This is a genomic window from Streptomyces sp. NPDC001513 (assembly GCF_042894695.1).
Lineage (GTDB): Bacteria > Actinomycetota > Actinomycetes > Streptomycetales > Streptomycetaceae > Streptomyces.
On record NZ_JBIAVU010000006.1, the window covers coordinates 353,311 to 465,586 of the forward strand.

General features: G+C 72.1%; 100 protein-coding genes, 2 pseudogenes and 1 riboswitch (2 of these 103 running past the window's edge). Of the genes and pseudogenes, 58 read left to right on the forward strand and 44 right to left on the reverse strand.

Annotation, left to right across the window (positions count from 1 at the left end):
• The 3 genes and pseudogenes from ACFYZ4_RS16345 to ACFYZ4_RS16355 form a co-directional block, all read right to left on the reverse strand.
• Window positions 1-193: pseudogene (locus tag ACFYZ4_RS16345) on the reverse strand (NUDIX hydrolase) (it extends 154 nt beyond the left edge of the window).
• Window positions 194-231: 38 nt separating this feature from the next.
• Window positions 232-441 carry a hypothetical protein gene (locus tag ACFYZ4_RS16350; protein ID WP_390784178.1) on the reverse strand — a complete coding sequence of 70 codons (210 nt, stop codon included), beginning with the start codon at window positions 439-441 and terminating at the stop codon, window positions 232-234.
• Window positions 434-589, reverse strand: a complete 156-nt coding sequence (locus tag ACFYZ4_RS16355) for a hypothetical protein (protein WP_390784179.1) — start codon at window positions 587-589, stop codon at window positions 434-436. Before ACFYZ4_RS16355 ends, ACFYZ4_RS16350 begins: the two co-directional genes overlap by 8 nt.
• A gap of 192 nt (window positions 590-781) precedes the next feature.
• On the opposite strand from ACFYZ4_RS16355, the gene ACFYZ4_RS16360 reads away from it, so the two are divergent.
• Window positions 782-1,540, forward strand: coding sequence for a GntR family transcriptional regulator (locus ACFYZ4_RS16360; protein WP_390784180.1), 759 nt, complete (start codon window positions 782-784; stop codon window positions 1,538-1,540).
• Between the two features lie 430 nt (window positions 1,541-1,970).
• Here ACFYZ4_RS16360 and ACFYZ4_RS16365 read toward each other — a convergent pair whose 3' ends face one another.
• Genes ACFYZ4_RS16365 through ACFYZ4_RS16380 form a run of 4 tightly spaced genes read right to left on the reverse strand, consistent with a single transcriptional unit; the run spans window position 1,971 to window position 6,717 of the window.
• A complete protein-coding gene (locus ACFYZ4_RS16365; RefSeq protein WP_351290731.1) occupies window positions 1,971-3,365 on the reverse strand; it encodes an FtsW/RodA/SpoVE family cell cycle protein in 1,395 nt (464 codons plus the stop codon).
• Complete coding sequence (locus ACFYZ4_RS16370) at window positions 3,353-4,639, reverse strand: LCP family protein (RefSeq protein WP_390784181.1); 1,287 nt, start codon at window positions 4,637-4,639, stop codon at window positions 3,353-3,355. The genes ACFYZ4_RS16365 and ACFYZ4_RS16370 overlap by 13 nt, the downstream gene beginning before the upstream one ends.
• Window positions 4,640-4,694: 55 nt before the next feature.
• Complete coding sequence (locus tag ACFYZ4_RS16375) at window positions 4,695-6,035, reverse strand: sensor histidine kinase (RefSeq protein WP_390784182.1); 1,341 nt, start codon at window positions 6,033-6,035, stop codon at window positions 4,695-4,697.
• Complete coding sequence (locus tag ACFYZ4_RS16380) at window positions 6,028-6,717, reverse strand: response regulator transcription factor (protein ID WP_390784183.1); 690 nt, start codon at window positions 6,715-6,717, stop codon at window positions 6,028-6,030. The genes ACFYZ4_RS16375 and ACFYZ4_RS16380 overlap by 8 nt, the downstream gene beginning before the upstream one ends.
• Before the next feature lie 791 nt (window positions 6,718-7,508).
• On the opposite strand from ACFYZ4_RS16380, the gene groES reads away from it, so the two are divergent.
• Both groES and groL read left to right on the forward strand, forming a co-directional pair.
• The gene (gene groES, locus ACFYZ4_RS16385; RefSeq protein WP_030011064.1) at window positions 7,509-7,817 is read left to right on the forward strand and encodes a co-chaperone GroES; all 309 of its coding nucleotides are present in this window, start codon (window positions 7,509-7,511) and stop codon (window positions 7,815-7,817) included.
• Between the two features lie 112 nt (window positions 7,818-7,929).
• A complete protein-coding gene (gene groL, locus ACFYZ4_RS16390; RefSeq protein WP_351290723.1) occupies window positions 7,930-9,558 on the forward strand; it encodes a chaperonin GroEL in 1,629 nt (542 codons plus the stop codon).
• A gap of 73 nt (window positions 9,559-9,631) precedes the next feature.
• On the opposite strand, the gene ACFYZ4_RS16395 is transcribed toward groL, so the two are convergent.
• From ACFYZ4_RS16395 to ACFYZ4_RS16405, 3 genes are all read right to left on the reverse strand, one after another.
• Window positions 9,632-10,342, reverse strand: a complete 711-nt coding sequence (locus ACFYZ4_RS16395; protein ID WP_351290721.1) for an ester cyclase — start codon at window positions 10,340-10,342, stop codon at window positions 9,632-9,634.
• A 111-nt stretch (window positions 10,343-10,453) separates the two neighbouring features.
• On the reverse strand, window positions 10,454-11,227 hold the full coding sequence (locus ACFYZ4_RS16400) for an SDR family oxidoreductase (protein WP_351290719.1): 774 nt from the start codon (window positions 11,225-11,227) through the stop codon (window positions 10,454-10,456).
• Window positions 11,228-11,258: 31 nt separating this feature from the next.
• On the reverse strand, window positions 11,259-11,945 hold the full coding sequence (locus tag ACFYZ4_RS16405) for an MOSC domain-containing protein (protein WP_351598519.1): 687 nt from the start codon (window positions 11,943-11,945) through the stop codon (window positions 11,259-11,261).
• Between the two features lie 91 nt (window positions 11,946-12,036).
• On the opposite strand from ACFYZ4_RS16405, the gene ACFYZ4_RS16410 reads away from it, so the two are divergent.
• Window positions 12,037-12,936, forward strand: coding sequence for a LysR family transcriptional regulator (locus ACFYZ4_RS16410; RefSeq protein ID WP_351290717.1), 900 nt, complete (start codon window positions 12,037-12,039; stop codon window positions 12,934-12,936).
• Window positions 12,937-13,163: 227 nt separating this feature from the next.
• Here the strand turns inward: ACFYZ4_RS16410 and ACFYZ4_RS16415 are convergent, their stop codons facing one another.
• Window positions 13,164-13,490, reverse strand: coding sequence for a WhiB family transcriptional regulator (locus ACFYZ4_RS16415; RefSeq protein ID WP_030710411.1), 327 nt, complete (start codon window positions 13,488-13,490; stop codon window positions 13,164-13,166).
• Between the two features lie 389 nt (window positions 13,491-13,879).
• Here ACFYZ4_RS16415 and ACFYZ4_RS16420 point away from each other — a divergent pair, with 389 nt between their 5' ends.
• The 4 genes from ACFYZ4_RS16420 (at window position 13,880) to ACFYZ4_RS16435 (ending at window position 18,353) form a co-directional block, all read left to right on the forward strand.
• Entirely contained in the window at window positions 13,880-14,491 is a 612-nt protein-coding gene (locus ACFYZ4_RS16420; protein ID WP_003948568.1) for a response regulator transcription factor, read from the forward strand.
• 348 nt (window positions 14,492-14,839) lie between these two features.
• Complete coding sequence (locus ACFYZ4_RS16425; protein WP_030389108.1) at window positions 14,840-15,469, forward strand: sigma-70 family RNA polymerase sigma factor; 630 nt, start codon at window positions 14,840-14,842, stop codon at window positions 15,467-15,469.
• A 114-nt stretch (window positions 15,470-15,583) separates the two neighbouring features.
• Window positions 15,584-17,083, forward strand: a complete 1,500-nt coding sequence (gene guaB / locus ACFYZ4_RS16430; RefSeq protein ID WP_351290715.1) for an IMP dehydrogenase — start codon at window positions 15,584-15,586, stop codon at window positions 17,081-17,083.
• A gap of 145 nt (window positions 17,084-17,228) precedes the next feature.
• The gene (locus ACFYZ4_RS16435) at window positions 17,229-18,353 is read left to right on the forward strand and encodes a GuaB3 family IMP dehydrogenase-related protein (protein WP_351304963.1); all 1,125 of its coding nucleotides are present in this window, start codon (window positions 17,229-17,231) and stop codon (window positions 18,351-18,353) included.
• Between the two features lie 75 nt (window positions 18,354-18,428).
• On the opposite strand, the gene ACFYZ4_RS16440 is transcribed toward ACFYZ4_RS16435, so the two are convergent.
• Together ACFYZ4_RS16440 and ACFYZ4_RS16445 are read right to left on the reverse strand one after the other, a co-directional pair.
• The gene (locus ACFYZ4_RS16440; RefSeq protein ID WP_390784184.1) at window positions 18,429-18,902 is read right to left on the reverse strand and encodes a hypothetical protein; all 474 of its coding nucleotides are present in this window, start codon (window positions 18,900-18,902) and stop codon (window positions 18,429-18,431) included.
• Between the two features lie 119 nt (window positions 18,903-19,021).
• On the reverse strand, window positions 19,022-20,251 hold the full coding sequence (locus ACFYZ4_RS16445; RefSeq protein WP_351293372.1) for a nucleotide sugar dehydrogenase: 1,230 nt from the start codon (window positions 20,249-20,251) through the stop codon (window positions 19,022-19,024).
• Between the two features lie 230 nt (window positions 20,252-20,481).
• Here ACFYZ4_RS16445 and ACFYZ4_RS16450 point away from each other — a divergent pair, with 230 nt between their 5' ends.
• From ACFYZ4_RS16450 to ACFYZ4_RS16480, 7 genes are all read left to right on the forward strand, one after another.
• A complete protein-coding gene (locus ACFYZ4_RS16450; RefSeq protein WP_351293374.1) occupies window positions 20,482-22,188 on the forward strand; it encodes a glycerol-3-phosphate dehydrogenase/oxidase in 1,707 nt (568 codons plus the stop codon).
• Window positions 22,189-22,349: 161 nt separating this feature from the next.
• On the forward strand, window positions 22,350-24,863 hold the full coding sequence (locus ACFYZ4_RS16455) for a protein kinase (protein ID WP_390784185.1): 2,514 nt from the start codon (window positions 22,350-22,352) through the stop codon (window positions 24,861-24,863).
• Window positions 24,864-24,941: 78 nt separating this feature from the next.
• A complete protein-coding gene (locus tag ACFYZ4_RS16460) occupies window positions 24,942-27,569 on the forward strand; it encodes a protein kinase (RefSeq protein ID WP_390784186.1) in 2,628 nt (875 codons plus the stop codon).
• 125 nt (window positions 27,570-27,694) lie between these two features.
• Window positions 27,695-29,356 carry a protein kinase gene (locus ACFYZ4_RS16465; RefSeq protein ID WP_390784187.1) on the forward strand — a complete coding sequence of 554 codons (1,662 nt, stop codon included), beginning with the start codon at window positions 27,695-27,697 and terminating at the stop codon, window positions 29,354-29,356.
• A gap of 93 nt (window positions 29,357-29,449) precedes the next feature.
• Window positions 29,450-31,078, forward strand: a complete 1,629-nt coding sequence (locus tag ACFYZ4_RS16470) for a succinic semialdehyde dehydrogenase (RefSeq protein WP_351592073.1) — start codon at window positions 29,450-29,452, stop codon at window positions 31,076-31,078.
• Between the two features lie 9 nt (window positions 31,079-31,087).
• On the forward strand, window positions 31,088-32,893 hold the full coding sequence (locus tag ACFYZ4_RS16475; RefSeq protein ID WP_390784188.1) for a GMC oxidoreductase: 1,806 nt from the start codon (window positions 31,088-31,090) through the stop codon (window positions 32,891-32,893).
• 166 nt (window positions 32,894-33,059) lie between these two features.
• The gene (locus ACFYZ4_RS16480; RefSeq protein ID WP_390784189.1) at window positions 33,060-34,697 is read left to right on the forward strand and encodes an LPXTG cell wall anchor domain-containing protein; all 1,638 of its coding nucleotides are present in this window, start codon (window positions 33,060-33,062) and stop codon (window positions 34,695-34,697) included.
• 278 nt (window positions 34,698-34,975) lie between these two features.
• Here ACFYZ4_RS16480 and ACFYZ4_RS16485 read toward each other — a convergent pair whose 3' ends face one another.
• Entirely contained in the window at window positions 34,976-35,239 is a 264-nt protein-coding gene (locus tag ACFYZ4_RS16485; RefSeq protein WP_390784190.1) for a chorismate mutase, read from the reverse strand.
• A gap of 223 nt (window positions 35,240-35,462) precedes the next feature.
• A complete protein-coding gene (locus ACFYZ4_RS16490) occupies window positions 35,463-36,665 on the reverse strand; it encodes an RNA-guided endonuclease InsQ/TnpB family protein (protein ID WP_390784191.1) in 1,203 nt (400 codons plus the stop codon).
• A 294-nt stretch (window positions 36,666-36,959) separates the two neighbouring features.
• Between ACFYZ4_RS16490 and ACFYZ4_RS16495 the strand changes: the two genes are divergently transcribed.
• From ACFYZ4_RS16495 to ACFYZ4_RS16520, 6 genes and pseudogenes are all read left to right on the forward strand, one after another.
• Entirely contained in the window at window positions 36,960-37,094 is a 135-nt protein-coding gene (locus ACFYZ4_RS16495) for a hypothetical protein (RefSeq protein WP_390784192.1), read from the forward strand.
• Window positions 37,073-37,258, forward strand: a pseudogene (locus tag ACFYZ4_RS16500) (transcriptional regulator); the annotation flags it as partial. The gene ACFYZ4_RS16495 and the pseudogene ACFYZ4_RS16500, both read left to right, overlap by 22 nt.
• 117 nt (window positions 37,259-37,375) lie before the next feature.
• Entirely contained in the window at window positions 37,376-38,962 is a 1,587-nt protein-coding gene (guaA, locus tag ACFYZ4_RS16505) for a glutamine-hydrolyzing GMP synthase (protein WP_351293394.1), read from the forward strand.
• Between the two features lie 137 nt (window positions 38,963-39,099).
• A complete protein-coding gene (locus tag ACFYZ4_RS16510; protein ID WP_351293397.1) occupies window positions 39,100-39,873 on the forward strand; it encodes a class II aldolase/adducin family protein in 774 nt (257 codons plus the stop codon).
• 117 nt (window positions 39,874-39,990) lie between these two features.
• Entirely contained in the window at window positions 39,991-41,232 is a 1,242-nt protein-coding gene (locus tag ACFYZ4_RS16515) for a hypothetical protein (protein WP_384349284.1), read from the forward strand.
• Between the two features lie 18 nt (window positions 41,233-41,250).
• On the forward strand, window positions 41,251-41,766 hold the full coding sequence (locus ACFYZ4_RS16520; protein WP_351293403.1) for a TQO small subunit DoxD: 516 nt from the start codon (window positions 41,251-41,253) through the stop codon (window positions 41,764-41,766).
• Here ACFYZ4_RS16520 and ACFYZ4_RS16525 read toward each other — a convergent pair.
• Window positions 41,712-41,936 carry a hypothetical protein gene (locus ACFYZ4_RS16525; protein WP_351293406.1) on the reverse strand — a complete coding sequence of 75 codons (225 nt, stop codon included), beginning with the start codon at window positions 41,934-41,936 and terminating at the stop codon, window positions 41,712-41,714. The two genes, ACFYZ4_RS16520 and ACFYZ4_RS16525, sit on opposite strands and share 55 nt — an antisense overlap.
• The gene (locus ACFYZ4_RS16530; protein WP_351293409.1) at window positions 41,923-43,236 is read right to left on the reverse strand and encodes a PspC domain-containing protein; all 1,314 of its coding nucleotides are present in this window, start codon (window positions 43,234-43,236) and stop codon (window positions 41,923-41,925) included. Before ACFYZ4_RS16530 ends, ACFYZ4_RS16525 begins: the two co-directional genes overlap by 14 nt.
• Before the next feature lie 131 nt (window positions 43,237-43,367).
• On the opposite strand from ACFYZ4_RS16530, the gene ACFYZ4_RS16535 reads away from it, so the two are divergent.
• The 3 genes from ACFYZ4_RS16535 (at window position 43,368) to ACFYZ4_RS16545 (ending at window position 46,543) form a co-directional block, all read left to right on the forward strand.
• Window positions 43,368-44,663 carry a PspC domain-containing protein gene (locus tag ACFYZ4_RS16535; protein ID WP_390784193.1) on the forward strand — a complete coding sequence of 432 codons (1,296 nt, stop codon included), beginning with the start codon at window positions 43,368-43,370 and terminating at the stop codon, window positions 44,661-44,663.
• A complete protein-coding gene (locus ACFYZ4_RS16540) occupies window positions 44,660-45,349 on the forward strand; it encodes a response regulator transcription factor (protein WP_351293415.1) in 690 nt (229 codons plus the stop codon). Before ACFYZ4_RS16535 ends, ACFYZ4_RS16540 begins: the two co-directional genes overlap by 4 nt.
• Window positions 45,350-45,439: 90 nt before the next feature.
• Window positions 45,440-46,543, forward strand: a complete 1,104-nt coding sequence (locus tag ACFYZ4_RS16545; protein ID WP_351293417.1) for an alpha/beta hydrolase-fold protein — start codon at window positions 45,440-45,442, stop codon at window positions 46,541-46,543.
• 21 nt (window positions 46,544-46,564) lie between these two features.
• Here ACFYZ4_RS16545 and ACFYZ4_RS16550 read toward each other — a convergent pair whose 3' ends face one another.
• Together ACFYZ4_RS16550 and ACFYZ4_RS16555 are read right to left on the reverse strand one after the other, a co-directional pair.
• Entirely contained in the window at window positions 46,565-47,623 is a 1,059-nt protein-coding gene (locus ACFYZ4_RS16550) for an NlpC/P60 family protein (protein WP_351293420.1), read from the reverse strand.
• 121 nt (window positions 47,624-47,744) lie between these two features.
• Complete coding sequence (locus ACFYZ4_RS16555) at window positions 47,745-48,098, reverse strand: hypothetical protein (protein ID WP_351293423.1); 354 nt, start codon at window positions 48,096-48,098, stop codon at window positions 47,745-47,747.
• A gap of 105 nt (window positions 48,099-48,203) precedes the next feature.
• Here ACFYZ4_RS16555 and ACFYZ4_RS16560 point away from each other — a divergent pair, with 105 nt between their 5' ends.
• Together ACFYZ4_RS16560 and pcrA are read left to right on the forward strand one after the other, a co-directional pair.
• Window positions 48,204-48,557: a helix-turn-helix domain-containing protein gene (locus tag ACFYZ4_RS16560; RefSeq protein ID WP_351293426.1), complete on the forward strand. Its 354-nt coding sequence runs from the start codon at window positions 48,204-48,206 to the stop codon at window positions 48,555-48,557.
• On the forward strand, window positions 48,541-51,063 hold the full coding sequence (gene pcrA / locus ACFYZ4_RS16565) for a DNA helicase PcrA (protein ID WP_390784194.1): 2,523 nt from the start codon (window positions 48,541-48,543) through the stop codon (window positions 51,061-51,063). The genes ACFYZ4_RS16560 and pcrA overlap by 17 nt, the downstream gene beginning before the upstream one ends.
• On the opposite strand, the gene ACFYZ4_RS16570 is transcribed toward pcrA, so the two are convergent.
• The 3 genes from ACFYZ4_RS16570 to ACFYZ4_RS16580 form a co-directional block, all read right to left on the reverse strand.
• The gene (locus ACFYZ4_RS16570; RefSeq protein ID WP_390784195.1) at window positions 51,060-51,665 is read right to left on the reverse strand and encodes a hypothetical protein; all 606 of its coding nucleotides are present in this window, start codon (window positions 51,663-51,665) and stop codon (window positions 51,060-51,062) included. The genes pcrA and ACFYZ4_RS16570 overlap by 4 nt on opposite strands.
• A 61-nt stretch (window positions 51,666-51,726) precedes the next feature.
• Window positions 51,727-53,265, reverse strand: a complete 1,539-nt coding sequence (locus ACFYZ4_RS16575; RefSeq protein ID WP_390784196.1) for a M23 family metallopeptidase — start codon at window positions 53,263-53,265, stop codon at window positions 51,727-51,729.
• 220 nt (window positions 53,266-53,485) lie between these two features.
• The gene (locus tag ACFYZ4_RS16580) at window positions 53,486-54,268 is read right to left on the reverse strand and encodes an esterase/lipase family protein (protein ID WP_384349270.1); all 783 of its coding nucleotides are present in this window, start codon (window positions 54,266-54,268) and stop codon (window positions 53,486-53,488) included.
• A gap of 174 nt (window positions 54,269-54,442) precedes the next feature.
• Between ACFYZ4_RS16580 and ACFYZ4_RS16585 the strand changes: the two genes are divergently transcribed.
• Window positions 54,443-54,844: a cobalamin B12-binding domain-containing protein gene (locus ACFYZ4_RS16585; RefSeq protein WP_351293440.1), complete on the forward strand. Its 402-nt coding sequence runs from the start codon at window positions 54,443-54,445 to the stop codon at window positions 54,842-54,844.
• Window positions 54,845-54,982: 138 nt separating this feature from the next.
• Here ACFYZ4_RS16585 and ACFYZ4_RS16590 read toward each other — a convergent pair whose 3' ends face one another.
• Both ACFYZ4_RS16590 and ACFYZ4_RS16595 read right to left on the reverse strand, forming a co-directional pair.
• Window positions 54,983-56,569: a DUF5691 domain-containing protein gene (locus tag ACFYZ4_RS16590; RefSeq protein WP_390784197.1), complete on the reverse strand. Its 1,587-nt coding sequence runs from the start codon at window positions 56,567-56,569 to the stop codon at window positions 54,983-54,985.
• Window positions 56,570-56,858: 289 nt separating this feature from the next.
• Entirely contained in the window at window positions 56,859-58,202 is a 1,344-nt protein-coding gene (locus tag ACFYZ4_RS16595; protein ID WP_384349276.1) for an SWIM zinc finger family protein, read from the reverse strand.
• Window positions 58,203-58,336: 134 nt separating this feature from the next.
• Here ACFYZ4_RS16595 and ACFYZ4_RS16600 point away from each other — a divergent pair, with 134 nt between their 5' ends.
• The 5 genes from ACFYZ4_RS16600 to sucD all read left to right on the forward strand — a co-directional run bounded on the left by ACFYZ4_RS16600 (window position 58,337) and on the right by sucD (window position 65,373).
• Window positions 58,337-59,443 carry an AAA family ATPase gene (locus ACFYZ4_RS16600; RefSeq protein ID WP_351293448.1) on the forward strand — a complete coding sequence of 369 codons (1,107 nt, stop codon included), beginning with the start codon at window positions 58,337-58,339 and terminating at the stop codon, window positions 59,441-59,443.
• Window positions 59,440-61,707 (forward strand): DUF5682 family protein, encoded by a 2,268-nt coding sequence (locus ACFYZ4_RS16605; protein ID WP_390784198.1) that lies wholly within the window; start codon window positions 59,440-59,442, stop codon window positions 61,705-61,707. The genes ACFYZ4_RS16600 and ACFYZ4_RS16605 overlap by 4 nt, the downstream gene beginning before the upstream one ends.
• Window positions 61,708-61,813: 106 nt before the next feature.
• A complete protein-coding gene (locus tag ACFYZ4_RS16610; protein ID WP_351293454.1) occupies window positions 61,814-63,001 on the forward strand; it encodes a VWA domain-containing protein in 1,188 nt (395 codons plus the stop codon).
• Between the two features lie 281 nt (window positions 63,002-63,282).
• Window positions 63,283-64,461, forward strand: a complete 1,179-nt coding sequence (gene sucC / locus ACFYZ4_RS16615) for an ADP-forming succinate--CoA ligase subunit beta (protein WP_351293456.1) — start codon at window positions 63,283-63,285, stop codon at window positions 64,459-64,461.
• A gap of 21 nt (window positions 64,462-64,482) precedes the next feature.
• Window positions 64,483-65,373 (forward strand): succinate--CoA ligase subunit alpha, encoded by an 891-nt coding sequence (sucD, locus tag ACFYZ4_RS16620; RefSeq protein ID WP_351293459.1) that lies wholly within the window; start codon window positions 64,483-64,485, stop codon window positions 65,371-65,373.
• Window positions 65,374-65,458: 85 nt separating this feature from the next.
• Here sucD and ACFYZ4_RS16625 read toward each other — a convergent pair whose 3' ends face one another.
• Window positions 65,459-66,658, reverse strand: coding sequence for a helix-turn-helix domain-containing protein (locus ACFYZ4_RS16625; RefSeq protein WP_390784199.1), 1,200 nt, complete (start codon window positions 66,656-66,658; stop codon window positions 65,459-65,461).
• A 119-nt stretch (window positions 66,659-66,777) separates the two neighbouring features.
• On the opposite strand from ACFYZ4_RS16625, the gene ACFYZ4_RS16630 reads away from it, so the two are divergent.
• Window positions 66,778-68,409 carry a DUF6350 family protein gene (locus tag ACFYZ4_RS16630; RefSeq protein WP_390784200.1) on the forward strand — a complete coding sequence of 544 codons (1,632 nt, stop codon included), beginning with the start codon at window positions 66,778-66,780 and terminating at the stop codon, window positions 68,407-68,409.
• A 167-nt stretch (window positions 68,410-68,576) separates the two neighbouring features.
• Here ACFYZ4_RS16630 and ACFYZ4_RS16635 read toward each other — a convergent pair whose 3' ends face one another.
• Window positions 68,577-69,155, reverse strand: coding sequence for a hypothetical protein (locus tag ACFYZ4_RS16635; RefSeq protein WP_351300765.1), 579 nt, complete (start codon window positions 69,153-69,155; stop codon window positions 68,577-68,579).
• Window positions 69,156-69,400: 245 nt separating this feature from the next.
• Between ACFYZ4_RS16635 and purN the strand changes: the two genes are divergently transcribed.
• On the forward strand, window positions 69,401-70,024 hold the full coding sequence (purN, locus tag ACFYZ4_RS16640; RefSeq protein WP_351598863.1) for a phosphoribosylglycinamide formyltransferase: 624 nt from the start codon (window positions 69,401-69,403) through the stop codon (window positions 70,022-70,024).
• Window positions 70,021-71,613, forward strand: coding sequence for a bifunctional phosphoribosylaminoimidazolecarboxamide formyltransferase/IMP cyclohydrolase (gene purH, locus ACFYZ4_RS16645; RefSeq protein WP_390784201.1), 1,593 nt, complete (start codon window positions 70,021-70,023; stop codon window positions 71,611-71,613). The genes purN and purH overlap by 4 nt, the downstream gene beginning before the upstream one ends.
• A gap of 79 nt (window positions 71,614-71,692) precedes the next feature.
• Here the strand turns inward: purH and ACFYZ4_RS16650 are convergent, their stop codons facing one another.
• Window positions 71,693-72,343: a hypothetical protein gene (locus ACFYZ4_RS16650; RefSeq protein ID WP_390784202.1), complete on the reverse strand. Its 651-nt coding sequence runs from the start codon at window positions 72,341-72,343 to the stop codon at window positions 71,693-71,695.
• Between the two features lie 262 nt (window positions 72,344-72,605).
• On the opposite strand from ACFYZ4_RS16650, the gene ACFYZ4_RS16655 reads away from it, so the two are divergent.
• Both ACFYZ4_RS16655 and ACFYZ4_RS16660 read left to right on the forward strand, forming a co-directional pair.
• Window positions 72,606-73,466, forward strand: coding sequence for a bifunctional methylenetetrahydrofolate dehydrogenase/methenyltetrahydrofolate cyclohydrolase (locus ACFYZ4_RS16655; protein WP_351300774.1), 861 nt, complete (start codon window positions 72,606-72,608; stop codon window positions 73,464-73,466).
• Window positions 73,456-74,019 (forward strand): DUF3017 domain-containing protein, encoded by a 564-nt coding sequence (locus tag ACFYZ4_RS16660; RefSeq protein WP_390784203.1) that lies wholly within the window; start codon window positions 73,456-73,458, stop codon window positions 74,017-74,019. The genes ACFYZ4_RS16655 and ACFYZ4_RS16660 overlap by 11 nt, the downstream gene beginning before the upstream one ends.
• Here ACFYZ4_RS16660 and ACFYZ4_RS16665 read toward each other — a convergent pair.
• The gene (locus ACFYZ4_RS16665) at window positions 74,006-74,914 is read right to left on the reverse strand and encodes a LysR family transcriptional regulator (RefSeq protein WP_351586341.1); all 909 of its coding nucleotides are present in this window, start codon (window positions 74,912-74,914) and stop codon (window positions 74,006-74,008) included. The two genes, ACFYZ4_RS16660 and ACFYZ4_RS16665, sit on opposite strands and share 14 nt — an antisense overlap.
• 70 nt (window positions 74,915-74,984) lie before the next feature.
• Between ACFYZ4_RS16665 and ACFYZ4_RS16670 the strand changes: the two genes are divergently transcribed.
• The 5 genes from ACFYZ4_RS16670 to ACFYZ4_RS16690 all read left to right on the forward strand — a co-directional run bounded on the left by ACFYZ4_RS16670 (window position 74,985) and on the right by ACFYZ4_RS16690 (window position 80,102).
• On the forward strand, window positions 74,985-75,611 hold the full coding sequence (locus ACFYZ4_RS16670) for a short chain dehydrogenase (RefSeq protein WP_390784204.1): 627 nt from the start codon (window positions 74,985-74,987) through the stop codon (window positions 75,609-75,611).
• Window positions 75,612-75,840: 229 nt separating this feature from the next.
• Window positions 75,841-76,830 (forward strand): malate dehydrogenase, encoded by a 990-nt coding sequence (locus ACFYZ4_RS16675; protein WP_351300786.1) that lies wholly within the window; start codon window positions 75,841-75,843, stop codon window positions 76,828-76,830.
• Between the two features lie 133 nt (window positions 76,831-76,963).
• Entirely contained in the window at window positions 76,964-78,682 is a 1,719-nt protein-coding gene (locus ACFYZ4_RS16680; protein WP_390784205.1) for a hypothetical protein, read from the forward strand.
• Window positions 78,669-79,064 (forward strand): hypothetical protein, encoded by a 396-nt coding sequence (locus ACFYZ4_RS16685; RefSeq protein ID WP_351300791.1) that lies wholly within the window; start codon window positions 78,669-78,671, stop codon window positions 79,062-79,064. Before ACFYZ4_RS16680 ends, ACFYZ4_RS16685 begins: the two co-directional genes overlap by 14 nt.
• A gap of 3 nt (window positions 79,065-79,067) precedes the next feature.
• Window positions 79,068-80,102 carry a hypothetical protein gene (locus tag ACFYZ4_RS16690; RefSeq protein ID WP_390784206.1) on the forward strand — a complete coding sequence of 345 codons (1,035 nt, stop codon included), beginning with the start codon at window positions 79,068-79,070 and terminating at the stop codon, window positions 80,100-80,102.
• Between the two features lie 52 nt (window positions 80,103-80,154).
• Here ACFYZ4_RS16690 and ACFYZ4_RS16695 read toward each other — a convergent pair whose 3' ends face one another.
• Window positions 80,155-80,679, reverse strand: a complete 525-nt coding sequence (locus ACFYZ4_RS16695; RefSeq protein ID WP_351300797.1) for a carboxymuconolactone decarboxylase family protein — start codon at window positions 80,677-80,679, stop codon at window positions 80,155-80,157.
• A gap of 47 nt (window positions 80,680-80,726) precedes the next feature.
• On the opposite strand from ACFYZ4_RS16695, the gene ACFYZ4_RS16700 reads away from it, so the two are divergent.
• On the forward strand, window positions 80,727-82,121 hold the full coding sequence (locus ACFYZ4_RS16700) for a PLP-dependent aminotransferase family protein (RefSeq protein ID WP_390784207.1): 1,395 nt from the start codon (window positions 80,727-80,729) through the stop codon (window positions 82,119-82,121).
• Between the two features lie 75 nt (window positions 82,122-82,196).
• Here ACFYZ4_RS16700 and ACFYZ4_RS16705 read toward each other — a convergent pair whose 3' ends face one another.
• Window positions 82,197-83,033: a hypothetical protein gene (locus ACFYZ4_RS16705; RefSeq protein ID WP_351300804.1), complete on the reverse strand. Its 837-nt coding sequence runs from the start codon at window positions 83,031-83,033 to the stop codon at window positions 82,197-82,199.
• A gap of 116 nt (window positions 83,034-83,149) precedes the next feature.
• Between ACFYZ4_RS16705 and ACFYZ4_RS16710 the strand changes: the two genes are divergently transcribed.
• Together ACFYZ4_RS16710 and ACFYZ4_RS16715 are read left to right on the forward strand one after the other, a co-directional pair.
• Window positions 83,150-83,452, forward strand: coding sequence for a hypothetical protein (locus tag ACFYZ4_RS16710; RefSeq protein ID WP_351300807.1), 303 nt, complete (start codon window positions 83,150-83,152; stop codon window positions 83,450-83,452).
• Between the two features lie 8 nt (window positions 83,453-83,460).
• Entirely contained in the window at window positions 83,461-84,666 is a 1,206-nt protein-coding gene (locus ACFYZ4_RS16715; RefSeq protein ID WP_351300810.1) for a glutathionylspermidine synthase family protein, read from the forward strand.
• Window positions 84,667-84,681: 15 nt separating this feature from the next.
• Here ACFYZ4_RS16715 and rocD read toward each other — a convergent pair whose 3' ends face one another.
• A complete protein-coding gene (rocD, locus tag ACFYZ4_RS16720) occupies window positions 84,682-85,884 on the reverse strand; it encodes an ornithine--oxo-acid transaminase (protein WP_351300813.1) in 1,203 nt (400 codons plus the stop codon).
• Window positions 85,885-86,032: 148 nt separating this feature from the next.
• Window positions 86,033-86,123: riboswitch (ZMP/ZTP riboswitch) on the forward strand.
• A 34-nt stretch (window positions 86,124-86,157) separates the two neighbouring features.
• On the opposite strand from rocD, the gene glyA reads away from it, so the two are divergent.
• The 4 genes from glyA to ACFYZ4_RS16740 all read left to right on the forward strand — a co-directional run bounded on the left by glyA (window position 86,158) and on the right by ACFYZ4_RS16740 (window position 90,469).
• The gene (gene glyA, locus ACFYZ4_RS16725) at window positions 86,158-87,426 is read left to right on the forward strand and encodes a serine hydroxymethyltransferase (RefSeq protein ID WP_390784208.1); all 1,269 of its coding nucleotides are present in this window, start codon (window positions 86,158-86,160) and stop codon (window positions 87,424-87,426) included.
• A 248-nt stretch (window positions 87,427-87,674) separates the two neighbouring features.
• Complete coding sequence (gene trpS, locus ACFYZ4_RS16730; protein ID WP_351295096.1) at window positions 87,675-88,688, forward strand: tryptophan--tRNA ligase; 1,014 nt, start codon at window positions 87,675-87,677, stop codon at window positions 88,686-88,688.
• Window positions 88,689-88,785: 97 nt separating this feature from the next.
• Window positions 88,786-89,391, forward strand: a complete 606-nt coding sequence (locus ACFYZ4_RS16735; protein WP_351295093.1) for a 2'-5' RNA ligase family protein — start codon at window positions 88,786-88,788, stop codon at window positions 89,389-89,391.
• A gap of 178 nt (window positions 89,392-89,569) precedes the next feature.
• Window positions 89,570-90,469 (forward strand): YihY/virulence factor BrkB family protein, encoded by a 900-nt coding sequence (locus ACFYZ4_RS16740; protein ID WP_390784209.1) that lies wholly within the window; start codon window positions 89,570-89,572, stop codon window positions 90,467-90,469.
• 46 nt (window positions 90,470-90,515) lie between these two features.
• On the opposite strand, the gene ACFYZ4_RS16745 is transcribed toward ACFYZ4_RS16740, so the two are convergent.
• Window positions 90,516-91,757: a D-alanyl-D-alanine carboxypeptidase gene (locus ACFYZ4_RS16745; RefSeq protein ID WP_351295087.1), complete on the reverse strand. Its 1,242-nt coding sequence runs from the start codon at window positions 91,755-91,757 to the stop codon at window positions 90,516-90,518.
• Window positions 91,758-91,878: 121 nt separating this feature from the next.
• On the opposite strand from ACFYZ4_RS16745, the gene ACFYZ4_RS16750 reads away from it, so the two are divergent.
• The 3 genes from ACFYZ4_RS16750 to ACFYZ4_RS16760 all read left to right on the forward strand — a co-directional run bounded on the left by ACFYZ4_RS16750 (window position 91,879) and on the right by ACFYZ4_RS16760 (window position 95,164).
• Window positions 91,879-92,169, forward strand: coding sequence for an SCO4848 family membrane protein (locus ACFYZ4_RS16750; RefSeq protein WP_351295084.1), 291 nt, complete (start codon window positions 91,879-91,881; stop codon window positions 92,167-92,169).
• Window positions 92,166-93,485: a metallophosphoesterase gene (locus ACFYZ4_RS16755; protein WP_390784210.1), complete on the forward strand. Its 1,320-nt coding sequence runs from the start codon at window positions 92,166-92,168 to the stop codon at window positions 93,483-93,485. Before ACFYZ4_RS16750 ends, ACFYZ4_RS16755 begins: the two co-directional genes overlap by 4 nt.
• Before the next feature lie 122 nt (window positions 93,486-93,607).
• Window positions 93,608-95,164: an ABC transporter substrate-binding protein gene (locus ACFYZ4_RS16760; protein ID WP_390784211.1), complete on the forward strand. Its 1,557-nt coding sequence runs from the start codon at window positions 93,608-93,610 to the stop codon at window positions 95,162-95,164.
• Window positions 95,165-95,180: 16 nt separating this feature from the next.
• Here the strand turns inward: ACFYZ4_RS16760 and ACFYZ4_RS16765 are convergent, their stop codons facing one another.
• Genes ACFYZ4_RS16765 through ACFYZ4_RS16775 form a run of 3 tightly spaced genes read right to left on the reverse strand, consistent with a single transcriptional unit; the run spans window position 95,181 to window position 96,802 of the window.
• Window positions 95,181-95,957, reverse strand: coding sequence for a TetR family transcriptional regulator (locus tag ACFYZ4_RS16765; RefSeq protein WP_351295077.1), 777 nt, complete (start codon window positions 95,955-95,957; stop codon window positions 95,181-95,183).
• Window positions 95,958-95,968: 11 nt separating this feature from the next.
• Window positions 95,969-96,376: a DCC1-like thiol-disulfide oxidoreductase family protein gene (locus ACFYZ4_RS16770; protein WP_351295075.1), complete on the reverse strand. Its 408-nt coding sequence runs from the start codon at window positions 96,374-96,376 to the stop codon at window positions 95,969-95,971.
• Window positions 96,377-96,397: 21 nt separating this feature from the next.
• Window positions 96,398-96,802, reverse strand: coding sequence for a hypothetical protein (locus ACFYZ4_RS16775; RefSeq protein ID WP_351295073.1), 405 nt, complete (start codon window positions 96,800-96,802; stop codon window positions 96,398-96,400).
• Between the two features lie 217 nt (window positions 96,803-97,019).
• On the opposite strand from ACFYZ4_RS16775, the gene ACFYZ4_RS16780 reads away from it, so the two are divergent.
• Window positions 97,020-98,450 (forward strand): family 2B encapsulin nanocompartment shell protein, encoded by a 1,431-nt coding sequence (locus ACFYZ4_RS16780; protein WP_390784212.1) that lies wholly within the window; start codon window positions 97,020-97,022, stop codon window positions 98,448-98,450.
• Between the two features lie 45 nt (window positions 98,451-98,495).
• On the opposite strand, the gene ACFYZ4_RS16785 is transcribed toward ACFYZ4_RS16780, so the two are convergent.
• The 6 genes from ACFYZ4_RS16785 to ACFYZ4_RS16810 all read right to left on the reverse strand — a co-directional run bounded on the left by ACFYZ4_RS16785 (window position 98,496) and on the right by ACFYZ4_RS16810 (window position 103,599).
• A complete protein-coding gene (locus tag ACFYZ4_RS16785; RefSeq protein WP_390784213.1) occupies window positions 98,496-99,044 on the reverse strand; it encodes a hypothetical protein in 549 nt (182 codons plus the stop codon).
• Window positions 99,045-99,412: 368 nt separating this feature from the next.
• Window positions 99,413-100,171 carry a succinate dehydrogenase iron-sulfur subunit gene (locus ACFYZ4_RS16790; RefSeq protein WP_052873174.1) on the reverse strand — a complete coding sequence of 253 codons (759 nt, stop codon included), beginning with the start codon at window positions 100,169-100,171 and terminating at the stop codon, window positions 99,413-99,415.
• Window positions 100,171-101,925 (reverse strand): succinate dehydrogenase flavoprotein subunit, encoded by a 1,755-nt coding sequence (gene sdhA, locus ACFYZ4_RS16795; protein WP_351295067.1) that lies wholly within the window; start codon window positions 101,923-101,925, stop codon window positions 100,171-100,173. The genes ACFYZ4_RS16790 and sdhA overlap by 1 nt, the downstream gene beginning before the upstream one ends.
• Before the next feature lie 23 nt (window positions 101,926-101,948).
• Window positions 101,949-102,449, reverse strand: coding sequence for a succinate dehydrogenase hydrophobic membrane anchor subunit (locus ACFYZ4_RS16800; protein WP_351295064.1), 501 nt, complete (start codon window positions 102,447-102,449; stop codon window positions 101,949-101,951).
• 5 nt (window positions 102,450-102,454) lie between these two features.
• On the reverse strand, window positions 102,455-102,835 hold the full coding sequence (gene sdhC, locus ACFYZ4_RS16805; protein ID WP_078892868.1) for a succinate dehydrogenase, cytochrome b556 subunit: 381 nt from the start codon (window positions 102,833-102,835) through the stop codon (window positions 102,455-102,457).
• Between the two features lie 152 nt (window positions 102,836-102,987).
• Window positions 102,988-103,599, reverse strand: a complete 612-nt coding sequence (locus ACFYZ4_RS16810; RefSeq protein WP_351295061.1) for a 2-oxo-4-hydroxy-4-carboxy-5-ureidoimidazoline decarboxylase — start codon at window positions 103,597-103,599, stop codon at window positions 102,988-102,990.
• Between the two features lie 339 nt (window positions 103,600-103,938).
• Here ACFYZ4_RS16810 and ACFYZ4_RS16815 point away from each other — a divergent pair, with 339 nt between their 5' ends.
• Both ACFYZ4_RS16815 and ACFYZ4_RS16820 read left to right on the forward strand, forming a co-directional pair.
• Complete coding sequence (locus tag ACFYZ4_RS16815) at window positions 103,939-104,691, forward strand: RNA polymerase sigma factor (protein ID WP_351295108.1); 753 nt, start codon at window positions 103,939-103,941, stop codon at window positions 104,689-104,691.
• Window positions 104,691-105,740 (forward strand): hypothetical protein, encoded by a 1,050-nt coding sequence (locus tag ACFYZ4_RS16820; RefSeq protein ID WP_351586157.1) that lies wholly within the window; start codon window positions 104,691-104,693, stop codon window positions 105,738-105,740. The genes ACFYZ4_RS16815 and ACFYZ4_RS16820 overlap by 1 nt, the downstream gene beginning before the upstream one ends.
• Window positions 105,741-106,004: 264 nt before the next feature.
• On the opposite strand, the gene ACFYZ4_RS16825 is transcribed toward ACFYZ4_RS16820, so the two are convergent.
• On the reverse strand, window positions 106,005-106,877 hold the full coding sequence (locus ACFYZ4_RS16825; protein WP_390784214.1) for a peptidoglycan-binding protein: 873 nt from the start codon (window positions 106,875-106,877) through the stop codon (window positions 106,005-106,007).
• Between the two features lie 179 nt (window positions 106,878-107,056).
• Here ACFYZ4_RS16825 and ACFYZ4_RS16830 point away from each other — a divergent pair, with 179 nt between their 5' ends.
• A complete protein-coding gene (locus ACFYZ4_RS16830; protein WP_390784215.1) occupies window positions 107,057-108,637 on the forward strand; it encodes a methylmalonyl-CoA mutase in 1,581 nt (526 codons plus the stop codon).
• Window positions 108,638-108,682: 45 nt separating this feature from the next.
• On the forward strand, window positions 108,683-109,333 hold the full coding sequence (gene leuE / locus ACFYZ4_RS16835; RefSeq protein ID WP_390784216.1) for a leucine efflux protein LeuE: 651 nt from the start codon (window positions 108,683-108,685) through the stop codon (window positions 109,331-109,333).
• On the opposite strand, the gene ACFYZ4_RS16840 is transcribed toward leuE, so the two are convergent.
• Together ACFYZ4_RS16840 and ACFYZ4_RS16845 are read right to left on the reverse strand one after the other, a co-directional pair.
• The gene (locus tag ACFYZ4_RS16840) at window positions 109,326-110,681 is read right to left on the reverse strand and encodes a polysialyltransferase family glycosyltransferase (protein ID WP_390784217.1); all 1,356 of its coding nucleotides are present in this window, start codon (window positions 110,679-110,681) and stop codon (window positions 109,326-109,328) included. The genes leuE and ACFYZ4_RS16840 overlap by 8 nt on opposite strands.
• Window positions 110,681-111,661, reverse strand: a complete 981-nt coding sequence (locus tag ACFYZ4_RS16845; protein ID WP_390784218.1) for a glycosyltransferase family 2 protein — start codon at window positions 111,659-111,661, stop codon at window positions 110,681-110,683. Before ACFYZ4_RS16845 ends, ACFYZ4_RS16840 begins: the two co-directional genes overlap by 1 nt.
• A gap of 176 nt (window positions 111,662-111,837) precedes the next feature.
• Here ACFYZ4_RS16845 and ACFYZ4_RS16850 point away from each other — a divergent pair, with 176 nt between their 5' ends.
• A protein-coding gene (locus ACFYZ4_RS16850) for a DUF6716 putative glycosyltransferase (RefSeq protein WP_390784219.1) crosses the window boundary here: on the forward strand, window positions 111,838-112,276 show its 5' end (the start). It continues 1,010 nt past the right edge of the window; 439 of the gene's 1,449 nt are visible here — the first part of the coding sequence; it begins with the start codon at window positions 111,838-111,840; its stop codon lies beyond the right edge, outside the window.

Here is a 112,276-nt window from a genome sequence, read left to right on the forward strand (position 1 = left end):
AGAGGACAGATCGAGAATTCCTGCCGGACTTCGCCGTCGTCGTAGGTAAAGACGTGTCGGCCCACATTCCGTTGTCTGTGCGAGGCTGCAGCAACACCCGACCGCGGTCATCGACGACCACCGCTGAAGCCGCCGGCAACAGGCTGTTCGCTATGGGGGCGTCGGGGCCGTCCTGGTAGTCACGCCTGGGCATTGCGCCTCGTCTCCCGAAACGTCGCGTCCATCTCCGGATCAGTCTGCGGCCTCGATGTTGCTCACCGCGGTGGTGAACTCGCGGCCGGACGCACCGCGGATGTAGGCCAGCTCCATCCAGTGCTCGGTGTCGGTGGCCGAGACATTTTCGTTGATCACGGCCATCAACTCTCCTTCGACGCCTGAGGCGATGTCTCGGACGCGACGGCGCAGCAGTCGGTGCGGCACGTATTCGCGCTGCTCACTCATCGGACGCCCCCTGCAAGGTGTCGAGGAATCGCTCCCAGCCGACCAACGCCCGGTCCAGCAGATCGGCGCTGGGCTCGACTACGGCCGCGACCCTCTCCGAGGGGATGTCTTCCGCGTCAACGCTGGACACATCACGGCGCTGCGGCATGCAGATCACTCCTCACGTGCGAGACCACCCCACCGGATGACCTCTCTAGAGATGCACCTACTACAGCGGAAGTCGCCCCATCCGTCAATACATCTCTAGAGATGTCAGTCGAAGTAGGTCCCAACGCTGCTGCGTGCGGCGGCCTACCTCGGGCCCTAGGGTGTCTAGAGAGGAGAAGGAGTGATCGGTTTCATGACCAGCCAGGGCAGTACGCGCCAGCCGAAGTACCAGCGGATCGCCGATGCACTGAGGGCGGCCATCCGGTCGGGTGAGTACGGTCCGGGCGATCGTCTGCCGGGCGAGAACGACCTCATGGCCACGTACGAGGTCGCGCGGATGACCGCGCGCCAGGCCCTCGGCGTGCTGCAGAACGAAGGCCTCGCGGAGGCGCGGAAGGGCGCCGGTGTCTTCGTCCGGGCGTTCCGGCCCCTGCGGCGCCGCGGTATCCAGCGACTGGCGCACGAGCAGTGGGGCGCGGGCCGCTCCATCTGGTCCACCGATACCGAGGATCGAGAGTTGGTCGTCGATCAGATCGAAGTGCGGGAGGAAGAGGCGAACAACCGTATCTCCGACGCCCTTGGCCTTCCGCCGGGAACTCGGGTGTGGACACGCAGCCGCCGCTTCGTGCTCGATGGCAAACCCGTGCTCTTCGCGATGTCGTACCTGCCGTCAGACGTCGTTGCGGACTCGGCCATCACTCAGGTCGACACCGGCCCCGGCGGGACCTACGCCCGGCTGGCCGAACTGGGGCACGGACCGGTCCACTTCCGTGAGGAAATCCGGTCTCGGATGCCTTCAGTCGACGAGGCCGGGCGGCTGGCGCTCTCCATGGGCACACCCGTCATCCAGATCGTCCGCACCGCGTTTGCCGAGGGCGGACGGGCGGTCGAAGTCAACGAGATGACGCTGGACTCCGCCTCCTACGTCCTGGAATACGACTTCGGCGCCTAGTCCGATACCGATCTACCGGCTCACCGGACGGGTATCGGCCCACGGCGGTCGGCAGTCGCTGAGACGTGGGAAGTGCGTAGCGATCTGTGGCGGCTTATGTCCAGCCCAGGACGGCTGGCAGTCGCCGAGACGAGCGGGGCGCGTAGCGATTTGATGCGCGCCCCGGTCCGCCCGCATATCTGTGATGGGCCCGTCCCTGGTCCGATGGCCCGGCTCGTTCTTTTGGGGTTTCTCGGCTGTCTTCGGGTTTTCGTGGCGGGTCGGTCGGTCAAGGGTGGCCGCAGGCCATCGCGTAGCGACGCGACCGAAGGGAGCGCCCTTGAGGGGCCGGCCCGACGCGGAAGGACGATGAGACTGACGGGAAACCCCACCCGCGCCTCTCTGATTCCGGCCAGACCGAAGCCCCGGCCTCCCCCGAAGCCCCGCCCCCCTACGCCCGCACCACCGGGGTGATCGTGGTTTCTGCTGGGCCTCGGGCGTCCGCCTCGCGTTGGCGTTCTGCGCTGTCGCTGATGCGGAGGAGGAGGGCGATCATGATCCAGTTGGCCAGGAGGGACGAGCCGCCCTTGGCCAGGAAGGGGAGGGCCTTGCCGGTCAGGGGGATCAGGCCCGTCACGCCGCCCGCGACCACGAAGACCTGCAGGGCCAGCGCCGAGGCCAGGCCGACCGCCAGCAGTTTGCCGAAGGGGTCCCGGGCGCCGAGCGCCATGCGCAGCCCCCGCTGCACGAGGAGTGCGTAGAGGATCAGGACGGCCATCACCCCGGCCAGGCCGAGCTCCTCGCCGACCGTGGTCAGGATGAAGTCGCTGCGCCCGGCGAACGCGATCAGTTCGGGGTGGCCCAGGCCGAGGCCCGTGCCCGAGATGCCGCCCGTGCCGAAGCTGAACAGCGCCTGCGCCGACTGGTCGGAGGTGACCCCCGGCGGCCGGTTCTCCCAGTAGTACGACAGCGGGTTGAGCCACGCCGCCACGCGCGCCTTGACGTGGGGCTCCGTCGAGCCGACGACGAACGCGCCGGCCGAGGCCATGACCAGGCCGCAGACGATCCAGCCGGTGCGCTCGGTGGCGACGTACAGCATGACCACGAACACGCCGAAGAAGATCAGCGAGGTGCCGAGGTCGCGCTCGAAGACCAGCACCAGCATCGAGACGATCCACACCGTGACGATCGGCCCGAGCTGCCGCATCGGGGGCAGCCGCATGCCCAGGAACCGGCGGCCCGTCAGCGCCAGCGAGTCCCGGTGGATGACCAGGTACCCGGCGAAGAAGACCGCGATCATGATCTTCACGAACTCGCCGGGCTGCAGCGAGAAGCCGAAGAGTTTGATCCACCGCTTCGCGCCGTAGGTGTCCGCGCCGAAGAAGGCCGGCGCGATCAGCAGCACCAGCGCGACGGCCATCGTGATGTAGATGAACCGTTGCAGCAGCCGGTGGTCGCGCAGCAGCGCCAGCACCAGCAGGCAGGCGGCGACCCCGACCACCGTCCACATCAGCTGCCCGGGGGCGTTCGCGTCCGAGTTGTAGCGCTCGATGTAGCCCTGGTCGAGGCGGTGCAGCAGCACCAGGCCGAGCCCCGTCAGCAGCATCGCGAGGGGGAAGACCAGCGGGTCCGCGTAGGCCGCGAAGCGGCGCACGCCCAAGTGCCCCACCAGCGACAGCAGGGTCATGCTGATGGTGAAGCCGGCGAGGTTGGGCGGCAGCTCGTCGTTCATGGCGAGGCCCGCGGCGGCGTGGCCGAAGACGGCGATGGCGATGACGAAGACCAGGAGCAGCGCCTCCGTACGTCGGCGGGCGCCCGCCGACGTCAGGGGTTTCAGTCCACGCACGGAATGCCGCCGCTGTCCTTGGGGTAGGACGGGGAAGGCGAAGAGGGCGGGGGCGACCCCTCGTGTGACCCCTCGTGTGACGCTTCAGGCGACGCCCCATGTGGCGCCCCATGTGGCGCCGGAGGTGCGGACGCGGCGCCCGGGGCGCCGGGGCTCGCGGCGGCTTTGGGTCCGATCTGCTCGGCAATGAGGCGCTTTATCTTCATATCATCTACGACGTTGATGTCCTCCCCATGGTTCCTTCCGAAGCGTTCGATGGGAAGTGTCATGAATTGCACCCGCCCGCCGGAGAGGTTCTTCGCCTGCTTCACGAACGCCGGCAGGTCCCACCCCGCGTCCGTGACCACGTCCTGCTTCGCGGCGTCGACCAGCTTGAGCAGCTTCACGGGGTCGGTGAAGGTCCCGGCCGAGTTCAGCTTCTTCGTCGCGCCCGCGAGGAAGGCCTGCTGCCGCTTCGTCCGGTCCAGATCGCCCATGTCCAGGCCGTGCCGCTGGCGCACGAAGGCGAGCGACTGCCGGCCGTCGAGCGTCTGCGGGCCCGCGGGGAAGTCGGCGCCGGAGTACTTGTCCTTCACCGCCTTGTTCAGGCACACCGGTACGCCGCCCAGCGCGTCCGCGAGGTGGTGGAAACCGGCCAGGTTCAGCTCGGCGAAGTGATCGACCGGGACGCCCAGGAAGTTCCGCACCGTTTCGATCTGCGCCCTGCGCCCCGCCTCCCGGCCCTCCCGCTCCAGCTGCCGGCCGTCCTTGACCCCCTGCGCGGCGAGCTGTTCCTGTTTCCGATCCTTCGCCAGCCCGTACGCCTTCTTGATCTTGTCCTTGCCGTGGCCCGGTATGTCGACGAAGTCGTCGCGCGGCACCGAGAAGGCCTTCGCCCGGCTGCCGTCCCCGGGCACGTGCAGCAGGATCAGGGTGTTCGCGTTGTAGCCGCCGATGTCCGAGCTGCCGGCGTGCAGTTGGTCGAGGACCTCCTCCGGCAGTTTCTCGCCGTTCTGGTCCCGGCGGCTGTCCAGGCCCATGAGCAGGATGTTCGTGTCGCCGAACTTCGACTTCTCGGCGCCTTCGAGGGCCTTGGAACTGGCGATGCCGGCGGCGAGGTCCCGGTACAGGTACCAGGCGCCGCCGCCCGCCATGACCGCCAGCGCGCAGCCGGTGACCAGCAGCGTGCGTCCGATCCGCCGGCGGCGGGACGGGCGGCGGGACGGGCGGCGGGACGGGCGGTGGCGGGGTCGGGTCGTCGGGGTCTGCGTCGGCTTCCTCCGGTGCGCGCTCATGCCTGCCCATGCTGGGGGAGGCGCGCTGAAGGAATCCTGAGGGCTCGGGGGAGTGCTACCGGATCCGCAGCACCAGCCGCGCGCCCCCGGCGGGCGCCGGCAGCGCGCGTACGTCGCCCCCGTGCGCCCGCGCGATCTCCCGGGCGATGGCCAGGCCCAGCCCGGTGCCGCCGCTGGCCCGGCCCCGGTCCGCGGCCAGCCGTACGAACCGCTCGAACACCCGGTCCCGGTCCGCCCGCGGTATGCCCGGCCCGTCGTCCGTGACCTCCAGCACCGCCCAGCCGTCCTGCGCCGCCGCCCGTACGACGACCTCCGCGCGGGCGTACCGCAGGGCGTTGTCCACCAGGTTGGCCAGCGCCCGCTCCAGCCGCGCCGGATCCCCGGACGCCGGTACGGGCGCCCGCGCGTCCAGCCGTACCGCGACCCGGGCGCCGCCCCGGCGCGCCACGTCCTCCGCGGCCAGCAGGGCCAGGTCCACCGGCTCGGGGCGGGGCGCCGGCCCGCCGTCGAGGCGGGCCAGCAGCAGCAGGTCCGCCGCGATCCGCTGGAGCCGCTCGGTGTCGGCCAGCGCGGCCGCGACCGACTCCCGGTCGGGGCGGTCCATGGCCAGCGCCACCTCCAGCCGGGACCGCACGGCGGCCAGCGGGTTGCGCAGCTCGTGGGAGGCGTCCGCGGTGAACTGCCGCTGCCGCGCGTCGGAGCGCTCCAGCCGGTCGAGGGTGTCGTTGACGGTCCGGGCCAGCCGGGCGATCTCGTCGGCCCCGCCCGGGTCCGGAACGCGCCGGTCCAGCTCGCTCGCGGTGACGGCCGCCAGCTCGGTCCGGATCGCGCTCACCGGGCGCAGGGCGTGGCCGGTCACCCACCAGGCCAGGGCCGCCGCGAAGCCGATCAGCGGGGGCGCGCCGGCCAGTAGCCCGATCCGGACGGCCCGGGTGGCGTCGTCGACGTCACCGAGCACGGTCATCGCGTACACGGTGTGCGCGCCCGGCGCATCGAGGACGACGACCGCGCGCCGTTCCGCGCCGGGGTGCGCGGGCGGGAGGACGGCCGAGCGGGAGTCCTCCCCGGGGCCGGGACGCGGCGCACCATCGAGCTCGTGGGGTTCCGGGCCGTGCCTCGGATCGCCGGTGGTGGCGACGGTCCGGCCGGCCGCGTCCCGTACGAGGACCAGGTCCACCCCGCTCTCGGGCGCGGGCAGCCGTCCGCCGGGCGGCAGGGTCCGGCTGTCGAGCTGGGCTGCGACCTTCCGGGCGGCGAGCTCGGTGCGGCCGGTGGTGTTGTCGAGGAGGTTGGCGCGCAGCAGGGCGTGCAGCCACAGTCCGCCGGCGGCGAGGACGGCGGCCATCGCGAGGGCGGCGGCTGCGGCGGTGCGGGCGCGGACGGTGGCCCTAGCCACCGTCGGGGGCCATCCGGTAGCCGGTCCCGTGGACGGTGAGGATCGAGCGGCGGCCGAAGGGCGCGTCGATCTTCTTGCGCAGCGAGGAGACGTACACCTCGACGATGTTCGGGTCGATGCCGTGCGGGGTGTCCCAGACCTCGTCGAGGATGTCCTGCTTGGCGACGGCCCGGCCGGGCTGCTCCATCAGGCAGGCGAGCACGCCGAGTTCGCGGGCGGTGAGCTCGATGTCCCGGCCGCCGCGGCGGCAGCGGCGGCCCTGCGGGTCCAGGACCAGGTCGCCGGCCTGGAGGAGGCAGCCGCGGTCGGAGGCGCCGGCGCCGGCGCGGCGGGCCAGTGCGCGGAGCCGGGCGGCCAGGACGACGAAGGAGAACGGCTTGGTGAGGTAGTCGTCCGCGCCGCAGTCCAGGCCCTCGGCCTCGTCGTACTCGCCGTCCCGGGCGGTGAGCATCAGGACCGGGGTGGTGTCGCCGTGGGCGCGCATGCGGGCGCAGATCTCGTAGCCGCTGAGGCCGGGGAGCATCAGGTCGAGCAGGACGACGCCGTACGGGCCGCCGGCGAGGGCCAGGTCCAGTCCGCGGTGGCCGTCGTGCGCGACCTCGACGAGGTGCCCGTTTGCGGACAGGCCGCGCCGCAGGGACTCGGCGAGGCCTTCTTCGTCTTCGACCACGAGGATGTGCACGGAGCAAGCCTCACATATCGCCCTTTCCCTCCCGGGTGGGGGTACGGGTGCGGGTGCGGGTGCCCTGCGGGCGGCTAGGCGGTGTGCGGGTGTGGGTCGGTGCGGGGTGCCCTGCGGGCGGCTGGGCGGTGAGGGGTGTGGGGCGGTGCCCCGCGGGAGGGTCTCCTCGGCTCGCGCCTGCGGGGATGGTCGAGTTGTGCGGCCTGGGTTGCGCGCTCGTCCTGCGGGGACCCTCCCGCGTGTCCCCGCCCCACGGCCCGGCTTCGACAGCGGAGGGGAGTGGGGACGTGTCGGGGTGTCCCCGCAGGACGAGCGCGCAACCGCCCTCAGCGGCCTTGACATGCCCGCAGGCGCGAGCCGAGGAGACATCCCGGCGCGGCGCCACGGACCGACCCCGCCGACAAGCCTTCAGGAAACCTTGCCGAGCCGCCCGCAGGGCAACCGGCCGAGGAGACATCCCGGCGCGGCACCGCGGACCGACCCCCGCCGACAAGCCCGCAGGGAAACCTTGCCGAGCCGCCCGCAGGGACGGGCCTGCCGGAAATGGTGCCGGGCTGCCCGCAGGGCAACCCGCGGGGCGCGGGCCCAGCCCGGGGAAAACGACACCCCCGGCGGCCAGAATTGGCACTCCGCTTGACCGAGTGCTAATCGCCGGAATAGTGTCGCACCTGGCACTCACCCCTGGTGAGTGCCAACACAGCGACAGGCAGATCCGGCACCCGCGACGACGGATCGACCTGGTCGCCACCTCAGACAGTTAACCCCGGATCTCCGAAGGGGGAGGTCGGATCGTGACGACCGCCAGCTCCAAGGTTGCCATCAAGCCGCTTGAGGACCGCATTGTGGTCCAGCCGCTCGACGCCGAGCAGACCACGGCCTCCGGCCTGGTCATCCCGGACACCGCGAAGGAGAAGCCCCAGGAGGGCGTCGTCCTCGCGGTGGGCCCGGGTCGCTTCGAGGACGGCCAGCGTCTCCCGCTGGACGTCACCGTCGGCGACATCGTGCTCTACAGCAAGTACGGCGGCACCGAAGTGAAGTACAGCGGCGAGGAGTACCTCGTCCTCTCGGCTCGCGACGTGCTCGCGATCGTCGAGAAGTAATTCTCTTCATCAGTACTGCTTTGAGCTGCGCCCCTGGTCACCCCGCTGATTGCCGGGCGGCGAGGGGCGCAGTTCGTTAAACCCGAGTTTTCGAGAGGGCTGAACCGCTCCCATGGCGAAGATCCTGAAGTTCGACGAGGACGCCCGTCGCGCCCTCGAGCGCGGCGTCAACAAGCTTGCCGACACGGTCAAGGTGACGATCGGCCCCAAGGGCCGCAACGTCGTCATCGACAAGAAGTTCGGCGCCCCCACCATCACCAACGACGGTGTCACCATCGCCCGCGAGGTCGAGCTGGACGACCCGTACGAGAACCTGGGCGCGCAGCTCGTGAAGGAGGTGGCGACCAAGACCAACGACATCGCGGGTGACGGCACCACCACCGCCACCGTGCTGGCCCAGGCGCTGGTCCGCGAGGGTCTGCGCAACGTCGCCGCGGGTGCCTCCCCGGCCGCCCTGAAGAAGGGCATCGACGCCGCGGTCAAGGCCGTCTCCGAGGAGCTCCTCGCGACTGCCCGCCCGATCGAGGACAAGTCCGACATCGCCGCCGTGGCCGCGCTCTCCGCGCAGGACCAGCAGGTCGGCGAGCTCATCGCCGAGGCGATGGACAAGGTCGGCAAGGACGGTGTCATCACCGTCGAGGAGTCCAACACCTTCGGCCTGGAGCTGGAGTTCACCGAGGGCATGGCCTTCGACAAGGGCTACCTCTCCCCGTACATGGTCTCCGACCAGGAGCGTATGGAGGCCGTCCTCGACGACCCGTACATCCTGATCAACCAGGGCAAGATCTCCTCGATCCAGGACCTCCTGCCCCTGCTGGAGAAGGTCATCCAGGCCGGCGGCTCCCGCCCGCTGCTGATCATCGCCGAGGACGTCGAGGGCGAGGCGCTCTCCACCCTCGTCGTCAACAAGATCCGCGGCACCTTCAACGCGGTAGCCGTCAAGGCCCCCGGCTTCGGTGACCGCCGCAAGGCGATGCTCCAGGACATGGCCACCCTCACCGGTGCCACCGTCATCGCCGAGGAGGTCGGCCTCAAGCTCGACCAGGCCGGTCTGGACGTACTGGGCTCCGCCCGTCGCGTGACCATCTCCAAGGACGACACCACCATCGTCGACGGTGGCGGCAGCCACGACGAGGTCGTCGGCCGCGTCAACCAGATCAAGGCCGAGATCGAGTCCACCGACTCGGACTGGGACCGCGAGAAGCTGCAGGAGCGCCTGGCGAAGCTCGCCGGCGGCGTCTGCGTCATCAAGGTCGGCGCCGCCACCGAGGTGGAGCTCAAGGAGAAGAAGCACCGCCTTGAGGACGCCATCTCGGCGACCCGCGCCGCGGTCGAGGAGGGCATCGTCTCCGGCGGTGGCTCCGCGCTCGTCCACGCCGTCAAGGTCCTCGAGGGCAACCTCGGCCTGTCGGGCGACGAGGCCACCGGTGTCGCGGTCGTGCGCCGCGCCGCCGTCGAGCCGCTGCGCTGGATCGCCGAGAACGCCGGTCTCGAGGGTTACGTCATCACCGCGAAGGTCGCCGAGCTCGACAAGGGCCAGGGCTTCAACGCCGCCACCGGCGAGTACGGCGACCTGGTCAAGGCCGGCGTCATCGACCCGGTGAAGGTCACCCGTTCCGCGCTGGAGAACGCCGCCTCCATCGCCTCCCTGCTGCTCACGACCGAGACCCTGGTCGTCGAGAAGCCGGCGGACGACGAGGGCGACGCCGGTCACGGCCACGGTCACGGCCACAGCCACTGATCGCGCACCACGCAGAGAAGGCCCCGTTCCGCAGCCGCGGAACGGGGCCTTCCCCGTGGTTCGGCCCCGGGCCTCAGGATCCGTAGGGCGATCCGGAGCCGCCCATCTGGCGCTGCAGTGCTCCGGGGTTGTAATGCCACCAGCCCTCGACGATCTCTCCGTCCAGGCACCGGAAGGTGGTGCTCCCGGACATCTCGTAGGTCTTCCCGGTCGGTGCGACCCCCATGAACATCCCCTTGTGGGTGCCGCGCCAGTTCCACACCGTCGTGACCATGTCGCCCTCGGCCAGCTGGGCCGTCGGCTCGAAGGTCATGTCGAAGGCCGCGCGCCAGGCCTCCATGTCCGACCGCATGGCGTCGCGTCCGATGACGGTGGATTCCTCCCTGCTGGCGTCGTGGTTGATGTAGTTCACCGCGAAGCACTCGTCCATGACGCTCATGTCGCCGCTCATGGCCGCTTCCTGGAGCACCCGGTCGGCGAGCTGCTTGTTGAGGTGCTCGTCGCGGACCACGTCGAGGTTCATGAACTTCGGCATGCCTTCGCAGAGGGCCACCATCTCCTTGAACATCCGGTCCGTCTCGGGGAGCTGAGAGTTCTTCATGGCCTCCTCGTACGAGGCGAATTCCACCATGTCGACGTAGTGGCTCCGGGCCTCGCGGTCCTGGCCGATCATCGTGTGCGTGGCGGTGCGCCTGCCGCTGCTCTGCTCCGCCCAGCGGTCGATGAGCGCGTTCATCTCATCGAACCGCTTCGTCTCGTAATCGATCACTTGTACGAATGTCATCGCGTCGCCTCCCGCTGGAGATGGGACATGTCCAGTTTAGGGAGGGTTCACCCGTTTGGCGGGCTGGCGGCGGCTTACCGACGGGTCGCGCTTACCGACAGGTCACGAACGCTACCGGGGCCCGTACTTGCGCCCCGTACGCGAGGACACCCCGCCCAGCAGCCCGCGCGGCGTCAGCTTCACCACGCCCATCAGCGCCTTGTACCGCGGGTCCGGGACCGACACCGTCCTGCCGCGCGCCAGGTCGGCCAGGGCCGCCGCCACCAGCTTGTCGGCGTCCAGCCACATCCAGCCCGGGATGTTGTCCGTGCCCATGCCGGCGCGCTGGTGGAACTCCGTACGCACGAAGCCGGGGCACAGGGCCATCAGCCGCACCCCGGACCCCGCCAGGTCCCGCGCCGCGCCCTGGGTGAACTGCACGACCCAGGCCTTGCTCGCCCCGTACGTGCCGCGCGGCACGAAAGCGGCGACCGAGGCCACGTTGATCACGCCGCCGCGGCCGCGCGAGCGCATCGACTCGCCGGCCGCCGAAGTCAGCCGCAGGACCGCCTCGATGTGCACCTTCAGCATGGTCAGCTCGTCGGCCATGGAGACTTCGAGGTAGCGGCCCTTGTTGCCGAAGCCGGCGTTGTTGACCAGCAGGTCCACCGGGTGCGTCCGGTCGCCCAGGCGCTGCTCCACCGCCGCGATGCCCTCCTCGGTGGAGAGGTCGGCGGCCAGCACCTCGGCCTCGATGCCGTGCCGGTCGTGCAGCTCGGTGGCCTGCTCGCCGAGCCGCTTGGTGTCGCGCGCCACCAGCACCAGGTTGTGGCCCTGGGCGGCGAGCCGCCGGGCGAAGGCGGCGCCGATGCCCGCCGTGGATCCCGTAATCAACGCAGTCGTCATAGGCGCAACCTAGCCGCCCCGGGTGACGGTGCTACCGCGCCCCGGCGCCGGCCCCGTGCTTCTCCATGTACCGGCGCACCCGCTCGTGGGCCTCCGGTTCCATCGCCGCCCCCGCCGCCAGGGTGCGCGGGAGCAGCGCGCGTTCGGTGGTGAAGGCGCGGAACCACAGCTCCACCGTCACGTCGTGGTCCGGCCGGTGGACGATCTCGACGGGGTCGCCGGGGGAGACCGCGCCCTCCCGGATCACCCGCAGGTACGCGCCCGGCCGGGCGGCCTGGGTGAACCGCCTGACCCAGCCGGTCTCGCCCAGGACCCCCTGGAAGGTCCGGCACGGGATGCGGGCCGAGGCCACTTCGAGGACGAGGTCCGCGCCGACCCGCCAGTGGTCGCCGAGCCGCGCCGTGTTCAGGTCGATGCCGGAGGTGGTGAGGTTCTCGCCGAAGATCCCGCCGGGCAGCTCGCGGCCCAGCTCGCCCGCCCACCAGTCCAGGTCCTCGCGCGCGTACGCGTAGACGGCCTGGTGGTCGCCGCCGTGGTGGCGCCGGTCGCAGACGGCGTCGCCCGCCAGGCCGCTGCCGCGCCCGGTGGCCTTCGGGCCGGGGGCGCTGACGCGGACCGGCCCGGGGACGGGTCGCTTGCCGATGCCCGTCACCCCGCCCTCGGCGTCGGTGTAGTCGACGGCCGTGGCGCGGCCGAGGTTCACGGAGATCAAGTGCATGGTGCCCATGGGGACACGCTAGCCGCGAGTGAGACTCAAAGCGTCCCAGAGGGATTCGCGCGGCAGTCAAAGCAGGGCTTATGCTCGAAGGGTGATCGAGGCACGTCATCTCCGGGTTCTGCGCGCCGTCGCCGGGACCGGATCCTTCTCCGCCGCCGCCCGCGAGCTCGGCTGCACCCAGCCCGCCGTCTCCCAGCAGATGAAGGCGCTGGAGCAGTCGGCCGGCACGCCGCTGCTCATCCGCACCGGCCGTGAGATGCGGCTGACCCAGGCCGGTGAGGCCCTGGTCCGGCATGCCGCCGGGATCCTGGCCGGGCTGACCGCCGCCGAGGAGGAGGTCGCGGCCATCGCCGGGCTGCGCGCCGGCCGGGTCCGGCTCGTGTCCTTCCCCAGCGGCAGCTCCACGCTGGTGCCGACCGCGCTCGCGGCGATGCGCGCCGAACACCCGGGCACCCGGATCTCGCTGGTCGAGGCGGAGCCGCCGCGTTCGGTGGAGATGCTGCGCGAGGGCGACTGCGACCTGGCGCTCGCCTTCCGCTACGGCGGGGCCGCCGGCTCCGCCGCCGAGTGGGAGGACCTCGTGGTGCGGCCGCTGCTGACGGACCGGCTCGTCGGGCTGGTCCCGGACGGGCACCGGCTGGCCGGGGCGGAGCGCGTGGGCATGGCGGAGCTGGCCGACGAGCCCTGGATCGCGGGCTGTCCGCGCTGCCGCCGCCATCTGGTGGAGGTGTGCGAGAGCGTCGGCTTCACCCCGCGCATCGACTTCGCCACCGACGACTACCCGGCCGTGGTCGGCCTGGTCGGCGCGGGGCTGGGCGTGGCGGTGCTGCCGGAGCTCGCGGTGGAGTCCGTACGGGCCAAGGGCGTGAGCACGGTCGTCGTGGAGCCGGCCGTCGAGCGGGAGGTCGTGGCGCTGACCCTGCCCGACCTGGCCCGCGTACCGGCCGTGGCCGCGACCCTGGCCGAGCTGGAGCGGGCCGCCACGCGCTAGCGGGCCGCCACGCGCTGACGGCCGCGCCGGTGGACCGTGCCGGCGGCGGCGGCGGACCGTGCCGGTCCGGGCCGGGCGCAGCCGCCGGCGGACCGCGCGCAACCGGCCGTACGCACACACTCGGCTGGGTGCGTACGGCCGAACGCGTGAAATCCGGGCCCGGAGGCGACACGCCCGGGCGTGCAGGTGATTCGCAGAAACGTTCCTTCGGACGTTTCGTCGAGCGCTCAGTCCGGAGCGATGGGCCCGATCGCACTCGACGCGGGGATCAGGCGATGCCGGGCGCGGCCCATCAGTTCCTCGCGTTCGTCCTCGGTCAGGCCTCCCCACACTCCGTAGGGCTCGCGGACGGCGAGTGCGTGCGCGGCACATTCCGCGCGGACCGGGCATCGCATGCAGACCTCTTTAGCCGAGGCCTCGCGCGCGCTCCTGGCCGCGCCCCGCTCGCCTTCCGGGTGGAAGAAGAGGGAGCTGTCGACCCCGCGGCAGGCAGCCAGCAGCTGCCAGTCCCAGAGGTCGGCGTTCGGTCCGGGGAGGCGGGAGAAATCTGCCATTGGTAGTCCTCTTGGTGCCGGTACTGAGGCGGATACGGTCGATGTCTCCAAGGGTCTCCACACCTACTGTCGGAGTAGATGTAAATATGACTCATTGGGAATCTAGCCTCAGACACGTGCCAAACGGAAGGAAAGCCGCCAAATAGGGCATAGCTCCAGATGGAGGACAGGTGGCTTGTGGCGTCGACACCGTGATCGCTTCCTCACGTAGAGTGCCGAAGGTGTCCGTCCGACCCGTAACTCTTTCGAGTGACCATCGTTGAGAGTGCGAAGGCGGTTGAACCAATAAGTTCTCGGACAGGTGTCCGGGAGCATCGACCGCACAGGTGACGATACGTACCAGCCTGGAGGCTCAAGGTGACGCGCATCAGCAGCTGCGGAGGGCGGTCATGACATCCGTCCTCGTCTGCGACGACTCCCCGCTTGCCCGAGAGGCGCTCCGTCGCGCGGTTGCCACCGTGCCCGGCGTCGAGCGTGTGACGACGGCTGCCAACGGCGAGGAAGTCCTCCGCCGCTGGGGTGCCGACCGCTCCGACCTGATTCTGATGGATGTACGGATGCCCGGGCTCGGCGGTGTGGAGACGGTCCGTCGGCTGCTCTCGGCCGACCCCGGGGCCCGCATCATCATGCTGACGGTCGCCGAGGACCTGGACGGCGTGGCCCTCGCGGTCGCCGCCGGCGCCCGTGGCTACCTGCACAAGGACGCCTCGCGCGCCGAACTGCGGGCCACGGTCACCCAGGCCCTGGCGGACCCGACCTGGCGACTGGCCCCGCGCCGGCTCCGCTCGGCCGAGATGGGCGCCGCGCCCACGCTCACCGCGCGCGAGATCCAGGTGCTGGAGGGCATGAGTCACGGCCGGTCCAACGCGGAGATCGGGCGCGAGCTCTTCCTCTCCGAGGACACGGTCAAGACGCACGCCCGCAGGTTGTTCAAGAAGCTCGGCGCCTCGGACCGGGCGCACGCCGTGGCGCTCGGATTCCGCTGGGGTCTGGTCCGCTGACCCGCAGGTCGCGGCCGGGCCCGGCCCGGTCTGCCGTAGACCGCGGACCGTCGAGAGCGGTCCCGTCCGCCACGGGCGGACGGGGCGGCGCGCCGCCCTCGATTCCGGTGTAGCCCTGTCCCGCCGTACCCGGTGCGCACCCGGGGGTTGGCGGGGCACAATCCGGGGGACGTCTCGCTTCGTGCGCGATGCCGCATCCTTGAGGGTGTGGAGTCTCTCGGAGACTATTCGGCCGAGCGGGAGGGGAGGGCGCAGATGACGAGCTCAGGCGCACCCGCTCATAACGCTTCGATGCACAACAAGGGCCACGGTGCCGCGGATGCCCCGGCGTCAAGGCACCATGGATTGATGCGCGACGACGAGGCCCTGGGGTCACCCGCGGCCACAGGCCCCACCGGCGCCGCCAAAGGCGGCAGTGCCGGGGGTGTCAGCGCGCTCGTACGCAGGGCGGTCGAGGGTGACGAGCAGGCCACGCACGACTTGCTCGCCTTCGTGCACCCCCTCGCGATCCGCTACTGCCGCACGCGGCTGTCGCGGCTCCCGGGTGACGCTCGTCACTTCGTGGAGGACCTGGCGCAGGAGGTCTGCGTCGCGGTCCTGATGGCCCTGCCCCGCTACCGGGACACCGGGCGGCCCTTCGAGGCCTTCGTCTTCGCCATCGCCGCGCACAAGGTCGCCGATCTGCAGCGGGCCGCCATGCGGCACCCCGGCAGCACGGCCGTGCCCTCCGACGAGATGCCGGAGCGGCCCGACGACTCGCTGGGCCCGGAGGAGCGGGCGCTGCTCAGCAGCGACGCCGCCTGGGCCAAGAAGCTGCTGGCCAACCTGCCGGAGAACCAGCGCGAGCTCCTCGTGCTGCGGGTGGCCGTCGGGCTGACCGCGGAGGAGACCGGACAGATGCTCGGAATGTCCCCCGGAGCCGTGCGCGTGGCACAGCACCGGGCGCTCAGCAGGCTGCGGGCACTCGCCGAGCAGTAGGAGGAGTCGTAGGAAGCGACGAATCTTCTGCTTGACCTTGGTCGTGGAATGAGACGCGTCGGGATCCCGTTAGCATGGACATCCGCGCTGAGCAAGACCATTTGGGAAGGTGTCATGACCGCCGACGGAGTGCCCGACAAATTCGCCACGCTCGGACTGACCTACGACGACGTGCTGCTGCTGCCGGGCGCGTCGGACATGTCGCCTGATGCGATCGACACCTCTTCCCTCATCTCCCGGAACGTCCGTGTGAACGTCCCGCTGCTGTCCGCGGCCATGGACAAGGTCACCGAGGCCCGCATGGCCATCGCGATGGCCCGCCAGGGCGGTGTGGGCGTGCTGCACCGCAACCTCTCCATCGTCGACCAGGCCAACCAGGTCGACCTGGTCAAGCGCTCCGAGTCCGGCATGGTCACCGACCCGATCACGGTGCACCCGGACGCGACCCTGGGCGAGGCCGACCAGCTCTGCGCGAAGTTCCGCATCTCCGGCGTCCCGGTCACCGACGCCGCCGGCAAGCTCCTCGGCATCGTCACCAACCGCGACATGGCCTTCGAGTCGGACCGCAGCCGCCAGGTGCGCGAGGTCATGACGCCGATGCCGCTGGTCACGGGCAAGGTCGGCATCTCCGGCGTGGACGCCATGGAGCTGCTGCGCCGCCACAAGATCGAGAAGCTTCCGCTGGTCGACGACGCGGGCATCCTCAAGGGCCTCATCACGGTCAAGGACTTCGTCAAGGCCGAGAAGTACCCGAACGCCGCCAAGGACAAGGGCGGCCGGCTGCTCGTCGGCGCGGCCGTCGGTGTCGCCGGCGACGCGTACGAGCGCGCCCAGGCCCTGATCGAGGCGGGCGCCGACTTCATCGTCGTCGACACCGCCCACGGCCACTCCCGTCTGGTCGGCGACATGGTCGCCAAGATCAAGTCGAACTCCACCGTCGACGTCATCGGCGGCAACGTCGCCACCCGCGACGGCGCCCAGGCGCTGATCGACGCCGGCTGCGACGGCATCAAGGTCGGCGTGGGCCCCGGCTCCATCTGCACCACCCGCGTCGTCGCCGGCATCGGCGTCCCGCAGGTCACCGCGATCTACGAGGCCTCGCTCGCCGCCAAGGCGGCCGGCGTCCCGGTCATCGGCGACGGCGGCCTGCAGTACTCCGGCGACATCGCCAAGGCCCTGGTCGCGGGCGCCGACACGGTGATGCTCGGCTCGCTGCTCGCGGGCTGCGAGGAGTCCCCGGGCGAGCTGCTCTTCATCAACGGCAAGCAGTTCAAGTCGTACCGCGGCATGGGCTCGCTCGGCGCGATGCAGTCCCGCGGCGACCAGCGCTCCTTCTCCAAGGACCGCTACTTCCAGGAGGGCGTGGGCGGCGACGACAAGCTCATCCCCGAGGGCATCGAGGGCCAGGTCCCGTACCGCGGTCCGCTCTCCGCGGTCGTGCACCAGCTCGTCGGCGGCCTGCGCCAGTCGATGTTCTACGTCGGCGGCCGCACGGTTCCCGAGCTGCAGGACCGGGGCCGCTTCGTCCGGATCACCTCGGCGGGGCTCAAGGAGAGCCACCCGCACGACATCCAGATGACGGTGGAAGCACCGAACTACTCCCGCAAGGGGTAGCAGCCGACTGAGAGGGGCGGGCCCGGGTGAACCGGGCCCGCCCCTTCGGCGTGGGGGCCGCTCGTCCGTACAGCGGTCACCGGAACGCGGGCCCCCGGGGTTCGGGGATACTGGACGGGCAGACCCAGAGGAAAGGCCACCACACGTGACTGAGATCGAGATCGGGCGCGGCAAGCGCGGCCGCAGGGCGTACGCGTTCGACGACATCGCCATCGTCCCGAGCCGGCGTACCCGGGACCCGAAGGAGGTCTCGATCGCCTGGCAGATCGACGCGTACCGCTTCGAGCTCCCCTTCCTGGCCGCCCCCATGGACTCGGTCGTCTCCCCGCAGACCGCGATCCGCATCGGCGAGCTCGGCGGCCTCGGCGTGCTGAACCTCGAAGGCCTGTGGACCCGGTACGAGGACCCGCAGCCGCTGCTCGACGAGATCACGGAGCTGGACGAGGAGTCCGCCACCCGCCGTCTCCAGGAGATCTACTCCGCGCCGATCCAGGCGGACCTGATCCGGCAGCGCATCAAGGAGGTGCGCGACTCGGGCGTCGTGACCGCCGCCGCGCTCTCCCCGCAGCGCACCGCCGAGTTCTCCAAGGCCGTCGTCGACGCGGGCGTGGACATCTTCGTGATCCGCGGCACCACCGTGTCGGCCGAGCACGTCTCGGGCGCCGCCGAACCGCTGAACCTGAAGCAGTTCATCTACGAGCTCGACGTCCCGGTCATCGTGGGCGGCTGCGCCACCTACACGGCGGCCCTGCACCTGATGCGCACCGGCGCCGCGGGCGTCCTGGTGGGCTTCGGCGGCGGCGCCGCGCACACCACGCGCAACGTGCTCGGCATCCAGGTCCCGATGGCGACCGCCGTCGCGGACGTGGCCGCGGCCCGCCGCGACTACATGGACGAGTCCGGCGGCCGCTACGTGCACGTCATCGCCGACGGCGGCGTGGGCTGGTCGGGCGACATCCCGAAGGCCGTCGCCTGCGGCGCGGACGCCGTGATGATGGGCTCCCCGCTGGCCCGTGCCACCGACGCGCCCGGCAAGGGCAACCACTGGGGCATGGAGGCCGTCCACGAGGACGTGCCGCGCGGCAAGAAGGTCAACCTCGGCACGGTCGGCACCACCGAGGAGATCCTCACCGGTCCCTCGCACACCCCGGACGGGTCGATGAACATCTTCGGCGCCCTGCGCCGCTCGATGGCCACCACCGGCTACAGCGAGCTCAAGGAGTTCCAGCGGGTCGAGGTCACCATCGCGGACTCGCAGCACAGCCGCTGACCGCTGCGCCCGTACGCCGGAGGGCCGGCACCCCGAGCGGGGTGCCGGCCCTCCGGCGTACGCGGTGTGGCCCGGTCAGTCGCCGACCTTCTTGGCCGCGCCGAAGGCGGCGAAGCCGCCGATGCCGAGGAAGACGAAGGACATGAAGTCCGCGCTCTCCTTCCACAGGTCGTTCAGGCCGCCGATGCCGACCTCGCTGATGACCTCGCCCACGCCGACGTTGCCGTATTCGGCGACCGCCAGCGCGATGAAGAAGATCTGGCCGAGGTAGACGGCGCCGAGGGAGAGCACGGCGGCTATCCCGGGCAGGATCGCGTTGCGGCCGCCCACCTTGCCGGCGGCGAGGCCGACGAGGAGGCCGACGCCGATCGCGGCGTAGCCGATCTCGCGCTCGATGGCGTTCATGATGCCGCCGTACGCGCCCGCCGCGACGAGGGCCGCGACGACGGCCGCGACGATGCCGAGACCGAAGTTGCCGGTGCGGGCCGGGGCGGGGGCGGGCGCCGGGCTGAAGGAGTCGGGCGCGGGCGGCGTGAAGTTCTGGCTCATGCGGGAAATCCCCCCCAGGGATTTGTGGGGCACACGTGTCCCGGGGACGTATGTGCGAGATAAGTGACGCCGCAGGCTAGCAGTCCCGTCGGACATTCACAGGGAGGATTTCCCGGCCGTCACAGGCGGTGGGCCGCGCCCGCCGGGCTGGCGCCGCGCGTGTCCAGCAGCAACTGGGCCTTCACGGCAAGACCTTGCAGGTCGTAGGTGCGGTGGTGCTGGAGCAGGATGGTCAGGTCGGCGTTGGCCGCCGCCTCGTACAAAGATTCGGCGCGCGGGACCGGCTGGTCCCTGACCCGCCAGCCCGTGATGTACGGGTCGTGGTAGCTGATCAGTGCCCCCAGGTCGAGCAGGCGGCTGGCGATCTCGCGGGCCGGGGAGCCCTCCTGGTCGCCGAGGTCGGGCTTGTAGGTGACGCCCAGGAGCAGGACGCGGGCGCCGCGGGCCGACTTGCCGTGCTCGTTCAGCAGGGTGGCGCAACGCTGGATGACGTACTGCGGCATCCGGTTGTTGATCTCCTGGGCCAGGCCGACCATGCGCAGGGGGTGACCGGGGGTGCGGGTGGTGTGGGGGAGGTAGTTCGGGTCGAGGGGGACGCCGTGGCCGCCGACCCCGGGGCCGGGGCGGAAGGCCTGGAACCCGTACGGCTTGGTCTCGGCGCAGCGGATGACGTCCCACAGGTCGACGCCCAGGTCGTGGCAGAGGACGGCCATCTCGTTCATGAGGGCGATGTTGACGTGCCGGTAGTTCGTTTCGAGGAGCTGGACGGTCTCGGCCTCGCGCAGTCCGCGGGCGCGGACCACCTTCTCGGTGAGGCGGGCGTAGAAGGCGTGCGCGGACTCGGTGCAGGCGGGGGTGAGGCCGCCGATCACCTTGGGGGTGTTGGCGATGCCGTGGGTCCGGTTGCCGGGGTCGTGGCGGCTGGGGGAGTAGGCCAGGTGGAAGTCCCGGCCGGCCCGCAGGCCCGAACCCGCTTCGAGGATCGGGCGCAGGTAGTCCTCGGTGACGCCCGGGTGGACGGCGGATTCGAGGATCACGGTGGTGTGCGGGCGCAGCCGCGCGGCGAGCGCGTGGCCGGCCTCGCCGATGGCGGAGAGGTCCAGTGCGCGGTCGGCGCCGAGCTGGGTGGGGGCGCAGACGACTGCCGTGCGGACCCGGCCGAGCTCGGCGGGGTTGGTGGTCACCCGGAAGCCGGCCGCCGACATGCGGCGGATCTCGGCGGCGGTGAGGGTGGAGTCCGTGACCGGACCGCTGTCGTAGCCGACCGTCTCGATCCCGGCGGCGACGGCCGCCTGGGCGAGCGGGAGGCCGAGATGGCCGAGTCCGATGACGGCGAGATCTGCGGGCATGGGGGTGCCGTCCCTTCCCTGACATGAGGGGGCTGCCGCGCAAGTTCTCCAGGGGACAGGGGAGCTGGCGCAATGTCAGACTAGGCGTATATATGACAGATATGTCGCATTCCGGGGTGAAGGTCATCGTTGTGTTGTCCACAGGCGGTGGCTGATGTGGGTGCGGGCGGTCAGAATCATGAAACGGGGGCATGTGAGCGGGATCTCACCCGCACCAACGGGAGGCAGCCGTGAGGACAGCGACACTGGGGCCGGCGCAGCGGGCCGAGGACCTCGCCCGGATGGCCGAGCGGGAACTGGACGTGCTGGTCGTGGGCGCGGGCGTGGTGGGCGCCGGCACCGCGCTCGACGCGGTCACCCGGGGCCTGTCGACCGGCCTGGTGGAGGCGCGGGACTGGGCGTCGGGCACCTCCAGCCGGTCCAGCAAGCTGATCCACGGCGGCCTGCGGTACCTGGAGATGCTCGACTTCGCCCTCGTACGGGAGGCGCTCAAGGAGCGCGGCCTGCTCCTGGAGCGGCTCGCCCCCCACCTGGTGAAGCCGGTGCCCTTCCTGTACCCCTTGCAGCACAAGGGCTGGGAGCGGCTGTACGCCGGCTCGGGCGTCGCCCTGTACGACGCGATGTCGGTCTCCAGCGGGCACGGCCGCGGCCTGCCGGTGCACCGGCACCTGTCGCGCAAGCGCGCCCTGCGGGTGGCTCCGGCACTGCGCAAGGACGCGCTGGTGGGGGCCCTGCAGTACTACGACGCCCAGATGGACGACGCGCGGTACGTCACCACCCTGGTGCGCACGGCCGCGGCGTACGGGGCGCACTGCGCCAACCGGGCGAGGGTGATCGGCTTTCTGCGCGAGGGCGAACGGGTGGTCGGCGCGCGGGTGCGGGACGTGGAGGGCGGTGGTGAGTACGCCATCCGCGCGAAGCAGGTGGTCAACGCGACGGGGGTGTGGACGGACGACACCCAGGCGCTGATCGGGGAGCGCGGGCAGTTCCACGTACGGGCCTCGAAGGGCATCCACCTGGTCGTGCCGAAGGACCGGATCCATTCCAGCACCGGGCTGATCCTGCGGACCGAGAAGTCGGTGCTGTTCGTCATCCCGTGGGGGCGGCACTGGATCGTGGGGACCACGGACACCGACTGGGACCTGGACAAGGCCCACCCGGCGGCGTCCAGCGCGGACATCGACTACCTGCTGGAGCACGTGAACTCGGTGCTGGCGGTGCCGCTGACGCGCGATGACGTCCAGGGCGTGTACGCGGGCCTGCGGCCGCTGCTGGCCGGGGAGTCGGACGCGACGAGCAAGCTCTCGCGCGAGCACACGGTCGCGCACCCGGTGCCGGGGCTGGTGGTGGTGGCCGGGGGCAAGTACACGACGTACCGGGTCATGGCGAAGGACGCCGTCGACGAGGCCGTGCACGGGCTGGACCAGCGGGTGGCGCAGTGCGTGACGGAGGACGTGCCGCTGGTGGGGGCGGAGGGGTACCGGGCGCTGTGGAACGGGCGGGCCAGGATGGCGGCCCGGACGGGACTTCACGTGGTGCGGGTGGAACACCTGTTGAACCGGTTCGGCTCTCTGACGGAGGAACTGCTGGACCTGATCGCCGCCGATCCGGGACTGCGCGAGCCGGTGACCGGGGCGGAGGACTACCTGCGGGCCGAGATCGTGTACGCGGCCTCGCACGAGGGGGCGCGGCACCTGGACGACGTGCTGACGCGACGGACGCGGATCTCGATCGAGACCTTCGACCGGGGGACGCGGTCGGCGCGGGAGTGCGCGGAGTTGATGGCCCCGGTGCTGGGGTGGGACGAGCAGCAGATCGCGAAGGAAGTGGAACACTACGAGAAGCGGGTGCAGGCGGAGCGGGAGTCGCAGCGGCAGCCGGACGACCAGACGGCGGACGCGGCGCGGCTGGGGGCTCCCGACATCGTTCCGTTGTAACTCCGGAATGCGCGACGGGGAACCGCGGACCCGGGGGGCCCGTCCGTTGCGGAGTGAGGAACAATGAGGGTTCTGCCGGGGCGGGTTACCGCGGGCCCCGGCCGCCGGGCCGCTCAGCCGCCGGGGCAGGCGGAGCAGTGGCAGGATCGCAGAGGGGACGCATGTCGAAGCCGGAGCACACCGAGTCACCTGCGGGGTCGCCTGCGGCGGCGCCTGACAGTGCGAAGTCTTCGGCTGGCCGCGCGCCTTCCGGGGCGCCTGTGGCGAAGCCTGAAAGCGAGAAGGCGGGGTCGCCTGCCGAGTCGCCTGCGGCGAAGCCGGGCAGTGAGCGGGCCGAGGCCGAGGCCGCGCCTGCGGCGAAGCCTGACGCCGTGAAGGCCGAGGGCGCGAAGCCTGCCGGGTCGCCTGCGGCGAAGCTCGGGCTTGCGAAGCCTGCGGCTGCGGCGAAGGCCGAGCCGGAGGACGCGAAGCCGAAGCTGAGCAAGGACGAGGGCGCCAAGCCGGAGGCTGCGAAGCCGGAGCTGGGCAAGGGCGTGCCTGCGGCGAAGGCCGGGGCCGCATCCGAGCCTGAGGACGCGAAGCCGGCTGCGGCCGGGCCCGAAGACGTGAAGCCCGTGCCGGCCGAGCCGAAGCCGGGGTTGGGGAAGGCCGCGCCGGCCAAGGCCGGCGAAGGGGTCAACCCCGTCGTCGAGAAGGCGGATGCCATGGCGGCCGCCGTCAAGGCCGCGGCGGCGAAGGCCGCCGGGGACGGGCAGGACGAGGGGCGCCTGCTGGCCGGCCGCTACCGGCTGGGAGCCGTGCTCGGCAAGGGCGGGATGGGTACCGTCTGGCGGGCCCAGGACGAGACCCTGGGCCGGACGGTCGCCGTCAAGGAGCTCCGCTTCAGCACCGGGGTCGACGACGACGAGAAGCGCCGCCTCATCACCCGTACCCTCCGCGAGGCCAAGGCCATCGCCCGGATCCGCAGCGGCGGCGCCGTCACCGTCTACGACGTCGTCGACGAGGACGGCCGGCCGTGGATCGTCATGGAGCTCATCGAGGGCCCCTCGCTCGCCGAGTTCGTACGCGAGAACGGTCCGCTGACGCCCCGTCGCGCCGCCGAGGTCGGCCTCGCCGTGCTCGACGTGCTGCGCGCCGCGCACGGCCAGGGCATCCTGCACCGCGACGTCAAGCCCTCCAACGTGCTCATCGCCGGCAACGGCCGCGTCGTCCTCACCGACTTCGGCATCGCGCAGGTCGAGGGCGACCCCTCCGTCACCTCCACCGGCATGCTCGTCGGCGCCCCCTCCTACATCTCGCCCGAGCGAGCCCGCGGCCAGAAGCCCGGCCCGCCCGCCGACATGTGGTCGCTCGGCGGCCTGCTGTACGCCTCCGTCGAGGGAGTGCCCCCGTACGACAAGGGGTCCGCGCTCGCCACCCTCACCGCGGTGATGACCGAGCCCGTGGACCCGCCGAAGAACGCCGGCCCGCTGTCCGAGGTCATCTACGGCCTGCTGGTCAAGGACCCCGCGCTGCGCCTCGACGACGACCGCGCGCGGGCCCTGCTCACCGCCGTGGTCAACGCGCCCGATCCGGTCCCGGCCCCCGTGGTCACCCCGGCCGCCGAGGAGACCCGGCAGATATCGCTCGCGGACGCCAAGGCGGCCGCGGAGAAGGTCGCCGCGGAGAAGGCGGAGAAGGCGGCCGAGAAGGCGGCGAAGAAGGAACGCGAACGCCGCGACCGCGAACAGCGCGAACGCGCCCGCGCCGCACTGAAGTCGGCCCGCAAGGCCGCCACCGCCGCGGCGGCCACGACGGCCGTCTCGGCCGCGGAGCCGCCGAAGGCCAAGCCGTCCCCCGTCGCGGCGCCGCTCACCGACGTCATGCCCCGGCGGACCATCGCGCTCGCGATAGCCGCCGTGGTCGTGGTGCTGGCCGTGGTCGGCTCGCTGATCGCCTACGCCATGAGCGGCGACGACAAGGGCGGCAAGAACGAGGGCAAGGACGGGAAGCCGAGCCCGGCCGCCTCCGCCCCCGACAAGCCGGCCTCTCCGAAGCCCTCGGGGAACACGGGCGATTCGGCCGGCAACGGCAACGGCAGTGCGGGCGCCGGTGCCAACGGCGGTACCGGCACCGGCACCACCACCGGTACGGGCGGCGAGCCCGGCCAGGGCCAGCAGTCCCCGGCCGCGAGCCAGGGCCAGGGCGCCACCTCCGGCGGAGCCGGCGGCACGCTCCCGGCGGGATACGCCCTGGTGCAGGAGTTCGGGTTCCACTTCTCGATGGCGATGCCCGAGGGCTTCAAGCAGATAGACATAGCGGGCGACAACTCCGGCGGCATATACGCCCGCGAGAGCGGCGGATTCCCCCGGATCCAGGTCGACTACACCAACAAGCCGGGCGACGACGCGGCCCTCGCCTGGAGAACCTCGGTCCCCGGTGTGGCCGGCAGCAGCAAGGGATACCGGCAGATCCGGATCGACCTGGTGGACTACCGGGGCTATCCGACCGTCGCCGACTGGGAGTTCGAGCGGGAGCAGAAGGGGATGAAGGTCCGGGTGCTCAACCGCGGCTTCAAGCTGGACGCGACGCACGGCTACGCCATCATGATCAGCTGCGCCGCCGACCAGTGGGACGGCGCCGAGTGCACCCAGATGCGCAACACCGCTTTCGAGACCTTCCAGCCGCTCGGCTGACCCCGGGACGCGGGCGCCCCCGGCGACGTATCGTGTCAGCGGGGCCATGGGGGGCCCGACGCACTCGGGGGAGGCGATGTGGAGGAGTACGCGGGCCGGATCCTGGCCGGCCGTTACCGCCTGCCGTTGCCGCCGTCCGACGAGTACGAGCTGGTCGAGACCCGGGCCTTCGACACGCGCAGCGGGCAGGAAGTCCTGGTCCGGCAGGTGCCGTTGCCGGAGGTCGTGGACGCCGAGCTGCTGGACGGGCCGCGGCCCGTCCCGACGCGGGCGCGCCGCTCGCCCGCCGATCTGCCGGCCGTACGGCGTGCCATCGAGGCGGCGCAGGCGGCGGCCGCGATTCCGGACCATCCCCGGCTGGACCAGGTCTTCGACGTGTTCGCCGAGGGCGAGTCGCTGTGGATAGTGAGCGAACTCGTCCCGGCCAGGCCCCTGGCCGCGCTGATAGCCGATGAACCGCTCAGCCCCTACAGGGCGGCTGAGGTGGCGTCGGACGTCCTGACCGCGCTGCGGGTGCTGCACGCGCACGGCTGGACGCACCGGAACATCACCGTCCGGACGGTGCTGGTGTGCGACGACGGCCGGGTCGTGCTGACCGGCCTGGCGGCCGGCGCGGCGGAGGAGGCCCTGTGCGGCTACGACCCCGTCCCGAGCGCCGCCGACTCCGAGGGCGAAGGGGGCTGGGGTACGGCTCGCGCCACGGCCCCCGCCCCGACTCCGGGCCCGGCCCCCGCCCTGATCCAGGGTCCGGGGCAGGCGCGGACTCCCGTGCCGGGTCCTGCCGCTCCCTCGGCTCCGGCCCCGACGGCCGCGCCCGCCCCCGTTGCCGCGTCCGGGCCTGCCCCCGAGACCTCCGCCGAGTACGCCCCGCTCGTGGCCCCCGGCTACGACACCGGGCCCCGGTACACCGATCACATCACCCCCGGACGGCCGCAGGACCGCCCCGACCTCCAGGCCGCCGCGCGGGCCGGAGCCATCGCCGCCTACCGGGCCGGGGCGCGCGCCGCCGCGGCCAAGGTCGGCGAGCAGCGCCAGGCCGACCCCATCGTCGTGCCGGAGCAGAGGCCGCACGGGTCGACCCTCCCGCAGGGGTACTCGTACCCGTACGGCGGCCCGGAGACGGCCTCCGCCGCCACCCCCTGGCACGGCGCGACCCCCCGCAACCGCCCGGCGCTGCCGGCCCCGCAGGAGCCGGCCCCGCAGGAGCCGGACCCGCAGCAGCCGCAGGAGTCGCCGGAGCCGGTCCGGCAGGCTCCGGCCGGGGAGGAGCCCCCGGCAGAGCCGCGGCCCGGGCCCGCCCCGGAGGCGCACCACCGGGTCGATTCCCCGCTGCCGCCCGCGCTGCCCGCCCAACTCGCCCTGCCCCAGGGCTACCACCAGGCCGAAGCCCCGAACCGGCCGGCCGTGGCTCCCGCGCCCGCGCCCGCCCAGGCGCCCGCGGACCCCGACGGCCGGCAGCCGGCCGGTCCGGGGCCCGCCCCCGCCGCCCCTGCCCCCGCCGCGGCCGGCTGGGCCGGTCCCCGGACCGGGCTGGACGCCGAGCGGGCGCGCCAGACGCGCATGGCCGTCGTCGGCGCCGTCACCGAGCGCTGGGCTCCCGAACAGGCCGGCCCCGTCCTCGGGCACTGGCAGCTGGCGCCCCCCGTCGGGCCCGCCACCGACCTCTGGGCGCTCGGCGCCCTGCTGTACCGCGCGGTGCAGGGGCACGCCCCGTACCCCGAGGACAGCGTCGCCGAGCTCGTCGACATGGTCTGCGCCGAACCGCCCGCCTTCGCCGAGGAGTGCGGGGCGCTGCGCCCGGTCGTGGAGTCGCTGCTGCGTCAGGACCCCACCGAGCGGCCCGACTTCGAGGAGCTCCGCGGCTGGCTGCGCTCGCTCGTACGGTCCGCCCCCGAGCCGGACGCCGGGTTCGGGATGCTCCCGATGCCGGAGCCGGATCCCGCGCGACTGCCCGTCGTACGCCGCCGCGGCGAGGTCCACGGGCGGCACCGCAATCCCGCGGCGCCCCGCAAGCCGCGCGCCCTCGGCCGGACCCTGCTCGTCGGGGTCCTGGTGCTGCTGGCCGGTGCCGTGGCGTACGCGATGCTGTTCATGCCCCGCTCCGGCGCCCCGGAGCAGGAGGGCGACGCCCGGGGGAGCACCGCGCAGCCGTCGTCGAAGCCGAGTCCCTCGCAGGTGCCCACCGGCACGCCCGAGTCCAAGCCCGCGCCGCAGACGACCGCGCCCGCCTCGTCACCGGCCGCCCCGGCTTCCGCCCCGCCCGGCTACACCACGCAGCAGGACCCGGAGCACTTCGAGATCGCCGTCCCCGAGGGATGGGAACGGCGCGGGATCAACGAGTCGGGGCAGGTGCGGTACACGAACGGGCCGTTCGTGCTGACGGTGGTCCCCGGCCGGGACAAGGTCCAGGGCAATCCCGACCCGGCGGCGTACCAGAAGGACAAGGAGCCGGAGCTGACCCCGTACCGCACGTCGACCTGGTCGACCGTCGGGGACGTCAAGACCACCAAGGTGGGCCAGCAGCTCCAGGCCACGGGCCGGTACACGTGGATCGACGGGACCGGCCGCAACGTCTTCGCCCGCAACTTCGTCGTCGCGCTGGGCGGCAGCTACCACGTCGTCCTCGTCACGGGACCGGAGGACGAGCAGTCCAAGGTCACCGAGGTCTTCGAAAAGGCCACGGCGAGTTACAAGTCGGGCGGATAAGCGGATACTGACGACGGATCAGTACGGCGATTGCGTCACAGTGCCGTCTTTCGGCGGCCGGGCGGTTCCGGCAGCCCCCGTGGGCTCCGTAATCTGGCCTGAAGTGCAGAGAGCGGCGGGATTTCGTGGAACAGCAGACAGGTGGGGGCGCCGTGTTGGCGGGCCGGTACCGGCTCGTCGAGCCGATCGGCCGGGGCGGCATGGGCAAAGTGTGGCGCGCGCATGACGAGCTGCTCCACAGGACCGTCGCGGTCAAGGAACTGACGGCGGGTCTGTACGTCGCCCAGGCGGACCGGGACGTCATGCACGCCCGGACGCAGAAGGAGGCCCGGGCCGCGGCCCGGATCCAGCATCCGGCGGTGGTCGTGGTGCACGACGTGCTGGAGCACGACGACCGGCCGTGGATCGTCATGGAGTACATCGACGGCCCCTCCCTCGCGGAGGCGGCCAAGGCGGCCGGGCGGATCGAGCCCCGCGAGGCGGCCCGGATCGGGCTGCACGTGCTGGGCGCGCTGCGTGCCGCGCACGCGGTCGGCGTACTGCACCGGGACGTGAAGCCGGGCAACGTGCTGCTGGCCAAGGACGGCCGGGTGCTGCTCACGGACTTCGGGATCGCCGCGATCGAGGGCGACTCCTCGATCACGCGGACCGGTGAGATCGTCGGCTCCATCGACTACCTGGCTCCCGAGCGGGTCACCGGCGGGATCCCGGACCCGTCCTCGGACCTGTGGTCGCTGGGCGCCACCCTGTACACGGCGGTGGAGGCCCGTTCGCCGTTCCGCCGTACGTCGCCCATCTCCAGCCTGCAGGCCGTGGTGAACGACGAGCCGCCGGCGCTGCGCCAGGCCGGGGCCCTGGGGCCGGTCATCACGGCCCTGCTGCGCAAGGATCCGGTGGAGCGGCCCACGGCCGACGAGGCCGAGCGGATGCTGCTGGAGGCGATGGAGGGCCGGGAGCCGAAGGCGGCGCAGGCGTACGTGCCGACGCGCGCGGTGACCCAGGACGAACTGGCCCCGGTGCAGGAGCCGTCCGCCGAGCAGGCCGCCGCGCCGGGCGAGCGCGGGCACCCGGCCCCGCGGACGACCTCGCAGACGGCCCCGCTGCCGGAACCCGCCGAGACCGCGCCGGTACGGGCCCCCGCGGACCCGGGGAACGGCTGGCTCAAGCGGGCCGCGGGCATCGCCCTGGTGGCGGCGCTCCTCGGCGGCGGCGGTGTGTTCGGGGTGCTCAAGTACACCGGTGACTCCGGGAACGACGGGGGTGCGGACAAGAACGTCAGCGCTCCCGACGTGAAGGACGGGAGCGGGAAGCCGCAGGCCGCGGCCCCGCCGGCCGGCTACAACAAGGTCATCGACCCCATCGCCGGCTTCACCCTGTTCGTCCCGGAGGGGTGGACGCGGAAGGCGAACGGCGACCAGATCGACTACACCCCTGACGACGGGAAGCACTTCGTCCGGATCGCCTCCGACTCCACTCCGGACTACGGGACCCCGTTGGAGCACCTGGTCGACCTGGAGAAGCAGGTGGCGAAGCGGACCGACTACAAGAAGGTGCGGCTGAACCAGAACACCTTCCGGGACAGCACCCGGGCCGCGCTCTGGGACTTCACCTGGACGGAGAAGCAGAACCACCCCGGTCCGCGCAGGGCCAAGGAGCAGATGTACGTCGCCCCGGACGGCACGGAGTACGCGATCTACATGTCGAGCCCGGTCGCCGACTGGGCGACGACCGAGCAGCAGTTCGACATCGTGCTCAGCGGCTGGGAGCCGCCCGCCGCGAAGCCCTGATTCCGGCATTCTGCCAGCGATCACTGGCGGAAATGGCAAAATCCGGTTACCGGCGGGTACCCAAAGGCTGTCCGGCGCAATACGCTCACCGGCATGACGGACTCGCAGGCCCCGGCCCCCCTCCGCACCGCACCGGAACCCACCAACCCGGTCGCCCCGGCCCCGGCCGGTGCCCGCACCGCCGCCGACGTGGTGACCCCCGACCTGGTCGCCCGGCTGACCCGCGGAGTGCTCGGCTCCGGGCGCACCGCCAACCACACCCCCTTCACCGGGGACCGGCTGGCGGAACTCCCCGAGGCCACCCCCGAGGACGTGGCCGAGGCCTTCGAACGGGCCCGCGCCGCCCAGCCCGCCTGGGCGGCCGTCCCCGTCGCCAAGCGGGCGGCCGTGCTCCTGCGCTTCCACGACCTGGTCCTGGACCGGCAGGCCGAGGTCCTCGACCTGATCCAGCTGGAGACCGGCAAGGCCCGCCTGCACGCCCACGAGGAGGTCCAGGCGGTCGCCGTCTCGGCCCGCCACTACGGCCGCAAGGCCTCCGGATACCTGCGCCCCAAGGGCCACACGGGCGCCATGCCCACCCTCACCAAGGTCACCGAGCTGCGCCAGCCCCGCGGGGTCGTCGGCCAGATCGCCCCCTGGAACTACCCCCTGGAGCTGTCGGTCGGCGACGCCCTGCCCGCCTTCGTGTCGGGCAACGCCCTCGTCATGAAGCCCGACACCGAGACGGCCCTGACCGCCCTGTGGGCCCGTGACCTGCTCATCGAGGCCGGGCTGCCCGCCGACGTCTTCCAGATCGTCCTCGGCGAGGGCCCGGTCGTCGGCCCCGAGGTGGTCCGGCACGCCGACTACGTCTCCTTCACCGGCTCCACCCGCACCGGCCGCGAGGTCGCCCGGGGCGCGGCCGACCGCCTCGTCGGGGTCTCCCTCGAACTCGGCGGCAAGAACGCCATGCTCGTCCTGCACGACGCCGACGTGGAGAAGGCCGCCGCGGGCGCCGTCCGCGCCTGCTTCTCCTCCGCCGGCCAGCTCTGCATCTCCATCGAGCGGCTCTACGTCCACGCCTCGATCGCCGACGCGTTCGTCGAGCGGTTCGCCGCCCGCACCAAGGCCATGCGGCTCGGCAGCTCGCTGGCCTACGGCGCCGACATGGGCTCCCTGGTCGGCGAGCGCCAGCTGGAGACCGTACAGCGGCACGTGGACGAGGCCGTCGCCAAGGGCGCCACCCTCGTCGCCGGCGGCACCGCCCGCCCCGACATCGGCCCGCTCTTCTACGAGCCCACCATCCTCGACGGCGTCGAGGCGCCGATGGCGGTCTGCGGCGAGGAGACCTTCGGCCCGGTCGTCTCGATCTACCGCTTCACCGACGAGGACCAGGCCATCGCCGAGGCCAACGCCACCGCCTACGGCCTGAACTCCAGCGTCTGGACCAAGGACGCCCGCCGCGGCCACTCCGTCGCCGCCCGCCTGCGCACCGGCACCGTCAACATCAACGAGGGCTACGCCCCCGCCTACGGCAGCGCCCAGGCGCCCATGGGCGGCATGAAGGACTCCGGCCTCGGCCGCCGCCACGGCTCCGAGGGCATTCTCAAGTACACCGAGGCCCAGACGGTCGCCCACCAGCGGCTGCTCCCCATGGCGCCCTCGCTGGGCATGGACGACGAGAAGTACGCGGCGTTCATGACCCGCAGCCTCAAGATCATGAAGGCCCTCCGACTGCGCTAAGGGGTATCCGTGTCGCACGACGACGCATCCGACGCCGCATACGACTACGACGTCATCGTCATCGGATCGGGCTTCGGAGGCTCGGTCTCGGCCCTGCGCCTGACCGAGAAGGGCTACCGGGTCGGCGTCCTGGAGGCAGGGCGCCGCTTCACCCGCGAGAGCCTGCCGAAGAACAGCTGGGACCTGCGGAACTACCTGTGGGCCCCGGCCCTCGGGCTGTACGGGATCCAGCGGATCCACCTGCTCGGCAACGTCATGGTGCTCGCGGGCGCCGGCGTGGGCGGCGGCTCGCTCAACTACGCCAACACCCTGTACGTGCCGCCCACCGCCTTCTTCGAGGACCGGCAGTGGGCGTCCATCACCGACTGGCGCGACGAACTGGCCCCGTACTACGACCAGGCCCAGCGGATGCTCGGGGTGCGCCTCAATCCGACCATGACCCCCTCCGACGTCCACCTGAAGGCCGCCGCCGAGCAGATGGGCGTGGCGGACTCCTTCCACATGGCCCCGGTCGGCGTCTTCTTCGGAGACGGTGACGACGCCGAGGGGCACGCCAAGGCCCGGCCCGGCCAGGAGGTCCCCGACCCGTACTTCGGCGGCGCCGGCCCCGCCCGCAAGGCCTGCACCGAATGCGGCGAGTGCATGACCGGCTGCCGGCACGGCGCGAAGAACACCCTCAACGAGAACTACCTGCACCTCGCCGAGCGCGCCGGCGCCGTCATCCACCCGATGACGACCGTCACCGCCCTGTCCGACCACCCCGACGGCGGCTACCGCGTCCGCACGGTCCCCACCGACGGCCGCCGCCGCGGGAAGGCCAAGGTGCTGCGCGCCCGGTACGTGGTCGTCGCGGCGGGCACGTACGGCACGCAGACCCTCCTGCACACCATGAAGGACCGCGGGGAACTCCCGCGCCTGTCCGAGCGGCTCGGCGAGCTGACCCGGACCAACTCCGAGGGCATCGTCGGCGCGCAGACCGACGACCGCCGCTACCGCAGGCGCCACGGCGACGGTTCGGGCACGGCGCAGCGGGCCGACTTCACCCGGGGCGTGGCGATCACCTCCTCCGTGCACCCCAACGCCGACACCCACATCGAGCCGGTCCGCTACGGCAAGGGCTCCAACGCCATGGGGTTCATGACCGTCCTCCAGGTCCCCCACAGCAGGCACCGGGTCCGCGCCTGGCTGGCCAGGACCGCGAAGCACCCCCTCCAGCTGGCCCGGTCGCTGTCCAACCGGCGCTGGTCGGAGCGGACCATCATCGGCCTGGTCATGCAGTCGCTGGACAACTCCCTGACCACCTACCGCAAGCCCGGCGGCATCGGGAAGGGCATGCTCACCGCCCGCCAGGGACACGGCGCCCCCAACCCGGTCCAGATCGCGGAGGCCACCCGGGCCGCGACCCTGCTGGCCGAGGAGATCAACGGCTTCCCGGGCAGCAACATCGGCGAGCTGATGGGGACCCCGCTGACCGCGCACTTCCTCGGCGGCTGCCCGATCGGGGCGTCGCCGGAAGAGGGCGTGGTGGACCCGTACCACCGGCTCTACGGGCACCCGGGCATCTCGGTGGTGGACGGCTCGGCCGTCTCCGCGAACCTCGGGGTCAATCCGTCGCTGACTATCACGGCACAAGCGGAACGGGCGATGTCGTACTGGCCGAACAAGGGCGAGCCGGATCCGCGGCCCGGCCAAGGGGCGGCCTACGTCCGGCTGGAGGCGGTGGAACCGGCCCGTCCGGCGGTCCCGAAGGAGGCCTTCGGCGCGCTGCGCCTGCCCTTCCTGGCGGTTCCCGAGATCCCGCCGCGCCGGTCATGACAGCGGCGGGCACCGCGCTCCCCCTCCGAGCGCGGTGCCCGCCGCGGTACATAGGTGACAGATGTTCAGCCTTGATGGTTGTACCGGAATCCGTCGGGCCGGGCTGTGGCGTCGATCACACAGGGAAGTGTGCAACTGCGACTGATCTTCGTCAGTCAACGGCTGCATGAGAAAGCGCATCTCCTTGCTGGCTGTCTGCGGCCTCGCGGCCGCGGCGCTGGCCACCACTCCCGCACACGCCGCGGACCCCGAATTCCGGCTGGCCGGACCGGCCGAGACCGGCCTGCGCCCCCACCCCGGCGCCGGCGGCCAGCCGCAGAAGACCTCGGTCGAGTTCCGGGTCCTCAACGGCACCGAGAGGACCTTCGACCGCCAGAGCACCTTCACGATCGACCTGACCCCGCTCAAGGGCGTCGCCGACGTCACGCTCGCCAAGAACCAGGGCGCGGACTGCACGCTCACCGCCACGGCCGTCACCTGCAAGCGCTGGGCGCTGTGGACGGGCGACTCCACCGTCGTGGACCTGAACCTCAGCGCGGCCAAGGACGGCAAGGTCGGCGCGACCGCGGACCTCACGGTGACCGGCAAGGCCGAGGGAGCCGCCTTCAAGGCCGCCACCACCAAGGTCCGGATCGGCGGCCCCGACCTGGTGCTGGAGCCCGCCGCGCTCAAGGCGGAGCAGAAGCCGGGCGACAAGCAGGACCTGCCGATGATCTTCGCCAACAAGGGCACGGAGCCCGTCCGGGGTGTGGTGCTCGAAGTGCGCACCACCCACGGCATCGACCTCGTGGAGCGGTACGACAACTGCTCCTACTCCGAGGACACGAGCACGGACCAACCCTGGAACACGGGCTGGACCACGGCGCAGTGCCTGCTCGACGGCGAGTACCTGCCGGGCAAGGTCTACGGGGTCGAGGGCGCGCTGACCCTCAAGGCCGCCCCGCACGCCTTCGTCGACGCGGTGACCTACGCGGTGTACGCGAACGGCGACCAGCCGAAGGCCGACAAGCTCCGCAAGCCGGCCGCCGGCAAGCAGCTGGCCGCGAAGGAGCGGGCGCCCAAGGCCTCCGCGCAGGTGGCGGACCTCGACCCCTGGAACAACTTCCAGGAGTTCGACTTCGCGACGCGCAACACCGCCGACCTCGTGGCCACGCCCGTGTCCCTCAAGGGCAAGGCCGGCGAGACGGTGCGGGCCGAGTTCGGCTTCCGCAACAACGGCCCGGCGTGGGTGGCCCACCTGCGTTCCGGTGAGGACGTCGCCCGCACGGACATCGTGATCCCGGCGGGCGCGAAGGTCACCAAGGCCCCGGAGCGCTGCCAGGGGGTCAACGCCGACGGCAGCCGGCGCGAGCAGACCCTGGGCGCACCGCGCTACTTCTGCTCCACCGGCCACGTGGTGGGGGAGAAGGAGAACTTCGCCTACCCGTTCGAGCTGAAGATCGAGACGGTCGTCGAGGACGCCAAGGGCTCCGTCTCGGTCGGCCAGTGGACGCCCGGCGGCACCCAGCCCCAGCGGTGGGACCCGAACCACGCCAACAACAAGGCGGCCCTCGTGATCAACGCGAAGGGCGGCGGCACCTCGCCGAGCCCGACGCCCACGGCCTCGGCGACCCCGAGCGCCTCGGCCACCCCGACCCCGACCGCTTCGGCGACCACGGGCAGCGGCACCGGCACGAAGGCGAACGGCAACCTGGCCTCCACCGGCACCTCGGCCGAGACGATCGCCTTCGGCGGCGCGGCACTGGTGGCCGCGGGCGGCGCACTGGTCCTGGCGTTCCGCCGCAAGGCCGCCGGGCGCGCGTAACCGCGTACGCGCACGGTCCCGTACGCGCACGAAGAAGAACGGCCGGCCCGGGGCGTCCCCGGGGCCGGCCGTCCTCAAGGGGTGACCGGGCTGCTGTCCCCTGCCGTCCGGTCACGCGAAGGAGCGAGGTCCCACGACGCACGCTCCACGGGGCGTACGTCTCATCGCTCCGGCGGAGCCACGCGTGGTGATGCGGTTCCACGGCTGGCTGCCGCGGTCATCCTCACCAACGAAGGGCCCTGGGGGCGGTCACGGTCCGGACGGGTGACGAACAGCCGTCACACGCGGCCCCGGCACAGCTCCAGCAGGGTCATGGCGAGGGCGGTGCCGGGCTTGCCGAGAGCATCTCTCCAATGCGAGAGCACCTCCATCTCGCGGGTCAGGTGCACCCGGCGCCCGCCCGACGCGATCCGGGCGTCCTGGATGACCGTCGAGACGGCCATCCGCTCCTGGATCAGCCCGATGATCCGGTCGTCGATGGCGTCGATGCGCGTCCGGGAGTCGGCGATCAGCTGCTCGGCGGTGGTGGTGATCGTGGTCATGGTCTTCTCTCCTGTCGGGTGGGGCCCGCAGGTCCGGAAGAACGCCAGAGCGCCCCGGTCCTGTCGGACCGGGGCGCTCTGGGAAGTCAGCGGCTCAAGCGAGCATCACGAGGACCCATGGCGACCGGACCGGCCGGCCATAGGTAAAGAGGAAGTTCAGCTGCTTGCGCATGAAGGGGATTTTGACATCCTCCCTCCCCAAAAGGGAAATGGGATTCCTGGCTCACGCTGCCCGGCGGACCGGCGGTCCGTCGGGTCTTCCGCGATCGGCGCCAGCCGGGTTGAGACCAGCCCGGATGAGCATCACGTACGCGGAGTTCTTGTCCCTGGGTGAGACGGCTCCGCATGCGGTGCAGGTGTAGGTGCGTTCCGACAGCGGCAGTGCGTGCTTGGCTCTCGCGCCACACCGTCCGCAGTCCATGGTCGTGTGCGCTGGGTGCACGAGGTGAAGGGCCCTGCCGTGCTTCCGCGCCATGTTGATGAGTTCATGCTTGGTGGCGGAGATCGCCGCGTCGGCCGCCTTGCGGGCCATGGTCGACTTCGCCAGGAACCTCGGCCGGAAGTCCTCCACCGCAAGACGTTCGAAGTCCGTCACGATGCGCTTGGCCCACTTGCGAGCGGTGTCCTGACGCTGCCGGGCGACGTTCTTGTACGCCCTCGCGGCCTGCCGCTTCGCCGCGCGGTAGCCCTTCGAGGCGGCCCGTCCGCGCTTCGGCCTCCGTCGGGCCATCATCCGCTGATAGCGGGCCTCCTTCCCGGCCGCCTTCTTCCCGTGCTCGGGATGTTGGAGGTCGTGGGCGTCGCTGGTGGTGGTCGCCGTCTCCTTCACGCCCCAGTCGATACCGATCACCCCGCCGGTCTCAGGGAGCGGCTGCCCTTCTGCCTGGACAACGAAGGAGGCGTACCAGTGTCCGAGGTTGTCCCGGTAGATGCGGACGCTCGACGGGTCGGCAGGGAGGCTGCGTGACCACACCACGGTCAGCCGTATTCCGCTCCCCAGGTACAGTCGGCCGTCTTTCAGTCGGAAACCACGCCGGGTGTAATTCAGTGTCGGGCCGGCCAGGGCCTTCCTCTTGAACCGGGGCATCCCCGCCCGCCGCCGCATCGGCATACCGGTCTTGACGTCCTTCAAGGCTTTGGCATGTGCCGTGGTGAAGTCCCGGATGGTCTGCTGCTGGGGCATACAGCCACCCTGGCGCAGCCACTCGTGATTGCTGCGCCAGCTGGTCAGCATCTTGGCCAGGGGCACGAAACCGCACTTCTCCCCGGCCGTGTGCGCAGCCCGAGATTCGGCCACGCACTGGTTCCACACCCAGCGACTGCGATCCCATTCCGACAGCAGAGCCGAGTGGGCGGATGACGAAACTCGCAGTCTGTAGGTGTACCGGGCGTACCCGGCCGCTCCGACTTCCCCCGCTGCCGCCATAACGCCAAGTTTTAGAGTTGCAGCCCGCCTTCTCCCCGAAATCCTTGCGGTCCACACGAACGAGTGACCGATCGCACGCAGTGGCAGGCGGTTCCTCATTCAGCGCGCGTGACGCGCGCATGGTCCGTATACACCCGCCGGAACAAGGTGTGGCCGGTCCGCCCCGCGTGCCGCAGCGCCCAGTCCTGCGCTGCTTCTTGCTCGTCCCGCGGCCCGGACTCGGTCCCGCATCGGTACGCCGCGCAGAAGGCCTCGTAGGTGACGCCGCCTTCCGGCGCGTGCCGGATGGTGTGTGTGACGTACCGCAGAACGGCTCGTGGGCTCAGCATCGGCTGCGCCCACGGTGACTCCCGGCTCGTCGCCCTGCTCGACTTCGACGACGGCGACAACCTGCAGTGGAGGAACTGCTGTCCCGGCTGCACGGCGTGATCGGCCTCGACACCGTGGAAACCTGGCACGCGGAGCTCTGGCTGGACGACGCCGACAGCGTCGCGGCTCACCTCCGGATCTGGCGGACGCTTCGCGAATCCGCCGTCTTCGGGGTGGACGCACAGCGTGTGATCAGCCGGGCACTCCGGGCGGTGGAGGGCTGAACCTTGCCCGGGCAGGGCACCGCTGTGGCCTTGGATTCGGATGGTGAGACGAAGAGGGGCTGACGTCCCCCGTTAGAATCGACAAAACAGCCACCTCTTCCGCCGGAAGGCCGCCCCGTGCCAGAAGCACCCTCCGCCGCCCACGACAGCGCCCCGGACACGGTTCTCGTCGTCGACTTCGGCGCCCAGTACGCCCAGCTCATCGCCCGCCGCGTCCGCGAGGCACGGGTCTACAGCGAGATCGTGCCGAGCTCGATGCCCGTCGACGAGATGCTGGCCAAGAACCCCAAGGCGATCATCCTCTCCGGCGGTCCGTCCTCCGTGTACGAGGAGGGCGCCCCGCAGCTCGACCGCGCGATCTTCGAGGCCGGTATCCCCGTCTTCGGCATGTGCTACGGCTTCCAGCTGATGGCGGTCACCCTCGGCGGACGGGTCGACAACACCGGCGCCCGCGAGTACGGCCGCACCCCGCTGGCCGTCTCCAAGGCCGGCTCCACCCTCTTCGAGGGCACCCCCGAGAACCAGTCGGTGTGGATGTCCCACGGCGACGCCTGCTCCGCCGCCCCCGAGGGCTTCACCGTCACCGCGTCGACGAACGTCGTCCCGGTCGCGGCCTTCGAGAACGACGAGAAGAAGCTGTACGGCGTGCAGTACCACCCCGAGGTGATGCACTCCACGCACGGCCAGCAGATCCTGGAGCACTTCCTCTACCGCGGCGCCGGCCTCGCCCCCACCTGGACCACCGGCAACATCGTCGAGGAGCAGGTCGCGGCCATCCGCGAGCAGGTCGGCGACAAGCGCGCCATCTGCGGCCTCTCCGGCGGCGTGGACTCCGCGGTCGCCGCGGCCCTCGTGCAGAAGGCCATCGGCAAGCAGCTCACCTGCGTGTACGTCGACCACGGCCTGATGCGCAAGGGCGAGACCGAGCAGGTCGAGAAGGACTTCGTCGCCGCCACCGGTGTGCAGCTGAAGGTCGTCGACGCGCAGGAACGCTTCCTGAACGCGCTCGCCGGCGTCTCCGACCCGGAGACCAAGCGCAAGATCATCGGCCGCGAGTTCATCCGCGTCTTCGAGCAGGCCCAGCTGGAGATCCTCCAGGAGGAGGGTCCCGCGGTCGCCTTCCTCGTCCAGGGCACCCTGTACCCGGACGTCGTCGAGTCCGGCGGCGGCACCGGCACCGCGAACATCAAGTCCCACCACAACGTCGGCGGGCTCCCCGACGACATCGAGTTCGAGCTCGTCGAGCCGCTGCGCCAGCTGTTCAAGGACGAGGTCCGGATGGTCGGCCAGGAGCTCGGCCTGCCGGACGAGATCGTCCAGCGCCAGCCCTTCCCGGGCCCCGGCCTCGGCATCCGCATCGTCGGCGAGGTCACCAGGGAGCGCCTGGACCTGCTGCGCGAGGCCGACGCCATCGCCCGCCACGAGCTCACCGCGGCCGGCCTGGACCGCGAGATCTGGCAGTGCCCGGTCGTGCTGCTCGCGGACGTCCGCAGTGTCGGCGTCCAGGGCGACGGCCGCACCTACGGCCACCCGATCGTGCTGCGCCCCGTCTCCTCCGAGGACGCCATGACCGCGGACTGGACGCGCATGCCGTACGAGGTGCTCGCGCGGATCTCCACCCGCATCACCAACGAGGTGCCGGACGTCAACCGGGTGGTCCTCGACTGCACGAGCAAGCCCCCGGGCACCATCGAGTGGGAGTAGTCCCCACCACTGCATGAAACGAAGCCGTCGCTCCCTCCCGAGCGGCGGCGTCGTCGTATGTATGGCCACTTCGCGGGGGCGCCGGTACTTTGCGCCGCGACCCGAAGACGACCGTAGGCGAACACAAGGAGGGCCCCATGCCGGACCGGCCGGTACCCGTGCCCGTGGAGCGGCTCGGTTTCGAGATGCCGCCCGTGCACGCCACCGTCGAGGCGGCGCGCGCCCACCGCAAGGAGCGGCTCGCCGGGGCGCTGCGGCTGCTGGGCCGGCTGGGGTACGAGGACGGGGTGGCCGGGCAGGTCACCGCGCGGGATCCGGAGTTCGAGGACTGCTACTGGGTGAACCCCTTCGGGCAGCCCTTCGCCCGGGTCACCGCCGGCGACCTGCTGCTGGTGGACGGGGACGGGCGGGTGGTCCGCGGGGAGCGCCGGGTCAACGAACTGGCCTTCGCCGTGCACGCGGCGGTCCACCGGGAGCGCCCCGAGGTGGTCTCCGTGGTCCGTGCGCAGGCCCCGTACGGCCGCGCCCTCGCGGCGCTGGGCGAGCTGCTGGCCCCGATCACCGAGGAGGCCTGCGCCTTCTACGAGGACCACGCGCTGCTGGACGAGTACGCGGGGGCCGAGTCGGCCGGCCGGATCGCCCGCGCGCTGGGCCCGTACAAGGCGCTGATCCTGCGCAACCGCGGGCTGCTGACGGTCGGGGACTCGGTGGACGCGGCCACGTGGTGGTTCGTCGCGGCGGAGCGGGCGGCGCAGGTGCAGCTGATCGCGCGGGCGGCCGGGAAGCCGGTGCTCATCGAGCACCGGGCCGCGGTGGCCACCCGTGGGCGGTTCGGGTCCGATCTGGCCGCGTGGGTGAGCTGTCAGCCGCTGCTCCGCGAGGGGGACACGCCGGTGGCGTCAACATCATGAACCGTTAATCACCTGCTCTGACATCGTGCGCAATCCGGAGCACTGCCGCAGTGGTGCACAATTCGCTGGCATTGCACCGTAGTTCAGAGAGGCGGCACGTTCGTGGCTGTCCAAGAGATGTCCAGAGGTACCCATACCACGGCCTGCACCTGCGAGGAGTGCGCACGTGAGGGCCACCGCCGCGCGGTCGCCGCGTTCTTGGAGAAGCGCGACGAGTTCGCCTCCGGGCTGGGCGTGCCCGCCGCCGTGGCCCACTCGCTCGGCGCCTCCCGCCAGTGGGTCTCCGACGAGCTGACCCTGTCGGCCCGTACCGTCGCCGACCGGGGCCGGGAGGCCGGGAACTCCTGGCTGTACCTGTTCTCGCGGCGGGCCGTCCTCGCCGTGTGGATCGCCGCCGGGGTGCTGCTGGTGGTCCAGGTCGCCGCCGCGCTCGGCACCGGCTGGTCCACGGCGCGCACCGCCGGGCTGCTGGCCGCCCTGGTGCTGGCCGGGCTGCTCACGGTCGCGGCCCGCGCCCAGTCGGTGCGCGGCGGGCTGCTGGCCCCGCTGGTCGGTGAGGACAACCGGCTCTCGACCTCCAAGGCGGTGCCCAGTGCCTGGGTGGTGCTGACGGCGTTCGCCACGCTGCTGCCCGCGCTGCGGCTGGCCGCGTCGGCGCCGGGGCCCGAGCGGCAGGCGCTGTACGCGGGCCTCGCGCTGGACCGGGCGCTGCCGCTGCTGGCGGTGGTGTCGCTGACCTCGGCCGTGGCGGTGCTCGTGCGCCGGGTGGTGTCCGTACGGATCATGGGCCAGCGGTTGCAGAAGCTGCCGGCGGACCGGCCGCGCGGGGTGGACCTGCTGACGGACGACGCGGGCCGCGGGAGCTTCCCGGACGCGCAGTACGTGCTCGTCTCGACGGCGGTGCTCGTCTACGCGGCCGCGTCGCTGGCCCGCTTCCCGGACCGGCTGCCTCAGCTGCCCTGGGCGCTGGCCCTGCTGGTGGCGCTGTCGGCGGCGGTGTACCTGGCGGCGAAGTACGCGGAGGGCACCCGCCCGCTCGTGCTGTCGGTGGTGCGCAGACGGGAGCCCGGGGATCTGGACGCGGCCGTCCGCCCCGGGGACGACATCGAGATCCGGGGCGTGGGCTTCGTGCCGCCCGGGGCGCAGACGCCGGAGATGCTGGCCCGGCTGGTGGTGCGGATCGGGGCGGTGCACGTGCACGTGCCGCTGGTCCCGGTGCCGGGCGGGTTCACCAACCCCTCCGACACCGTGCTGACGGTGCCGGTCCCGGCGGAAGTGGAACCCGGCCGCATAGAGATCCAGGTGGTCACGGCCGCAGGAGTGGAATCCAACCGCTGCACCATCGACGTTGCCGAGTGATGGGGGTACACATGTTCCGTGACCCGAACCGATGTTCTTGAAGCCGAAGCCCCTCGTGACACGGTGGGCCTGCGCGAGCTGGCATCCCGGCACGCGCTGCTGCCCCTGCGGATCTTCCTGGGCGTGACCTTCGTCTACGCGGGGCTGGACAAACTGACCGACTCCGCGTTCCTCTCCGCCAGCGGTGACGGATCCATCGGCGACCTGATGCGCGGGGTGCGCGACACCTCCGCGGTCCCCGCCCTGGTGGACCTGTCGCTGAACTCCCCCGTCGGCTTCGCCGTGGCCCTGGCCATCGGGGAGATCCTGGTGGGCCTCGGAACCCTGGTCGGACTGCTGACCCGCGTCGCGGCCCTCGGCGGAGCGCTGATCGCGCTCAGCCTGTGGCTCACGGTGTCGTGGGCGGTGACCCCGTACTACTACGGCAACGACCTCGTCTACCTGATGGCGTGGATCCCGCTGATCCTCGCCGGGGCCCCCTACCTGTCGCTGGACTCCGTGATCCGGTCGCGCCTGTCCCGGCGTACGGCGTAGGTCACCATCCCGACCAGGGCGGCGAACGAGAGACCGCCCAAGGTCATCGGGATGACGAGGAACCACGGCAGATCGGCCTCGCCGCCCGCGTCGAGCAGGTACAGCACGCCCGCCGCGATGAGGACCAGCCCCGCGAGGAGCCGTCCGGGCTGGAACTCATGACGCCGCACGGGCCACCTCCACCTGTCCCACACCCGTGTTCAGGTGCAGCTCGATCGTTCCGCCGGCTTCGGTGCCGGCGGCGGGCGGCAGCGTCGCCCGCTGGTGTTCGCCGCCGCTGCGGATCCGTACGTCCCGGCTGGTCTCCCCGGGCATGTGGATGTCGCCCAGGCGGACCGTGACGTCGGCCTCGGCCGTCACCTCGCGCGGCAGGATCACCTTGAGCTGACCCGCGTCGAGGGAGGCGCGCACCGGGACGGTCGCGCCCTTCGGCACGTCCAGGCGGCTGAGGTCCAGGACGGCGAGCCCGGTGCCCGCCCGGTACGAGGGCCGCACGTCGGCCACCGCGGCGGGCCGCCATTCGGTCCGCCGCCAATCGGTGCCGATTTCGCTCGGCAGCGCCGAGGCCACCGCGAGGAGCCCGGCGGTGACGACCGCGAGCAGGATGGTGCCGAAGCCGGTGCGGCCCTTGACCGAACTGACGGCGAGGCCCAGGCCGAAGACGGCCAGCGCGCCGGCGAGCCCGATCTGCAGGGCGTGACCGAGGGTGCTGCCCTCCCACACCGAGGCGGTGGAGACGATCCCGGCCAGCAGGGCCAGTACGAACACCCGCCCGCCGATCCCGCCGCGCGGGCGGGGCGCCGCCGGGACGGTCCGGGGAGCCGCCGCGGCGACCGGGCCCGGAGCGCCGGCGACGGCGTCGGCGACGGCGTCGTCGTCCGGTCCCCACAGGTAGCCCGTCGACCCGACGGGGCCGGTGGTGCCGTCCTTGACGAGCGGGTCCCGCCACCACGACGGCCCGCCGGGCGTCGGCGGGGCCTGGGTCTCGGGCGTCGGCGGGCGGTGGCCCGCCGCGTCCTCCGCCTTCGGCGGGAAGGTGTGCCGGTGCCGCTGCGACCAGTACGCCGCCCCGCCCAGGGCGAGGGCGGCCAGCACCGAGAAGACCGCCAGCCCGCCGTTGTCCAGCATCGACAGGAACAGCGCGCAGCCCACCAGCGCGGCGAACACCGCGGCCAGCGTGGCACCTTCGACCCGGCCGGTCAGCAGCTTCTTCGCCTCGCTGTCCTCCTCTCCCTCCTGGGGGAGCAGCAGCCAAGCGAAGCCGTAGAAGATCAGGCCGACGCCGCCGGTGACCGCGAGGACACCGAGGACGATGCGGAAGACCACCGGGTCCAGGTCGAAGTACCGGCCCAGGCCTCCGCACACGCCCGCGAGGACCTTGTCGCGCCTGCTGCGGCGCAGGGGCGGCCGGGCGTCGGCTGCCGGGGGACCCCCGGCGTCCGCCGCCGGGGCTTCGTGTACTTCGGTCATGGGTCCATGGTGACGGGCCGCGGTCGCGCGCGGCACCGGGCCCTACCCTGGCGCAACCCTGATATCCCCCGTACAGAAGTGGGGGGATGCCCTGATGCCGGGCCGCGGCCGCGCGTGTGACCCTTGGTGACATGCCCGTAGCCGCCGCTCCTCGTACCCCGCACGCACCGGACGTCGACGAACCACCGCAGCGCAAGCTCTACCGCAGCGCGGACGGCCGGATGCTCGGCGGCGTCGCGCGCGGTCTCGCGGGGCACCTCGGGCTGCCCGTGATCTGGGTCCGGCTGGCGTTCCTCGGCCTGTTCATGTGGGGCGACGGGCTGGGCGTGCTGCTGTACGCCGCGTTCTGGGTCTTCGTACCGCTCGGCGTCGGCGGCCGCAGCGGGCACCGCTCCTTCTTCGAGACGCTCCCCGACGGCAGCCGCCGCCTGCGCAAGCCCGACCGCGGGCAGATCGCCGCACTGATCGCCCTGTGCGTCGGCGCGGGCATCTTCATCTCGAAGGTCCAGGTCGGCGGCGCCTCCGGCCGGTACGTGTGGCCGACGCTGCTGGTCGGGGCCGGTGTGGTCCTCGTATGGCGGCAGGCCGACAACGCCCGCCGCGCCCACTGGACCACGGCCGCCGGGCGGCACGGGCGCCTGTTCCAGGTGGCCCGAGCCCTCGCCGGAGTCGCCCTCGTCGGCGTGGGCCTGACCGTCTTCATCGTCGTACGGGGCTCCGCCGCGCAGCTCGGCAACGTCCTCACCGCCACCCTCGCCGTCCTCGTCGGCGTCGCCCTGCTCGCCGGACCCTGGCTGATCCGGATGACCCAGGACCTCTCCGAGGAACGCCTGATGCGCATCCGCGCCCAGGAGCGCGCCGAGGTCGCCGCCCACGTGCACGACTCGGTGCTGCACACCCTCACCCTGATCCAGCGCAACGCGGAGGACGCCGGCGAGGTGCGCCGGCTCGCGCGGGCGCAGGAACGGGAGCTGCGGAACTGGCTGTACAAGCCCGAGGGCACCGGCAAGGAGGAGTCGGAGGAGCCCGCCACCCTGGCCGATGCCGTGAAGAAGACCGCCGCCGAGGTGGAGGACCACCACGGCGTCCCCATCGAGGTCGTCGTCGTCGGCGACTGCCCGCTCGACGAGAGGCTGGCGGCACAGATCCAGGCCGCGCGCGAGGCGATGGTCAACGCCGCCAAGTACGGTGGCGAGGGCGGGCCCGTGCAGGTGTACGCGGAGGTGGAGGGGCAGACGGTCTTCGTGTCCGTACGGGACCGGGGACCGGGCTTCGACATCGACGCGGTACCGGACGACCGCATGGGCGTACGAGAATCGATCATCGGCCGGATGCAGCGCAACGGCGGGACCGCACGGCTGCGGTCCGCGCCCGACGGCGGCACGGAAGTCGAGCTGGAGATGGAGAGGGCGGCGAACGCAGGATGACCGAGGACAGCGCTGTGACGGAGACCAGGAGGGTCCGCGTGGTCCTCGTCGACGACCACCGGATGTTCCGCACCGGAGTGCAGGCCGAGATCGGCGAGACCGCGCGGACCGGGGTCGAGGTCGTCGGCGAGGCCGCCGACGTCGACCAGGCCGTCACCGTCATCACCGCCACCCGGCCCGAGGTGGTCCTGCTCGACGTGCACCTGCCCGGCGGCGGCGGGGTCGAGGTGCTGCGGCGCTGCGCCCCGCTGATGGCGGCGGGCGAGAACCCGGTGCGGTTCCTCGCGCTGTCGGTGTCCGACGCGGCCGAGGACGTCATCGGGGTGATCCGGGGCGGCGCACGGGGCTACGTCACCAAGACCATCACCGGCACCGACCTGGTGAACTCGATCTTCCGCGTGCAGGACGGGGACGCGGTGTTCTCGCCGCGGCTGGCGGGCTTCGTGCTCGACGCCTTCGCCTCGACGGACGCGCCGCCGGTGGACGAGGACCTGGACCGGCTCACCCAGCGCGAGCGCGAGGTGCTGCGGCTGATCGCGCGCGGGTACGCGTACAAGGAGATCGCCAAGCAGCTCTTCATCTCGGTGAAGACGGTGGAGTCGCACGTCTCGGCCGTGCTCCGCAAGCTCCAGCTCTCCAACCGCCACGAGCTGACCCGCTGGGCGACGGCCCGCCGGCTGGTGTGACGTACGGCCCGCCCTGACCTGCGGGTGTGACCCACACCGCAGGTCGGACGGGCAACCGGGGCAGGTCACGCCGCCCTCTACGGTGGCGTGATGAGCTTGACGGGGACCCCCTTCTTCGTGACCGTGATCGCGCTGACCGCGATCGCCGTCGTCCTGCCGCTTGCCGTGTGGAGCAAGGTGCGCGGGCCCGCCGTCGTACGCACCGCGGTACGGGCGCTGATGGTGGTGTTCGCGCAGGTCACCGCCGTCGCGGTGGTGTTCGTCGCGGTCAACAGGGCCGAGCACTTCTACGCGTCCTGGGGCGACCTGTTCGGCACCGGGCAGTACGTCACCGCCGCCCCCGACCTCGGCCCGGACGGGCTCGGCGGGAAGAAGGTCGAAGAGGCCCCGAAGGTCAAGCAGCAGTTCCAGCCCGTCGAGGGCCTCGGCGGCCGGGTCCAGAAGACCGAGCTCGACGGCAGGATATCCGGGGTCAAGGGCGACGTCATGGTGTGGCTGCCGCCGCAGTACGACGACCCGGCCTACAAGGACAAGAAGTTCCCGGTGGTCGAGCTGATCCCGGGCATACCGGGGACGGGCAAGTCCTGGTTCCAGGGGGTCAAGGCGCACGAGGTGCTGGAGCCGCTGATGAAGAGCGGCAAGGTGCAGCCGTTCATCCTGGTCTCGCCGCGCGCCATGCTGGTCGGCAACGGCGACACCGGCTGCGCGAACATCCCCGGCAAGGTCAACGCGGACAGCTGGTTCAGCGTCGACGTCCGCAAGATGGTCGTCGACAACTTCCGGGCCTCGGAGGAGGCCCGCACCTGGGGCGTGGCCGGGTACTCGGCCGGCGCCTACTGCGCCGCCAAGCTGGCGATCCTGCACCCCGACCGCTACAGCGCGGCCGTCTCCCTGTCCGGCTACAACGACCCCGGCCAGGAACCCTCCTCGCTGGTCGCCCAGGACCCGCAGCTGCGGGTCTCGCACAACCTGAAGAACCTGCTCAAGGCCGCGCCCACGCCGCCGGCGGTCTCGCTGTGGATGTCGGGGGCCGAGCAGGACGGCTACCTGTCCGGCATGGACCTGAAGGGTCTCGCGCAGAAGCCGACCGCCGTGCACGCGGAGAAGGTGGTCGGCGGCCACAACCTCGAATCCTGGTCCAAGCAGCTGCCGCAGACCTTCGGCTGGCTGAGCGGCATCGTCAAGGCGCCGTAGGCCGCGCCGGGCCCGATGGGGTCACGCGGGGCGGGAGGCGCCGGCCCAGGGCATCGAGTCGACCGGTGCGAGGCGGACCGTCGACCCGGGACGCGGGGCGTGGATCATCTGGCCGTTGCCGATGTAGAGGCCGACGTGGGTCACCCCGGAGTAGAAGAACACCAGGTCCCCGGGGGCCAGCTGGTCGCGGGACACGCGCCGGCCGGCGTTGATCTGGGTGTAGGTGGTGCGGGGCAGCGAGACCCCGGCCGAGCGCCAGGCCGCCTGGGTCAGGCCCGAGCAGTCGAAGGATCCCGGGCCCGTCGCGCCCCAGACGTACGGCTTCCCGATCGCGGTGTACGCGAAGGCCACGGCGCGGGCCGCGCGGGAACCGTCGGAAGGCGGCGTGGGCGTGCTGCCGCTCGGGGCGGCGGCGGCGCCGGGTGAGGCGGAGGCGGCGGGCGTCTGGGCCTCGTAGGCGGCGCGCTCCTCGGCGGTGAGCTTGGCCAGCAGGCGCTTGGCGGCGGCGAGCTTGTCCTCGATCACGGCCTTGTGCGCGGAGAGTTCGTCCTGCTTGGCGCGGAGATCGGAGAGCTGTCCCGCGGCCTGCTCCCGGAGTTTCCCGACCTCGTCGAGGCGGCGGCGCACGGTGGTGATCCCGGCGGCGTTGCGGTCCCCGGCGCGGGTGATGAAGGAGGCCTGGGAGAGGTACTCCTGCGGGTCGGCCGCCAGCGCGAGCTGCACGGCGGTGCCCAGGGACCCGCTGCGGTACTGGGAGGCGGCGAGCGTGCCGAGCGCGCTGCGGGCGGTGTTGAGCTGGTCGGTCTTGCGGGCGGTCTCCTCGCGCAGGCCGGTCAGCGCGCGCTCGGCCTCGTCGGCCTTCTCCTTCGCCCCGTTGTACTGCTCCGTCGCCGCCTCGGCCTCCTCGTAGAGCCGGTCCACCTCCGACTTGACCTGGGAGGGGGTGGGCCGGGGATCGGCCTGGGAGGTGCCTTCGAAGGCGGTGGCGGTGGCAGCGCCCGCGAGGGCGAGGGTGGCGGCGGTCGTCCGTGCGGTGCCGCCGGAGAGCGGGCGCTGCCTGGGCTTTCGATGACTGGCCACGGGGGCCTCACGTCCTTCCCCTGTCGCTGACACTGGGTCTTGGGGGAGGACGCTAAACCTGAAAGTAACGGGCCGATGTCGAGATGATCCGAACTGATCGGATGTGGCGGATCGATGTCCCTCAGTGCCAGAGGACGGCGATAAAGATATTGATCACGGTCAGTCCGCCGACCGCGCCGAACATCGCCTTCTCGACCTTCTCCTCGTCGCGCTTGACGTAGACCAGGGCGAGGATCACGAAGAGGATCGCGAGCTTCACGCCGACCTTGACGTTGTTGACCGGCGTGCCGTCCATCTCGTTGAAGCCGACCAGCAGGACGCCCGTCACGAGCATGGTGAGCGCGCCGTGCAGCATGGCCGGCGTGAAGCGGGCGGTGCCCGCGCTCATCGCCTTCATCTGGGTCAGGAAACCGCCGAGCAGCGAGGCGATCCCGATGATGTGCAGGCCGACGAAGACATTGATGAGTACGTCCATGCGGACGAGCGTACGGGGCGGGATCTTCGCACAGTCGGGCGAGGTCGGTCCGGGATCCGCGTGCGGTCGGGTGAGGTCCGTACGAGATCTGCGTACAGTTGGGGCATGGCTGCCGCAGCTGACCTGATCCACCCCCAGCCCGCCGCCGACCGCATCCAGCTGGTCGAGGTGCTGGCCGCGCTCGGGCATCCCGTCCGGCTGGAGATCGTCCGCAAGCTGGCCTCCGGCGAGGAGACGTGCTGCGGCGAGGTCGTGCCCGACCTGCCCAGATCGAGCGTCACGCACCACCTCAAGACGCTGCACGAGAGCGGAGTGATCCGCCGGCGGCCCGGCGGCCGCAAGCTCTACCTCGCACTGCGCCGCGACGATCTGAACCAGTGCTTCCCCGGTCTGCTGGAACTCGTCCTGGCCTGTCGGTCCCGCCCCCTAGACTCGGAATGCGATGAGCAGCCTCTTTGACGACAGTTTCCTGGCGGACCTCACCCCCTCCGACGAGGTCCCGCCGCCGCCCGAGGATCACGGCGCCCCGGAAACGGGCGCGGACGATCTCTTCGGGGGGCGGTTCGACGTGCCCATGAGCGGGGACGCGTACTACCGGGACGGCACCCCCAGGCCCGTCATCGACCCGGCGACGCTCCTGCACGGGCTGAACGAGCAGCAGGCCGCGGCCGTGGTGCACGCGGGCTCCCCGCTGCTCATCGTGGCCGGCGCCGGCTCCGGCAAGACCCGGGTGCTGACCCACCGCATCGGGCACCTGCTGTCCGCGCGGAACGTCCACCCCGGCCAGATCCTGGCGATCACCTTCACCAACAAGGCCGCCGGCGAGATGAAGGAGCGCGTCGAGAGCCTGGTCGGCCCGCGCGCCAACGCCATGTGGGTCTCCACCTTCCACAGCGCGTGCGTCCGCATCCTGCGCCGCGAGTCCAAGCGGCTCGGCTTCACCTCCTCGTTCTCGATCTACGACGCGGCCGACTCGAAGCGCCTGATGGCGCTCGTCTGCCGCGACCTGGACCTGGACCCGAAGAAGTTCCCGCCGAAGTCCTTCAACGCCAAGATCTCGAACCTGAAGAACGAGCTGATAGACGAGGACGCCTTCGCCGACCAGGCCGCCGACGGCTTCGAGAAGACCCTCGCCCAGGCGTACGCGATGTACCAGGGGCGGCTGCGCGAGGCGAACGCGCTCGACTTCGACGACATCATCATGACCACGGTGCACCTGCTCCAGGCGTTCCCCGACGTCGCCGAGCACTACCGGCGGCGCTTCCGGCACGTCCTCGTGGACGAGTACCAGGACACCAACCACGCCCAGTACACGCTCGTGCGCGAGCTGGTCGGCACCGGCTACCCGGACCTGCCGCCGGCCGAACTGTGCGTCGTGGGTGACGCCGACCAGTCGATCTACGCCTTCCGCGGCGCGACCATCCGCAACATCCTCCGGTTCGAAGAGGACTACAAGGACGCGACGACGATCCTGCTGGAGCAGAACTACCGCTCCACGCAGACGATCCTCTCCGCCGCCAACGCGGTCATCGAGCGCAACGAGAACCGCCGCGCCAAGAACCTGTGGACCGAGGCCGGCACCGGCGCGGTCATCACCGGCTACGTCGCCGACACCGAGCACGACGAGGCGCAGTTCGTCGCCGACGAGATCGACCGGCTGACGGACGCGGGCGACGCCAAGGCCGGCGACGTCGCGATCTTCTACCGGACCAACGCGCAGTCGCGCGTGTTCGAGGAGATCTTCATCCGGGTCGGGCTGCCCTACAAGGTCGTCGGCGGCGTCCGCTTCTACGAGCGCAAGGAGGTCCGCGACGTCCTCGCGTACCTGCGCGTCCTCGCCAACCCGGAGGACAACGTCCCGCTCCGCCGGATCCTGAACACCCCCAAGCGCGGCATCGGCGAGCGCGCCGAGGCGATGATCGACGCCCTCGCGATGCGCGAGAAGATCACCTTCCCGCAGGCACTGCGGCGCGTGGACGAGGCCTTCGGCATGGCCGCCCGCTCGACGAACGCGGTGAAGCGGTTCAACGTGCTGATGGAGGAGCTCCGCACGATCGTCGACTCGGGCGCGGGCCCGGCGGTGGTCCTGGAGGCGGTCCTGGAGCGGACCGGCTACCTCGCCGAACTGCAGGCGTCGACCGACCCGCAGGACGAGACGCGGATCGAGAACCTCCAGGAGCTGGCGGCGGTGGCGCTGGAGTTCGAGCAGGCGCGGGAGGCCGCGGCGACCGAGGCCGCCGAGACCGGAGCCCCGGCTCCCGGGCCCGGCACCCTGGCCGAGTTCCTGGAGCAGGTCGCGCTCGTCGCCGACTCCGACCAGATCCCCGACGAGGACACCGAGGGCACGGGCGTCATCACGCTGATGACCCTGCACACCGCCAAGGGCCTGGAGTTCCCGGTGGTCTTCCTGACCGGCATGGAGGACGGGGTCTTCCCGCACATGCGCGCGCTGGGCCAGACCAAGGAGCTGGAGGAGGAGCGCCGCCTCGCCTACGTCGGCATCACCCGGGCGCGCGAGCGGCTGTACCTGACCCGCTCCAGCATGCGCAGCGCCTGGGGCACGCCCTCGTACAACCCGCCGTCGCGGTTCCTGGAGGAGATCCCGGCCGAGTACCTCCAGTGGAAGCGGACGGGCGCCACGCAGAAGCCGGCGGGACCGATGCGGAGCTCCGGCTACGGGTCCTCGTCCGCCGGTTCGGGGAAGACCACCTTCGGCACCTCGCCGGAAGCCTTCCTCTCCTCGTCGCGTACGAAGTCGGGCCCGTCCGGGTTCGCGACGCGGCGGGCCGCGGACAAGCCGGTCACCGCCCTGGTGGTCGGGGACCGGGTCACGCACGACCAGTTCGGGCTCGGCACCGTCATGGAGGTCAAGGGAGCGGGCGCGGACGCGCAAGCCACCATCGACTTCGGGGACGACAAGCCCAAGCGCCTGCTCCTGCGCTACGCACCGGTGCAGAAGCTCTAGGCGAGGTGCGCGGGGTGGACACCACCTGAGCCTTGGCGTTCCGCGAGCAGCCGCCGGCGATGGCTCCGGCGGCGGAAGGCGGTGACGAGGACGATGACGGCGCAGAGCCCGATTCCGAGCATCGGGAGAAGGACGGCCGGCACCAGCCAGCCGGCGAGCGCGACAAGGCCCCCGGAGTCCCCGATGGCGTACCGGGAGAGTGCCTGGGACGCGCAGGTGACCTTGTAGTCACCTGCGCGCGGCACGTCGATGGTGTGGAGCGGCATCCAGGTCTCGTCACGGGTGAGGAACACCTCGGGGCCCGGATCGGTGAGACCCGCGGTGCCCGGCCCGGTGATGTCGCACTCCGGGCCGGGTGACCGGCCCGGGTACATGACCCAGATGGTCTTCTCGCTCCCCGGCTCGAGCCGAAGGGTGACGGTGTCGCCGTTTGCGAACTGGTGGCCGGTGTCCACCGAGTCGATCGCGTTGCCGAACGCGTATGCACCGATGGCCGCACCCACCGCGATCAGCAGGACGGCGATCGCGGCCGCGGTGGCATACCAGTGACGGCCGGGCCGGAGTTCGTTCGCCGGTATCCGCGGCGGTGAGAAGGGCTGCATCGGCACACCCTAGATCGCCCTGCCTGGTGGGCGAGCCGCCGGGTCCCCGCACGTCAGCGGGTTACGTCGGGTCGAGGCCCTTGCTGCGGAGCCATGCCAGGGGGTCGATCGCGGAGCCGCCGCCGGGGCGGACCTCGAAGTGGAGGTGCGGGCCGGTGGAGTTGCCGGAGTTGCCGGAGTAGGCGATGACGTCGCCCGCCTTGACCTTGCCGCCGCGGATCTTGGTCGAGCTGAGGTGGCAGTACCAGGTCTCGGTGCCGTCGGGCGCGGTCACTATCGCCATGTTGCCGTAGGCGCTGTTGTACTGGGTGCGCACGGTGCCGTCGGTGGCGGCCATGACCGGGGTTCCGTAAGAGACCGGGAAGTCGATGCCGGTGTGCACGGACATCCACATGCCGCCGGCCTGGCCGAAGTTGGCGCTGAGGCCGTGCTGGTTCACGGGGATGGCGAACTTGGGGCGGGCGGCCTCCTTGGCTGCGGCCTCCTCCGCCTTCTTCTTCTTTTCCTCTTCCTGGCGTTCGCGCAGGTCGATGCGCTCCTGCGTGCGGCTCGCGCGGTCCGCGAAATCGCCCGCGTCGGCGCTGAGCGCGACCAGTTGGGTGTCGAGCTTGGTGTTCGCCGCGACGGGCTTCACCGAGGCCGGGTCGGGCGCGGCCATCGTGGTGGTGTCCTGAGCGGGCTTGTCCGTGCCGGTGAGCCCGCCGACGGAAGCGGCCGCCACGCCCGCGACGCCCATCACGCAGGCGGAGGGCACGGCCACGGTCAGCAGGGCGGAACGCTTCGCCGGGGTGCGGCGACGGCTGTTGCCGGCGGCCTTCGCGCTGCCCTTGGCGGCGGTCCGGCGCGCGGCGCGCGGAGCGGCGGTCACGGGCATGGCCTGCGTGGGGAGGTCGTGGACCTCGTGCGCGGAGTGGAGTTCGTGGACCTCGGGCAGCTCGTGGACCTCGGACGTCAGGGACGCCTCGGGGGTCTCGGGGCTCGCGTCGGAGAGCACCTCGAAGACCGCGGTCGCGCTGTAGGTGTCGGCGTAGGCGTCGGTTCCGGCCTGGGTCCCGGCGTCGTAGCCGACGGAGGTCGTCCCGTACGCGTACTCCTGTACCTGCGGCTGCTGCTGCGCGGGCTGGTACTCGTACTCGTACGGGTAAGCGGCCTCGGGCTGGGGCTGGACCGGGGTCTCCGTGACGGTGTTCCAGGCGGTGGCGTCGTAGGCGCCGGTCTCGGTGCCGGTGGTGCCGTAGCCCGGCATCGCCCAGTGGCCGGTCTGCTCGCCGGAGGTGTCGTAGCCGAAGGAGGCCGGCTGGTACGCGGTGTAGCCGGAGTAGTCCGTGCCCGCGCCCTGCGTGTTCCAGGCGCTCGCGTCCCAGGTCCCGGTGGTGTCCTCGGGTGCGGCCTGGGTCGGGATCGTCGACAGGTAAGGGTCCTGCGAGGTCCACGCGGTGGTGTCGTACGCGCCGGTCTCGTAGGAGCCGTAGGCGGCGTAGTTGACCCCCTGGCCCTGCGTTTCGTAGGAAACGTAGGTCGAGTCACCAGCGAAAGTGGTGGTGGTCAGGCCGTCATACCCGGCATCCGGGTACTGGCCCGACGAGGGGCGGTCGTTCACCAACTTCTCTTTCGCCTCGGCAGTGGGGCCTGGGTGGCCGGGAACGCGTGGTTCACCGGAGGAGAGCAGTGGCGTGACTGTACCCGTCGGTTACTCGCAACGACAATCTTCGTCGGGGCTCGAGATTGCCGGAACCGGGCATTCGGCCGTCTTTCGGTCGCCTAAAGACGCACCCTTGGCCTTGAGTTCGAAATTCGTTCGACTGGAGGTCGCTTGACGGCTAGGCGACGGAAGCGGCCTCCGCGCCCGCGACGGCGGCCAGACCGGGCCCGTCGAGGGCGCGCCGGACCGCCGCGATGACGGCGGGGTGCGCGGGCAGCGCGAGGTGCCCGATGCCGGTGACCTGCACGTTCTCCACGCGCAGATCCGGATGCTCGATGCGCGCGGTCCCGACCGGAGTCATCAGCGCGTCGAACTCGCTCCAGAACGCCACGCACCGGGTGGCGCATCCGGGCGCGGGCGCCGCCAGTTCGGCCAGCACCTCGGAGTCCGGGCGCATCTGCCGCACCAGCGGGTGCGCGTCCATGAAGGGCGCGACCCGGGTGCCGGAGTGCGGGGTACCGAGGGTGACGAGGGTCCGGACGCGGGCGTCGCCGCCGAGGCGCTGCACGTAGTACCGGCCGACCAGGCCGCCCAGGCTGTGCCCGACCAGGTCCACCCGCTCCTGTCCGGTGCGCTCGCACAGTTCCTCGACGCGCCGGGCGAGATGGCGGGCGGTGACGCGCAGGTCGAGGGTGAAGGGCGAGTAGTTGTACGCCTCCACGTGCCGCAGGCCGCCCGCCCCGAGGGCGCGGCGCAGGAGCACGAAGACGGACCGGTTGTCGGTGAATCCGTGGAGGAGGAGGACGGGCGGGCGTGTCGCGGGTGCGGCGGCGGTGACCTTTTCCTGGCACACTCCGGTCGGATAGAGGAGGAGGTGCCCGCCGAGCACCACCACCTCGAGCGCGCCGGCCCGCAGGGCCGCACCGGACAAGGGCATGGACACGGGTATGTACAGCCCCATCGACGGCCTCCCCTGAGCCTCTTGGGACCCGGGGCTCTTGCGCCACCGTGCCGTGCGGCTGTCGGCGCGGTGGCGCAATGCCGTCCCACGTGTGATTTCCCCCTCGTGATTGACCGCGAAACGGTGGCGTGCGCGATGCTGTACTTAACGTTCGTTCACTCGGGAGGCAGTGCGATGGGTGTGACCGGTCCGATCCGTGTGGTGGTGGCCAAGCCGGGTCTCGACGGCCACGACCGCGGGGCCAAGGTGATCGCGCGGGCGCTGCGGGACGCGGGCATGGAGGTCATCTACACCGGCCTCCACCAGACCCCCGAGCAGATCGTGGACACCGCCATCCAGGAAGACGCCGACGCGATCGGCCTCTCGATCCTCTCCGGCGCCCACAACACGCTGTTCGCGCGCGTGCTGGAACTCCTCAAGGAGCGCGACGCGGAGGACATCAAGGTCTTCGGCGGCGGCATCATCCCGGAGGACGACATCGCCCCGCTCAAGGAGAAGGGCGTGGCCGCGATCTTCACCCCGGGCGCGACGACCACGTCCATCGTGGACTGGGTCCGAGCCAACGTCCGCACCTGACAGCCCCGCTCCCTCAGCCCCGCCGGCGCTTGAGGCGCGCCCCATCCAGCCTCGCCGGCGTTTGAGGCGCGGGGTCCGGGGCGGAGCCCCAGGTCCTTGAGCCGCACCGGACCGCCTGCCCACCCCCCCCGGGAGGGATCAGGCGGCCGGCGCCAACTCGGAAAGCATCGCCGCGCGCAGCCGAAGCGTGGCCACCAGCCGCTGAAAGGCCTCGGCCCAGTACGCGGCCGCGCCGGGAGCCGCGTCCGGCGGCTCCTCCGTGGTCGCGGTCAGGGCCTCCAGCCGGCCGGCCTCCGCAGGATCGAGACACCGTTCGGCCAGGCCCATCACCCCGCTGAAGCTCCACGGATAGCTGCCGGCGTCGCGGGCCATGTCCAGCGCGTCCACCACCGCCCGGCCCAGGGCCCCCGCCCACGGCACCACGCACACCCCGAGCAGCTGGAACGCCTCCGACAGCCCGTGGGCCCGTATGAACTCGGCGACCCACTCCGCCCGCTCCGCATCCGGCAGGGTCTCCAGCAGCTTGGCCCGCTCCGCGAGCGAAGCCGTGCCCGGACCCGCCGCGGGCGATGCGGACGGCGGGCCGAGCAGGGCCCGCGACCACGCCGCATCGCGCTGACGCACCGCCGCCCGGCACCACGCCGCGTGCAGTTCCTCCGTCCAGCCCTCGCCCTCGGCGAGCGGCAGCGCCACCATCTCCGCCGGGCCGAGCCCCCCGAACCGCTCCCGCCAGGACGACAGCGGCGCCGCCTCCACGATCTGGCCGAGCCACCAGGCCCGCTCCCCGCGCCCGGCGGGCGGCCGCTTGACCACCCCGTCGCGGAGCATCCCCGCATCGCACTCGGCCGGCGGGGTCACCCCCTCCGGGCCCACGCAGGCCAGGGCGCGCTCCGCCATCCGGCCGGCCAGTGCCGATCGCGGCAGCGCCGACAGCAGTTCGGCGGCCGTCGCGCGGACGTTGCGACTGCGGTCGCCCAGCGCCGCCTCCAGGAACGTCTCGTCCCCCTCCGACAGGCCCACCCGCAGCGAATCGAGGAACATCAGCCGGTCCTCGGCCCGTTCGGTGGCCCAGGTCGTCGCCAGCAGCCGCGGCGCGGCCGCCGCCTCGTGCGCCCGTACGGCGCCGAGCAGCGCCACCCGCTCCGCGAACAGTCCCTCCTGCCACAGCCGTTCGACCCCCGCCGGGTCGGTCACCTCGGGCAGGTGCCCGGTGCCGCCCGCCCCGCCGCGCAGGGCGAACCGCCAGTCCGGATTCAGCCGGGCCAGCCAAAGCCCGCGCGTGCCGGCCAGGGCCAGCGCCTGCGGCCGCAGGTCCGTACGGGCCCGGGCTGCGTCGAGCAGCGCCGGTACCAGGGCGGCCGGTGCGCGGTAGCCGTGCCGGCCGGCCGCGGCCAGCCACTGGGGCAGCAGCTCCGTCAGGTCCGGGGCGGCCCCGCGCCGTCCGCCGCCGCTGCCCGCGGCCGTCCGGCCGGCCAGCAGCTGGGCGAGCCGCCGGCCGGCCGCCTCCGGTGGCGCCGGGCGCGGATCTTGGGGCGCGGGCTGCGGATGCGGGCCCGCCGCGGCGGGCCGCAGCCCGGCTCTGCGCCGTACGGCGTGCACGGCCGCCGCGTCCAGCAGCGCCTCCGGCGAGCCGGCCGGGTCCCCGCCCCGGCGCCGGTCGGTGCCCAGCAGCGCGGCGCCGACCAGCTCCTCCCACTCCCCGTACCCCTCGTCACCCTTGCTCATCGGGCCCCTCCCTCGCCGCTCGTCCTGCTTCGCGTCCTGCGCCCCGGTCCCGCCCCCTCCGCGGGACCGGGGCTGTCGTGCGTTCGTGTACTGCGCTCAACTGGCGTGGTTGTCGTTCATGCAAGCCCCCCGGCTTCTCGTCGTCACAGCGCCGGCGCCCCCGCGCCGCCGCAACCTCGTCGTGCCGCGTGCGACGCCCCCCGGCGCCCACGCGTTCCCTCCCCGCCGCCTGTGTGACGGCATACGTCCCCCCAGGCCCCCTGCTGTGTGTGGTGTGGTCAGCCCCGGATCAGGACAGGGCGACCGGCTCGGGAGAGTCCGGCTGCCAGGCCGTCAGCGGGGTGAAGCCGCGGTGGCCGCACTCGCCGAAGACCGTCACCGGCCCCCCGCCCGACAATGCGGCCAGCTGCCACAGGCCCGAGCGGGAACGGCTGCCGGACCCGGTGAGGGGCACCGGCAGGGCACAGGTGCCCTCCGCGTCCGCCAGCTGCCAGCCGAGCTCGCCCGGTATCGGAACCACCGGGCCGAGCACCACCGGCCAGGACTCCAGCCACGGGTCCTCCCGCAGCGCCGCCCCGTACGCCTCCAGTGCCGCCCCCGTGCTCACCCCGGCCGGAACCCCGGCGCACGGAACGGCCGCCGAGAGTCTTTCCCCGAGATCCGCCCGCAGCCCGGCCGATCCGGGCCGGAAGCGGAGCTCCGCCTCCAGCGCCAGCCCGACAGGCAGCGACAGACCCGGCGACCGCCCGGGCGGTCCGAAGTCCAGTACCAGGGCGGGCCGTCCGCCCTGCAGTCCGCGCAGCCATATCCGGCGGGTGGTGAGCCGGCCGTCCGGTGAGACCGAGTCGTACTGGGCCAGCACCAGCCAGCGGTCCCGTACGGCCTCCCCCTCCCCGGAGGCCGGCAGTCCCACCCGGCTGCGCACCGTCGCCGCCAGCTGTTCCGGCAGCCCGGCCACCCCCAGCCAGGCCCGGTCCAGCAGGTGCAGCAGCGCCGCCTCCTCCAGCATCCGGGCGGGCCAGCCCGGGCCGCAACTGGGTATCGTCCCCAACTCCCGCACCCGCGAGGCCAGTCCGGGTGCCTGCGCGTCGACCATCCGGGCCGCGGTCTCCTCCCACCCCGCGTAACCGGCCTGTTCCTGGCCCGCGAGGCCGCCGCGCACCAGATCGGCCAGCCGTTGTTCCAGCTCGGTGACGCCCGCGCCGACGCGGGCCGCCCGCCGCTCGGCCCGCTTGCGCGCCCCCTCCTCGTCCACCGGCCCGGCCGCCCCCGCGGCCGGACGGGCGGCCTTGGCCGCCCGGTCCGCCAGCCACTGCGCGGCCCAGTCCGGCGCCTCGCCCGGCTCGCCGACCCCCTCGGCGGACCAGAGCAGCAGCAGCCCCAGCGCGTGCTTGCACGGGAACTTCCGGCTCGGGCAGGAGCACTTGTAGGCCGGTCCGGCCAGGTCCACGACCGTCCGGTACGGCGTGCTGCCGCTGCCCTTGCACAACCCCCACACAGAACCGGAAGCGGAACCTCCGATCTGCGACCATGGACCCGCCCCGCCGAGTCTGCTCCCCGCTTTGCGTGAGGCGTCGTCAGGAGCCAGAGCCAGTACCTGTTCCGCTGTCCAGCGGACCCCCTGCTCAGTCATGTGTTCCACCGTAGAGACCCCCACTGACAATCGCTCTGACCTGCAACGACACTGGGAACAGGGCCCGTTGTCAGTGGTGTGGTGCACCTTGGATCCAGCAGTCGGAAGCGGCTGCCGAGCCTTGGAGGGGGACCATGACCACGCACGAGAACGAACGCCCGGCCGAAGCGCTGCGACCGCACGCCGAAGATGCTTTCGCACACGAACTGAAAGCCCTCGCGGCCGCCGACGACCGGCCCCGACCGGCCCGCTGGAAGCTCTCCCCGTGGGCCGTCGCCACGTACCTGCAGGGCGGCACGCTCGACGACGGCACGGTCATCACGCCCAAGTACGTGGGCCCGCGCCGCATCGTCGAAGTCGCCGTCACCACCCTGGCCACCGACCGCGCGCTGCTCCTGCTCGGCGTCCCCGGCACCGCCAAGACCTGGGTGTCCGAACACCTCGCCGCCGCCGTCAGCGGGGACTCCACCCTCCTCGTCCAGGGCACCGCCGGCACCCCCGAGGAAGCCATCCGGTACGGCTGGAACTACGCCCGGCTCCTCGCCCACGGCCCCAGCCGCGAGGCCCTCGTCCCCAGCCCCGTCATGCGGGCCATGGCCGAGGGCATGACCGCCCGCGTCGAGGAGCTCACCCGCATCCCCGCCGACGTCCAGGACACCCTCATCACCGTCCTGTCCGAGAAGACCCTGCCGATACCGGAGCTCGGCCAAGAGGTGCAGGCCGTGCGCGGCTTCAACCTCATCGCCACCGCCAACGACCGCGACCGCGGGGTCAACGAGCTCTCCAGCGCGCTGCGCCGCCGCTTCAACACCGTGGTGCTGCCGCTGCCCGCCAGCGCCGACGCCGAGGTCGACATCGTGGCCCGGCGCGTCGACCAGATGGGCCGCGCCCTCGACCTGCCGGCTGCGCCCGAGGGCCTGGAGGAGATCCGCCGCGTCGTCACCGTCTTCCGCGAGCTGCGCGACGGGGTCACCGGCGACGGCCGTACGAAGGTGAAGTCGCCCAGCGGCACCCTGTCCACCGCCGAGGCCATCTCCGTCGTCACCGGCGGCCTGGCCCTGGCCGCCCACTTCGGGGACGGCGTGCTGCGCCCCTCCGACGTGGCCGCCGGGATCCTCGGCGCCGTGGTCCGCGACCCGGCCGCCGACAAGGTGGTCTGGCAGGAGTACCTGGAGGCCGTGGTCCGCGAGCGCGACGGCTGGAAGGACTTCTACCGGGCCTGCCGGGAGGTGACGGTATGAGCCCGAGCCCGCGGGGCCCGCTGCTGCTGGGCGTACGGCACCACGGGCCCGGCTCGGCCCGCGCGGTGCGGGCAGCGCTGGACGCGGCCCGACCGGAGGCCGTGCTGATCGAGGGGCCGCCCGAGGGGGACGCGCTGCTCGCGCTCGCCGCCGACCCCGGAATGCGGCCGCCCGTGGCGCTGCTCGCGCACGCCGCGGACGACCCCGGCCGGGCCGCGTTCTGGCCGCTGGCCGACTTCTCCCCGGAATGGGTGGCGATCCGCTGGGCCCAACAGGCCGGCGTACCGGTGCGGTTCATGGACCTGCCCGCCGCGCACTCGCTGGCCGCCGAGCCGGGCGCGGACCACGCCGAGCCCGATGCGGTCCGCGTGGACCCCCTCGCGGTGCTGGCCGAGACCGCCGGGTACGACGACCCCGAACGCTGGTGGGAGGACGTGGTCGAGCACCGGGGCGCCGGCGCCGTCGGCGGCGCGGGGGAGGAGGTGCTCGGCGCGTTCGAGGCGCTCGGGGAGGCCATGGGAGCCCTGCGCGAGGCGTACGGCGACGGCGGCCACCACCGCGACCTCGTGCGCGAGGCGTACATGCGGCAGCGGATGCGGGCCGCCCGCCGGGAGTTCGGCGACGGGTACGCCGTCGTGTGCGGGGCCTGGCACGTCCCGGCGCTGCGGGCGAAGACCACCGTGGCCGCGGACAAGGCACTGCTGAGCGGCCTGCCGAAGGTCAAGGTGGAGACCACCTGGGTGCCGTGGACCCACCGCCGGCTCGCCCGGGCCGGCGGATACGGCGCCGGGATCACCTCGCCCGGCTGGTACGCCCACCTCTTCGAGGCCCGGGACCGGCCCGTCGAGCGGTGGCTGACCAAGGTCGCCGGCCTGCTGCGCGCGGAGGACCGGCAGGTCTCCCCGGCGCACGTCATCGAGGCGGTCCGGCTGGCCGAGACCCTCGCCGCGATGCGGGGACGGCCGCTGCCCGGCCTGACGGAAACCCTCGAAGCGGTCCGGGCGGTGATGTGCGACGGCTCCGACATACCGCTCGCACTGATCGAGGACCGCCTGGTGGTCGGCGACGTGCTCGGCGAGGTCCCGGACGCGGCGCCCGTCGTACCGCTCCAGCGGGACCTGACGAGACAGCAGCGCTCGCTGCGGCTCAAGGCCGAGGCGCAGGACCGCGAACTGGAACTCGACCTGCGCAAGGACACCGACGCGGCGAAGTCCCTGCTGCTCCACCGGCTGCGGCTGCTCGGCATCGGATGGGGCACCCCGGCCGCCTCCCGGGGCAGCACCGGCACCTTCCGCGAGACCTGGCGGCTGCGGTGGGAGCCCGAACTGTCCGTGCGGGTCGCCGAGGCCGGGATCTGGGGCACCACCGTCCTCGCGGCGGCCACCGCCAAGGCCGAGGCCGACGCGGCCGGCGCCGGGGAGCTGGGCGAGGTGACGGCGCTCGCCGAGCAGTGCCTGCTCGCCGGGCTGTCCGAGGCGCTGCCCGCCGTACTGCGGGCCCTCGCGGACCGGGCCGCACTGGACACCGACGTGGCGCGGCTCGCCAAGGCCCTGCCCGCGCTGGCCCGTTCGCTGCGGTACGGAGACGTGCGCGGCACGGACGCGACGGCACTGGGCACGGTCGCGGCCGGGCTCGCGGAGCGCATATGCGTGGCGCTGCCGCCCGCCTGCACGGCCGGCCTGGACGCCGACGCGGCGGCGGAGCTGCGGGGCCACGTGGACGGGGTGCACGGGGCGGTGGCGCTGCTGGCCGACACCGACGAGGGGCTGCGGGAGCGCTGGTCCGCGGTGCTGCTGACGCTGGCCGGCCGGGACACCGTGCCGGGCGTCATCCGCGGCCGGGCGGCCAGGCTGCTCCTCGACGACGGGCGGCTGCCGGCCGAGGAGACGGCGCGGCTGATGGGGCTCGCGCTGTCCCCGGCCGCCTCTCCGGCCGACGCGGCGGGCTGGATCGAGGGCTTCGCGGGCGGGAGTTCGGGCGGGGGCACGCTGCTGGTCCACGACGAGCGGCTGCTGGGGCTCATCGACGCCTGGCTGGTGGGGGTGCCGGAGCGGGCCTTCACCGACGTACTCCCGCTGCTGCGGAGGACCTTCGGGGCGTACGAGTCGGGGGTGAGGCGGAGCCTGGGCGAGCTGGTGCGGCGGGGGCCGGGCCGTTCCGCGGCTGCCGTGCCGGGCTCGGCGCCGGAGGGGTTCGGGCCCGAGCTGGATCCCGTGCGGGCGGACGCGGTGGTGGGGCTGGTGCGGATGCTGCTCGCGGGGTGAGGTGCGGCGCCGTTGCCGGGGCTCCGCCCGGACCCCGCGCCTCAAACGCCGGCGGGGCTGGATTGGCGGGGCCGGGTGGATACGACCAGTGCAGGGGGACTGACGAATGGGTGGTGCGGACATGGGCGCGGGGATACGACACGGAGCCGCGGAGGCTGCCGGAGGGGAGCGGTTGCGGCGGTGGCGGATGGTGCTGGGTGGGGGCGAGGCCGAGGGGACCGGGTGTGTGCTCGCCGGGCGGGATGCGGCGATGGATGCCGCGCTCGGGGCGCTGTACGGGGGCGACGCCGGGTCGCGCAGGGGATCGGGGGCGCGGTCGGCGGGGCTCGGCGGGTCCGCGCCGAACGTGGCGCGCTGGCTCGGGGACATCCGTACGTACTTCCCCAGCTCGGTGGTCCAGGTGATGCAGCGCGACGCGATCGAGCGGCTCGGCCTGGCCGCCCTGCTGCTGGAACCGGAGATGCTGGAGGCCGTGGAGCCGGACGTGCACCTCGTGGGCACGCTGCTCTCGCTGAACAAGGCGATGCCCGAGACGACCAAGGAGACGGCGCGGGCCGTGGTCCGCAAGGTGGTCGAGCAGCTGGAGAAGAAGCTCGCGGCGCGGACCCGGGCGACGCTCACCGGCGCCCTCGACCGGTCCGCACGGATCAGCCGGCCCCGCCACCACGACATCGACTGGGACCGCACGATCAGGGCCAACCTCAAGAACTACCTGCCCGAGTACCGCACCGTCGTCCCCGAGCGGCTGATCGGGTACGGCCGTGCGGCGCAATCGGTGAAGAAGGAGGTGATCCTCTGCATCGATCAGTCGGGTTCCATGGCGGCCTCCGTCGTCTACGCCTCCGTCTTCGGCGCGGTGCTGGCCTCGATGCGCTCGATCGCGACCCGGCTCGTCGTCTTCGACACCGCCGTCGTGGACCTCACCGATCAGCTCGACGACCCGGTCGACGTCCTCTTCGGCACCCAGCTGGGTGGCGGTACGGACATCAACCGCGCCCTCGCCTACTGCCAGTCGAAGATCACCCGGCCCGCCGACACCGTCGTCGTCCTGATCAGCGATCTCTACGAGGGCGGCATCCGCAACGAGATGCTCAAGCGGGTCGCCGCGATGAAGGGGGCGGGGGTCGAGTTCGTGACCCTGCTGGCGCTGTCCGACGAGGGCGCTCCGGCCTACGACCGCGAGCACGCCGCCGCCCTCGCGGCGCTCGGCGCGCCGGCCTTCGCCTGCACCCCCGACCTGTTCCCGGAGGTGATGGCCGCGGCGCTGGAGAAGCGGCCCCTGCCGACACCCTGAAGGCTCCGTCCCGGTCCCTCGTGTGAATCGGCGAAACACACGAACTTCCAGTTCAACCGTGAGGCGATCTGTGACAGGTATCACCGCTCAGGTGTGATCTGCGATTTAGGGTCCTACGGCCCTCGGGGATAACCTGCGGGACGGACATGCCGCGTCCACGGTCACCGTGTGCGCCTTCCTTGTGACAGCGCCGTCACGTTGCCCTCCGCGGCACGCCCACGCAGATAGCAGACAACCGCGAATCACTGCGAATCTTTAAAAAAGACAAGGGACGGACGCGCGTGGACCTGTTCGAGTACCAGGCGAGGGACCTCTTCGCCAAGCACGGTGTACCGGTGCTGGCCGGTGAAGTCATCGACACGCCTGAGGCGGCTCGCGAGGCCACCGAGCGGCTGGGCGGCAAGTCGGTCGTCAAGGCGCAGGTGAAGGTCGGCGGCCGCGGCAAGGCCGGTGGCGTGAAGCTGGCCGCCACCCCGGACGAGGCCGTCGCCCGGGCGACGGACATCCTCGGCATGGACATCAAGGGCCACACGGTCCACAAGGTGATGATCGCCGAGACGGCTCCCGAGATCCTCGAGGAGTACTACGTCTCGTACCTCCTCGACCGCACCAACCGCACCTTCCTCGCCATGGCGTCGGTCGCGGGCGGCATGGACATCGAGCAGGTCGCCGAGGAGACCCCGGAGAAGCTCGCCAAGGTCCCGGTGAACGCCAACGAGGGCGTGACCATCGAGAAGGCCCGCGAGATCGTCGCGCTGGCGCAGTTCCCGGCCGAGGTCGCCGAGAAGGTCGCCGAGGTCCTCGTGACCCTGTGGGCGACCTTCATCGCCGAGGACGCGCTCCTCGTCGAGGTCAACCCGCTCGCGAAGGTCGCCAACGGCGACGTCCTCGCGCTCGACGGCAAGGTCTCGCTCGACGAGAACGCCGAGTTCCGCCAGCCGGGCCACGAGGAGTTCGTGGACCACGCGGCCGCGAACCCGCTCGAGGCCGCCGCCAAGGCGAAGAACCTCAACTACGTCAAGCTCGACGGTGAGGTCGGCATCATCGGCAACGGCGCGGGTCTCGTCATGAGCACCCTCGACGTCGTCGCGTACGCCGGCGAGAACCACGGTGGCGTCAAGCCCGCCAACTTCCTGGACATCGGCGGTGGCGCCTCCGCCGCCGTCATGGCCAACGGTCTCGAGATCATCCTCGGCGACCCGGACGTCAAGTCCGTCTTCGTCAACGTCTTCGGTGGCATCACCGCCTGTGACGAGGTCGCCAACGGCATCGTCCAGGCGCTGCAGCTGCTGAAGGACAAGGGCGAAGAGGTCACCAAGCCCCTCGTCGTCCGTCTCGACGGCAACAACGCCGAGCTGGGTCGCAAGATCCTCTCGGACGCCAACCACCCGCTGGTCCAGCGCGTGGACACCATGGACGGCGCGGCCGACAAGGCCGCCGAGCTCGCGGCTGCGAAGTAAGGGCAGAGGTCACAGACTCACATGGCTATCTTCCTCAACAAGGACAGCAAGGTCATCGTCCAGGGCATGACCGGTGCCACGGGCATGAAGCACACCAAGCTGATGCTGGCTGACGGCACCAACATCGTCGGCGGCGTGAACCCGCGCAAGGCCGGCACCACCGTCGACTTCGACGGCACCGAGGTCCCGGTCTTCGGCTCCGTCGCCGAGGCGATCGAGAAGACGGGCGCCAACGTCTCCGTCCTCTTCGTCCCGCCGGCCTTCGCCAAGGCCGCCGTGGTCGAGGCGATCGACGCCGAGATCCCGCTGGCCGTCGTCATCACCGAGGGCATCGCGGTGCACGACTCCGCCGCCTTCTGGGCGTACGCGACCGCCAAGGGCAACAAGACCCGGATCATCGGCCCGAACTGCCCGGGTCTGATCACCCCCGGCCAGTCCAACGCCGGCATCATCCCGGGCGACATCACCAAGCCCGGCAAGATCGGTCTCGTGTCCAAGTCCGGCACGCTGACCTACCAGATGATGTACGAGCTCCGTGACATCGGCTTCACCTCCGCCGTCGGCATCGGTGGCGACCCGGTCATCGGCACCACGCACATCGATGCCCTGGAGGCCTTCGAGGCCGACCCGGACACCGAGCTGATCGTCATGATCGGTGAGATCGGCGGCGACGCCGAGGAGCGTGCGGCGGACTTCATCGCGAAGAACGTCACCAAGCCGGTCGTCGGTTACGTCGCGGGCTTCACCGCCCCCGAGGGCAAGACCATGGGCCACGCGGGCGCCATCGTCTCCGGCTCCTCCGGCACCGCGCAGGCCAAGAAGGAGGCCCTCGAGGCCGCCGGCGTGAAGGTCGGCAAGACGCCGACCGAGACCGCGAAGCTGGCGCGCGAGATCCTGAACGCCGCTCAGTAGGCAGTCCCCGTACGGACGCACGTACGGATGCGTGAACGCACGGGCGTGGCCCGCACTCCTCGGGGGGTGCGGGCCACGCCCGTTCTCATTCGACCTTCGGGGCGATCCTGGCCGGCCCGGCCTCCGGATCGGCGCGCAGCTTCTCGTGGAGTTGCCGGCGCTGGTCGGTGAGCTGCTGGGGGCCGCTCAGCGGTGGCACGCCGGAGACGCTCTGGCCGGGTGCCTGCGGGGGCTCGTAGTGGGTGGGCGCGGTCATGGCGGTGTAGCCGGTGGCGGTGGCGATCACCGCGGTCAGCCCGAGGGCCCCGCGGCTCCACAGCCGTACGCGCCGCTCGCCGCCGCCCCGTACGGCCGCGGCCGGGCGCGGGTCGAGCGGGGCGGCCGGCCGCAGCGCGGTGAACAGGTCGCGCAGCAGCGCGGACTGCTTCTCGGGCGGTACCTCGGCCAGCTGGGGGATCCGGTCGGCGAGGTCGGCGTGCGCGTGCACGAGGCGGATGCCGGCGGTGGGGGTGCTGGCCTCGGTCTCGGCGGCGGTGTCGGGAAGGTCGAGGCCGACGCCGTCGTAGAGCATGACGGTCCGGCGGTGGCGCGTGGGCAGCGCGAGCACGGCGGCGAGCAGGACGCGGTCGGCGGGATCGGTGGGGGGCGCGTCCTGCCGGCGGTGGGCGCGCCGGAACCGGTGCCAGGGGGAGAGGGCGTAGTCGTACGCGACCGCGCGCACCCAGCCCACCGGGTCCGGGTCGGTGGCCACCTCGGGCCACCGGGCCCAGGCACGGGTGAACGCGCGCTCCACGGCCTTCAGGGCGAGGGTCCGGCGGCCGGTGAGCAGGTAGGTCTGCCGGGCCAGGGCGGGGGCGGCGTGGTCGTAGAGGGCGTCGAAGTCCGCGGCCGGGCCGGCCGCGGGGCGTGCGGCCGGGTGCGCGACGGGCTCGACGGGCTCGGCGGGGGCGTCCGCCGATGTGGTCTCGGCCGGTTGCGCCGTCCGGGGCGTCTCGGCCGCGGATCCCGTCCCGGCAAGCCCGTCTGACGTGGTGTCGGCCTGCTCCGGTGCGGCCGCCGGGGCCGCGAGGGCGGCCAGGAAGGCCGCGTACGCCTCACGGTTGCGGCCGCGGGGGTCCGTGCGGCCCGTTTCCCAGGAGCGGACCGTCGCCGCGGTGACGCCCACCGCCTCCGCGACCTGCTCGTGCGTCAGATCCGCCGCTTCGCGCAGCCTGCGCCGCTCCTTGCGGGCGGGCAGGCTCAGCTCCGGGGCCGATGAGGAGGTCGTATCGACGTTGCGTGTCATGCCACACTCCCCGCGACCCGACCGCTCTGGGCGAAAAAGTACATAAACGTATATTGAGCGACACCACGGACATTCGCCTGTTACCCGTCCATAGCGCGTGTCGTTGGCACCATGGCGGGGTGACCCAAGTGACCGAACGCGGGACCTCGTTGCCGGCGGCCCCGCGAGCCGGCGCGCGGCGCCGTTCGCCCGCCGCCGCGGCATGTGTGGCGGGCGGCGCCGTGGCGGCCGGACTCGGGCTCGGCTTCCTCGCCGTGCTCGTCATCGTGCTGTGGATCAGCTCCCCCTACCCCGACAGCGGCCCCGGCGGCGCGCTGCACCTCGCCGCCGGGCTGTGGCTGCTCGCCCACGGGACGGACCTGGTGCGCTACGAGACCCTGTCCGGCGTGCCCGCGCCCGTCGGCCTGACGCCCCTGCTCCTCGTCGCCCTGCCGGTGCTCCTGATGCGTCGGGCCGCCCGGCTGGGGAGCGCCGAGGAGGAGGACGAGGAGGTGCTGCCCGCCGGCGCCGTGTTCTCGGCCGTGCTCTGCGGGTACCTCGCCGTCGGGGCCCTCGCCACGGTGTACGCGGCCGGCGGCCCCATGCCCGCCGACCCGATCAGCGCGGCCTGGCACGTCCCGCTGGTCGCCGTGCTCGCCGCCCTGGGCGGGGTGTGGGGGGCCAGGGGGCGCCCGCTCGGGCCGCTGCCGTCCTGGCTGCCAGGGGGCGTGCGGAGAGCCGTCGTACGCCCCCGGTACGCGCTGGCGCTGCGGGCGGGAGCGGGCGGGGCCCTGGTCCTGCTGGGCGGTGGCGCACTGCTCGTCGGTGCCTCGCTCGCCTGGCACGGCGCGGAGGTGCAGACCTCGTTCCTGTCGCTGACCGGGGTGTGGTCGGGCCGGTTCGCGGTCCTGCTGCTCGCGCTCGCGCTGCTGCCGAACGCCACCGTCTGGGGTGCGGCCTACGCCCTCGGGCCGGGCTTCGCCCTCGGCGCCGACGCCACCGCCACGCCGCTCGGCTTCGCGGGCCAGCCCGGGCTGCCCCGGTTCCCGCTGCTGGCGGCGCTCCCGCCCGAGGGGCCCGGGACCCCGCTGACCTGGGCGGTCGCCGCAGTGCCGGTGGTCGCCGGGCTGGCGGTGGGCTGGTTCGCGGTCCGCCGGGCGCGTGAGGTCTCGTACGGGGAGACCGCGCTCACGGCGGCGCTGGGCGCGGTGGTCTGCGGGCTGGTCATGACCGGACTCGCGGCGGCCTCGGCGGGGCCGCTGGGCTCGCGGAGGCTCTCCCACTTCGGGCCGGTGTGGTGGGCCACCGGGGCGGCGGCGTGCGCGTGGACGCTGCTGCTGGCGGTGCCGGTCGCGGTGGCGGTGCATGCGTGGCGGAACCGGCCGGCCAGGGGGTTGGCCGCGCTCGACGCGCTGTCCGCGCTGGACGTGGACGAGGTGGTGGACGACCGGTGGCACGACAGTGGGGTGCGGGAGGTTCGGTGGGCGGCGATGCGGAGGGCTGCGGGGACGCTGATTCCGGAGATCGGGGCCGAGCCGGTGCCTCCGGCGGTTGTGGCTGTGGTTGCGGCTGCGGCTGCGGCTGCGGCTCCGGTTGCGCGGGCGCCGCGGGCCGTGACCGTCGTGTCGGGGCGGGGGCTGGATCTGACGCCGATCCTGATCGCGGCGAAGCCGGTGCCTCCGGCTGAGGCCGTGGCTCCACCGGTGGCTCCGCCCTTGGCTCCGCCGGTGGTGGGGGCGCGGGTGCTGGCCCGGCGGAAGCCGCCCGTCTGAGCCGGGTGCGGCGCCGCTGCCGGGGCTCCGCCCCAGACCCCGCGCCTCAAACGCCGGCGAGGCTGGAGTGTGCGGCGCCGCTGCTGGGGGCGCTGCCCCCAGACCCCCGCGCCTCAAACGCCGGCGAGGCTGGGGTGGGGCGGCGGGGCTGGGGTGGGCCGGTGGGGTTACTGGCGGACCTTCAGGACGTCGCCCACCACGTTGTTCGGGAGGAGGGTGTTGCACTGGAGTTCCGCCGCGCTCGTGAGGGCGTCGTCGCGGCAGACGTAGAAGTCCTTGTACGCGAGCTGCAGTCCGTACGAGCTCATCGCCAGCAGGATCGCCAGCGAGGCCGTGACCAGGCCGCTCACCGCCGCCGTGCGCTGGGGGCGGGCCGCCGGGCCCAGGGCGTCCAGGCCCGTCGGGGCGCCCGGCTCACCGGTGGCCGCCGCGGGCTTGCCGCGCAGGGCGCTGATGCCCCAGTACAGGGCGAGCGCGCCCAGCAGCAGGCCCACCGACGGGATGCCGAAGATCCCGAAGAAGAAGCCCCACATGCCGGCCAGCAGCGCGTAGCGGGCACGGCGCTGGATCGGGTCCGTCGGGTCCCAGCGTGTGGGGCCCCGACGGCCGTCAGGGTCCCCCGGACCCTCCCCGTTCCCGCCGTCGCCGCCGCTGCGCGGCTGCCAGGGCTGGTCGGGCCGGCCTTCCGGCGGTGCCGCGAAGGGGTTGTCGTCGGTGGGGGAGTCGGGCTGACGGCGGTCCGGCATCGGGTGTGTTTCTTCCCCTGTGTCATGGACGTCGTGATGACGTCGTGTCGAGGTGAGGCCAGTTTGCGACTTGTATGCCAGACGCTACCGCCCGGCCGTCCCCCCGTCCCTCGGGGGCCGTCCGGTGTGCCGGTATCGTTGCAGGCGGTCGGTGGCTTCGTATGGTTCCCCGTATATCGGTACCCCGAAGTTTCGTATGACCACACAAAGACGAACACCGCAATTCCCGCGAGAAAGGGCCTCCCATGGCCGCCTCCCGCCTGGTCGTGCTGGTCTCCGGCTCCGGCACCAACCTCCAGGCCCTGCTCGACGCCATCGACGCCCACCCCGGCGGATCCGAGGGCTTCGGCGCCGAAGTCGTCGCCGTGGGGGCCGACCGCAAGGGCATCGCCGGCCTGGAGCGGGCGGAGAAGGCCGGGATCCCCACCTTCGTCTGCCCGGTCAAGGACTACGCGAGCCGTGCGGAGTGGGATGCCGCCCTCACGGAGGCGACCGGCGCCCACGCGCCGGACCTCGTCGTGTCCGCCGGATTCATGAAGATCGTGGGCAAGGAGTTCATCGACCGCTTCGGCGGCCGGTTCGTCAACACCCACCCCGCCCTCCTCCCCGCCTTCCCCGGAGCGCACGGCGTACGGGACGCGCTCGCCTACGGCGCGAAGGTCACCGGCTGCACGGTCCACTTCGTGGACAGCGGCGTGGACACCGGTCCGATCATCGCCCAGGGTGTGGTCGAGGTCGGGGACGAGGACGACGAAGCCGCTCTCCATGAGCGCATCAAGGAAGTCGAGCGCCAGCTGCTCGTCGATGTCGTGGGGCGCCTGGCCCGGCACGGCTACCGCATTGAGGGACGAAAGGTAACAATCCAGTGACCGCCGCAGACACCGCAGCGAGCAACGACCCGACCACGACCCAGCGGCCGATCCGGCGTGCGCTCATCAGCGTCTACGACAAGACGGGACTGGAAGAGCTGGCCCGCGGGCTGCACGAGGCGGGCGTCGCGCTCGTCTCCACCGGCTCCACCGCCTCGAAGATCGCCGCGGCCGGGGTGCCCGTCACCAAGGTCGAGGAGCTGACCGGCTTCCCCGAGTGCCTGGACGGCCGCGTCAAGACCCTGCACCCGCGCGTGCACGCCGGCATCCTGGCCGACCTGCGCCTGGAGGACCACCGCAACCAGCTCGCCGAGCTGGGCGTCGAGCCCTTCGACCTCGTGGTCGTCAACCTGTACCCGTTCCTGGCCACCGTCCAGTCGGGTGCCACTCCCGACGAGTGCGTCGAGCAGATCGACATCGGCGGTCCCTCGATGGTCCGCGCCGCCGCCAAGAACCACCCGTCGGTCTCCGTCGTCACCAGCCCCGAGCGCTACGCCGACGTCATCGCCGCGGCCCAGGGCGGCGGCTTCGACCTCACCGCCCGCAAGCGGCTCGCGGCCGAGGCCTTCCAGCACACCGCCGCCTACGACGTGGCCGTGGCCTCCTGGTTCACGAACGCGTACGCGCCGGAGCCGGAGGCGGTCCTGCCGGAGTTCCTCGCGGGCGCCTGGGAGCGCAAGTCGACCCTGCGCTACGGCGAGAACCCGCACCAGGCCGCCGCGCTCTACACCGACGGGCAGCCGGGCGGGCTCGCCAACGCCGAGCAGCTGCACGGCAAGGAGATGTCCTTCAACAACTACGTGGACACCGAGGCCGCGCGCCGCGCCGCCTACGACCACGACGAGCCCTGCGTCGCGATCATCAAGCACGCCAACCCGTGCGGCATCGCGGTCGGCGCGGACGTCGCCGCCGCCCACCGCAAGGCGCACGCCTGCGACCCGCTGTCGGCCTTCGGCGGCGTCATCGCCGTCAACCGCCCGGTGACCGTCGAGCTCGCCGAGCAGGTCGCCGAGATCTTCACCGAGGTCATCGCGGCCCCCGCCTACGAGGACGGCGCGGTCGAGATCCTGGCCAAGAAGAAGAACATCCGCGTCCTGAAGGTGGACGGCACCCCGCACCAGCCGGGCGACCTGAAGCCGATCTCCGGCGGCGCGCTGCTCCAGCAGAGCGACCTCTTCCAGGCCGAGGGCGACGACCCGGCCCACTGGACCCTCGCCACCGGCGACGCGCTCTCCGAGGCCGAGCTCGCCGAGCTGGCCTTCGCGTGGAAGGCCTGCCGGGCCGTCAAGTCCAACGCGATCCTGCTCGCCAAGGACGGCGCCTCGGTCGGCGTCGGCATGGGTCAGGTCAACCGCGTCGACTCGGCGAAGCTGGCCGTGGAGCGGGCGGGCGCCGAGCGCGCGCAGGGCTCGTACGCCGCGTCCGACGCCTTCTTCCCCTTCCCGGACGGGCTGGAGATCCTGACGGCCGCGGGCATCAAGGCCGTGGTCCAGCCGGGCGGTTCGGTCCGTGACGAGCTGGTCATTGAGGCCGCGCAGAAGGCCGGCGTGACCATGTACTTCACCGGGACCCGGCACTTCTTCCACTGATCACCGGTACCCGGCCGACGGCGAAGGCCGCGTCCCGCACTGCGGGACGCGGCCTTCGCCGTGTACGGAGGGGAGGGGATCAGTACTGGGGGCGCCGGAAGTAGTCGCCCGCCTTCGCGAGGCCCACGATGACCGTGATGCCGAGGCCGAGGGAGACCAGGGACGGCAGCGCGGCGATCACGCCGAAGCCGGCCGGGGTGTGCTCGTCGGCGCTGAGCGCGATCATGTTCCCCGCCAGGCCGACAGCGGCGAAGAGGACCTGCAGCGATCCGTAGATGATGCCGGAGACGCGGACGCCGCCGCGGCCCTTCGCCATCTTGGCCGCGGTCAGGATGGGCCACAGGGCCACCGCGATGAAGAAGAGGCCGATGGCGACGCCCGCGGTGCCGGCGATGGTCCCCACGTCCTCCGTGGAGCTGGAGTAGCCGGAGTCCGAGAGCGCCGCGGCGAACACGGCGCCGCCGATGACGAAGAACAGGCCGGCCAGCACCTGGAGGCCGCCGATGATGAAGAGGATGACGCGGGCCGCCTTCGCGCCGCCGGGCATCTGCATCTCGTAGACCGGGGCGCCCGGGTATCCGACGGGACCGCCCGGGTACGCCTGCGGTGCCTGCTGCGGGTAGGCGTAGCCGCCCTGCGGTGCCTGCTGCGGGTAGCCGTAGCCGGGCTGGCCCTGCGGGGCCTGGGGTGGCTGCTGTCCGTACGGATTGTGCGGGTCGCCGAAGCTCATCTTGGGGTGTTCCTCCGTGGAAGTGCGGGGACGCACGGCACGAGCGCGGAGGAATCCTGCACGGTGCGGTCCGCCCCCCGGCACTGCCCGCGGCACTCAGTCGTTTCATCGTCGTGCTGCGGCCGGAGGTTGTCCAGTTCGTTACGGTGCGGCCGGTGACTTGTTGTGCAAGTGCAATGAACCCCGCACACCGGCGAGCGCCTTGACCGGAACCAGCGCCTTGACTGGAACCGGGGCCACCTCATCCGGGAGGATGGGGGGCATGACCGCCCAGATTCTCGATGGCAAGGCCACCGCCGCCGCGATCAAGTCCGAACTGACCGGCCGCGTGGCGGCCCTGAAGGCCCGGGGCATCACCCCCGGCCTCGGCACCCTCCTGGTCGGTGACGATCCGGGAAGCCGCTGGTACGTCAACGGCAAGCACAAGGACTGCGCCGAGGTCGGCATCGCCTCCATCCAGCGCGAACTGCCCGCCACGGCCTCCCAGGAGGACATCGAGGCGGTCGTACGGGAGCTCAACGCCAACCCGGACTGCACCGGCTACATCGTCCAACTCCCGCTCCCCAAGGGCATCGACACCAACCGGGTCCTGGAGCTGATGGATCCGCTGAAGGACGCCGACGGCCTGCACCCCATGTCGCTCGGCCGGCTCGTGCTGAACGAGCCGGGCCCGCTGCCCTGCACCCCGTACGGGATCGTCGAACTGCTGCGCCACCACGGCGTCGGGATCAACGGCGCGCACGTCGTCGTCCTCGGCCGCGGGATCACGGTGGGGCGCTCCATCGGCCTGCTGCTCACCCGCAAGTCCGAGAACGCCACCGTGACGCTCTGCCACACCGGTACGCGCGACCTCTCCGGGCTGCTGCGCCAGGCGGACATCATCGTCGCCGCGGCCGGCGTCCCGCACCTGGTCAAGCCGGAGGACGTGAAGCCGGGCGCGGCCGTGCTCGACGTGGGCGTCAGCCGCGACCAGGACGGGAAGATCGTCGGCGACGTGCACCCCGGCGTGGCCGAGGTGGCCGAGTGGATCTCCCCGAACCCCGGCGGCGTCGGCCCGATGACCCGGGCCCAGCTGCTCGTCAACGTCGTCGAGGCGGCAGAACGGACCACCAGTGCAGGCTGAACGGGACGCGGAGCACTCCGGGCGCGCGGGCGGCGGCGGCGCGGCCGCGGCCAACGGCACGCCCGTCCCGTCCGGCGCGCCCGCCACGCCGGTCACGCCCGCCACGCCGGGCGCGGCCGGCGCGGCCGTCACCCCGGGCGCGGTCGTCGCGCCCGCGGACGAGGCGCGCCGGTCCCGCCGTTTCCCGTCCATCACCCGCGACACCGCCCGTCCCGAGGGCAGCGGCCGCGCCGTCCCGGGGGCCGTGTCCACGCCCGCCCGTCAGTGGCCGATGCTCAGCGTGCTCGCCGCGACCGCGGCCGGGCTGCTGGCCACCGCGGTGGGGCACCCGAAGCTCGGCTGCCTGGCGATCGGCGTGGCCCTGATCGCCGCCTCCGTGATGCGCCGCGTACTGCCCTCGGTGGGGATGCTCGCGGTGCGCTCCCGCTTCACGGACATGATCACGTACGGGCTGCTGGGCGTGGCGATCACGCTGCTCGCGCTGGTGATCGAGCCCAAGCCGTTGCTGGAGATCCCGTTCCTGGAGAGCGCGGTCCGCTTCACGGTGCGGTGAGTGCGGCCGGGCCGGTGAGCGCCGTGAGCGCGGCCAGGGCGGCCGCGACGGCCGGCTGGGTCTCCGTGCCCGCCCGGACCAGTGCGTCCAGCGTCCGCCCCGGGCCCGGCAGCTCCCGTACGGCGGCGCCGGGCGGCGGGGCGTCGCACAGCAGCTTCGGCAGGATCGACACGGCCCGCCCGGTGGCCACGAGCCACAGCCCGGCCCGCAGGTCCCCGCACTCGTGCGCGATGCGCGGGGTGAATCCGGCGTTCCGGCAGGCGTGCAGCAGCATCTCGCGGCAGCTGCTCGGGGCCGGGGCCGAGACCCAGTCGGTCCCGCGCAGCGCGGCGAGCCCGTCCCGCTCGTAGGCGGGGACGAGGGCCTGCGGCAGGGCCAGGCACAGCGGGTCCTCGAACAGGGGCACCGCGGTGGTCCCGGGCGCGGGCGGGGCGCCGAGCAGCGGGTACGCGTACGTCACCGCCAGGTCCAGGCGGCGCGCGCGGAGCTGCGGCACGGCCTCCTCCGGGTCGGCCTGCACGATGCGCGGGCGCAGCCGCGGGTGGCGTACGGCCAGCTCGGCCACGAGCGGCGCGGCCACCGTGGCCAGCGCGCTCGGGGCGCAGCCGATGGCGAGCTCGCCGCCGGGCTCGGTGTCGAGGGCCCGTACCGCTCCCTCGGCCCGTTCCAGGGCGGCCAGTACGGGTTCGCAGGCGGCGGCCAGCGCCGCGCCGGCCGGGGTGAGGCGCAGCCCGCGCCCGTCCCGCTCGACGAGGACGGCCCCGGCCTCGGTCTCCAGGGCGCGCAGTTGCTGGGAGACGGCGGAGGGGGTCACCGCGTGCAGGTCGGCGACGGCGGTCACTTTCCCGTGGGCCGCCAGGTCCCGAAGGATGATCATCCGCTTCACATCAAGCATGAGTTCATCTTAATGATTGCTGTAGCAGAGGTAGCTGGACTTCACAGTTCGGTGGGGTGATGCTCGGGCCATGAACGCGAAGAAGAAGGTCGTCCTGGTCGGAGCCAACGGCACCCTCGGACGGGCGGTCCACACGGCCCTGCGCGAGCGCGGCCACCAGGTCGTCACCGCCTCCCGCAAGGGCGCCGACATCACGGTGGACATCACCGACCCCGAGTCCGTCCGGGAGATGTACGCCCAGGTGGCCGAACGGGTGGGTGAGATCGACGCGGTGGCCTGCGCGGCCGGCAGTGTGCCGTGGCGGCCCCTGAGCGAGCTGGGCACGGACGACATCCGCAGCGGCCTCGAAGGCAAGGTCGTCAGCCAGGTCGAGCTGGTCCGCCAGGGCGTCGCCCACCTGCCCGCGCACGCCTCGTACACCCTGATCACCGGCATCCTGGCCCGCGAGCCCCTGCTCACCGGCGCGGTGGCCGCCCTCGCCAACGGCGCCGTCGAGGCCTTCGTGCGCGCCGCGGCCATCGAACTGCCCGGCCGCCAGCGCATCAACGCCGTCAGCCCCACCGTCTTCGAGGAGTCCCTCGACGCGTACGGGGACGCCTTCGCGGGATTCGACCCGGTGCCGGTGGCCCGCGCGGCGAACGCGTACGTCAAGTCGGTCGAGGGCCACCAGACGGGCCGGATCTTCCTGGTCGAGTAGCCGGAGGGCGGGCCGAACAGCGGGCCGAACAGGGGTCCCCGAACCGGCTTCGCCTTCGAAACGACGGGGTCCGTGTGCCATGCACCACAGGGGCCCGGGGGTTGGCCCGCTTCCGGGTCGGATAGCCTGACCGCGGATGTCTCTTCACGTCAAGATTTACAGGGGAGCGGCGTCCTCCAGCACATGGGGCAGGGACGCCCCACCGCCAGCTGTCTAAACGGAGAAGGCCATGACCCGCACTCCTGTGAATGTCACCGTCACCGGCGCCGCCGGCCAGATCGGCTACGCGCTGCTCTTCCGCATCGCCTCCGGTCACCTGCTCGGCGCGGACGTGCCGGTCAAGCTCCGTCTTCTGGAGATCCCCCAGGGCATGAAGGCCGCCGAGGGCACCGCCATGGAGCTCGACGACTGCGCCTTCCCGCTGCTCGCCGGCATCGACATCTTCGACGACCCGAACAAGGGCTTCGAGGGCGCCAACGTCGCGCTGCTCGTGGGCGCCCGCCCGCGCACCAAGGGCATGGAGCGCGGTGACCTGCTCGCCGCCAACGGCGGCATCTTCAAGCCGCAGGGCGCCGCGATCAACGCGCACGCCGCGGACGACATCAAGGTCCTGGTCGTGGGCAACCCGGCCAACACCAACGCGCTCATCGCGCAGGCCGCCGCCCCGGACGTACCGGCCGAGCGCTTCACCGCGATGACCCGCCTGGACCACAACCGCGCGATCTCGCAGCTCGCGCAGAAGACCGGCGCCGCCGTCTCCGACATCAAGCGCCTCACCATCTGGGGCAACCACTCGGCGACCCAGTACCCGGACATCTTCCACGCGGAGATCGCCGGCAAGAATGCCGCCGAGGTCGTCAGCGACGAGCAGTGGCTCGCCGACACCTTCATCCCGACCGTCGCCAAGCGCGGCGCCGCGATCATCGAGGCCCGTGGCGCGTCCTCGGCCGCCTCGGCCGCCAACGCCGCCATCGACCACGTCCACACGTGGGTCAACGGCACCGCCGCGGGCGACTGGACCTCGATGGGCATCCCGTCGGACGGCTCCTACGGCGTGCCGGAGGGCATCATCTCCTCCTTCCCCGTCACCACCAAGGACGGCAAGTACGAGATCGTCCAGGGCCTGGACATCAACGAGTTCTCCCGTGCGCGCATCGACGCGTCCGTGGCGGAGCTCGTCGAGGAGCGCGACGCGGTCCGCGAGCTCGGCCTGATCTGATCCGTCCTTCCCGCCGAGGAGTGCGAACACCTCGGCGGGAAGCGCGGACCCAAGCGCCCCGGCCCCACCAGGCCGGGGCGCTTTGGCGTGTTTCCGCCTGTCGAATGATGTAAGGGAAATCTAAGGTCAGGCGGTGACCGAGAGCCCGATTCCCCCTCAGCCCACCGGCGGGCGGCAGGACGACCTCCACCGCGGCCGTCCCCCCGTCGACCCGGCGTTCAGCGAGGCCGGCCGCTTCCTGTGCGCGGGCACCTACATCGACGCCGCGTACCGCGATCGGGTGATCAAGGAGCTGTACGTCCACGAGGAGCGGATCGTCGCGCCCTCCTACGGGTTCGACGCCTCACGCGTCCTCGCCCACGCCCTCCGCGCCCGCCGTGCCGAACTCGGCTGGGCGCTCGGAGTACTCGGCGCCTGGTTCGTGGGTTCCGTGCTGACCGGGGGCGCGCTCGCGCTGCTGCTCGTCCCGTTCCTGCTGCTGAGCCTCGCGGGCTGGCTCAGGGCCCGGTCCGGCCTGCTGGCCCGCCTCCTGTCCATCGTGGTGCGGATCTACGCCTGGTGGAACCTGCTCGCCATCCTCTTCCTGATCCTCCTGGTCTGGATGGCCCTGCTCGGCGCCTTCGACGACACGGGCGGCTCCATCGGCCTCGGCGCCCTGATCTTCTCGCAGGGCGTCGGCGGCCTGGCGACCGGATTCGTCATCGGGTGGGTGCCCGCGGTCTTCGCCGCGGTCGTCACCGTCGTGGGCCTGCAGCGCGGATACGTCGCCCGGACCATCGCCCACGACCTCAACCGGGACCGGTACGCCCACCGGCCGTCCGATCCCGCCGAAGCCGAGGTGGGCGTGCGGTTCGCGCGGGTACGGCGGCGCATCGTCGACGAGCAGCACGCGCCGCTGATCATGTACGACATCAACGACCCGTTCGCCGGGGCCGGCCAGGCCTACCGGCCCTGGCAGCAGTCCTTCGAACTGCGCCCCCGCGAGGACCTGCCCGCCGGCACCACACCGGAGCCGCTCACCAACGCCCGCATCCTGGAAGGGATCGTTCCGCTGGTGGAGCGGCTGCGGGCGCCCTCGCCCCACGGGTCCCCCGAGGCCCAGGCCGCCGTATTCGACCGGATGCAGGAGCTGGTCGTCGACCAGTGCGTGTTCCTGCCCGGCGAAGGGCTGGACCACCGCGACGAAGGCCCGCACCTGCGGGCGGACTTCGAGACGCATCGGTCCGTGGCCATCGAGGAGGGCGGCGAACGCCGCCGGCACTTCCTGCGCATCCGCGTCGGCGGCTGGGACGAGAACATGGTCGTCACCCTGTTCGTACGGGTCCACACCCAGGGCGGCATGATGATGGTGGAGCTGGCGCCGCACGTGCTGCTGCCCGTCCGCGTGGCCTTCCACAACGCGGACGCGGACGCCCACCGCTACCTGAACAACAACCGGTTCGGGAAGGTGGTCTGGGCCCTGCGGCACACCCCCGGCTCCTTCACGGCCTCCCTCGTCACCCTGGGCCGAGGCGTCGCGAGCTGGGTGCGGATCGCGGCCGGCGGGCACCGCGGCGCCCGGCCGGAAGGACCGCGCGTGTCCGTGCGCGAACTCGCCTCGCAGGACAACGGATCGATGTTCCATCTCATGGACCTCGACAGGTACGTGAAGACCATTCAGGACCGGGTCGTCGCCGGTATTACCTTGGTCCTGCACGAAGGCGGCTGGCACACCGAGGCGTTCGCGCAGCGCGCCGGCATCTACCTCGCCGAAGGCGCGACGTACGTGGGGGCGATGTACGGCAGCGCGGCCAGCTTCGGCGGCAGCGGCAACCACAACAGCACACACAGGGGGAGCCATGGCGACAGATAGCGGAAGCGGGAGCGGCAGCGGGCCGGAGCCCGGAGTACGGATCGGCAGCGTCCACGGCAGCGCGGTCAGTTTCGGCGGCTCCCACAACACCAACACCGTGCACCACGGCGGTACGGGAGCGGGTGCACCCGACGCGGCGCAGCTGCTGGAGGCGGTGCTCACCCTGCGCGAGGCGCTCGTACGCGAGGCACCCCGGGGCGCCGACAGAACCGCCCTCGACGCCGAACTGGACGGGATCGCCGAGCAGCTGGAGGGCGCCGAGACGATCCGCCCCGGCCTGCCCGCCCGGCTGCGCGCGGCGCTGGAGCGGTGGGCTCCGCTGGTGGAGTCGGTGAGCGCGGCCGCTGCCCTGGGCAGCCTGCTCGGCGCGCTGGGGGGCTGAGCCGTGGCTCCGGCACAGCCGCCGTCCGGGCCGCGCCGCTGGGACGCGCAGGCGCAGCGCTGGGTGGTGGACAAGGCTCCGGCCGGGCCGCCGTCAGGGCCGCCGACGGGCCTGCCGCCGGTTCCGCCGCAGCCGTCGGGCACGCCGCCGTACGACCTGCTCGGGCCGGGGGCCCCGGCTCCGGCTCCGCCCCTGTACGGGGCGCCGACGCCGCAGCCCCCGTACGGGGCGCCGACCGCGCTGCAGCCGCCGTACGGCTCCGACCCGGGTTACCTGCCGCCCGTACCGCCGCAGCCCGGTCCCGTGCCGCCCTCCGGCGGGCCGCGCGGCCGGTGGCGGACTCCGGTGACGGCGGGCATCGCGGTCGCCTCCGTCGCGCTCGGCGCCGGAGCGGTGTGGTTCCTGGCCCGGGACACGGACGACGCGAACCGGGCGGGGGACAAGAACGGGACGGTGGCCTCGGGCACGCCGTCGTGGTCCGGCGGGGAACCGTCCGGGACGGCGTCGCCCACCGCCTCCGGCTCCCCGACGTCCGGGACCGGCAGGAGCGCGAGCCCGGGTCCGAGTCCGACCGGCACCGGGCCGGGGACGGGGGCGGGGGCTGGGGCCCACGAGACCAGGCAGGACCAGGCGGGATTCACCATCGCCGTCCCGGCGGGCTGGGTGCGCGAGGAGCTCAAGGAGGGCGTCTTCTACCGCTCGCCCGACCGGACCGCGCTGATCCAGGTCTTCCGGGTGTCGGAACCGGAGCTCAGCCCGCTCGACGCGGTCACACAGGCCTCCGGCTACCTGCGGAGCGCCACCAAGGGGTACGAGGAGGTGCGCGTCGGCCCGGTCCCCGGCGGCTCGGGGGCGGCCGAGCTCGTCTACCAGTACGACAGCGACGAGTCGCACGGGCTGCGGCGCGGCGTCGAACGCGTCCTGTTCGCGTCGGACGGCGGCAAGTGGGCGGTGCTGACCGCGGGCCCGGCCGCCGAGTGGCAGGTCACGCAGGACCACCACGCGGCGGCGCTGGCCGCGTTCCGGCCGACCGGCTGACCGGGTTCGTCGGCGGGTCCGGCCTGCGGGCCGGCCCGCCCGGCCGTGCCGGTCAGGACTGGTACATGCCCGGCTTGTAGTGGCCCGGCACCATGCGGGTGGTGACCCCGATGCGGTTCCAGACGTTGATCGTCGCGATCACGGCGATCAGCTGGGCCAGCTCGCGCTCCTCGAAGTGCCGCGCGGCCTTCGCGTAGACCTCGTCGGGCACGAAGCCGTCCGTCAGGACCGTGACGGCCTCGGTGAACTCGATCGCCGCGAGCTCCTTCTCGGTGTAGAAGTGCCGCGACTCCTCCCAGGCGGCCAGCTGCACGATCCGGTCGACGCTCTCACCGTGCGCGATCGCGTCCTTGGTGTGCATGTCGAGGCAGAAGGCGCAGTGGTTGACCTGCGAGGCACGGATCTTGACGAGCTCGACCAGGGCCGGGTCCAGGCCCTTGCGGGAGGCGATCTCCAGGGCCAGGACGGCCTTGTAGACCTCGGGGGCGAGCTTCGCCATCTGCATGCGCGGGGTGTGCTCGGGAGCGTGCTCGTGCGTGGGGGCGGTGGTCGGGTGGTTCTGCGTGTTCGTCGTCATGTGATCCACCGTAGGATCCGGGCGGCCCAGGGATATGGTCCATATCCATGATGGATTCATGGGCCACTTTCGGCGCCGACCTGCATCTGGACCTCTCCGCCGGGCGCGGTCTGCGGGCCGGTCTCACCGAGGCGCTGCGCGAGGCCGCGCGCAGCGGGCGGCTGGCGGCCGGGACCCGGCTGCCGTCCTCCCGCACCCTCGCCGCCGACCTGGGCATCGCACGGAACACGGTCGCGGAGGCGTACGCGGAGCTGGTGGCCGAGGGCTGGCTGACCGCCCGCCAGGGCTCCGGCACCCGGGTCGCGGAACGGGCCCGTCCGCGCCGGGCCGCGGCGGCCGCCCCCGTACGGCGCCCCGCGCGCAAGGGGCCCTCGTACAGCCTGCGGCCCGGCTCCCCGGACCTGGGCGGCTTCCCGCGCGCGGCCTGGCTGTCGGCGGCCCGGCGGGCACTGACCGACGCGCCGAACGAGGCCTTCGGGTACGCGTTCGACGGGCGCGGCCGCGTCGAGCTGCGGCAGGCGCTGGCCGGCTACCTGGCGCGGGCCCGCGGGGTGTACGCGGACCCGGACCGGATCGTGCTGTGCGCGGGCTTCCTGCACGGGCTGACCCTGCTGGCGGGCGTGCTGCGGGCGCGGCGGGTGCGGGAGGTCGCGGTGGAGGTGTACGGCCTGGACTTCCACCGGAACCTGCTGGTGCGGGCCGGGCTGCGGACGCGGCCGCTGGGGGTGGACGCGGACGGGGCCCGCACGGGGGAGCTGACCGCGGCGGCGGGCGCGGTGCTGCTGACCCCGGCGCACCAGTTCCCGACGGGCGCGGCCCTGACCCCGGCCCGCCGGGCGGCGGCGGTCGACTGGGCCCGGACCACGGGCGGGCTGATCCTGGAGGACGACTACGACGGGGAGTTCCGCTACGACCGCCAGCCGGTCGGCGCCCTCCAGGGGCTGGACCCGGACCGGGTCGTCTACCTCGGTACGGCCAGCAAGTCCCTCGCGCCGGGGCTGCGGATCGGCTGGATGGTGGTCCCGCCGGGGCTGCTGGACGAGGTCCTCGCGGCCAAGGGCCCCACGGACTGGGCCTCCAGCGCGCTGGAACAGCTCACGCTGGCGGAGTTCATCACCTCGGGGGCGTACGACCGCCACGTGCGCGGGATGCGGCTGCGGTACCGGCGGCGCCGGGACGAGCTGGTGGCGGCGGTGGCGGGCCGGGTGGGGGTGTCGGGGATCGCGGCGGGGCTGCACGCGGTGCTGGACCTTCCGGCGGGGACGGAGCGGTCGGTCCTGCAGTCGGCCGCCTGGCAGGACCTGGCCCTGCACGGCCTGTCGAGCTTCCGGCACCCGGAGGCCGAGGTCGCTCCGCGGGACGCGGTGGTCGTCGGCTACGGGACTCCGTCGGACAGCGCGTGGTCCCCGACACTGGCCGCCCTCGCCGCCGCCCTCCCCTGACGGGCCCGCCTGCGGCCCGGCTGCCGGGGCTCCGCCCCGGACCCCGCGCCTCAATCGCCGGCGGGGCTGGATTTGTCACCCTCCCGGGGACGGGGACGGCTTCGGTGGGGCCGGTTCGCCGAAGCGGGCCAGGGCCAGGGAGCCGGCTACCGCGACGGCGAAGCCGGTGATGGCGAGCCAGGTCAGGCCCTCGCGGGTGCGGTCGCCGAGCCAGACCACGCCCACCACGGCCGGGCCGATCGTTTCGCCGAGCACCAGCCCCGCCGTCGCCGCCGTCACCGAGCCGCGCGCCAGCGCGGAGGTGAGCAGCAGGAAGCCCGCGCCGCCGCCCAGCAGGAGTGCGTACAGCGCCGGGTTGCGCAGGTCCCACGGGGAGTCGATGAGCCGCACCGAGACCTCGACCACCCCGAAGCCCGTGCCCGCGGCCAGGCCCAGGACCAGCGCCCGCGGCCCGTCCGGGAGCCGCCCCGCCACCGCCCCGACGACCAGCACCAGCCCGGCCACCGCCAGCAGCCCCAGCTTCAGCGCGAGCGACCCGGTGCCCGAGCCCTCCTCCCCGGCGGCGAGCCCGAGCATCAGCAGCCCCGCGCACACCACCCACACCGCACCCCACTCCGTCCGGGACAGCCGCATCCGCAGCAGCCGCGCCGCGACCACCGCCGTCACCGCCAGGCTGGCGGCCAGCGCGGCTCCCACCGCGTAGATCGGGATGTGGAGCAGCGCGATGATCTGGAGGACGAAGCCGACCGCGTCGAGGCCGAGGCCCAGCAGGTACCGCCACTGCCGTACGGCGCGCAGGAACAGCGCCGCGTCCACCCCGGACCCCGAGCCCGGCTCCGCCGCCCGCGCCGCGACCGCCTGCAGAACGGACGCCGTGCCGAAGCACACCGCCGCACCGAGTGCGCAAATCATCCCAAGGAGCACGAACTGACTCTAGGTCACGGATCTCACAGCGGCCGGATTCCATCGGCCGGGGCCACCGCTCTACTCTGTCGGCAGCACGCCAGGCCCCAGGGGGAGCAGCAGACATGGACAGCAGCAGCACCAACCAGCGCCGTATGCGCTCCGGCGCGGTCGCCCTCGGCGGCATGGGCCTGCTCGCGGCCACCCTCGTGGCCTGCGGCAGCAGCGACGAGCCCGACAAGCGCTGCGCGTCGCGCTCCACGCTGGAGCACCTGAACAACAAGGACTGCAAGAGCGGCGGCCGCGGCGCGTACTACTACGGCGGATACGTCAGCAGCGGCAAGGTCTCCGGCGGCAGCTTCGACAAGTCCGCCGTCACCCGCGGCGGCATCGGCGGCCACAAGAGCTCCGGCTCCAGCGGCGGCTGACCGCAACCATGCAGCGGCACACCATCGAGCCCCGCCCCGGCTGGCAGAAGACCGTCGAGGAGCAGGGGCTCATCTATCCCCTCACCCGCTACCCCGACGACTCCCTGCGCCCCTACTGGGACGAGAGCGCGTACTACTCCTTCTCGCTCCCCGAGGTCGAGGCCCTGGAGAACGTCGTCGAGGAGCTGCACGCCATGTGCCTGGCGGCGGCCGCGCACATCGTCGAGCACGACCGCTTCGCCGACCTCGGCATCACCGATCCCGGGCTGGCCGCGCTGATCGCCGAGTCCTGGCGCCGGCGCGCCGAACAGCCCTCCCTCTACGGCCGTTTCGACCTGCGCTACGACGGCTCCGGCAGCCCGGCCAAGATGCTGGAGTACAACGCCGACACCCCCACCTCCCTCGTGGAGGCGGCCAGTCCGCAGTGGTTCTGGATGGAGGACCGGTTCCCCGGCGCCGACCAGTGGAACTCCCTCCACGAGCGCCTCGTCGACGCCTGGCGCCGCCAGGCCGAGCTGTTGCCGCCCGGCCCGCTGCACTTCGCGCACTCCGAGACCGACGAGCTCGGCGAGGACCTGATGACGGTCGCCTACCTCCAGGAGACCGCGGAGCAGGCCGGCCTGGACACCCACGCCCTCTCCGTCGAGCAGATCGGCTGGGACAGCCTGTCCGGCCGGTTCGTGGACGAGAAGCTCGGCTTCATCCGCAGCTGCTTCAAGCTCTACCCGTGGGAGTGGCTGGCCACGGACGAGTTCGGCCCGCAGGTCCTCGGCACGTACGACCACGGCGGCGGCACCGGCACCACCTGCTGGATCGAACCCCTGTGGAAGATGCTGCTCTCCAACAAGGCGCTGCTGGCGATCCTGTGGGAGCTCTTCCCCGAGCACCCGAACCTGCTGCCCGCCTACCTCGACGGACCGCGCGAGCTGGCCGAGGCCGGATCCGCCGGCTTCGTGGCCAAGCCCCTCTTGGGCCGCGAGGGCGCGGGCGTCACCCTGCACGGACCGGGCGACGAGGGCGGCGAGCCCTTCGTACCGGAGGAGGGCGAGCGGTACTGCTTCCAGGGCCTGGCCCCGCTGCCCGACTTCGACGGCAACCGGGTGGTGCTCGGCGCGTGGGTCGTCGAGGACGAGGCGGCGGGGCTCGGCATCCGAGAATCGGCGGGGCCGGTCACGGACGAGTACGCCCGCTTCCTGCCCCACGTGATCCTCTGAGGCTTGTTTGGAGGCTCAGGCCAGCACCGCCCTGAGCTGGTCCAGCCCCCAGTCCAGGTCCTCCTTGCTGATCACCAGCGGCGGGGCGAGCCGGATCGTCGATCCGTGGGTGTCCTTCACCAGCACCCCCCGGTCCATCAGCTTCTCGGAGATCTCCCGGCCCGTCCCGTGGCCCGGGGCGATGTCCACGCCCGCCCACAGCCCGCGGCCCCGTACGGCGGTCACGGCGCCCCCGCCGACCAGCAGGCCCAGCTCGTGGTGCAGGTGGTCGCCCAGCTCGGTGGCGCGCTGCTGGAACTCGCCGGTCCGGAGCATCGCGACGACCTCCAGGGCGACGGCGCACGCGAGCGGGTTCCCGCCGAAGGTGGACCCGTGCTGCCCCGGCCGGAACACCCCGAGCACGTCCCGGTCGGCGACGACGGCCGACACCGGCACCACGCCGCCGCCGAGCGCCTTGCCGAGGATGTAGACGTCGGGGACGACCCCCTCGTGCTCGCAGGCGAAGGTCTTCCCGGTCCGCCCCAGCCCCGACTGGATCTCGTCCGCCATGAAGAGGACGTTCCGCTCGCGGGTCAGCTCCCGTACGCCGCTCAGGTACCCGGCGGGCGGCACCAGCACCCCCGCCTCGCCCTGGATCGGCTCCAGCAGCACGGCCACCGTGTTCTCGGTGACGGCGTGGGACAGCGCGGTGAGGTCCCCGTACGGGACGATCTCGAAGCCCGGCGTGTACGGACCGAAGTGGTCGCGGGCGTCGTGGTCCGTCGAGAAGGAGACGACGGTCGTGGTCCGGCCGTGGAAGTTGTCGGCGGCGACCACGATCTTGGCGTGCCCGTCCGGGACGCCCTTGACCTCGTAGCCCCACTTGCGGGCGGTCTTCACCGCCGTCTCCACGGCCTCCGCGCCCGTGTTCATCGGCAGCACCATCTCCTTGCCGCAGAGCGCGGCGAGCTCGGTACAGAAGTCGGCGAACCGGTCGTGGTGGAAGGCGCGCGAGGTGAGCGTGACCCGCTCCAGCTGGGCCCGGGCGGCATCGATCAGACGCCGGTTGCCGTGCCCGAAGTTGAGGGCGGAGTACCCGGCGAGCATGTCGAGGTATCTGCGGCCCTCCACGTCGGTCATCCACGCACCGTCCGCGGACGCGACGACGACGGGCAGCGGATGGTAGGTGTGCGCGCTGTGCGCGTCGGCGGAGCGGATGACTTCAGCAGTTGTCGACACGGGGTCTCCGATCGTCCGTCTTGCCCGGTGCGGCGGTGACGAGGGTGGCGTCACCCTTCTTATCGTCGCTTTCTTATCGTCGCTTTGATGCCGGACGCGGAAACCTTCCGCGTCGCGCGGCGGCCGTCGCGCGGCGGCTAAGGTGGGCGGTACGCACGGCGACTGGCGCACGGAGAACGAACTCCGGGGGAGTCGTGCGCGTTCGACCGCATTCAGGGCCGCTCGCCTGGGCCTCGCGGGGTACCGATCACATCGACCCCGGAGGAGCCCGCCATGTCCGCGAGCCGCCATCCCGCCCTTTCCGCGACCGACCCCGAACTGGCGTCGTTCGTCGCGGCGGAGGAAGTCCTCCAGGCGCAGACGCTGCGCCTGATCCCCAGTGAGAACTACGTGTCCGCGGCCGTCCTGGAGGCCTCCGGCACCGTGCTGCAGAACAAGTACAGCGAGGGCTATCCCGGCCGCCGCTACTACGAGGGCCAGCAGAACATCGACCGCGTCGAGGCCCTGGCGGTCGAGCGGGCGAAGGGCCTGTTCGGCGTGGACCACGCGAACGTGCAGCCGTACTCCGGCTCGCCGGCCAACCTGGCCGTGTACCTGGCCTTCGCGAAGCCGGGCGACACCGTGATGGGCATGGCCCTGCCGATGGGCGGCCACCTGACGCACGGCTGGGGCGTCTCGGCGACCGGCTCGTGGTTCCGGGGCGTGCAGTACGGCGTCCAGGCCGACACCGGGCTCATCGACTACGACGCCGTGCGCGACCTGGCCCTCGCCGAGCGGCCCAAGCTGATCTTCTGCGGCGGCACCGCCCTGCCGCGCACGATCGACTTCGCGGCCTTCGCCTCCATCGCCGAGGAGGCGGGCTCGGTCCTGGTCGCGGACGTGGCCCACATCGCGGGCCTGATCGCGGGCGGCGCGCACCCGTCCCCGGCGGGGCACGTGGACGTCATCTCCACCACGACGCACAAGACCCTGCGCGGTCCGCGGGGCGCGATGCTGATGTGCCGGGAGGAGCACGCGAAGGCCATCGACAAGGCGGTCTTCCCCGGCCTCCAGGGCGGCCCGCACAACCAGACGACGGCCGGTATCGCGGTGGCCCTGCACGAGGCGGCCCAGCCGTCGTTCGTCTCGTACGCGCACGCGGTCGTCGCCAACGCGAAGGCGCTGGCCGCGGCGCTGCTGGAGCGGGGCTTCGACCTGGTCTCGGGCGGCACCGACAACCACCTGATCCTGATCGACCTGACGGGCAAGGACGTGCCGGGCAAGGTCGCGGCGAAGGCCCTGGACCGGGCGGGGATCGTGGTGAACTACAACACGGTCCCGTTCGACCCGCGCAAGCCGTTCGATCCCTCGGGGGTGCGGATCGGTACGCCGTCGCTCACGTCGCGGGGGCTGTCGGCGGAGCACATGCCGGTGGTCGCGGACTGGATCTCGCGCGCGGTCGACGCCGCCTCCAAGGGGGACGAGCCGGCCCTGGCCGCGGTCCGCGCCGAGGTCGCCGACCTCATGGCCGCCTTCCCGGCCCCCGGCCTCCCGCTGTCCTGACCCACGGCCCGCCTGCCGGGGCTCCGCCCCGGACCCCGCACCTCAAACGCCGGAGGGGCTGGATTTCCAGCCCGCCCGGCGTTTGAGGGCGCCCCCGAGCCGGAGAATCGGTCGCTTGGTCGGGGTTGGATCCGGACGGGCCGCTACCGTCCGGTACCCCGGTGCCGTACGGATCCGGTCGGCGCGACCCGCAAGGATCCGGCCGGCGGCGGGCCCGAGCCCGCCCCCGCACCTGAGAGAATGGGGCCATGGCTTCTGATCGTCCTCGCGCGCTCTCCGGCATCCAGCCCACCTCCGGTTCGTTCCACCTCGGGAACTACCTCGGAGCCATTCGCCAGTACGTCGCCCTGCAGGAGACGCACGACGCGTTCTACATGGTGGTCGACCTGCACGCGATCACCATGCCGCAGGATCCGAAGGATCTCCGCGCGAACACCCGCCTCTCCGCCGCGCAGCTGCTCGCCGCCGGCCTGGACCCCGAGCGCTGCACGCTCTTCATCCAGAGCCACGTGCCCGAGCACGCCCAGCTCGGCTGGGTCATGAACTGCATCACCGGTTTCGGCGAGGCCAGCCGGATGACCCAGTTCAAGGACAAGTCCGCCAAGGGCGGTGTCAACAGCGCCAGCGTCGGCCTCTTCACGTACCCGATCCTGCAGGTCGCCGACATCCTGCTCTACCAGGCGAACGCCGTCCCCGTCGGCGAGGACCAGCGCCAGCACATCGAGCTGACCCGCGACCTCGCCGAGCGCTTCAACACGCGCTACGGCCAGACCTTCACCCTGCCCGCCGCGCACATCGTCAAGGAGGTCGCGAAGATCTACGACCTCCAGGACCCGGCGATCAAGATGTCGAAGTCCGCGTCGTCGCCCAAGGGCCTGATCAACCTCCTCGACGAGCCCAAGGTCACCGAGAAGAAGATCAAGAGCGCGGTCACCGACACCGAGGCCGAGATCCGCTTCGACACGGAGAAGAAGCCCGGCGTCAGCAATCTGCTCACGATCTACTCCACCCTCACGGGCGAGACGATCCCCGAGCTGGAGGCGAAGTACGAGGGCAAGGGCTACGGCGCGCTGAAGACCGACCTGGCCGGTGTGATGGTCGATTTCGTCACACCGTTCAAGCAGCGCACCCAGGAGTACCTGGACGACCCGGAAACGCTGGATTCCATCCTGGCCAAGGGCGCGGAGAAGGCCCGTGCGGTCGCCGCCGAGACGCTCGCGCAGGCGTACGACCGGCTCGGTCTGGTGCCCGCCAAGCACTGACGAACGCAACTACGGACAGAGGGCCCTGGCAAGAACGGGGGTGCTGCCGCCACACTGGGGCGGCAGCAGTCCACAGCGACAAGCGGAGGAGAGATACGTGGGGACCGTAACGCTCGGCGTTTCGATCGCGGTCCCGGAGCCGTACGGCAGCCAGCTCCAGCAGCGGCGCGCCGGCTTCGGGGACGCCGCCGCGCACGGCATCCCCACGCACGTCACCCTCGTACCGCCGACCGAGGTGGAGGCGGACCGGCTCCCGGCGATCCGGGCCCACCTCGCCGAGGTCGCGGCCGCCTCCTGCGCCTTCCGGATGCGGCTGGGCGGGACGGGGACCTTCCGCCCCCTCTCGCCGGTCGTCTTCGTCCAGATCGTCGAGGGCGCCGCGGGCTGCACCCGCCTCCAGGGCGAGGTCCGCGACCCCCACGGGCCGCTCAGCCGTGAGCTGGCCTTCCCGTACCACCCCCACGTCACCGTCGCCCACGGGATCTCCGAGGAGGCGATGGACCTGGCGTTCTCGGCCCTCTCCGAGTACGCCGCCGAGTGGCTGTGCGAGGGCTTCGCGCTCTACGAGCAGGGCTCGGACGGGGTCTGGCGCAAGCTGCGCGAGTACCCCTTCGGGACCGGTGCGATCGGCGTACCGCCGCAGCCGGCCTGGCCCGCGGGCGAGGCGGCGGGAGCCACCGGGGCCACGGCGCTGCCCTCCTGACGCAGCGGGCGCAGGGTGAGCCGGGCGGTGCGCCGGGCGCGGAATCTCAGCCTTCGCAGGACCAGCGTGTGGAACGGGCGACCGTCAGGGCGCGTTTCGGAAAAAGTCACAGTCGACGACCGTAGTACCCAAAACCGACAATCCCGGCTATTTACGTCGGCTCATTTACGGTGACCCCATGGACTGGCTGAGGAAACTCCCGGTGATCGGGCCGCTCGTGGTCCGTCTCATGCGGACGCACGCGTGGCGTTCGTACGAGCGCCTCGACCGCGTGCACTGGACCCGGCTCGCCGCCGCCATCACCTTCATCAGCTTCCTCGCGCTCTTCCCGCTGATCACCGTGGCCGCCGCGGTGGGCGCGGCACTGCTCAGCGAGAAGCAGCTGGACCAGCTGGAGAAGAACCTCTCCGAGCAGGTCCCGGGCATCTCCGACCAGCTGAACATCGAGGGGCTGGTCGCGAACGCGGGCACCGTCGGGCTCGTCGCCGGCGCCCTCCTGCTGTTCACCGGCATCGGGTGGGTGGGCGCGATGCGGGACTGCCTGCGCGCCGTGTGGGACAAGGACGACGAGGACGACGGGAACCCCATCGTCCGCAAGGGCAAGGACGGGCTCGTCCTCCTCGGCCTCGGCGGGGTGGGCCTGGCCTCGGCCGCGGCCTCGATCTTCGGCTCCTCGGCGGTCGGGAAGTCCGCCGAGTGGCTGGGCATCCCGCGCGAGGGCGCGGGCGGCGCCCTGCTGCGCGCCGCCGCCTTCGTCGTCGGCGTCGTGGCCGCCTTCCTGGTGCTGCTCTACCTCCTGACCCTGCTCCCCGGGGTGGAACCGCCGCGCCGCCGCCTGATCGAGGCGGCGCTCATCGGCGCGGCGGGCTTCGAGCTGCTGAAGCTGCTGCTCAGCGGCTACATGCGGGAGGTCGCCGCGAAGAGCATGTACGGGGCCTTCGGCGTGCCGATCGCCCTGCTGCTCTGGATCAACTTCACGGCGAAACTGCTGCTGTACGTCGCGTCCTGGACGGCCACCCGGGACCCGGACGAAGACCCGAACCCCCAGGTGAGAGCCGACGCAGACGCTTCCGGGTGAATCCCGGGCCCGGCCCGGCCTGGTCCCGGCCCGGCCCGGACCGGGACTACACCAGGTCCTCGCCCCGGCCGCGGCGGCCGCGGGGCCAGCGGCGGTTGACCACGAAGGCGCCGCCCGCCAGTACGGCCAGCACGCCGCCCGCGACGCCCAGCGCGGTGCCCACGCCGCCCGAGCCCTTCCCGGCCGCCGACGGGTTGTTCTCGTGCGACTGGGCCGGGGATCCGTGCGAGGAGGTGTCCGCGCTCTTCGGCGGCACCAGCTCACCCACCGGCCTGACCTTCCCGGCGGCCGCGAACCCCCAGTCGAACAGCGCAGCGGTCTCCTCGTAGACCGAGTTCGCACCGCCCGCACCCGGGTTCATCACCGTGACCAGCAGCTTCCTGGAGCCCTGCTGGGCGGCGCCGGTGAAGGTGGAGCCGGCCATGGTGGTGTTGCCGTTCTTCACCCCGGCGATGCCCTTGTACGGGGAGAGGCCGCCCGAGCCCGTCATCAGCCGGTTGGTGTTCTGGATCTCGAAGTACTCGCGCGGCTTCCCCGCCTCCTGCCGGCCGGGGAACTTCGCCTCGGCCGTGCCGCAGTACTCGCGGAAGTCCTGCTTCTGCAGGCCGGAGCGGGCGATGAGCGTCAGGTCGTACGCGCTCGACACCTGTTCGGGGGCGTCGTACCCGTCGGGGGACACGACGTGCGTGTCGAGGGCCTGGAGCTCCTCGGCGTGCGCCTGCATGTCCTTGACGGTCTTCTCGATGCCGCCGTTCATGGCCGAAAGTACGTGCACGGCGTCGTTCCCCGACCGCAGGAACACCCCGAGCCACAGGTCGTGGACCGAGTATTCGAGTTCCTCCTTGACGCCGACCAGGCTGCTGCCCTGGCCCACGCCGTCCATGTCCTGCTCGGTGACCTTGTGGACCTGCTCCTTGGGCAGGCTCGGCAGCACGGTGTCGGCGAAGAGCATCTTCATGGTGGAGGCCGGGGGAAGCCGCCAGTGCGCGTTGTACGCCGCCAGGACCTCGCCCGACTCGGCGTCCGCCACGATCCAGGACCGCCCGGTGAGGTTCGTCGGCAGGGCGGGCGCGCCGGGCAGCAGGTTCACCTGGGTCCCCGGCTGGCCGAGCAGCGATCCGCCGACCGTGGACATCGACGCGGGCGGCGCGGGCGCCTGCGGAGCCTTGGCGGGCCCGCCCTTCCCGTCGGCCGGCGGGGTCGGCGCGGCGTGGGCGGGGGCCACCAGCAGGGAGGGCACCAGCAACGCGGCGGAAAGGACCGTCAGCGCGGTCGTCTTGGCAGACACGCAGGTGAAAGTACCTCCCGATGAGCTGTCCGGCGTCGCGGACCGGCCATTTCGGTGCAACCACCCCCGGGACAGCCCACCCCGGCGCGTCCGTCCTGGGGACGAATCCGATACTGAGGGCATGAAACTCAGCCGTGCCGCCTCCTGGTTCCTGCTCTCCTTCGGAGTGTGGAGCTGGTTCATCTGGGTGTCTTTCGTCCGGAACCTGTGGAAGAACGGCAGTGGCCAGGCCTTCGATGCGGCGGGCGATCCCACGTCCTACTTCTGGGTGCACCTGACGCTCGCGGTGACGTCCTTTCTCCTGGGGACGGCGGTCGGTGTGATCGGGTTGCGCGGGGTCCGGGCCCTGCGGCGTGAATCACGCACGGGCACGGGCACGGGCGCCGGCAGGGACGCGGGTGCCCCGGCATGACGATCCTCGTCTTCGCGCTCGTCGCGCTCGCGGTCTGCGCCCTGCTGGTGCTGGTCCACCGCTGGCTCTGGATCCGGCTGGTCCGCGACACCACGGCGCCCGGCGCCCTCACCCGCCGCATCGGCACGGCTCTGACCATCGCCCTGCCCCTCCTCTCTGTGGCCGCCCTGACCACGGGTCGTGCCGGAGCCCCCTTCTGGCTGCAGCAGACGGTGGCCTGGCCGGGATACCTCTGGCTCGCGGTGCTCCTGTACCTGACCCTGACGATGCTGGTCGCGGAGCCGATCCGCGCGCTGTTGCTCCGCCGTCTGGCCCACCGGGTCCCCTCCGGGGCGGTCGCCGGGCCTCCCGCGCCGCAGACCGTCCCCCGGGCCGCCGCCCCCGAGCCCGCTCCCGGGTCCGCCCCCGAGCCCGCGCCCGAGCCGGCCCCGGCGCCCGTCGCGGCCGCCACCGCCGAGCCCGCCCCCGAGCCCGCGGTCATGGCCCTGGAGCTGACCCGTCGGCGGTTCGTCGCGCGGGCGGTCGGCGGGGCGGCCGCCGCCGTGGCCGTCGGCACCGTCGCCACCGGGACCTACGGGGTCCTGCGCGGGCCGAGCGTCCGGCGGGTGCAGGTCCCGCTGGCGAAGCTGCCGCGCGCGGCGCACGGTTTCCGCATCGCCGTCGTCAGCGACGTCCACCTCGGCCCGGTGCTCGGCCGCGCCCACACCCAGCGCATCGTCGACACCGTCAACCGCACCCAGCCCGACCTCATCGCGATCGTCGGCGACCTCGTCGACGGCAGCGTCCCCGACCTCGGGCCCGCCGCCGAGCCGCTGCGCCGGCTCAGCGCCCGCCACGGCTCGTACTTCGTGACCGGCAACCACGAGTACTTCTCCGGGGCGCAGCAGTGGATCGACCACGTCCGCGAACTCGGCCTGAACCCGCTGGAGAACGCCCGCCGCGCCCTGCCCCACTTCGACCTCGCCGGCGTCAACGACATCCAGGGCGAACTGGAGGGGAAGGGCCCCGACTTCCAGGCGGCCCTCGGTGACCGGGACCGCTCGCGGGCGGCCGTACTCCTCGCCCACCAGCCCGTGGTCATCCACGATGCCGTCCGCCACGGCGTCGACCTCCAGCTCTCCGGCCACACCCACGGCGGCCAGCTCTGGCCGGGCAACTACCTCGCCGAGCTCGCCAACCCCACCGTCGCCGGGCTGGAGCGGTACGGGGACACCCAGCTCTACGTGTCCCGCGGGGCCGGCGCCTGGGGACCCCCGGTCCGGGTGGGCGCGCCGTCCGACATCACGGTCGTGGAACTCGCCTCATACCAGGCCTGACCCGCCCCAACCGCCCTTGAACTCCCGGGAATCTGCCTTCCGGCAGCTGATATTCCGTGATGGGATGACCGTTAATCGGACAGTGTTGCGCTGTCAGCGGGACAAGGGGTGGGGTTCACGGGATGCGGTCTGTCCGCTGGAAGATCATCGCGGCCGGGCTGGTCCTCGGCGTGGCCGGCGTCAGCGCCTGGCAGTTGCTGCCCGAGGACGGCAGCAGCCGGGGCGCCATCCGGGTCGGGACGAGCGACGTGGTCTCCTCCCTCGACCCCGCCGGGGCGTACGACGTAGGTTCCTGGGCCCTGTTCGGCAACGTCTACCAGTCGCTGCTGACCGTCAAGCCCGGCTCCGACGCCCCCGTGCCGGACGCCGCCTCCTCCTGCGGGTTCGTCGGCCAGAAGCTCACCACCTACCGGTGCGAGCTGCGCCCCGACGTGAAGTTCGCCGGCGGCCGCGCGATCACCGCCGAGGACGTCAAGCACTCCTTCGACCGCATCAAGGCGATCAACTCCGACCAGGGCCCGGCCCCGCTGTTCAACACCCTGGAGTCGGTCAAGGCCGAGGGCCGGACGGTCACCTTCAACCTCTCCGCCGGCGACGCCACCTTCCCGTTCAAGATCGCGACGGGTGCCGCCTCGATCGTCGACAAGGCCAAGTACCCGGCGAAGTCCCTGCGCGACGACGGCAGGATCGACGGCTCCGGCCCGTACACGCTGGGCGCGTACAAGGCCGGTACGAGCGCCGAGCTCAAGCCCAACACCTCGTACAAGGGGCAGGGCAAGCCCGCCCGCACTCCCGTCACGGTGAAGTACTACAAGGACTCCGCGGACCTCGACCAGGCCTGGAACGCCCGCCAGGTCGAGGTCGCCCACCGGGAGATGCCGCCGGCCGTGCTCGCCGGCCTCAACCCGGGCATGAAGGACGTCCGTTACCAGGCCGCCGGTGGCGGCGAGACCCGCTCGATGGTCTTCAACGTCCGCCCCGGCTCCGCCGCCGCGCCGCTCGCCGTCCGCCAGGCCGTCGCCGCCCTCCTCGACCGCTCCAAGGTGGCGAGCGACGTCTACCTGGGCACCGTCACCCCGCTGTACTCCCTGGTCCCGGCGGGCATCGCCGGTCACAGCACGCCCTTCTTCGACGCGTACCCGACGCCCAACGGAGCCACCGCGAAGAAGCTCCTCAAGGACGCCGGGATCAACGCCACCGTTCCGCTCACCCTGGGGGTGAACGTGCGCGGCGCGAACGTCGCCGAGGCCGAGGAGCTCAAGCGGCAGCTGGAGGGCACCGGGCTCTTCCAGGTGACGGTCAAGCCGGTCGAGAAGTGGGCCGACTACCAGAAGGCCTACGCGGCGGGCGAGTTCGACGCCTACACGATCGGTTGGGTCGCCGACTTCCCGGACGCGGACAACTTCCTCTCCCCGCTCGTCGGCGCCGACTCGTCCATGAACAACGGCTTCTCCGACAAGCGCGTCGACGAGCTGATCACCCGTACCCAGTCCCACTCGGACCGGGCCGACGCGGCCGCCGAGTTCCGCGACCTCCAGAAGGCGGTCGCCCAGCAGGCCCCGCTGGTGCCGATCTGGCAGAAGAAGGACTACGTGATGTCCCGCGACGCCGTCACCGGCGCCCAGTACCTGTCGGACGGCACCGGGGTCTGGCGCCTGTGGGAACTCGACTGGCTCTGAGCGCGGGGCCCCGGTCCTACGCGGGGTCCGGCTTCGACTTCGACTTCGACTTCGGGTCCGGCTCAGGGGCCGGGTCCGGGTCCGATGCCTTGCGCCGGGCCCCGGCCGTGGCCGTCTGTGCCATGCCCGGCAGGAAGTCCGCGAAGAGTTCGTGCACTTCCCGCACCAGCGGCCGCAGCACCCGGAACCGGGCCAGGACGATGCCCCGCGTCGTCAGCTGCGCGCCGCGCTCGGCGAGCCGCCGCGTCTTCTCGCTGTTCGGGGAGCGGTCGAAGACCCAGTAGAGGACCAGGCCCATCTGCGAGAGCCACATGAGCTCGGGCAGTACGTCGGCCAGCTCGGCCGGCACCTTGGTCTTCGCCCCCGCCAGCACCTCGCGGTGGATGTCGATCGCCGCCTGCCGCGCCGTCTCGGATTCCGGCGAGAACGGGCTGAGCGGACTCTCGGGGTCGGCCGCGTTCTTGAAGAACTGCGAGGCGAACTCGTGGTACGGGGCCGCGATGTCCATCCAGCTGGTCAGTACGCCCGCGAGCCGCTTCTGCAGATCGGTCTCGTTGTCCAGGATGGGCCGGACCGCCGCCTGGTGTGCCGCGCCGATCCGGTCGTAGAACCCCTGGACCAGGTGTTCCTTCGATTCGAAGTAGTAGTAGGCGTTGCCGACCGAGACACCGGCCTCCTTTGCGATACCCCGCATCGTCGTCTTGTCGAAGCCGCGCTCCTGGAAGAGACGGAGCGCGGTTTCGAGGATGAGCGTGCGGGTCTGCTCGCTCTTGGGAGCCTTCTGATCAGTCACGGTGGATGAGCCTATCGGGGGACCGGACAGTGGTCGTCACAGGCCGGTCCCTCCACACCGTCGGGCGACCCCTCGGTCCGTACCGCCTGCCGCCAGGCGGAGGCGGTGTACATGGCCGCCCGGGCGAAGGGCCGGCCGGCCGCGGTGGCCAGCCAGTTGGCCTTCGGACGGTGTTCCACCAGCGCCCACAGGCAGACGATGAAGGCGTCGGTCCCGGTCCACACCTGCCCCGAGTCCCCGATCACGGTGATCTCCTTCAGCGTCGACGCGTGGTCGAGCTGCGGGTACCGGCGCTGCGCCTCGTACGAGGCCGCGGGGATCAGGGCGAGCGGGACCAGCCAGCGCTGCCCGAGCAGCCAGTGCCGGATGTGCACGCAGAGCGGGCAGTTCGCGTCGTAGAGGACGGTCAGTTTCCGCACCGCTCCCGTGGGGGCCACGGCTCAGGCCCCGGTGGGCGCGGTCCACCCCTGCGGGGCGACGGGCGGGGTCTGCTGGTGCTCCATGATGCCCCGGCGGCGCATCTTGTTCAGTACGTACACGTTTCCGAGGTGCATGACCCCGAGGACGAGCAGGACGACGCCGAGCTTGACCGAGAGGGCCTCGAAGAGGCCGCGGGCGGTTTCGATCTCCTCGCTCGACCTCAGGTAGAGCGTGACGAAGCCGATGTTCACCAGGTAGAAGCCGACCACGAGGAGTTGGTTGACGGCGTCCGCGAGCTTCTCGTTCCCCTGGAGGACGTCGCCGATGAAGACCCGGCCGTTGCGGCTGAGCGTGCGGGCCACCCAGACGGTGAGACCGATGCTGATCAGCAGGTAGATGACGTACGTGACCACGGTGAGGTCCATGGACCCAGCCCCCTTGAACGCGTTCAAATGCTTACGTCGTTGACTGTAGGGCCTTTTTTGAACAAGTTCAAGCGAACGGTCGGGGGCTTTCCGGCTGGGCCGGACGGCCCCATCGCCTCACCCGGTCGTGGCGACGCCCGGCGACAGCCGCAACCACGATGCGTTACACATAGCCGCCGAGAGTAACCGTCACCTGCATTCGAAAGTGAGGCGGCCCATGTCGGTCGAGACAGCCCCAGGCACCCGGACCGGAACGGCGCAGCAGCAGGAACAGGAACAGCTCAGCCTGAGTACGGCGGCGGCGCGCAACCTCGCGACGACGACCAAGTCCGAACCGCAGATGCAGGGCATCAGCTCCCGCTGGCTCCTGCGGAAGCTGCCCTGGGTGCACACGCCCGGCGGCGTCTACCGGGTGAACCGGCGGCTCTCGTACACCCTCGGCGACGGCCGCGTCACCTTCGTCAAGAACGGCTCCAAGGTCCACGTCATCCCGGCCGAGCTGACCGAGCTGCCGCTGCTGCGCGGCTTCGAAGACCCGCTCGCGCTCGGCGCGCTGGCCGAGAAGTTCGTGCAGAAGGAGTACCAGCCCGGCCAGGTCATCGTGCACTCGGGGAAGAAGGCCGACCACGTCTTCCTCATCGCCCACGGCAAGGTCGAGAAGATCTGCGCGGGCAAGTACGGGGACGAGAACGTCGTCGGCCGGCTCGGCGACGGCGACACCTTCGGCGGCCACACCCTGGCCCGCGCCAAGGGCACCACCTGGGAGTTCACCGCCCGAGCGGCGACCGCCGTCACGATCCTCGCGCTCCCGGAGACGGCGTACCGGGCGGTCGCCGACCAGTACGCCCACCTGCGCGCGCACGTCGCGGGACTGGGCGGCAGCCGCAACGGCTTCCGCACCAACCGGGCCGGCGAGAAGGCCATCGAACTGAGCGCCGGCCACCACGGAGAGCACGCACTGCCCGGCGCCTTCGCCGACTACGAGCTCAAGCCGCGCGAGTACGAGCTGAGCGTGGCCCAGACCGTGCTGAGGGTGCACACCCGCGTCGCCGACCTCTACAACCAGCCGATGAACCAGACCCACCAGCAGCTGCGGCTCACCGTCCAGGAGCTGCGGGAGCGGCAGGAGCACGAGCTCGTCAACAACCCGGAGTTCGGACTGCTCCACAACGCCGACTTCGACCAGCGCATCCAGACCCACTGCGGCCCGCCGACCCCGGACGACCTCGACGACCTGCTCTCCATGCGGCGCGGCACCCAGTACCTGTTCGCCCACCCGAAGGCCATCGCCGCCTTCGGCAAGGAGTGCAACAAGCGCGGCATCGGCCTCGGCAGCGTCGAGGTCGACGGCCACCACATCCCCGCCTGGCGGGGGGTGCCGATCCTGCCCTGCGGGAAGATCCCGCTCACCGGGCAGCACACCTCCTCGATCATCGCGGTGCGCACCGGCGAGGACAACGAGGGCGTGATCGGCCTCTACCAGACCGGCCTGCCGGACGAGTACGAGCCGGGGCTCAACGTCCGCTTCATGGGCATCGACGAGCGCGCGATCATCTCGTACCTCGTCAGCGCCTACTACTCGGCGGCCGTGCTGGTCCCGGACGCCGTCGGCGTCCTGGAGAACGTCGAGGTCCGTCCGCGCGCGTGAGGGCGGGGGCGCCCACCGGCCGGGCCCCGGCCCCGCTCCGCCCCGTCAGAAGCTCAGCGAGCGGGCGTAGTTCACCTGGGACATCACCCACTGGTAGGAGCCCGCGTTCGTCGCCGGGATCATCGTGGAGTGGTGGCGGCCGCCGCTGGTCACCGTCACCTGGATGTAGCCGGTGGTGGTCTTCTCCTTCATCAGGAGGAAGAGCAGGCCGAGCAGGCAGAAGATGAAGAAGACGATCGCGAGCACGACCGCGTGGGCCGGGATCTTCTCCTCGGTGCGCGAGAAGTCGGTCGCGTTCCACATCGCGCCCTTGAGCGGCATCGGGCCGGACGGGGTGATGATCTGGTCCCCGGCGATGGTGATGTCACCGAGCGCCAGGCCGGCGCCGCCGGCCGGGGCGGCGGGGTAGCCGGGGGCCGGCAGGCCCGCGCCGCCGATGGTCGGCTGGTAGGCCGGGGACGCCGGGTAGGGCTGCGGGTAGCCGTAACTGGCCTCGCCCGGACCCCACTTGTAGTCTCCCTGGCCGGGGGTGCCGGGCTGACCGCCCTGGCCGGTGGGGTCGTTCACGTACGGATTCGGCTGCTGCTCGCTCATACGGCCGATCCTTCCACAACGACCCCCCTCCCCGTACGCCGGTCGGAGAGCTGCCTCCACGACGCCGGTGACGTGCCCGATCACCTCGTCGGTCCCGTCCGGCAGCTTCTGACAAGCCAACCCGCCCGCGCTGTAGGGCTGCTGGGAGCTCTTGGAGAGCGGCGGCATGACGAACAGCAGGCTCTGCTGCGCGGGCGGCAGCAGACGGCCGCCCAGCAGCGCCTTCGTGACCGAGACGCCCGCCGCAGGCCGTGGCGACGGCCCCGGGGAACGACGAGGGCCCCGCCTCCCCGGAAAGTTCCGGAGGGGCGGGGCCTCGATGTCCACCGGCCTCAGCCGAGGCCGACGGGCGGAGTCCGTCAAGAAGGCTAGAAGCGGCGCGTGATGAGGGCGCGCTTGACTTCCTGGATGGCCTTCGTGACCTCGATGCCGCGCGGGCACGCGTCGGTGCAGTTGAAGGTCGTGCGGCAGCGCCACACGCCGTCCTTGTCGTTCAGGATCTCCAGCCGCTGCTCGCCGGCCTCGTCACGCGAGTCGAAGATGAAGCGGTGCGCGTTGACGATCGCCGCCGGGCCGAAGTACTGGCCGTCGTTCCAGAACACCGGGCACGAGGACGTGCACGCGGCGCACAGGATGCACTTGGTGGTGTCGTCGAAGCGCTCGCGGTCCTCGGCGGACTGCAGGCGCTCGCGCGTCGGCTCGTTGCCCTTGGTGACCAGGAACGGCATGACGTCGCGGTACGCCTGGAAGAAGGGCTCCATGTCGACGACAAGGTCCTTCATCACCGTGAGGCCCTTGATGGCCTCGACGGTGATCGGCTTCTCCGGGTTGATGTCCTTGATCAGCGTCTTGCAGGCGAGCCTGTTCTTGCCGTTGATCCGCATCGCGTCGGAGCCGCAGATGCCGTGCGCGCACGAGCGGCGGAACGTCAGCGTGCCGTCGAGGTCCCACTTGATCTTGTGGAGACCGTCGAGCACGCGCTCCTTCGGGTCGATCTCGACCTGGAAGTCCTGCCACTGAGACTCGTCGGAGATCTCGGGGTTGAAGCGGCGGATCCGGAAGGTGACCGTGATGAAGGGCGAGGCCGCGGCCGCGGCCTCCATCTTGTCCAGGGTCGGGGTGGCCATCAGTACTTACGCTCCATCGGCTGGTAGCGGGTGACGACGACGGGCTTGTAGTCCAGCCGGACGGAGTCCTTGCCGTTGTCGTCGACCTCGCGGTACGCCATGGTGTGGCGCATGAAGTTGACGTCGTCGCGGTTCGGGTAGTCCTCGCGGTAGTGACCGCCGCGGGACTCCTTGCGCGCCAGCGCGGACACGGCCATGACCTCGGCCAGGTCGAGCAGGTTGCCCAGCTCGACGGCCTCCAGCAGGTCCGTGTTGAAGCGCTTGCCCTTGTCCTGGACGGACACGTTCTTGTAGCGCTCGCGCAGCTCCGCGATCTTCTCGACCGCGGTCTTGATGGTCTGCTCCGTACGGAACACCATCACGCACGCGTCCATCGTCTCCTGGAGCTCCAGACGCAGGTCGGCGACCCGCTCGTTGCCCGTGGAGTTGCGCAGCTGCTCGATGAGGTCGACGACCAGCTGCGCCGGGTTCTCGGGGAGCTCGACGTAGTCGTTCTCCTGCGAGTACCGGGCCGCGGCGATGCCGGAGCGCTTGCCGAAGACGTTGATGTCCAGCAGCGAGTTGGTGCCCAGGCGGTTCGCGCCGTGCACCGACACGCACGCGACCTCGCCGGCCGCGTACAGGCCCGGGACGACGGTGGTGTTGTCCGCCAGGACCTCACCCTCGACGTTGGTCGGGATGCCGCCCATGGCGTAGTGCGCGGTGGGCTGGATCGGGATCGGGTCCGTGTACGGCTCGATGCCCAGGTAGGTGCGCGCGAACTCGGTGATGTCCGGGAGCTTCGCGTCGAGCTGCTCCGGCGGCAGGTGCGTCAGGTCCAGGTACACGTGGTCACCGGCGGGACCGCAGCCGCGGCCCTCACGGATCTCGGTGTAGATGGAGCGCGAGACGACGTCACGGGACGCGAGGTCCTTCATGACCGGCGCGTACTTCTCCATGAAGCGCTCGCCGTCCTTGTTGCGGAGGATGCCGCCCTCACCGCGGGCGCCCTCCGTCAGCAGGATGCCCATGCGCCAGATGCCCGTCGGGTGGAACTGGAAGAACTCCATGTCCTCCAGCGGCAGGCCGCGGCGGTAGCAGGCCGCCTGGCCGTCACCCGTGAGGGTGTGCGCGTTGGAGGTCACCTTGAAGAACTTGCCGGTGCCGCCGGAGGCGTAGATGACGGCCTTCGCCTGGAACACGTGGATCTCGCCGGTGGCGAGCTCGTACGCGACCACACCGGCCGACTTCGTGACGCCGTCCTCCTCGACCAGGAGCTGGTCCAGGACGTAGAACTCGTTGAAGAACTCCACGCCCTCCTTGACGCAGTTCTGGTACAGCGTCTGGAGGATCATGTGGCCCGTGCGGTCCGCGGCGTAGCAGGACCGGCGGACCGGGGCCTCGCCGTGGTTGCGCGAGTGACCGCCGAAGCGGCGCTGGTCGATGGTGCCGTCCGGGGTGCGGTTGAACGGCAGGCCCATCTTCTCCAGGTCGAGGACCGCGTCGATGGCCTCCTTCGCCAGGATCTCGGCGGCGTCCTGGTCGACCAGGTAGTCACCGCCCTTGACCGTGTCGAAGGTGTGCCACTCCCAGTTGTCCTCTTCCACGTTGGCCAGCGCGGCGGCCATGCCGCCCTGCGCGGCGCCCGTGTGGGAGCGGGTGGGGTAGAGCTTCGTCAGCACCGCGGTGCGGCTGCGCTTCGTCGACTCGATGGCGGCGCGCATGCCCGCGCCACCTGCGCCGACGATGACGGTGTCGTACTTGTGGATCTTCATTGGTTTCGCCTCAGCCCCGTTGCCTAGCGGATGTTCGGGTCGAAGGTGAAGATCACCAGCGTGCCCAGAAGGATGGTGAACACCGTGGCGGTGTAGAGCAGGCCCTTCAGCCACAGCCGCGTGTTGGCGCGCTCCGCGTAGTCGTTGATGACGGTACGCAGACCATTGGCGCCGTGCAGCATCGCCAGCCACAGCATCAGCAGGTCCCAGACCTGCCAGAACGGGGAAGCCCACCGGCCCGCCACGAAGGCGAAGCCGATCTTGGAGACGCCGCCGTCGAGCACCAGCTGGATCAGGAGGTGCCCGATGACCAGGACGACGAGCACGATGCCCGAGAGGCGCATGAAGAGCCACGCGACCATCTCGAAGTTGCCGCGGGTCGAGCGCGGGGTCTTGCCCGTGCGCTTGCGCGGGGCCTCGATGTACGGCGCCGGGCTGTCGACGTCGTAAAGCGAGACGCCGGTCACGGAGCCGCCGTCGCCGGCGCCCTTGGTCATGTCGACGGAAGAAGTGTCAGAAGACATGCGTGTCACTTCCCGAACAGTTCAAGGTAGGCGTGGCCCAGTACGGGGTACAGGGCCCCGACCATCAGCACGATCCAGATGCCCACGACGGTCCAGAGCATCTGCTTCTGGTAGCGCGGGCCCTTGGACCAGAAGTCCACGGCGATGACACGGAGACCGTTGAGCGCGTGGAACAGGATGGCGGCGACGAGGCCGTACTCCAGCAGCGCGACGATCGGAGTCTTGTAGGTAGCCACCACGTCGTCGTACGCCTCGGGGGAGACGCGGACGAGTGCGGTGTCGAGGACGTGTACGAACAGGAAGAAGAAAATGAGGACGCCGGTGACTCGATGAGCCACCCAGGACCACATTCCTTCCCGGCCGCGGTACAACGTTCCAGCCGGCACGGAAAACCCTCCGGAAGCGGGGCGGGGGCCAGCCGGCTTCTTTGTCGGTCGGGCCCGGCCGGGTACGGTCCTCCGGCCCCGGACATCGTAGCGACGCTTTGTCGGTTCCCTTGCGCGGGGGCCATCGGTGTGATCAAACAGGCACGTACGGACTATCCCACAGGGGCGAATAGCCCGATTTCCGTGGCAGTCGGCCCATCCGTCGAGGTCAGCCAGCGTGTCAGATCCCAGAGCCGGTCCTGGGCGACACGACGCAGCTCGTCGGCGGAGATCGAGCGCTCCTCGTCCACCTCGTGCGCCATCCTGCGGCGGATCGCCTCCAGCAGCTGGTCGGCCTGCTCCTCCGGCGGATGCCCGGCGAGGCAGATCACGAAGGCGTGGCCGAACTTCCGTTCGTACTCCGCGTGGGCCGCGTCGAGGGCCAGCAGGGCGGCGTACGGCGCGCCGTGGTCCAGCTCCGCCGAGCACTCGGCGGCCAGCGCCTCGGTCAGGTCGGGCTGCGAGAGGTCGTACGAGGCCTCGTCCGCGGCGGCGAGCAGGGCGTCCGGATCGGGGTAGGGGCGGTGGGTGGCCATCCGGTGCGCCCAGCGCCGGCTCCCGCAGCACTGGAGCAGGACGGCGTGGGCGGCCTCGGGGGACAGGGCGTTGAACCGCGCCAGCCCGGAGCCGTGAGAATGCTCGGAACTGCCGCTGCCGCGGGCCTGTGCCGGAAGGTGGCTGGACAGCGGGGGGCTCCTCGGGGCGCGGCGCGGGTATGCCGCCACGCTAGCGACGGGAGGCAGGGTGTGTCGTACCCATCTGGGGATTTCACTCGGAAGTGAGCCGAAAGGATGACGTGAGCGCCACAGCCGGGCCCGGAACGTCGTCCGGGAGGGGAGGGCGACCGAGGCCGCCACCCCCCACAGGAGAGGCCCCGGCCGCCATCCGTCACGGACTCGTGCGACAAGCCCGTACCCCTGTCAGCGCCCCGAGTGCGTTTTGTGTCACACCTCGCTCCGCACAGGGTTGGTTGCACGTTGTATCACTCGTGGACGGGAGGTACTTGAAAGCCGTAACGTGCTGATTTGCGCCACACGTACAGGACAGTGAACGGGTTGGGGACTTTGCTGGGGGACGACGCGGAGCTGACCGCCGCGGTGCTCGCGGCACAGGACGGCGAGGAGAACGCGTTCCGTGCTGTGTACCGCGCCGTGCACCCACGGCTGCTCGGTTACGTACGCACGCTCGTCGGAGACGGCGACGCGGAGGACGTGACCTCCGAGGCCTGGTTGCAGATCGCCCGCGACCTCGACTCCTTCACCGGCGACGCCGACCGCTTCCGCGGCTGGGCCGCCCGCATCGCCCGCAACCGGGCCCTCGACCACATCCGCATGCGCGGTCGCCGTCCCGCCATCGGCGGCGACGACACCGAACTGACCGCGTGGGCCGCCGACTGCGACACCGCGGGCGCGGCGATGGAGTCCCTCTCCACCGGCCGGACCATGGCGCTCATCGCCCGGCTCCCGCAGGACCAGGCCGAGGCCGTCGTCCTGCGGGTCGTGGTCGGACTCGACGCCAAGAGCGCGGCCGAGACCCTCGGCAAGCGCCCCGGCGCCGTACGCACCGCAGCGCACCGGGGTCTGAAGAAGCTGGCCGAGCTGCTCGGCGAAGAGGGCTCGGAGGGCGGCTTCGGGCCGGACCCGGGCACCGGCGCGGAGCCGGGCGCGGCGGTCGGCCATAATGCCGGTGGCCAGCCGTGGGACGGCGGGGGCGGGAGGGACCTCGACGCCGTACCCGCGCAACGCGGCCGAGGTGGGGGCTTCGTAGAACAAACCGGTGTGACGCATTCACGTTGGCGGACGCAGAAGGACATGTGATGGCCGACGAGCGCAACAGGTGGCTGGACCAGGCCGCGGCGGACAGACTGCTGCGCGGCGAACCGGCGGAACCTGTGGGGCCGGCCGGCGCCGAACCGCGTGCCCGCATCGAGGCCGCGCGACTGCGTGCCGCGCTGGACGCCCTGGAAGCCCTGGGCGCCGGCGGCGAGCTGCCGCCCGCGGGCACGGAACTGCCCGGCGAGGCCGCGGCCGTGGCCGCCTTCCGCACGGCGCGTGCCGCCGGCCGCTCCGCGGACCCGTCGGACCGCACCGCGATGGCCGGATCCGGTGAGCCCGTGGTCGATCTCGGCCGTCTCGTGCCCTCCTTCGCCCCCGCGCCCCGGCGCGCCCGGACGGTGAGCTTCGGCCTGGCGGCCGCTCTGGCGAGCGTCGCCGTCGGCGGCCTCGCCGCCGCGGCGGGCGCCGGGCTGCTGGACCGTGACCGGCACGACACCGCGGGACCCGGACCGGCGATGTCCGTCAGCGCCGGCGAGAACGCGGAGCCGGGCATCGGCAGCGGAGCACCGACGCTCACCCCGAAGCTGCTGCCCACCCCGCCGCCGAACGGCTCGAATTCGACGCTCCCCCCGGGCCCCACGCAGTCCCCGGGCCCGGACGGACGCACGGTGCCCGGCACCGGCACCGGCGCGGACACCTCGTCGGGCACCTCGGGCACGGGCGGCACGGGCAAGGACACCGAGAACGGCCGGAGCGCCGCGGGCGGCACGGGCGACAAGGACCGGGACCGGGACACCTTCGGCAACGGGGACACCGGCAAGGACCGTGAGCGGCGCGAGCGGGAGACCCTGCTCAAGGCGCTGGACCTCTGCCAGGACTACCGGTCGGGACGCCTCGACGACGACCGTCGCGAGCGGCTCTCCCGCCTGGCCGACGGGCTCACCCGGATACCGGACTACTGCAAGTCGGTGCTGGACGGGGACTCCGGCGGCAAGCGCCGCGACACCCCGCTGGGGGACGGGACGCTCAAGGCCCCGACCCTGGCCCCGGCGCTTCCGCGGGGCTCGACGGGCCTGCGCACCGGTCTCTGACACCCGTGCCGAACCGCCTGTAACACTTTTCGAACCGGCGGCGCAGTACATATCGAGCCGACTGGTCATCGGCCGCGCATGAGCCGGGGTTCCCCCCGTACCCCTGGGCTCTGCGCAACCGGCGCGGGCGGGGCACGTTCCCCCGGCCCTGCCCGCGCCCTTTACCTCGACCCCCCGGCGGCCGGCCCACGGCCGCCCAACGACAAGGCCTTCGACCGATCCCGGTCGAAGGCCTTCTGCGTGCGCTCGTGGGGGCCGCGCGCATCACCAGTAGACGACGACCTTGTCGCCCACGTTCACCTGGCCGAAGAGCGACGACAGCTTGCCCTTGTCGCGGACGTTCACGCAGCCGTGCGAGGCGCCGGCGTAGCCGCGGGCCGCGAAGTCGGCCGAGTAGTGCACGGCCTGGCCGCCGCTGAAGAACATCGAGTACGGCATGGACGTGTGGTAGAGCGTGGACGTCCACTCCTTCTCCTTGCGGTCCACCTTGAAGACGCCCTCGCGGGTCGGGGTGTTCTCCGAACCGAAGCGCACGTCCATGGTGGAGACGACCTTGCCGTCGATCATCCAGGCGAGGGTGCGGCTCTCCTTGCTGATGCACATGACCCGGCCCTCCATGCAGCGCGGGTCCGGCGCGTCGACCTCGTTGACGGTCGGCGGGCGCAGCTCGTCGGCGGTGGGCTTCTTGCTGGCGCTCTGGATCTTCTTCCAGGTGGCCTCGTCGACCGAACCGGTGGGGGTCAGAGCGTTCTTCGACTGGAAGGACTTGACCGCGGCCGTGGTCTTCGAGCCGTAGAAACCGGTCGGTGCCACCGACATCAGCTTGAGCTGCCGCAGGCGTGCCTGGAGCTCGCGCACCTGGTCGGTGTCGTCGCCGTTGGCCATGATCTGCTTCACGGTGGGCGAAGGAGAGGCCGACGGGGAGGCCGACGCGGAGGCCGACGGCGACGGCGATGCCTCGCCGGGCTTGTTGTCGGTGGTCGGGGAGGCTTCGGGAGTGGCGCCCGCCGTGGGCGAGGACGGAGCCGAAGGAGTGGAGCCGGCTGACTCCGACTTCTGCGGCCCGCAGGCGGTCGCGGCGAGCGCGACGGCGGCGGCCACCCCGATCGTGCGGATTATGAATCTCTGGCGCTGCATTGCAGTCCCCCGGTTTCTACGTCGTGTATCTAGGTGATGCCTGGCGCGCGCGGAGAGTTGCACCGGGCCACGGGATGTTGCGCCATTGTGACCAGCAGCCGTCCGCGGCCTTACGAACCGATGCGCGGGCAAGGTTGTACCAGCCCCGGGCCCGGCAGCTCTACGGAGGTCTTCGTCACATGGCACGCACCGAGAGCGGACTCCCGATCGAACCCGTCTACGGGCCCGGCGACCTGACGGGGTGGGACCCCGCGGCCGCCCTGGGCGAACCGGGCGAATTCCCCTACACCAGGGGGATTTATCCGAACATGTACACCGGCCGCCCGTGGACGATGCGGCAGTACGCCGGTTTCGGCACGGCCGCCGAGTCCAACGCCCGCTACCGGCAGCTCATCGCGGGCGGCGGCACCGGACTGTCCGTCGCCTTCGACCTGCCGACCCAGATGGGGCACGACTCCGACGCCCCGCTCGCGCACGGCGAGGTCGGCAAGGTCGGGGTCGCCGTCGACTCGCTCGACGACATGCGGACGCTGTTCGACGGGATCCCGCTCGACCGCGTCTCCACCTCGATGACCATCAACGCGCCCGCCGCGCTGCTCCTGCTGCTCTACCAACTGGTCGCGGAGGAACAGGGCATTCCGGGCGTGCGGCTGACGGGCACGGTCCAGAACGACGTCCTGAAGGAGTACATCGCGCGGGGCACGTACATCTTCCCGCCCGAGCCCTCGCTCCGGCTGACGGCCGACACCTTCCGCTACTGCCGGGCCGAGATCCCCAAGTGGAACACCATCTCCATCTCCGGCTACCACATGGCCGAAGCGGGGGCCTCGCCCGCGCAGGAGGTGGCCTTCACCCTCGCCGACGGCATCGCCTACGTCCGTACGGCCCTGGCCGCCGGCATGGCGGTCGACGAGTTCGCGCCCCGGCTCTCCTTCTTCTTCGTCTCCCGCACCACCCTCCTGGAGGAGGTCGCGAAGTTCCGCGCGGCCCGGCGGATCTGGGCCCGCGTCATGCGCGAGGAGTTCGGGGCGCGGGATCCGAAGTCGCTGATGCTGCGCTTCCACACCCAGACGGCCGGGGTCCAGCTGACCGCGCAGCAGCCCGAACTGAACCTCGTACGGGTGGCCGTACAGGCGCTCGCCGCGGTCCTCGGCGGCACCCAGTCCCTGCACACCAACTCCTTCGACGAGGCCATCGCGCTGCCGACCGAGAAGTCCGCCCGCCTCGCGCTGCGCACCCAGCAGGTCCTCGCGTACGAGACGGACGTGCCGCACACCGTGGACCCCTTCGCCGGGTCGTACGCCGTCGAGCGGATGACCGACGAGCTGGAGGCGGCCGCGCTCGCGCTGATGCGGCGCGTCGAGGACCAGGGCGGGGCGGTGGCCGCGATCGAGAACGGCTTCCAGAAGGGCGAGATCGAGCGCAACGCCTACCGCATCGCGCAGGAGACCGAGGGCGGGGAGCGGGTGGTGGTCGGCGTCAACCGCTTCGCGCTGGAGCGGGAGGAACCGTACGAGCCGCTGCGCGTGGACCCGGCCATCGAGGCGCGGCAGTGCGCGGCGCTGGCACGGCTGCGGGCGGAGCGGGACGCGGCGGCGGTGACGGCGGCGCTCGGGGCCCTGCGGGAGGCGGCCGCCGGAACGGAGAACGTGCTGTACCCGATGAAGGAGGCGCTGCGGGCGCGGGCCACGGTGGGGGAGGTGTGCGGGGCGCTGAGGGAGGTGTGGGGAACGTACGAGCCGACGGATTCCACATGGTGAAACCCACTGGACCGTCAGGTGTGTCCTCATGGGACACTCCTGCACATGCTGGGTGTCACCGATCTGCCGACGTACCTCGCCGGCCTCGTACTGATCATTCTTCTGCCGGGTCCGAACTCGCTGTACGTGCTCTCCGTCGCCGCCCGGCGCGGGGTGCGCACCGGATACAAGGCCGCCGCCGGCGTGTTCACCGGCGACGCCGTGCTGATGCTGCTCACCGCCGTGGGCGCCGGGGCGCTGCTGCGGGCCAGCCCGGTCGTGTTCACCGTGGTGAAGTTCCTCGGCGCCGGGTACCTGGCCTGGCTCGCCGTGGGCATGATGCGCGGCGCCTGGGCGCTGTGGCGCACGCGCCGGGACCGGGACGAGACGCAGGCCGCCGCCCCCGCCGAGGAGGGCGAGAACGAGCGGCCCTACCGGCGGGCGCTGCTGATCAGCCTCCTCAACCCGAAGGCCATCCTCTTCCTGATGTCCTTCTTCGTGCAGTTCGTGGACCCGTCCTACGCCTACCCGGCGCTGTCGTTCCTGGTCCTCGGCGGCCTGCTGCAGACCGGCAGCTTCGTGTACCTGACGCTGCTGATCTTCGGCGGCACCCGGCTCTCGGAGGCCTTCCGCCGGCGCAAGCGGCTGTCGGCCGGGGCCACCTCGGCGGCCGGCGTGCTCTTCCTCGGCTTCGCGGCCAAACTCGCCGTCAGCTGAGGGCGCGGCGCACCCAGCCGAGCCGCCGCACGGCCCGGCGCACCGCGCGGCTGCGCGGCAGGAAAGAGAGCTGCGCCGGGATGCCGCCCGGCAGGCCCAGGGAGGTCAGCCGGCGCCGGGTGAAGTACCGCCAGGTGCGCGCGTCCAGGTGCTGGGCCAGGTAGGCCTCGGCCGCCGGCCGGCGCGCGGCCAGGATCTGCGGCTGCATGGTGAACCCGACGGCGGTCAGCAGCGCGGCCGGCTCCGCCCGCACCTGCTCCGGGGTCGGGGGCGTCCAGTTGCGCACGGCCTCCGCGTCGGCGAGGTCCGGGAGCAGGGCGTCCACCAGGGCCAGCGGGACCCGGTTGCTGTTCGGGTACGGGGTCAGGCCGGCCAGGACGGCTTCCGTGCCGGTCCGGGCCACCGGGAGCCCGAACAGAGTGGCGGCGGTCAGCAGGCCGGTGGAGAAACAGCCGACGACCAGCGCCGGACGCAGCCGCTGGTAGAGGGTCTCGGCCAGCACCGGCGCGGCGATCACGGTCAGCCGGACGCCGAGCCGCTCGGCCTCCTCCTCGGCCCGGCGGGAGTACGCGGCCGGGGCGCCGGGGTGCGGTTTGAACACCAGCTCGCGGTGGCCCAGGGCGTGCGCGCCCCGGACCATCGACACGTGGAGCTCCTCCTCCTCGGCCAGGGTCATCAGGTCGAGCGCCGAGAGGTACTGGCCCAGGAGCAGCGCCGGGGCCTCCGCCCCGAGTGCCCCGGCGACTTCGGTGGCCTCGGTGTTTTCGGCGAGCTCGGCGAGGACCTTGAGGAAGGGCTCCGTCGGCACCAGCTCCTCCCGCGCCCCGAACTCCGTCAGCAGCAGCGGCCTCAGACCCGGCACCAGGTCCAGGTGCAGCACCCGCCGCACCCGCATCCCGAGCTGCGGGTCGAGCCGGAAGCGGGTGGGCCCGTAGCTCATCAGCCCGTCGGCGTAGACGTCGACCGCCGCGCCCGGGAAGAGCCGGCACAGGGTCTGGGCCGGCGGCACCTGCAGGGACTCCACGACCAGCTCGACGCGGTCCTCGCCGAGGCCCCACAGGGAGCGCAGCTGCCGCTCCCAGATCGGGACGTCCTCGGCGCGCGGGGCCCAGGTGCTCGGGTGCTGCGGCTCGATGACCCGGTTCCAGTCGAGCACCTCGTCGAAGCGGGTGCGCAGGGCGGCGAAGCCCGGCATGTCCGCGACCCCCGGGGTGACCTCGGCGGTGACGGCGTGGTTGCTCGTCAGCAGGATCCGGCGGCCGGCCGGCGGGAAGGCGCCCGAGTCGATGCCCGCCGCGAGCGTGGCCACGCCGTAGAGGGTGGAGGCCAGGAAGATCTGGGTGGGCATCAGGCGGCCGCTCCCGACGGGGTGCGGCGGCTGCCGCGCACGCGCCGCAGCAGGGTGGAGCGTTCGATGTCCATCGAGTCCAGGACCTGGTCCAATACGTCCTGGGGCATGCGGCCGAGCGCGGCCGCGCTCATCGAACGGAGTTTCTTGGCCACGGCCGGTTCGAACCTTTCGATGGATCCGAAATGGTGCGCGATAATCGCGCAATACGTTCGGACGGCTTTCGGGAGCAGTAGATCTGATTCCCGGTCCGCGGCGACATCCGCCAGTACTTGATCAAATGCCCGGATGAAATCGAGCTGCCGTTCGTCACCGATCTGCGTCAGGGACGTGGAAACCCCGCGCCGGTAGAAGATCCCGGGCAGGCCCACCGCGGCGAAGGACTCCGCCTCCCGGTGCAGCCGCCAGATCCACGGCCGGTCCTCGGCCGTCCGCAGCCCGTCGGTGAAGTGCAGGGCCCCGCGCTCCAGCAGCCGCCGGTGGTACATGCCGGCCCAGGCGTACGGATAGTCCACCGAGCTGGCCCGGTCGGCGGGCAGGATGGCGGAGCGCGGATCGGCGACGACCGACTGCGGACCGTAGGGGACGCGCTGCACGCTCCGCGTCCTGCCCGTGCACCGCACATGGTCGGTGCGGACGAAATCGCAGTTCAGCGCCTCTATGGCGGCCAGCGTGCGGGCCAGGTGGCCGGGGGCAAGCCAGTCGTCCCCGTCCAGGAAGGCGAGGTACTCGCCGCGGGCCGCGTCCAGGCCGGTGTTCCGCGCGGTGGCCAGACCGCCGTTCCGCTCGTGTCTGAGGTGCACCGCCCCGGGCAGCTCGCGCGCCGCCCGCTCCAGCAGGCCGGGCGTCCCGTCCGTCGAGCAGTCGTCGACGAGCAGGAACTCGAAATCCTCCCGGGCGTTGAGTTCGAGACTCTTCAGGGCATCCGGTGCGTATGTCTGCACGTTGTAGAACGGCACGACAACAGAGAGCTTGGGCACCCGCGAGACATTAGGGCGCCGCCTGGCATTCACTGTGGCCCGGATGCGGATTCCACGTGAACGGCGCGGGGCGGGCGAGTTAACCCGTGCGCTTTCGCATTTCGTCGACGCGTTGTTAACCCGCTGTTGTGCGTTCGTTGGGCCGATCACCGAAATTGCGGAATAGCTTCTGCCGCGTGCCAGAACGCAAACGCGTCGCCGTACTCGCCGATTCCGATACGCGATGGAAATGGGGCGCACTCACCGCCCGCCGTCTCGTCCCCGACCACCAGCTCACCGGATACCTGCTGCGCGGCCGCGCCACACCCACCGCGCGCCAGCTCGGTGAGGTGGGGGTGCGGGCCGACCGGCTGTCCGAGGTGACCTGCGCGGAGTTCCTCGCCGAGATCGGCCGGGAGCGCTACGACGTGGTCGTCCTCGCCCTCGTCGGCGGAGCCGTCCAGGCCGTCCTGCACGGAGCCCGCGCCCTGTGGCCGAACCCGGCGAAGCGGCCGGTCTTCGTCACCGGATACGTGGGCGTCGTATACGAGAAGCTCGCCGACGGGCTGCTGCTGCGGCACGGGGCCGACCTCGTCCTCGCCAACTCCCGCCACGACGCCGAGCGCTTCCGCGCCG

Excerpts from the sequence above, each read along its gene's own strand:
- ACFYZ4_RS16560 (WP_351293426.1), top strand. The coding sequence starts at position 48,204 with ATGGCTGCCGCAGCTGACCTGATCCACCCCCAGCCCGCCGCCGACCGC.
- ACFYZ4_RS16605 (WP_390784198.1), top strand. The coding sequence starts at position 59,440 with ATGAGCCCGAGCCCGCGGGGCCCGCTGCTGCTGGGCGTACGGCACCAC.
- ACFYZ4_RS16695 (WP_351300797.1), bottom strand. The coding sequence starts at position 80,679 with ATGACGACGAACACGCAGAACCACCCGACCACCGCCCCCACGCACGAG.
- ACFYZ4_RS16670 (WP_390784204.1), top strand. The coding sequence starts at position 74,985 with ATGAACGCGAAGAAGAAGGTCGTCCTGGTCGGAGCCAACGGCACCCTC.
- ACFYZ4_RS16350 (WP_390784178.1), bottom strand. The coding sequence starts at position 441 with ATGAGTGAGCAGCGCGAATACGTGCCGCACCGACTGCTGCGCCGTCGC.
- leuE (WP_390784216.1), top strand. The coding sequence starts at position 108,683 with ATGCTGGGTGTCACCGATCTGCCGACGTACCTCGCCGGCCTCGTACTG.
- ACFYZ4_RS16840 (WP_390784217.1), bottom strand. The coding sequence starts at position 110,681 with ATGCCCACCCAGATCTTCCTGGCCTCCACCCTCTACGGCGTGGCCACG.
- ACFYZ4_RS16420 (WP_003948568.1), top strand. The coding sequence starts at position 13,880 with ATGACATCCGTCCTCGTCTGCGACGACTCCCCGCTTGCCCGAGAGGCG.
- ACFYZ4_RS16635 (WP_351300765.1), bottom strand. The coding sequence starts at position 69,155 with ATGCCGGACCGCCGTCAGCCCGACTCCCCCACCGACGACAACCCCTTC.
- ACFYZ4_RS16405 (WP_351598519.1), bottom strand. The coding sequence starts at position 11,945 with ATGCACTTGATCTCCGTGAACCTCGGCCGCGCCACGGCCGTCGACTAC.
- ACFYZ4_RS16740 (WP_390784209.1), top strand. The coding sequence starts at position 89,570 with ATGGACTGGCTGAGGAAACTCCCGGTGATCGGGCCGCTCGTGGTCCGT.
- ACFYZ4_RS16760 (WP_390784211.1), top strand. The coding sequence starts at position 93,608 with ATGCGGTCTGTCCGCTGGAAGATCATCGCGGCCGGGCTGGTCCTCGGC.
- ACFYZ4_RS16665 (WP_351586341.1), bottom strand. The coding sequence starts at position 74,914 with ATGCTTGATGTGAAGCGGATGATCATCCTTCGGGACCTGGCGGCCCAC.
- ACFYZ4_RS16780 (WP_390784212.1), top strand. The coding sequence starts at position 97,020 with ATGTCGGTCGAGACAGCCCCAGGCACCCGGACCGGAACGGCGCAGCAG.
- ACFYZ4_RS16685 (WP_351300791.1), top strand. The coding sequence starts at position 78,669 with ATGGCGACAGATAGCGGAAGCGGGAGCGGCAGCGGGCCGGAGCCCGGA.
- groL (WP_351290723.1), top strand. The coding sequence starts at position 7,930 with ATGGCGAAGATCCTGAAGTTCGACGAGGACGCCCGTCGCGCCCTCGAG.
- ACFYZ4_RS16585 (WP_351293440.1), top strand. The coding sequence starts at position 54,443 with ATGGGTGTGACCGGTCCGATCCGTGTGGTGGTGGCCAAGCCGGGTCTC.
- ACFYZ4_RS16790 (WP_052873174.1), bottom strand. The coding sequence starts at position 100,171 with ATGGCCACCCCGACCCTGGACAAGATGGAGGCCGCGGCCGCGGCCTCG.
- ACFYZ4_RS16490 (WP_390784191.1), bottom strand. The coding sequence starts at position 36,665 with ATGGCGGCAGCGGGGGAAGTCGGAGCGGCCGGGTACGCCCGGTACACC.
- ACFYZ4_RS16650 (WP_390784202.1), bottom strand. The coding sequence starts at position 72,343 with ATGAGCTTCGGCGACCCGCACAATCCGTACGGACAGCAGCCACCCCAG.
- purN (WP_351598863.1), top strand. The coding sequence starts at position 69,401 with ATGGCCGCCTCCCGCCTGGTCGTGCTGGTCTCCGGCTCCGGCACCAAC.
- ACFYZ4_RS16510 (WP_351293397.1), top strand. The coding sequence starts at position 39,100 with ATGCCGGACCGGCCGGTACCCGTGCCCGTGGAGCGGCTCGGTTTCGAG.
- ACFYZ4_RS16440 (WP_390784184.1), bottom strand. The coding sequence starts at position 18,902 with ATGAGCCAGAACTTCACGCCGCCCGCGCCCGACTCCTTCAGCCCGGCG.
- ACFYZ4_RS16655 (WP_351300774.1), top strand. The coding sequence starts at position 72,606 with ATGACCGCCCAGATTCTCGATGGCAAGGCCACCGCCGCCGCGATCAAG.
- ACFYZ4_RS16425 (WP_030389108.1), top strand. The coding sequence starts at position 14,840 with ATGCGCGACGACGAGGCCCTGGGGTCACCCGCGGCCACAGGCCCCACC.
- ACFYZ4_RS16600 (WP_351293448.1), top strand. The coding sequence starts at position 58,337 with ATGACCACGCACGAGAACGAACGCCCGGCCGAAGCGCTGCGACCGCAC.
- glyA (WP_390784208.1), top strand. The coding sequence starts at position 86,158 with ATGTCCGCGAGCCGCCATCCCGCCCTTTCCGCGACCGACCCCGAACTG.
- ACFYZ4_RS16800 (WP_351295064.1), bottom strand. The coding sequence starts at position 102,449 with ATGTCTTCTGACACTTCTTCCGTCGACATGACCAAGGGCGCCGGCGAC.
- ACFYZ4_RS16570 (WP_390784195.1), bottom strand. The coding sequence starts at position 51,665 with ATGCAGCCCTTCTCACCGCCGCGGATACCGGCGAACGAACTCCGGCCC.
- ACFYZ4_RS16750 (WP_351295084.1), top strand. The coding sequence starts at position 91,879 with ATGAAACTCAGCCGTGCCGCCTCCTGGTTCCTGCTCTCCTTCGGAGTG.
- ACFYZ4_RS16830 (WP_390784215.1), top strand. The coding sequence starts at position 107,057 with ATGGCACGCACCGAGAGCGGACTCCCGATCGAACCCGTCTACGGGCCC.
- ACFYZ4_RS16370 (WP_390784181.1), bottom strand. The coding sequence starts at position 4,639 with ATGAGCGCGCACCGGAGGAAGCCGACGCAGACCCCGACGACCCGACCC.
- ACFYZ4_RS16515 (WP_384349284.1), top strand. The coding sequence starts at position 39,991 with ATGTCCAGAGGTACCCATACCACGGCCTGCACCTGCGAGGAGTGCGCA.
- ACFYZ4_RS16700 (WP_390784207.1), top strand. The coding sequence starts at position 80,727 with ATGATGGATTCATGGGCCACTTTCGGCGCCGACCTGCATCTGGACCTC.
- ACFYZ4_RS16755 (WP_390784210.1), top strand. The coding sequence starts at position 92,166 with ATGACGATCCTCGTCTTCGCGCTCGTCGCGCTCGCGGTCTGCGCCCTG.
- pcrA (WP_390784194.1), top strand. The coding sequence starts at position 48,541 with ATGAGCAGCCTCTTTGACGACAGTTTCCTGGCGGACCTCACCCCCTCC.
- ACFYZ4_RS16455 (WP_390784185.1), top strand. The coding sequence starts at position 22,350 with ATGTCGAAGCCGGAGCACACCGAGTCACCTGCGGGGTCGCCTGCGGCG.
- ACFYZ4_RS16610 (WP_351293454.1), top strand. The coding sequence starts at position 61,814 with ATGGGTGGTGCGGACATGGGCGCGGGGATACGACACGGAGCCGCGGAG.
- ACFYZ4_RS16775 (WP_351295073.1), bottom strand. The coding sequence starts at position 96,802 with ATGGACCTCACCGTGGTCACGTACGTCATCTACCTGCTGATCAGCATC.
- ACFYZ4_RS16675 (WP_351300786.1), top strand. The coding sequence starts at position 75,841 with ATGACCCGCACTCCTGTGAATGTCACCGTCACCGGCGCCGCCGGCCAG.
- ACFYZ4_RS16590 (WP_390784197.1), bottom strand. The coding sequence starts at position 56,569 with ATGAGCAAGGGTGACGAGGGGTACGGGGAGTGGGAGGAGCTGGTCGGC.
- ACFYZ4_RS16820 (WP_351586157.1), top strand. The coding sequence starts at position 104,691 with ATGGCCGACGAGCGCAACAGGTGGCTGGACCAGGCCGCGGCGGACAGA.
- ACFYZ4_RS16470 (WP_351592073.1), top strand. The coding sequence starts at position 29,450 with ATGACGGACTCGCAGGCCCCGGCCCCCCTCCGCACCGCACCGGAACCC.
- ACFYZ4_RS16705 (WP_351300804.1), bottom strand. The coding sequence starts at position 83,033 with ATGATTTGCGCACTCGGTGCGGCGGTGTGCTTCGGCACGGCGTCCGTT.
- ACFYZ4_RS16715 (WP_351300810.1), top strand. The coding sequence starts at position 83,461 with ATGCAGCGGCACACCATCGAGCCCCGCCCCGGCTGGCAGAAGACCGTC.
- ACFYZ4_RS16545 (WP_351293417.1), top strand. The coding sequence starts at position 45,440 with ATGAGCTTGACGGGGACCCCCTTCTTCGTGACCGTGATCGCGCTGACC.
- ACFYZ4_RS16485 (WP_390784190.1), bottom strand. The coding sequence starts at position 35,239 with ATGACCACGATCACCACCACCGCCGAGCAGCTGATCGCCGACTCCCGG.
- ACFYZ4_RS16445 (WP_351293372.1), bottom strand. The coding sequence starts at position 20,251 with ATGCCCGCAGATCTCGCCGTCATCGGACTCGGCCATCTCGGCCTCCCG.
- ACFYZ4_RS16710 (WP_351300807.1), top strand. The coding sequence starts at position 83,150 with ATGGACAGCAGCAGCACCAACCAGCGCCGTATGCGCTCCGGCGCGGTC.
- ACFYZ4_RS16480 (WP_390784189.1), top strand. The coding sequence starts at position 33,060 with ATGAGAAAGCGCATCTCCTTGCTGGCTGTCTGCGGCCTCGCGGCCGCG.
- ACFYZ4_RS16400 (WP_351290719.1), bottom strand. The coding sequence starts at position 11,227 with ATGACGACTGCGTTGATTACGGGATCCACGGCGGGCATCGGCGCCGCC.
- ACFYZ4_RS16395 (WP_351290721.1), bottom strand. The coding sequence starts at position 10,342 with ATGACATTCGTACAAGTGATCGATTACGAGACGAAGCGGTTCGATGAG.
- ACFYZ4_RS16540 (WP_351293415.1), top strand. The coding sequence starts at position 44,660 with ATGACCGAGGACAGCGCTGTGACGGAGACCAGGAGGGTCCGCGTGGTC.
- ACFYZ4_RS16530 (WP_351293409.1), bottom strand. The coding sequence starts at position 43,236 with ATGACCGAAGTACACGAAGCCCCGGCGGCGGACGCCGGGGGTCCCCCG.
- ACFYZ4_RS16360 (WP_390784180.1), top strand. The coding sequence starts at position 782 with ATGACCAGCCAGGGCAGTACGCGCCAGCCGAAGTACCAGCGGATCGCC.
- trpS (WP_351295096.1), top strand. The coding sequence starts at position 87,675 with ATGGCTTCTGATCGTCCTCGCGCGCTCTCCGGCATCCAGCCCACCTCC.
- ACFYZ4_RS16785 (WP_390784213.1), bottom strand. The coding sequence starts at position 99,044 with ATGAGCGAGCAGCAGCCGAATCCGTACGTGAACGACCCCACCGGCCAG.
- sdhA (WP_351295067.1), bottom strand. The coding sequence starts at position 101,925 with ATGAAGATCCACAAGTACGACACCGTCATCGTCGGCGCAGGTGGCGCG.
- ACFYZ4_RS16555 (WP_351293423.1), bottom strand. The coding sequence starts at position 48,098 with ATGGACGTACTCATCAATGTCTTCGTCGGCCTGCACATCATCGGGATC.
- ACFYZ4_RS16825 (WP_390784214.1), bottom strand. The coding sequence starts at position 106,877 with ATGCAGCGCCAGAGATTCATAATCCGCACGATCGGGGTGGCCGCCGCC.
- ACFYZ4_RS16595 (WP_384349276.1), bottom strand. The coding sequence starts at position 58,202 with ATGACTGAGCAGGGGGTCCGCTGGACAGCGGAACAGGTACTGGCTCTG.
- guaB (WP_351290715.1), top strand. The coding sequence starts at position 15,584 with ATGACCGCCGACGGAGTGCCCGACAAATTCGCCACGCTCGGACTGACC.
- sucD (WP_351293459.1), top strand. The coding sequence starts at position 64,483 with ATGGCTATCTTCCTCAACAAGGACAGCAAGGTCATCGTCCAGGGCATG.
- ACFYZ4_RS16580 (WP_384349270.1), bottom strand. The coding sequence starts at position 54,268 with ATGGGGCTGTACATACCCGTGTCCATGCCCTTGTCCGGTGCGGCCCTG.
- ACFYZ4_RS16535 (WP_390784193.1), top strand. The coding sequence starts at position 43,368 with ATGCCCGTAGCCGCCGCTCCTCGTACCCCGCACGCACCGGACGTCGAC.
- ACFYZ4_RS16415 (WP_030710411.1), bottom strand. The coding sequence starts at position 13,490 with ATGGCAGATTTCTCCCGCCTCCCCGGACCGAACGCCGACCTCTGGGAC.
- ACFYZ4_RS16625 (WP_390784199.1), bottom strand. The coding sequence starts at position 66,658 with ATGACACGCAACGTCGATACGACCTCCTCATCGGCCCCGGAGCTGAGC.
- ACFYZ4_RS16355 (WP_390784179.1), bottom strand. The coding sequence starts at position 589 with ATGCCGCAGCGCCGTGATGTGTCCAGCGTTGACGCGGAAGACATCCCC.